Here is a 115,343-nt window from a genome sequence, read left to right on the forward strand (position 1 = left end):
TGCAAAACCCTTAAACAATTTGAGCAAGTCATTTTACATTCGCTAAGAAAAAAGGCATGATAGAGCATACAGGATGAGTCTAGAGGAAAAGCAGGTGAAAAAATGACAGATAAAAAAGAATTAAAAGAAAAATTGTCGCCGATCGAATATGCGGTGACCCAAGAAAATGCAACCGAACGCCCCTTTACTGGCGAGTATGATGATTTTTATGAAAAAGGGATCTATGTTGATATCGTCAACGGAGAACCATTGTTTGCTTCTACTGATAAATATGACGCAGGTTGTGGCTGGCCGTCCTTTTCGAAACCGATCAGTCGCCAAGATATTCAAGAAAAAGCCGATTTTTCTCACGGCATGCATCGGGTAGAAGTCCGCAGCAAAGAAGCTGACTCTCATTTAGGACATGTTTTTTCAGACGGTCCTCAGGACAAAGGCGGTTTGCGCTATTGTATCAACTCGGCAGCATTGAAGTTCATCCCTTTAGCAGAAATGGATGAAAAAGGCTATGGCGAATTCAAATCACTCGTTGAGTAAGTATTAGGAACTGTGTGCGAAAAAAAGACGCAGCAGCATGTCTCGTTTGAAAAAATGCGACTGAAACAACGGTTTTTCCTCCGTTTGTTTCCTGCTAAGCCTTTTCCTTCGTTCACAGTCCTTTTTTTGCCCTCTCGTCTGTGCTACAATAAAGGGAACATATGTACAGAAAGGAAAGCACATGTACGAATATATCATAGGAAAAGTAACGGATATCTTTCCGGCGTATATCGTCGTTGAGACCCATGGCATCGGCTATCAGATCGCTTTTGGCAATCCGTATTCATTTAGCGGCAAGTTGAACCAAGAAGTAAAAATCTATCTGCACCAAGTGATTCGTGAAGATGCTCATAGTCTCTACGGCTTTGCCACGATCGAAGGCAAGCAGTTGTTTTTAAAATTGATCAGTGTCTCAGGTATTGGACCAAAGAGTGCGTTAGCAATCATGGCCAATGAAGACCATACAGGGTTGATCACGGCAGTCGAAAATGGGGACGTCAACTATTTGACTAAGTTCCCAGGTGTCGGTAAAAAGACGGCGCAGCAAATGATCCTAGACTTGAAAGGCAAAGTGGCTGAACTGGTTGGAGAAGAAGCGATCGTTCCTCTAAGCGTAGCAACGACTGCTTTAGATGAAGCGATGGAAGCCTTGAAAGCATTGGGTTATAGCGAAAAAGAAGTCAAGAAAGCCGAAAAACAATTAGCGGCGAATACCACAAAATCGACGGATGAGTACTTGCGGGAAGCTCTCCGATTGATGATGAAAAAGTAAGGAGCAAGTAGACGATGGATGAACGAATTGTTTCGCCAGAAAGCACTGAACAAGAAGAGATCATCGAAAAATCCTTGCGTCCGCAAACCCTTGCGCAATATATCGGACAAGACAAAGTCAAGCAGGAGCTTTCGATTTATATCCAAGCGGCGAAAAATCGAGAAGAAGCGTTGGATCATGTCCTCTTATATGGTCCGCCAGGCTTAGGGAAAACAACGATGGCAATGGTGATCGCCAACGAGATGCAGGTCCAAATCAAGACGACCAGCGGTCCTGCGATCGAAAAACCAGGGGATTTGATTGCGATCTTGAATGAGCTACAGCCAGGGGATGTTCTGTTTATCGATGAGATCCATCGCTTGCCTCGTGTCGCCGAAGAAATGCTTTATTCGGCAATGGAAGATTTTTATGTAGATATCATGGTGGGGCAAGGGACAACGGCTCACCCAGTTCATTTTCCACTCCCGCCATTTACCTTAGTCGGCGCAACGACGCGGGCGGGGATGCTCTCGGCGCCACTACGGGATCGCTTCGGGATCATTTCTCATATGCAATTTTATGAAGACCATGATTTAAAAGAGATCGTGCAGCGGACTGCGTCGATCTTTGAAACGGATATCGTGGAAGAAGGGGCGATCGAAATCGCCCGCCGGTCCCGAGGCACTCCACGGATTGCCAACCGGTTGCTTAAACGAGTTCGCGATTATGCGCAAGTGCAAGCAGATGGATTGATCGATCGCACCGTTGCTGACCAGGCATTGGCGCTTTTGGCAGTCGATCATGCTGGCTTGGATTATATCGATCAGAAATTGATCCGCACGATGATCGAATTGTATCAAGGCGGCCCGGTGGGATTAAGTACGATCGCTGTCAATATCGGGGAAGAAACCGAAACAGTGGAAGATATGTACGAACCGTTTTTGATCCAAAAAGGATTTTTGAAACGCACCTCGCGTGGGCGGATCGCAACGCCGTTAGCCTATGACCATTTTGGCTATCCCCAAAGAAGTGAATAGAACGAAGCAGCAATCAACGATGGTTGCTGCTTTTTTGTGTTTTTGGTGAAACGTTTCTTTTTATTTTTTAATGATTTCTGAGAATCAATCGATGTTGAAAAAATGCAATATTTGTGAAATTTGATTAAAAGGAAATGTTTGGAAAAAAGATTTCTTTTGAAAAAGCTGATATAAAAGCTTTTGTATTTGTGAGAAACCCAACGAAATTTGTGAAAAAAGAAATGCTGAAAAAAATAATTGGAAAGGCTTGCATTTTCGATTGGCAGCGGATATAATCTTTTTGTAGAAACGTTTCACCAAAATGTGGAGATATACGTAGTGTTGCGAGGATAGAAAGAAGGAGATTTTGTGTATGAGTAAACTGCAAAAGTTTTATAGTCAACGACAGCTTCACTGGATGGTTTTTCCCGGCGTGGCATTTATGATCGTATTTAATTATATTCCGATCTACGGAATTATAATCGCTTTCAAAAACTATACGGTGATTGACACGATTTCATCAGCACCATGGGTCGGGTTAGAGAATTTCCGTATCATTATGAATGACAGTTTTTTCTGGGAAGCGGTTAGAAATACGTTAGCCATCAGCTTATTGAAATTAGGTTTAGGTTTTGCGATCCCGATTGTGTTAGCCATTATGATTTTTGAAATGCAAGATGGCCGCTTGAAGAAATTTATTCAAACGGTTTCATACATTCCCCATTTTTTCTCATGGATCGTGCTAGGTGGGATGATGATTTCTTGGCTGTCAACGAACGGCTTTATCAACCAAGTGCTGATGTCTGTAGGATTGATGGACAAAGGGGTCAATCATCTATTGGATCCAAGCAAATATTGGTGGATCGCGGTCCTTTCTGATCTATGGAAAGAAGTCGGCTGGGGAACGATCCTTTACTTGGCAGGTATGTCGCGGATCGATCCAACGTTTTATGAAGCCGCACGAATCGATGGTGCCAGCAAGCTAAGACAGATTCGTTCAATCACATTGCCATTACTGACACCGATCATCTCCTTAAACTTGATTCTGAATGTGAGCGGTATCTTAGGGTCAAACCTAGATCAAACATTAGTTTTAATGAATTCACAGAACCAAAACCGTTCAGAAGTCATCAACTCCTTCGTTTATAAAATGGGGTTGACGCAAGGTGATTTCTCTTATGCAACTGCTGTCGGCTTGGGGATCGCGGTCATTTCTGTCATCTTATTGGTGATCACGGATCGAGTGACCCGCAAGTTGAACAACGGCAATTCAGTTATCTTATAGGAGGAAAAAACATGATCAAAAGAAAAGCAAAAGAAAACACGTGGTTTTACTTCTTCAATACCGTGATCTTGATTTTATTCTCATTGATGATCATCGTACCGATTTGGAATATCTTGGTTTCCTCCGTGTCTTCTAGTTCTGGATTAGCGGGCAACGGCCTCGTGTTATGGCCCAAAGGCTTTACCTGGGAAAACTATCGGAAAGTTTTTTCTGACGCAAGTATCCCCCGTGCCTTCTTGATCTCAGTGTTAAAAACGGTTCTTGGGGCTGCGACCCATACCTTGTTTTGTGCGATCGTGGCTTACGGATTGAGTAAATCACGCTTGGTCGGCCGCAACATTTATACAACGATGGGGGTCATCACCATGTACTTCAGTGGTGGGATGATTCCAACGTACTTGCTGATTCGCTCGCTAGGATTACTGGATTCTTTCTGGGTCTACATTATTCCAGCTTTGTTCAGCTACTATGATGTCGTGATTTTAATGAACTTTTTCCGTGAGATTCCGCCTTCACTCGAAGAATCGGCGAAGATCGACGGTGCAAGTGAATTCCAAATCTTCTATAAAATCTTCTTACCATTAACGAAACCGGCATTGGCAACCATCATCTTGTTCAACGGGGTTGGCCAATGGAACGATTTTATGACAACAAAACTGTATATCACAAAAGAGTATCTCTATCCGCTGCAAATGAAGATTTATGAAATCATCGTCCAATCCAACTTGAGTACGATGACTGAAAGCGGTAGTACCGACTTTATCGTCCAAGCAACGACCCGTGGGGTTCAGTTGGCTACGATCGTCATCACGACAGTGCCAATTTTAATTATATATCCATTGCTTCAAAAACACTTTATCGGCGGTATGATGGCCGGTGCAGTAAAAGAATAGAAAGAGGGATAGACATGAAAAAAGTAGTAGGCGGTTTATTGGCAGCATCAGCATTACTCAGCTTAGCAGCATGTGGCGGCAGCTCAGACAATGCCAGCAGTTCGGATTTTTCTATCAAAGATCGGTATGAGTTAGATGAAAAGACACCAGCATGGAAACTCGATACCAAAGAAGAACCAACCAAGATCACATGGTACATCAATTCAGACTGGACAGCTTTGCCATTTGGTGAAGATGTGACGACAGCCCAAATCAAAAAAGATTTGAACATTGATATTGAATTTATTTCAGGGGATGATTCGAAATTAAACGCTTTGATTTCAAGTGGTGATATGCCTGATATCGTGACGTTGATGGATAAAACCAGCCAAGCAGCCACAAAAGCTGATAGCTGGGCATACTCATTGAACGATTTAGCGGAACAATACGATCCGTATTTGATGAATGTCGTGACCGAAGATACCTTCAAATGGTTTGCTTTAGATGATGGCAAAACTTATGGCTATCCAAACTATTCCAACACAGCAGCAGACTACGAAAGCGGCAATATTCCCGTCAACGACAACTTTGTGATCCGTGAAGATGTCTATGAAGCATTAGGCAAACCAGATGTTTCGACGCCAGAAAACTATGTGAAAGTCATGAAAGAAATCAGCGAGAAATTCCCTGATTTGACACCAATGGGCTTCACAACGATCGGCGAAACAGCAGGACCATTCTTAGATAAATTGCAAGATTTCTTAGGTGTTCCATTAGAAGATGAAGATGGTGCGTTCTACGACCGTAATTTAGATGAAGAATATATCTCATGGTTGAAAACCTTCAATCAAGTGTATCGTGACGGCAACATCAGTGATGACAGCTTTACCGATGACGGTCCAACCTATGATGAAAAAGTAAAACAAGGGGACTATGCAACGATCTTAGTCGCAGGAACGAGCGGACAAGGTGGGAACTTCACTGAATTCATGAAAAACTCTGACACACGCTACATCGCAATCGATGGCCCTGCCAGCACGTCTGGTCGTGAAGCAACCTTGAACCAAACAGGAATCTCTGGCTGGTTGATCAACTACATCACAAAAGATGCGGCGGATCCAGCAAAAGTAACCCAACTCTTCACGTACTTGATCGATGAACCAGGACAAATTTTGACAAAATTCGGTGTTGAAGGCGTGACGTATGAATACAACGATGAAGGCAAAATCGATTACTTGCCAGAAATCAAAGAAATGGAACAAACCGACAACGAAGGCTACAACAAAAAATATGGTATCAGCCGTTTCAACTACTTTAACAATGACCGTGTCAATGCAATGAAAGTCAAAACCGAAAATGCGTTGACTCAAATGCAAGAGTGGGGCGAAGGCAAATTGTATCCACACTTTGTGATCGAAAATACGGATCCAGATGCTGGAACTGCTGAAGCACGTTCAAACACAGCCATCAAAACCAAAATCAACAGCACGATCATCTCATTGATCCGTTCAAAAGATGAAGGAACATTTGACAGCACACTAACCGACTTTGAAAGCTTCTTAGATTCAAACAACTGGGATGCAATCAAAGACATTAAAACTGAAAAAATGGCCGAAAACCGCGAACGACTAAAATAACCCCCATAGGAGAGGAAAGGAAGCCAAAAAAAAGACCTTTCCTCTCCTTTGCTTTGAAACACAGGTTTTGCGCGCACTTTGCGCAAAATCTGATGTTTCAAAGTACTAGGCGATCGCAGGGAGCGTAGTGACCGTACAAAGAATCACTGCAATTGGCTCACGTAGTGAGACATGCAAGCTGCAACCTACAACCCAGAAAACTGTACGTTGAGAAACGACCCAAATTCACAAGAAGGCAAGAAACAAGTTTACGTAGCACCCGCAGCACAAATCAGCAAGTTTTGATTGGAGGATCATAATGAATCGACTATTTTCTTATGAAGGATGGTACTATCGGGTCTTTGCTTTTTTAGCAGATATGATCATTGTTAGTTTTCTCTTTATGATTCCAGCAATGACGCTGATTCTCGCAGGACCAGCATTGATCGCGCTGTATCAGACGATCGATCAATTGTACAAGGAACGGGATGTCCCGATTTGGCAGCGATACAAGCAAGCATTCTTAAGCAACCTCAAACGTGGGCTCTTCTTAGAAGGTCTTATTATTGCGTATGTCGCTGTCTTTGCTGGGTTGATCTATTCCTTGATGATGATTACACCTTACTTTGGCGTTTTAGCCGTGATCCTCGTCAGCTTGGCTGCGCTGTATCTCGTCGTGTTCGTTCTCTTGTACAGCTTGTTTGCCCAATCATTGCAAGAAACAGCAAAAGAAACGGCCTATGCGGTTCTTAGCAGTACGGCGAATGCGATCATTTTATTGGTGGTCCCCATTCTTGTCTTTGTATTGTGCAGCAAAGTGAACCTATTCTTATTTGTTTGTTTAGGGATCTCAGGCTCAGCCTTTGTCCAAGTGTTGTTTTTCAATAAAGTATTAGCGAAGGGGGAAGAGACAAATGACTGAATCCACAGCGACGGATCGATCCTATTTTTGGGCTTCGGTCCAACAAGAACTTGACACCCTTCCGCTAGCCTTTGAAAGAACCAAACAAGCGCCTTTGCTGAAAGGGATCGATTGTTTTACGATTTCTTTTCAAAGTCTTGGTAATGAAACGATCTATGGGCATCTGCTGCTGCCAGAACAAGCGGCAGATTGTCCAATCGTGATTGATTTTTTAGGCTATATGAATCATGTGCAAGAACCGTTCCAATTTGCTCATTGGTTATTGATCGGCTGCGGCTGTCTTGTCATCGACAATCGCGGGCAAGGGGGACGCACGCAAGATCAGGTTCCCTATGAAACCACGCAGCATGAAGCACCTTTTGGACGCGGCATCTTGAAAAAAGAAGATTTTTATATGAAGCGATTGGTCGCAGATAGTTTGCGCACACTAGAAGTCCTTCAACAGATACCGGAAATCGATCCGCAGCGCATTATTTTAAGAGGCGGCTCACAAGGAGGCGGCATCGCCTTATTGGTCAACGCATTAACGAACGTCCCGATTTTTGCGACGTTTGCCGATGTGCCAAGCCACTCCAATCTTGTCCATCGGATCGAACAAAAAACAGGAAGTTACCAGGTGATTCAAGAGTATATCGAACAATTTCCAGAAACGCGGGAAACGATCTATCAAGTCATGAGTTATTTTGATTTGAAGTATTTTGCTCATCAGATAACTGGTCCTGTTTATACATCGGTCGGCAGTGCTGATCCCATCTGTCCCATGGAAGATTTCTTCGTTTCCTATAAAAAGATTCCTGGACCGAAAGAATTGCGTATTTACTTAAATAAAGGGCATGGCGGCGGCGAAGCGAAACAAATCCGACGTGAGATGCAGCAAATCACAAAATTACTCAAAGGAAATGAATGCAGATGAAAGCAGCAACCTACAATCTACGAGTCGATACCGACTATGACCAAGAATGGCAATGGCACTATCGATCGGAGGCGGTCTGCTCCTTGATCGATTACTACGACTGGGATGTTCTGGTGATCCAAGAAGCTCGTCCCAGCCAATTTGCAGATTTAGCAAAGTTAGCGCAGTATGCTTCCGTCACGGCTGAACGTGACGGTGATGGCTTAGGAGAAGGCATCGGACTGTATTATCAAAAAGAGGCTTTCGAGTTATTAGATTCAGGTTCGTTTTGGTTGTCATTGACACCGACTGAACCAAGTATTCATCCAGAAGCTGCGTATTCACGCTTATGTGTTTGGGCAGTCTTGCAGGAAAAAAAGAATCCGCCGTTTCTTGCTATCACGACTCATTTAGATAATATTTCAGAAATGGCTCGTTTTGAAGGGATGAAAGTGATCCTTGAGCAGCTGGCAGATCAGATCGAACGCTATCCTGTATTGCTGATGGGCGACTTGAATGCGGAGCCAACGGAGCGGGTGCATCGGTACTTAGAGCAGCATTTTCAAAATGCCAAAGAACATGGACAAAAGCCCCATCATGGGCCAAAAGGCTCCTATCAAAACTTTATTTATACGTTACCATGGCAAGAACTAGAAGAAATTGATTATATCTATACGAAAGGCTTCACGGTGGTCAAAACCGCCTGTCTAACGGATTCTTGTGATCGTCGTTTTCCCTCCGATCATTTCCCTTTAGAAGCAGAAGTCCAATTTGAAGAAAGCAAAGGATGAATAAAAATGGAACAGCAGAAATTAACCGAACTACTTTTAGAAATGACCTTAGATGAAAAAATCGATCAGTTGCTGCAACTGGCAGCGGCTTTTTATTCAGATAAAGCAGAAGAGAAAACAGGTCCGATGGGCGACTTAGGACTGACACAAGAAAACATCAACAATGCGGGAACAACGCTAGGTGTTTCTGGTGCAAAAGAAGCGATCCGCGTCCAAAAAGAGTATATCGCCAATAACCGCTTGAATATCCCGACGATATTGATGGCGGACATCATTCACGGCTTTCGGACGATTTTCCCGATTCCATTAGGATTAGGTAGTTCATGGGATTTGGCAGCAGCGGAGAAAATGGCGGAAGTATCTGCCAAAGAAGCAGCTGTTTCTGGCTTGCATGTGACCTTTTCACCGATGGTGGACTTAGTAAGAGACCCACGCTGGGGCCGTGTCATGGAATCGACGGGGGAAGATCCTTACTTGAACAGTCGCTTCGCTGAAGCCTTTGTCAAAGGCTATCAAGGGGATGATCTGCGAACGGATTTCAACCGCGTGGCTGCTTGCGTCAAACATTTTGCGGCTTACGGTGCGGCTATCGGTGGTCGCGATTACAACACGGTCAATATGTCAGAACGCCAACTGCGAGAAAGTTATTTGCCAGGCTATAAAGCAGCCCTTGATGCTGGTGCCAAGCTGGTGATGACCTCCTTTAATACGGTAGACGGCATTCCAGCAACGGCCAATCGCTGGCTTTTCCGCGATGTTTTGCGAGAAGAATTCGGGTTTGAAGGCGTTGTGATCTCTGACTGGGCAGCAATCAAAGAAGTGATCGCTCATGGCGCAGCGGAGGATGAAAAACATGCCGCTGAACTAGCCATCAAAGCTGGGGTCGATATCGAGATGATGACGACTTGCTACACCGATAACTTGAAAGAGTTGATCGCAGAAGGCACCGTTGAGGAAGCCTTAGTCGATGAAGCGGTGCTAAGAATCTTGACTTTAAAAAATGAGCTGGGGCTATTTGAAAATCCATACCGCGGCGCTGATGAAGCCGCTGAAGCAGCCAATGTTTTGTCTCAAGAACACCGAGAGATCGCCAGCGATATCGCAAAGAAATCAATGGTGTTGTTGAAAAATGAAGGTGTCCTGCCGTTGCAGAAAACCGAAAAAGTCGCGATCGTGGGCCCAGGTGCTCACTCCCGTGATCTATTAGGTGCTTGGTCTTGGCAAGGGAAACAAGAAGAAGTAGTGACTTTAGTGGAGGGTGCCCAAGCCTTGGGTGCGGATCTTTTGATCGGTCAAGAGCCCTTTGATTATTTTGCACCGTCTGAAGCGGCGATCCAAGAAGCGATCGAATTAGTGAAGGCAGCGGATAAAGTGGTCCTAGCGCTAGGAGAGCAGGAATGGATGAGCGGCGAAGCTGCCAGCCGCAGCGACATTCGTTTGCCGCAAGCCCAATTGTCCTTGGTTGAAACCTTGAAAGAATACAACGAGCAATTGATCGTAACTCTTTATAACGGTCGTCCTCTTGATTTGCAAGGTGTGGATGCAGCCAAAGCGATCGTCGAGGCTTGGTTTCCTGGAACCGAAGGCGGAAACGCACTTGCTCAGATCCTGTGGGGAGAATACAATCCAAGCGGTCGCTTGAGCATGTCATTCCCAGAAACCGTTGGACAAGTTCCTGTGTATTACAACGTTGACAATACCGGTCGTCCTTATGAAAGTGCACCGGATGAAAAATATGTCTCGAAATATTTGGATGTCTCCAATTATGCCAAATATCCATTTGGGTTTGGCTTGAGTTATAGCCCAGTTGCGTATTCTGCGGTGACGTTGGATCAGCCGACTATGACCAAAGATCAAACGGTCACGGCTTCCATCACTGTTACGAACCAAGGAACAGCAGCGGTCTGGGAAACGGTCCAATGCTACATTCGCGATTTAGTCGGTGAAGTGGTTCGCCCAGTGAAAGAACTGAAAGGCTTTAAGAAAATTTGGCTAGAGGTTGGCGAATCAGCAACCGTTCAATTTGAGATCACGGAAGAACTGCTGCGCTATGTCCACAGCAACCAACAATTAAGCAGTGATCCAGGGAAATTCCACATCATGATTGGTGGGAACAGCCGAGACACCCAACAAACAACCCTGCAATTAGTTAGGTAAGATAGGAAGGTTTCTATGACGAAAAAAATAGTGATGAATAACGCAAATACGACCGTGACGTTTTTACCAAACGGTGATTTATATGAGATCCAAAGTCACGGTGTGATGATCAATCAGTTGAACGGAAATGCGCTAGATGGTAGTTTGAATCAAATCTATCTACGTCTGCGTGAGGCGGGGGAGTTGTCCTTTATTCCCTTGATCGGTTCAAATGCTAACAGTGCCTTTGACTACTCAGACAAACAGCTGACTTGGACTGGGACGTACCAGTCCATCGATTACCAAGTTGATTTTCAATTGGCACAAGATTGCTGGTTCTGGCGGGTTCAATTGAGTGGTTCTGGGGAAGCGGAACTAGTTTACGGACAAGATCTTGGTAATGCCGCCAAAGGTGCTGTTCAATCCAATGAAGCCTATGTTTCGCAATATATCGACCATCATGTTAGCCATGATAAGGGGCGCATCGTGCTTTCTTCGCGCCAAAATCAACCACAAAATGGTCAATTTCCATTGGTGGAACAGGGCAGCTTCCAAGCCTTAAAAGGCTTCTCGACGGATGGCTATCAATTTTTCGGTCGCAGCTACAAAGAAACGAATCAACCAGCTGCACTTAGCCAAGAAACGTTAGCTAATGAAGTGTATCAATACGAATTTGCCTATACGGCACTGCAAACGCAATGGTTGGCGGTAAGTGAGACGCCTACGGAAATCGTTTTTTACGCAGCGGTCAAAGCCAATCAAGCGACGGCAGTCAATGAACCGCAGTTTGCACTTGAAACGCTGAAAGAAATGTATCAAGCCTTGTCCTTTGACTCGTTGCAAGCAACGGCGCAGCCACGAAAAAACTTCGGTCGACCGCTCACAGGGCTGACATTTTCCACAGAAGAAATCAACGAGCGGTTCCCGCAGCAAGAAGCAGTGGAAATCGTTGACGAACAGCTTTATTCCTTTTTTACCCCTGACTATCACCATGTCGTGTTGAAGGAAAAAGAAGCACAGATGGAACGCTCCCATGGGCATATTTTGATGAGCGGACAAGAGTTGATCGTCGATCACCCCATTTTGAGCACGACTGTTTACATGACGGGGATGTTTAACTCCCAAATCGTATTAGGCAATACGAACATGAATAAATTGTTGAGTAATAGCCGCAACTCATTGAATCTGTTCAAACGTTCTGGTCAGCGGATCTATCTAAAAGACGGCGATCAATGGCGGATTTTAACGATGCCATCTGCTTTTGAAATGGGCTTGAATTCGGCGACGTGGTACTACAAAACAGCGGATGATGTCATTCAAGTAACGACCTTCACGAAAGCAAACGGACGCACGATCGCAACCACCATCACCAGTGAAGCAGGACGTGCCTACACCTGGGCCATCACTAATCAATTTGTGATGGGGATCGATGAAGCCACACCAACTGCTACTGTTACGAAAGACCAGCAATTGCTCACCATCAAAGGAACAGCGGATTCACCGATTGCGGAAACTTATCCAGAATTGACGTATTATCTCCATGCAGCTCAACCTTTTGAACTGACCGATGAAGCAATCTTCAATGTGGCCGCTGCTGATAGCACGACCGTATTGACCTTTGCAGAACAGCCGACGGTTTCCTTCGTGATCCAAGGCACACTGACTGGTGAACCCTTTGTTTCCGAAACGTTAGATCGCCAGCAAGAAGACACTGCCTATACGGCCTTTGTCGATGATTTGTTGAATCAGTTTGAATTGAAACATTCGCAGGCGGACGTTACATCCTTCAATCACTTGGCACGTTGGTACACCCACAATATGCTTGTTCATTACTTGTCTCCTCATGGTCTTGAACAGTACGGTGGTGCTGCTTGGGGGACTCGAGACGTTTCCCAAGGACCGACTGAGTATTTCTTAGCACTTAATCGTCCTGAAATGGTGGCGTCCATCATCGAGCATTTGTTTGAAAATCAATTTGCAGATGACGGCAACTGGCCACAATGGTTTATGTTTGATCGCTATGAGAAACAAAAAGCCGATGAGAGCCACGGAGATGTGATCGTCTGGCCAATGAAAGTCGTTAGTGACTATCTCGAAAAAACCAAAGATTTCGCGATTTTGGAAAAAGAACTGCCTTATACGGATCGCGCAACCTTCCTGAAAACCAAGACCAAAGCTTCGTTGTTTGATCATTTGAAAAAAGAAGTGGCGTATATCGAAGCGAACTTCTTGGAAGGAACGTACCTGTCTTGTTATGGCGATGGCGATTGGGATGACACCTTGCAGCCAAATAACAGTAAGTTGAAGAAACAAATGGCCAGCAGCTGGACCGTTGCCTTGACCTATGAAGTATTGAAAAAATTAGCCAGCCAGTTGCAGTCATTTGACCCAGAGTATGCCAAACATTTAACAGAACTGTCTAAGGGCATCAAACACGACTTTGAAAAATACATGTTAGCTGATGGCACGTTGCCAGGATTTGTCTATATGGAAGATAGCGAGCACGTGGAACTGATGGTCCATCCGACTGACAAGAAAACTGGTATCCAATACCGCTTGCTGCCGATGCAACAAAGCATGATCGGTGAGCTGTTATCTCCCGAACAAGCCGATCATCATGTGGCGATCATCAAGGAGCATTTGCAATTTCCAGATGGGGTGCGCTTGATGAATCGTCCAGCGACTTATGTGGGTGGTGTCAGCACCAATTTCAAGCGAGCAGAACAAGCAGCCAACTTTGGACGAGAAATCGGTTTGCAGTACGTTCACGCCCACATCCGCTTTACCGAAGCGATGGCGAAATTAGGTCGAGAAGAAGAGACTTGGCAAGCGCTAGGGGTCATCAATCCGATCCAGATCGCTCAACGGGTCGAAAACGCGGAGATCCGTCAAGCAAATGCGTATTTCAGCAGTTCTGATGGCGATTTCAAAACAAGGGTTGAAGCCCAAGAAAATTTTGGTAAACTTAAGGAGGCAGCAGTCGGCGTCAAAGGCGGCTGGCGCATCTATTCTAGTGGACCGGGGATCTATATGAATCAGTTGATCAGCAATGTGTTAGGCATTCGTACCTTTGTTGATCACGTTGAACTTGATCCTGTCTTGCCAGCGGAGCTAGCAGGGTTGACACTGACGTATCGACTCTTTGATCGGCCGGTCGAAATCGTCTATCATTCGGCAAGTACGCCGAAAGTATTAATCAACGGCGAAGAAATGTCCACTGAGTTTGCGGAAAATCGCTACCGTCAAGGTGCGCTTGTCCTGAAGAAAGCAGTACTTTGCGCCAAATTAAACGAAAACCAAACCAATACGATCGATATTTATCGTTAAGAAAGGAGAAGCCATGGTAGGAATCAAAGATATTGCCCAAAAAGCGGGTGTCTCCATATCCACCGTTTCGTATGCATTGAATGGCAGTCCAAAAGTGACCGAGGAAACCCGCGCGCGGATTCAAGCGATCGCAAACGAATTGAACTATGTTCCGAACATGGCTGCTCGCACACTGAAACGCAGACAAACCAACATCATCGGTGTTTATCTCGCCGATTATGCGGGAAGTTTTTATGGGGAATTGCTAGATGGCATCAAGAAAGGGCTGGAACTTTTCGGCTATGAAATGATCGTCTGCAGCGGCAAGAAATCACACTTGTTTATTCCTGAGCGGATGGTGGACGGTGCCATCATTTTGGATTGGACGTTTCCAGCAAAGGAAATCGAGCAATACGCCCAACGAGGGCATCAAATCGTCGTGTTAGACCGCGTCTTGTCTCATGAAAACATCCATCAAGTCTTGTTAGACAATAAAGGAGGGGCTGCGCTGGCGATCGATCGCTTGATCGCTGGACAAAGCCAAAAAGTCTTCCTCTTAGCAGGGCCAGAAAAAGGCTACGACAGTCGGGAGCGCTTGGAAGCCAGCACGAAAGAATTGACGCGCTTTGGTATTCCTTATGAAGTCATTCCTGGTGACTTCACGGAACCTTCTGGTTATCGAGCGGCAAAACAGCTCTTAGCAAATGATCCCCAGTTTCCCATTGATATCTTTGCCTTCAATGATGAAATGGCGATCGGTGTCTACAAATATGTCCGCGAGACCGACTATCGCATCGGAAAAGAGATCCGCATCATCGGGTTTGATAACACGGAATTAGGCGCTTTTGTGCAGCCGCGCTTAGCGACGATCTCCTATTCGAAACATCGATGGGGCATGGTGGCAGCTGAGAAAATCGTACAATCGATCCAAGGGGATCCAGTGGCGGACGAGCATATTTATACCACTTTTGTGGATGGCGGATCATTTATTTAATTGATCCATTAAAGAAAAAAGAGTTGAAAAAGGAATGGTGAAATGGGAAGGATTTTATCTTACAGAACATACCAAAGCAATTGATGGAGAAAGAACTATTGAAAGAAGTAAACCAATTCAAAAGTTCCAGATGGATGTTAATGAGATCGCCGAAACTTTAAATCAGGCAACACTCAAGAACAAATCAGTAGCTATCTAAATTGAAGCGCATGATCGAGATGGGAATTACTTTCCTGATATAGTTGGCCATATTTAGGGGGCATGATGAACTAGAAATATATGTTGGTGGTAATAAGGTTGGCTATGATAAAATTAGGAATATTAAAATAGCCAACATAACCAAGTGGTCGGACAAAAGTAACCTCTTATAAAAAGTACTCACAAATTATTAAATTATATTAGCGATAATTATTTAAAGCTAGCTTTCTGATATAATAGTTTGTAAAGGAGTGCTAAGATGATTAACTTTTTAAAAGGTTTAAAAATAAGAATCCTATATATATATTCAATGATTTCGCTACTTATAGGTGTCTATTTAAGTGTAAATTGGATTCCTGTAAGCGTTGAAGGACTAAGCAAATCCCAAAAACAGGAGCTTTTAAGAGAAGGATCAATCAACTGGGAACTTGGTGTAGTTTTTAAGGTATTAGCCCTGATACTTTTCTTGGGTGCACTAGTAAAATCCATTATATATATCTTAAACAAAAAGAGATAAGCGTAAAGCTCATCTCTTTTTATACTATCTAGAAACTTCGTGGATCACTTCGATTTTATAAGGAATGATAAAGCCTGCTCTTTGCATTGCATAACAATAATTGTTTCCGAATCCCACCTCGAAGTTGCCATCATAACCATTTAGCTCCCATTTGAAATCAAATATATCCGTAACCTTTACTTGAGTCCAATAATTTCCATTGGCTTGTTTCTTATAAGTTACTGTGTAACTAACTCCACGTAACGCTGTGTGAAGTTGGCCGCTTAGAAATGTATAACTTCCTGAGAAAGAACCAGATTTTTTACCTGTAGAAAATGCTTCTTTTTTAAGTCTAGAATAATAAGCGGTCATTAACTCCTCGCCGTCTACAGTCTTTGCCCAGCTATCGTTTTTATTAACATATGTCGAAGGTTTCCATGTTGGATTCCAATAGTAATTCTCAGCAGAAATAATGGCGTGCTTCATATAAGCAGCAGTCTGATTGTGACCTTTTTTCTTAACCATTGATATACCTTTATTGTATGCAGCAATTGCAGCCGCATAAACTGGATTTGCAGGAGTTACCGATGATCTAGCACCTATCTTAGACTTTGGTTCAACATAAAAAGGATCAACTGATTCGGCAACGTCCGCTTTATACTCTTCCAACAATGCATCTTGTTCGGCATCATAGGAATTTAAAACTGTTAAACTCTCATTTAAAGATGCGTTGAACTCTTCAGCACTATCAGAATCTTCAAACATTCTAATTACACCATCAATATACTCTCTATTGGACTCTTCATTGGATATTGCCTCATTAATTAATGATTGATTAGTTTCATCTATCTCAAAACCATTCTCATCTGCATAACCATTTATTTGACCAAAACTTAAAACTGATATACCAAACACTACACTAATTAAAAACTTCTTCATTGTTTTAATCTCCTTTTTCATTATTATTTTACTAACAAAATTAATATAACATACTATAATATATAAAAAGTGTTTTAAGTTATATTTATATCCTAACAATTTTGTAATATGTAGGAAAGGATGTAAAATTGAACAAAGTTGAATACAATAATATGCAAGTAAACCTTCGTTCTTTGCGGCACAAACTTGATTTTCAATGTATAATATTCGTTATACTGTATTATTAAAAAACGAACATAATAGGGTATTTATGAAAAAAGTATAAAAATATTAGGGTTTACTTGTTGGTTATAATTGGATTTGTAGGAGGCTATTTTCTATCTGTAGATCCAGCTAAAGACTTCTATGGTGATTGGTATGGTGTTGCTAACGAGGGGAAGGAGAGTTTTCTTTTAGAATAGATAAAGAAAAAAATAATCGATTATGGAAATGATGATTATAATTCACCTGGTTTTCCTTACACAGTGAAAAAGTCTGGAAATGGATTTTATATTGAAGTGTCTGATGATGAGCTAAAAAATATTTTTCCCGAATTAATAAACTTTAAGTATAAAAACAATATGACATTTTTACTGAATGATGATGAAGAATCAATTGAGTACTTTGTGGCTATAGATGGTTTTTTGAATAATGTAAAACTACATAAAACATCCTTTGAAGATTCGTATAACAAAACCGAAGAGTCAACATCACAAAGTCTAATAGCAAGTGAAACAGAAACTTCTTACAGTTCTTTGCTTAATGAAACTCATTCATCAGAAACGACATCATCAATTGATTCTCCAAAAGTATCAGATCTAAGTGAAAAAATTGATTCATTTATTGCGAATTATACGTCAATTCCACCAGATTAGATTATGGAAAAGGAACTTGATGGAATTACAATAAGAGCAACAAACTTTACTGCAACAAATGAAGCCGAGGCATCATCTATTCAGTATCATTTGCTAATGGAGAGGCAACATCTTGCAACGATGTATACGCACAAGTCATTGGAGAATAATAGCTATTTTCAATAGAGGCTAATATGCAAAAAGATAAATCTGAGCAGGATGAAACTCATTCTAGCTCAGATTTTTTTGAATATTATTTTCCTTGTTTTGTATTCATATTTGTAGAATCATTCATACCACTTATCGTCCTCTTAGTTTGTTTATTTTGTCGTGATTTAATCATATTAGAGAACGATATTTTTTTTTAATACCGAAAATGAAAATGAGGCTGAAGAATCAATTTTGACTCATCAGTCCCATAAATTATAGAGCCTTTCTTGCGGCTTTCTTTTATGGGCTTTTGTCACAGTCTCTTTTTTGCGTTATTTCAAAAATAACTTTACTTATTTTATCAAAATCAGTGATTTATAAAAAAAATAATAATTTTTATTTTGTTATTTTATATGCAATGGAATTTTTAAATAACGTTTTTTATTCATTTTTGATTATAACATTATCATTATCTACAGTCAGAAGATAGGAAGCGTTCTTTTAACTTATTATTTTAGGTCGTTAGAAAAGAGTTTTGTGCCGCTGAATTTTGTCAAATATTCTAACTTTTTATTTATTTTTCTCATCTTAATTTAATTATGAGTGTTGATTTATCCCTCGTTTTTTGTATGATTTATGAAAGAGAAAAGCAGTTTTTTGAAAAGAATCGATGATTCATCCTGATAATTTGCGCTTTTTTTCAATCGATGAGTCACAGATAGCTCTAAGATGTGGAAGTTACAAAAATCAGAATTATGAAAAATCAATTATAATCATAATTTTGAATGGAAGAAAAAAAGAATTATAATTCTCTTTCGCCAACTCGCTAAACTAAGAGTTGTAACACAGGGCGTGCACTGCGCGATACGTTTATTTTTTTAAGATAGGAGGGATAAAGTGAAACGGTTTTTAACAACTTTACTTGTTTTTCTACTAACATCAGGTCCGTGTTTTTCATATGCAATGGTAGTGGCACAAGCCGAAAGTGTTACAAAAACAAGTGAAGAACAAAGTATGTCTTCTTCTGACCCTGTCGTTTCATCGATCGACAGTCTGGAAGAGACGAACGAAACTGAAGTGCAAGCATCTAGTGAACCTGCTTCGACAGATTCGTCTACAGGAGCCACTGACACAGCTTCATCTGAAACAGAAGCTTCATCGGAAGCTGCAGAAGAAGTACAGGTGACCTTTCTGACAGACACGGAGCATCTATTTGCTACCGGGGAAACCCGCACTCAGATCAGCAAAAACAAAGGGGAAGCACTAAAAGAAAGTGAGTTGCCAGTTTTTGAAGATGATACTGCTTTTGAAGGCTGGTCGTTAGATGGCACGGTCTATACAAGTCAAGCGTTGACCGAATTGATTCTCACGGAGAACCAAACCTTAACTGCTGTTTTTAAACCGACGGTTAAGGCAAGAGCGGCGGACATCTCGTTGGCAGAGCAATCGATCAAAGAGATCATTGCAGAAGCCGATAAAACGAAAGTGATCGCTGTACCAAGCCCAGCTGGAGATGGATCAGCATATGCGGAATACACCAATAGTGCTGAAGGCATTCGTCAAGCGTTGTTTGATATGTATCAAAACGGCAATGGCCAAGAATTTGCTTTGTATGTTGGCTCGGGTGGATCGCTATCACTGCCAACGAATCTGACTTCAAAGACGATTCCAGCCACAGTCGATAATACCAACATGACTTTTTATGCGCTACAAGGAAAAGTCAGCCGCTTGATCATCACAGGGCATAGTGATGATCCCATCACCGATGCAACAACGTTGACCACTGGGAGTCGCACGGTTGCACTTGGCACGGACATTTACTTCGGTTCTGATGTAGTGATTCGAAACCTCAACTATAGTGGTACGAGGATGTACATGAATGGGTATAGCCTTTCATTGAACGGTGGGTCCACCGGGAACGGTCTTGCGATTTATGGGGGAAGCAACAATGGCGACCTTTCGGGAAACCCAACGATCACATTGAATGCGACAGGTTCAGGAACTTGGAATATTTATGGGGGGAATCAAAACGGTGGTACATTGACCGGGAATACAGCGATTGTCGTAAATAATACAGTAGGTAATATCAGTACGATCGCTGGAGGTGCCAATATCGGTACGATTGATGGGAATACCAGTGTCACGATCAATCGTTTGAATGGGACCTTAAGTAATTATTATGGCGGTGGTTTTGGAACAAATGCTTCCAATACAGCCAATGTGACAGGCAATGTTGAAACGACGATTCAAACCACCAATGCAAGCTTCCGTTTAAGTACTTTTGCTGGTGGCGTTCAATATGGCAACATCAATGGAACGATCCGCAGTACGATCTCGGGTGCAGGCGGTTGGTCAGGGATATCCAATCGGTTTGTAGGCGGTTCATTTTATGGCAACATCGGCTCTGACCGTTCTAAGGATGCCATCGTGACCAACCTTGATGCCAGCAGCTATTCCACTGGACGAAGTGAATTTGAAGGTGGCAATCGGAATACTGGTACCATCACAGGAAACATCGTCAACACCGTGAAAGCGGGACCGAGTGCCAGCGTCGGCGGAATTGGTGATTTTAACGGCGGTGGGGGAAACAACGTTAGTACCTTGACTCAAAGTTCAATGGGGGCTTCGAATACGACGACGTATGACAATTATACTCCTGAGCAACGAGCAGCACTGGCAGAAGCAGCGGCAAGTTTTAAAGTTTATGGCGATATCACTTCTCATCTAGTCAGCGGTTCCTTTTCAAACGGTGCGATTTATTCGACGGCAGCTGGTCGAGGCGGCTATGTTGAGGGAAATACGACGATTGAAGTTGGTACGATCACTTCGGATGGTAGTCCTGGGGGAGATGGGATTGCTTACACAGGAACCAGACCGACAAATCTAGATTACTCAACGAGCAATAAAACGAGAGGCTATTCATCTGGATGGGATATCGTTGGTGGCGGCGGTTATCCAGGAACAGCTTGGGATATCTATATTAAAGGGAATACCAAAACGATCTTGAATAACACGGTTGCTCGCTGGACCTACGGTGGTTCCTTCTCAGGTGTCATTGAGGGAAATTCTTCCAATACTTTGAACTCTGGGATCGTCGATACGCTAGAAGGAACAGGCTATACTGGACGCCGTGTTTACGGAGATGGACGAACGACAGTAAATAATGGGCAAGTAGACTGGTTTTTATCTGGTGGCGGCTGGGATGACTTATTAGTGACCGGCAATGTCGCAGTAACGGTTTATGATGGGGTGATCAATGCCTCACTCGGTGCCTCTTATGGTGTCGCTTCTTCCCACACCATTAACGGAAACTCAGATAATCGAGTGTTTGGCGGAAACTTCTCAGGTACTCCGCGTACAGGGTCTAATGGTTTTTCAGGCGGTGTTACGAACAATGGACGGTTATTAGGAAATGCCAGTTTGACATTGGATTTGAGAAATTACGATGGTGAGTTTGCCCTTCCTTCTGGAACGAACATCTCAGGCGGTAATCCGTTTAACAGTACAAATATCGTTGGGACCGACAGCTCCAATACGATTACATTGAACATTTACACAAAGCCGGGGTCAGATGCGCTGAATGGGGCAACGATCTATGGTGATGGCGGACGGACTGCTAGCAATACGAGAAGCGGCAAAATTTATATGAATATCCAGGCGGAAGGATCAAGTATCGGGAATTTATACACCACGTATTATTCCAATATTTCTTCCAATCAAATTTTAAGAGATGTCGAGATGCGACTTCAAGGAGCCAAAAGTATCAATGGGATCTCAGGCGGAAACGCGTCAGATAACTTTACGAACACGATCGTAGCCAACAGCAGTAATCAAGTGAAGATGAACTTTGGTGAAAATGTCGATGGGACAGCTTCTTATCAAACCGACCCGATCGCTGTGACAGGTCTGGGGATCGTCAACTTTACCGAATTGAATGTGACAAACGGCATCAAGCTGATGGCCAATGGGGGAGACATCAAAAATGGCCGTTCAGCGACTGCTGCCAATCACGCAACGACCTATCATCAGTTCGGTGACATCCATCTTTCCAAGGATGCTGGTATCGGGATTTCTTCCGCAACGAATTTGATTTCAGGAGCGAAGTTAACGGTAGAAGACAAAGGGACGATCGAGTCGCCGCCGGGAACGGGGCGAATCAATCTTTCAGATTTCGCTACACCAGATACGGACAAAGATCACTTAACGTGGCTGAAAACGACGACCAATGATGCAGGTTCTCGAGTCAACAGTCAAGGAACGTGGTTTGGTGCGGTTAGTGCCTATCAAGTACTGACCATAAATCCAACTGCTGCTAATGCTGCAGCAATCACGCCAATCAATTTCAGCGGGATCGAAAAAGCGACTGGGAAAACCTTCATCGGGGATAACGATGTGACCAATGCAGCCAACGGGTACGGTATTGCAATACCAGGTTCGATCATTGACTACGAAGTCGAAACACCCGGAGTCGCGAATGGGATCGGTGCCATTAGTCACAATGTAACGGCAGTCAAAGAGAACAATACGCCGTTGACTTTGCAAGCATGGGGAACTGAGCAGGCGGGGACACAGGTGCAAAAAGGGCGATTATTGATTCCCTACACGGTAACGGAATTGCCAACATTGACGTTCACACCAGAAACCCAAACGTCCGGTTCATGGGTCTATGCGGGTCAAATCAAATCCAGCAAGCTGGATAGCACGGAGCAGCAGTTGACGGAACAACCAGATTCAGAGCCAGTTGATTGGACGAGTCCTGATGGGGAGTATAGTTACGATATCAGTGTCCGCTACTCAAATAAGGCGGAAGTCCAAGCCCGCAATGTGATCCTTACAGAGCAAGAGGCACAATCGCTGACAAAAGAACAAGCCGTGACTTATCTCGAAGCCAGCGGGCGTCCTTTCTTTAAGGATACGCTGACAGATGAGGTCTTAGCTGCGATTCAAGAACCGTTAGAAACAGCGGTCTACCGCAAACAAGCGGTCACTTTTTCTGTAGGGGAAAACGATCAGAATCAGGCAGAAACTACCGTGAATCTGGTGGTGGTCAAAAATGAAAGTGTCATTTCTGCTGATCGGCAATTTGCCGTCTATGCAAAAGATGTCCGTTTGACCTTACCAGAAGCAACGGCGCTGACAGATGAAGCCGCTTTGGCAGACTATACCCAAGCAACCACGATTTTTGCAGATAATCGGGCAAATGTACCACCGACTGTCGATCCGCAAGCTTTTGCCGCGATCCAGCAAGCAACGGAAGCTGAGCTGTTGAAAAATGTGTCAACGGCTTACCATTATGAAGCAGGCAGTCAACGGGCAGAAAAAGTCGTCAATGTCGCAGTTGCCGGCGAGCTTATTTTAAGCAGTGTGCCAACAGACTTTGATTTTGGGCAGCAGAAAGTTGCTACAGAAACACAAGATTATTGGCCAACGATCACAGGCGAGCTAGCGGTGAAAGATACGAGAGGATCCGAACGAAGTCCATGGCGCTTGACGGTCAAAGAGCAACAGCCATTAACGGATGGAACAGATCAATTAACCGATGTCTTCCGCTTTGTGACAAACGGTCAAGAACAGATGATAACTAGTGGGGAAATGATCATCGAGGAAACGGAATTGACAGAAAATGGCACCTACGTCGTGAATCAGCACTGGGGCGAAAGTCAGAATGAAGGAATCAAGCTTACCGTTCCAGTCGAACAGCAAAAAGTCGGGGACTATCAAGGAACCTTGAGCTGGCAGCTAGTTTCGGCACCTGGCAACCCATAAAGGCAGGAAAATAAATGAAAAAAATCATGATCGGTATTATTGCTGGCTGTCTATTAATGTTTCCTCAGCTCGTTTCAGCAGCCGAAGCAGGTGCCTATGACAGCAATGGCATTACTTCCTTTTTCGGTGTCTATGAAGAACCAGTTGAGGAGCCAGAAGAGCCCGTAAAAGAACAGCCAGGGAATAAACAAGTAAATCAAAAAGGCAACAACATTCTGCCGGCAACAGGGTCGGATCACTTTAATAGCTATCAAAGCAGTGGTCTTGTCGTTTTGTTGGCAGCAGGAATCATTTTAATCAAAAGGAGAACAAAAAATGAAAAAACTTTTCTTGACGGCAGGCATTCTATTGATGAGCACTGCTCTGTTACCAACAACCGTTGATGCCGCTGAATACACCTCAAATGGAGCAATCACTTTTGAAGCGGACCCGAATCCAACCAATCCAGTTGATCCGACCGATCCAGAAAAACCAGTGGATCCCGTCGATCCAACCGATCCAGATGGACCAAACCCTGGAACGCCTGGACCATTATCGATCGATTTTGCTTCAAGCTTTCAATTTGGCAACCAATTGATCACTTCCGAAACAAAAGATTATTACGCACAGCTGCAAGAGTTCACAGCTGGCGCTGCTGGACCAAACTATGTGCAAGTAACAGATAAACGAGGAACGCAAGAAGGCTGGTCATTGAGTGTTGTGCAAAACGGACAATTCAAAACGGCTGATGACGAAGAGCTAGTCGGCGCTTCATTATCGATCGCCTCAGGTGCAGCAACTTCAGTCACCGATATGCAGTATGCACCAACGGTTACGGCAAGTCATACCTTTGTACCCGATAGTGAAATCACATTGGTCAACGCACCTGTCGGAAAAGGAATGGGGACTTGGATCTACAAGTTTGGGAACGATGCAACGGAAGGGTCAACGGCAGTAAAATTAAATGTACCAGGCAGTTCCGTAAAATTAGCCAAAGAGTATCGGACGACATTGACTTGGAATTTAAAGAATGTCCCTGAAAGCAATTAAAATCACTGATTTTCAGTAAAACAGATAAAGGAGTGTCAAATAGAAATGAAAAAAACAGCATGGGTCTTTTTAAGTCTTGCCGTATTGGCAGCAGCGAGTGCAGCAACTGAGGTTTCAGCAGCTGAAGCGGCTTCTTACACCTCAAATGGGGCGGTTGATTTTATTCCAAATACCGATCCGACGAACCCAGTCAATCCAGAAAATCCAGATCCAGAAAACCCAGTCAATCCTGTGGATCCAACCGATCCAGATGGACCAAACCCAGGAACAAATGGACCATTATCGATCGATTATGCCTCTAGCTTAGATTTTGGTGTCAATAAAATCTCCAATAAAAATGAAGTCTATTATGCACGAGCACAAGGGTATTTGAATGACGATGACACAGCTTCTACATTAAAAACTGCCAATTATGTTCAAGTAACGGATAATCGCGGTAGTAATGCTGGTTGGCGGTTGTCTGTGAAGCAAAATGGGCAATTCAAAAACGAATCGACGTTGAATCAAGAATTGACTGGTTCTGTCATTACCCTAACAAGTCCTGCTGTTAAATCAAATGCGATCGGCGTTACTGCTCCAGTGGCAGAAGCGACGATCACATTGGATGCAGCAGGTGCTGAATCAGTGGTGATGACCGCAGCAAATCAAACGGGGGCTGGAACATGGGTCAACGCTTGGGGAAGCGTTGAGACGGTCACTGAAATAGATAAGGATGGCCAAGAAGTACAAGCAGATGTTACCAAAGCAGTCGCACTTTCTGTACCCGGCAGCACACCAAAAGATGCCGTTAGCTACGCGACTACACTAACTTGGGTATTATCAGATACACCAGGAACGGAAGGATAAGGAGTATAGACATGAAAAAAACACTAGCATTTCTCTCAGTATTAGGGCTAAGCTTCGCTGCTCCTGTGCTGGCACAAGCAGCGGACAGCGCAGAATACAATTCAAACGGACAGATCACTTTTGAACCAAATACAGACCCAACCAATCCAATCAGTCCAACAGACCCAGATCCAGAAAATCCGATCAAACCAGTTGACCCAACGGACCCAGATGGACCAAATCCAGGAACCAACGGACCGTTATCGATTGATTTTGCTTCAAGCCTTTACTTTGGCACGCAAAAAATCACCTCAAAAACAGAGATCTACCATGCGGAAACCCAAAAATACGTAGATTCAGCAAATGTGAATCAAGAAGGACCAAATTTTGTCCAAGTGACAGACAATCGGGGAACAGAGAGCGGTTGGACATTGAATGTTCGCCAAAATGGTCAGTTCAAAACAGCAGAAGATCAAGAATTGACCGCCGCGCAAATTCGTTTGACGAAGGGAACTGTAGTAACACCTTCCTTGTCACCAAAACCATCAAATGTGAGTTCAACGATCACATTGAATCCAAATGGTGCCCAATCCTTAGTGATGAGTGCCCAAGATGGCGAAGGGGCAGGGACCTATCTAATGAGCTGGGGCGATAGTTTAGCTGCAGCTATGGATAGCATTGAGTTGGAAGTTCCAGGCTCAACGACAAAATATGCCAGCCAATACAACACCACGTTTACTTGGTTACTGACAGACACACCAACAAACCCATAAGTACCAGCTTTCTCCTTGAACCCTTTCGTGGTTTAAGGAGAATACATAGAAAGAAGGGACATCCATCATGAAAAAAATCAACCAGCTTTTGGCGCTCCTATTCGCAAGTATTTTCTTTTTTGTACCAACGATAGGAACCGCTTCTGAATTTAACTTTGCCGTCAATCCCGTAATTCCAGAAAATCAAATCGATAAAGAAAAAACTTATTTTGACTTGAAAATGGCGCCGGGTGCGGTACAAACCGTTGAAGTCCAATTGCGTAATGACACCGATCAAGAGGTCGTCATCGCACCAGTGATCGCTTCAGCTACCACAAACTTAAACGGAGTCGTGGAATATGGCGAAAACGACATCGAAGCGGACGAAACCTTGCCTTATGATATGGCTGATTTGATTGAAGTGGATGAAGAGATCACGATCCCCAAACAATCCCAAATCACCTTACCCTTAAAGATCACCATGCCTTCAGAATCCTTTGAAGGGGTCATCGCAGGCGGATTGACCTTAAAAGAGACGACAGAGGAAAACGATACTGCTGACAGTGAAGAAGAGCAAGGGTTAGCTATCAAGAATGAGTATGCCTATGTCGTTGCGATTTTACTGCGACAAAACACAACAGAAGTTTCACCGGATCTAAAACTGCTGGATGTTGGACCAGGTCAAGTCAACGCCCGAAATACTATCAATGTCACCCTTCAAAATCCTGAAGCAGCTTACTTGAATTCATTACGCCTGATCAATGAAGTGAAGAAAAAAGGTGATAGCGACGTCTTGTATTCTTCGGATACCTCACGAATGCAAATGGCACCTAATTCCAACTTCTCGTACCCAATCTCTTTAGAAGGACAACGTTTAGAAGCAGGGACCTACGTGTTGACTTCCGTTGCCTATGGTGGAAAAAGCGATGAAGGGCAATACAAAATTGAAAATGAAGAAGGCGAAGAAGAAAGCTATCTCTATAAATGGACCTTTGAAAAAGAATTTACAGTGACGGGAGAGGTCGCACGTGATCTTAATAAGAAAGATGTGACGATCGAAACAGATTACACATGGCTTTATTTCTTGATCGGCGGACTGTTGCTACTACTCGCCTTGCTGCTGCTTTTATGGTACCGACGAAAGAAAAAAAATGAAACGGATGAAGCGTGAGCACCTTGAGAAATACTTGATCGATGGGTTGATCATCGTAGGTATTCTTTTGCTGGCACTGCCTTTTCTCAAAGAAAGCATCGTCAGTTGGCAATTACGCACCACGCAATTGACGATAGCCACGCAGCTGCCGGCAACGATCCCAGAAGAAGAAACGATCCAAATGCCAGCTCTGTCAGATGTATTGGCGCCTCAGCCGACAACGATCACTGGGTACGGCTTTGTCGCAATCGAGGCGATCGATTTCCAGCAGCCGCTGTTGGTGGGACTAACGAATCAACAGCTGCTGAGAGGCGGCGTCGTGATGTTTCCCGAACGTTCGTTGAAAAATAGCAATTTTGTCGTTTTAGGGCATCATCTTGGCAGACAAAGTTTGTTATTTGGTCAGTTGCTAGAAGCACAGGTGGGGATGGAAGTATCAGTGACCTATCTCGAGGAGAGCCAACAGTATATCATCACGGATAAAAAAATCGTAGACGAGTCGGACTTGTCGGTGCTAGAGGAAGAACAGACACCAAAATTGACCTTGATCACTTGCCCTACGCCTACTCGAACAGAAGAACGGTACGTGCTGACAGCAATTCCTGTTGAGCAGGCAACTGCCGATCACCCACAAAAACCAGCGGCGACAATCAGCACGCCGAAAGCAGAAAAAGTGATGGTTGAAAAACAAGAAACGGTATGGAAACAACAATCAATGAAAAATTGGTTTCTTTTATTTGTTATTTTATTTATAATTAGTGGATGTCTGCTGGGCGCCCATAAGTTGTTGGACCGTTCAGCGTCGTAGAAACATCATCAGAAGATGCGCTGATGATAAGGAGGGTGAATAAAATGAAACGCAGATTTGGCTTTGTCATTGGTGCGTGCATGATTATCGGAATGATCGATCTTGTTACAGAACAAGTCGTTTTTGCGACCATTTATAATCCGCTGGACCCCTCAGAAGAAATCGTCCCCACGGACCCACCAGAAGAAATACCAGAAAAAGTGGAGGAACCGCCAACTGAAATGGAAGAATCCAAAGAACAACCCGCGCCTGAACCAGAAACCGTTCCGAAAAAAGAGCCGGAGCGATCCTCACTGTCAGAAAGCAGTTTTTTGGAAAAGCAAAAACATTTTGCCCAACGAGTCATGCTGGAGGATGTCTTTGCGCCGGATCGTTTGAACGTCGATCTAGCACTGCCAGGAAATAATACAGATGGTGATGGCGATGATAAGCCTTCTTATCTTGCCAGCTTGTGCTACTTATTTTCAGGAAACGTCCTTTATGGCCAAAAAAACAATGGAGGCTTGAAAACGCATGTTTGTGACATTTTTGAATAAGGCGGACAAACGAAAACTGGTGATGCTGCAATATTTGGAAAACGCAGTCGCTCTTTCGGAAACGAAGGAAACATTGATGGATCAATTGACCATGTCGGAATTTTTGATCAACAAAACCGTTCAAGAATTGAATCTTGATTTTTATGAACTCGGATTGAACGAGGAATTTGAGATCGTGACCGATGGGACGGTCATTAAACTGAATGCCTCGGGTCTGGCAACTTCCGATACACTGCTGACCTATTATTTGGATCAAGCGTTGAAATTTTCCATGTTGAAAGAATGTTTTTTTGAGCAATTGTCTTCTTTATACGAATTTGCCACCAATCACTATTTAAGCCATAATCCCGTCTATAAAGAATTTAAACAGTTCAAACTGATCTTGAAAGAATATGATATTGAAGTGACGAAAGAATTTCAGCTGGTTGGGGAGGAAAGTGAGATCAGGGAATTTATTTTCCTCTTTTTTATGAAGGAATACTATCTGAATCATTCCCCTTTTCCAAAAGAAATCTTGGAGAAAGAAAAGACCTTTGATCGTTTTAATGAAAGCACCTGGCTTAAACCAGAACAGTCTGCTCGCATGCGGATTCGCAAGAAACATTATCTAGGAATCGTTTTGGCACGGATGACGAATGGTCATTACCTGCAAAACAGCGTGGAAAATGATTTAGTCTTGCCCAAACATCTCGTGATCATTGAGGAATTGAAACGCTGGCTGCAGGAGATTTTGACGATCACCGATCAAGAAGTGCTAGAGCGTGAAGCTCGAGATATTTTGCGCTTTTTGATCGTTGAGGGCTGGCTGATCGACAACAATAGCTACATCGATCAAGAACAAACCTATATCCAACAATTAAACGAGCATTTTATTCAAGCCGTCCAACAGCAGTTTTCCTTAACCGCAGATACGTTGGCACTTCTTCATGCTGAAACGACAACGATCCATTATCAGCTTTTGTCGTTTTCCTTTAGTTCTCGCTATGAATACCAATATATGGATGTGACGTATTTTCTTGAAACCTATCCAGAATATGCTGCCTTTTGCCGTAACTATCTGGAAGAAAGCCGCAACCGGCCGATCTTATGGAACAATAAAGAGTTTTTGTTTTTCAGGTATCTGATTCTGTTGATTTCCACGATTCCGCTAAAAGAGATTTTGGTTCCCTTGTATGTCTGCGTGGACTTTTCATTTGGCGATTCCTACAATCAGATGATCCAAAAGAATATCGAAAAAATCCTCGATTTGAATGTCCAATTCCAAAGTTACCCAGATGATCATACGCATCTGATTCTTTCAAACTTACCCTTTTATGGTGCATTGGGGATCGACCATATCTTATGGCTGGCACCACCTAGACCCATCGACTGGGCCAATTTCACTGAAAAAGTCAGTGTGATTCGAAGAGAACAGTTTCAAACCAAAATGGCACAATGAGCAACCTGCCGTTTAACTATCGAAAGCAACGTCTGCCTCAAATGGAGGCAGGCGTTTTTTGTAGAAACCTGTCCTATTTAAAAAGCGCCCAGGAATCTATTGCTCTGATGAAGGTTTCGGGGAAGGTCTGTGAAAAAGGACCATTTGATAGGATTTTTTTTTGCAGGAAAATTTGGTATGATAGAAAGAGAAGAAAAAGAGGTGCCCTATGATGGATGGGAAACAAACGAAGGCTGTGATTGGCCAGACATTGATTACCCTTTGTGAGACCAAAGAAGTGAATAAAATCAGCGTACAGGAGATCGCCGAAAAGGCGCAAGTCAATCGGCAGACGTTTTACTACCATTTTCCTGATAAAAAAGCTTTGATCCAATGGATCTATCGGCAAGATGCCCTGATTTTTTTGACGACAGAAGATGTCTCCCTTGATAACTGGGAAGAAGCCGCCTTGCGCATGCTGAAAGCAATGAAACAAGCGCCGGCCTTTTACCGAAAATCACTGGCTTATGACCGCGAAATCTTAATGAACGGATTTCTACAGATCACAGAACCGCTTTTTCAGCGCTTGTTCTTGGAGGTCGATCAAGAGCAGCAATTGACGAAACAAGACATTCTATTTTATAGCCGGTTCTTTTCCTACGGCTGCGGAGGCATTTTGGAAAATTGGATTCACAACGACTTTCCAGAGACCCCTTTAGAGATTGCAACGCAATTGTTTCGTTTGGCGAAGGATGTGGAATTTTTTGGCCACCAAATCTATGAAAAAGAGGAGCAGTGAGCGATGACGAAAGTTTTATTTGTTTGTTTAGGTAATATTTGCCGTTCCCCCATGGCAGAAGCTATTTATAAAGCAGAAATAGCAAAACGCAATTTGGATTGGCAGATCGATTCGGCAGCGACCAGCTCATGGGAAGTCGGACATTCTGCTCATCCCGGAACCAAAAAAAGATTGCGTCAAGCAGACTTATCGAGCGAGGGACTCATTTCACGGCAGATCACGGAAGCAGACTTTGCCAAATTTGACTGGATCATCGGTATGGATCAAAGCAATGTTGAAACACTTCAAGCGCTGGCACCTGCCGATACCAACGCAAAGATTCGTTCGTATTTGAGTGTTGTTCCTGGTAAAGAAAACGCGGAAGTACCAGATCCTTATTATACAGGAGATTTCGAAGAGACCTATCAACTGCTGCAAGAAGGAATTCCTTTTTGGCTAGAGGTTATTTCTTCTGAAAAATAAGGCGTGTTCGCTTGTATTTTACCAAAAATTTGCTAAAATAGAACCATGGAAATGCGAACGTATGTGTGGTTTTTATAAACTGCTGCAACGCGCAGAAAGGAATGTCCAATGGAAAAGAAACCATCGCCCATCAAACAATTGGGCAAACTCATTGTGATGACATCCACAACGTTGCTGGATACCTTTTTCAGTGATGATGCTGACAAGAAGAATCAGTCTGAAAAAGTCAAAGAAATCCAGCGAACGCTGCAAGAGGCAGCCGCTGCCAAGCACCTGGTCGTGCTGCAAGTAAAAACAGAGAAATTGGGTGGTTTTGAAACCGTTACCGGCTGGATCGTCGGCAAAACGGTAGCAAAAGAACAAGTTGTCTTGAAATTACAAAGCGACCGCCAGCAGCTGCGGATTATTCCCCTGCATCATGTGCTAAAAGTTAGCACCTTGAATACAAAACCTGGCTTGTAGACAAGCCTGTGCATAGCAAAAAAACCGCTGCGTCATTAGACACAGCGGTTTTTTTATTGCTGGTTAAGCGTGCTTGTTTTTGACTTCTGCGAGTCGCCAAGCGGTCATCACAGCGATCAGTTCGTAAGGGATCGGCTGTGCAAAAGGAAACTGAACCGCCCCTTTACTGGTTTTGTAGGGTTGTAGGTCTTCTTGGAAGGCCGTGATCGCAGAAGGCGTGGGATAAAAGCCAAGATGCTGTTTGGCGCAGGCAAAATGCACGATAGTTTCTCCCTGATGATAGGTAGGCATTTGATAACTGATTTTTTCAAACGCTTCAGGTAAAACGGCTTTGATGGTTTGACGGACCTTTTTTAAAGTCGCTTGTCGTTCTGCTGGAGCTGCTGCAATGTATTGGTCAACTGTCGTAATGGCTTTTGTCATAGGACACCTCCTGGCTTTAGTATACGGCAAACCCCGTAAGAAAAAAAGGAGCCTGTCAGTGGTTAGCTGACAGGCAAGGAGTAAAAATGAAAAGTGTTAGTTAGGGTTGTTTGTTGGGTTATGTATACTATACTGTTCAAATATGAATTTTTTGTGGAGAAAAGATTGGAAAGTGTTTAAGTTTGCTGGCTGCGAAAAGAAGCAAAAAAAGACCCGTCGGTGGGTGGCCGACGGGAAGGAGTTAAAAATGAAAAAGTGTTAGTTAGGGTTGTTTGTTGGTATACATAGAGTATACGAGATAAATATGAATATTTTGTGACAAATCTTTTCGGAAGTTCTTAAGAAACCGTAACGGTTTGATTACAGAGAAAGGTTCTTTTCATCAAAACGGTTTTTCAAGGTACGATACAAATCAATGTATTGCCGATCATCTGCCGCATAATCCCAAATATAACTCATTTTTTCTGGTTTGAGTTTTTTCATCAACTGATTGGAACTAACGATGACATCATAGTTTTCTTGCTGGTTTAGATCATAAGGTTCTGCTGCTACGAAGGTCAAGTCATGTAAGAATTGATTCAATCCTTGAACGACTAAGAAATTGTCTTCTAACGCAACCCCTACCCGTAAACGATTCGAATAACGGATTTGATCATAAAACGGCAGCAGGGCGTGGGTATACATCGTTGCCATCTGCTCTTGGTTTTCATCGTTGATATAGTCCACCGCGGATTCTTCGCGATAACTCGTTAAGAATTCATCGATTTTTTGCTGCAGCTGCTCTTCAGCAGACCCGCGATTGATCGATGGCGTCAGCAAGCGATAGATATTTGGAAACGGCTGACGGAAAACGTAGTTGCCGAAAGTCACATTGATTAAATTGCCCACGACCAATGGCTCATCTAACAGGCCAGGTTGTGAAGCAAAGAAGGTTGCTTTCATCTCTGCTAACAAGTCTGCGACTAATGGATAAACTGGGTTTTGTTTGCTTGAAAAGAATTGCAAGGTTTGTTGCAACGCTTCTTCTTCAGGACTCAAATAGAATGGGAAGATTTGCGCCATCAAGTAAATAAACCCTGATTCGCCTTTTAATTGTTTGTCTGTCATTGAAACTTCAGGATCAACGACTTGTGTCAAACGCTCAAAATCGAAATATGGATTATTTTTCATTAGGAAATTGTACCGCTTGTCGTATTTGGCAAAATTTCCTTTTTTGATTCGTAAAAGAATCAAGGCGGCGAAATACTTCAACTCTAATCGGCCAAGATAAGAATGAGTCATTGGGAAGTACTCCGTGAATCGATCCACCATTTTTTCTGTCTCACTCTCAGCGATCGCAAATGGCCATTCTATTCCACGAGTACCTAACCAAATGATATTGAATAGGGAGAGCCGCACAAGACGCTCATCGCCCACCAAGTTTGATTCAGTGTACGTAAAGCGAAGCTGAAATTGCTTCAAATGTTTTTTTAGATGTTCAAATTTGCGAGACACCGTTGAACGACTGACATCGTATTTTGCACAAAAATCCGTGATCGTAGGATGGTCTTCATTCAGCATGTAAAGAACATATAAGAACGGAACGCTTTTATTCAATAAATAGAAGCGGTATTCATCGATCGTTACCGCGATATTCTGAGGCTGTAATTTACCGCCACGACCGAGTATCGACATATGATCCGGAGTTAACTCAGTTAGATCTTGGTCGATCTCAGTCAACTCTATAAAAGCTTGTTGGTAGCTTAACTCCATTTCCTTTGCCAATTGTGCGATTGGGTGGCTAGGGTTTTGCAGAGTCAGCATACGCCGGAATATTTTAAATTTAATTAATGTTTGCGGGTCCATCATAAGTTCTTCATAAAACATAGGTATCCTCCTTTGTGGCTCTATTGTATCTTTTTTTTACGAAACTGTCAGTCTTTTTAATCAAAAAAATAGCCTACCCTTTAAAAAAAGGTAGGTTATTTTCATCTTTTTAACTAATTTAGGCTGAAACAGGGTCTTTTTTGAACCACGACCATAGCAAACCGATCAAAAATCCGATCGCAGCCGGTACGACCCACCCCATCCCGATTTGGAAGAAGGGCAGATATTCTGACGCAAAAGACAAGATTCCTTGCACGAAAGCGTTGTTGGTAATCAGTGCAGGACTTGCATTTAAACCGTCGATGATTGCAGCGATCAATGTGAAGTATGTCGTCATTCGATAGACACTGGCACGATGATGAAACAAGGGACTGATAATCGCCAACAAAATCAACGTGATCGCCAGTGGATAGATAAACATCAAGACTGGAATAGAAAACTCGATGATATTGGTCAAGCCGACATTGGCGAAGATCGCTGGCAAGATACTTGTCAAAGCGATAAAGAACCCGTAGCTTTGCTTGGGAAACAATCCAGCAAAGGTTTCGGAAAAAGCCGTGATCAAACCAATGGCAGTTTTTAAACAAGCGGAGATAACGATCAAAGCTAACAGCAGACTGCCGACAGTGCCAAGGTAATGGTTGGCGATTTGTGCTAAAGCGATCCCCCCGTTTTCGCTGATAGGAAATTGCCCTAGACTTTTGGTTCCCATATAAGAAAGTAAGGTATAGATGATCCCCATCAACACGATGCTGACAGAACCAGAAAGGATCGTATCTTTTGCGACCGTCGTAGGTTTTTCAACCCCCATATTGCGAATCGTCGAGACGATGATGATCCCGAAGGCTAAAGATGCCAGCGCATCAAGGGTATTGTAACCGTTGGTGAAACCAGTAAAGAAAGCATCGCTTTGATAGCTAGGATAGATCGGCGCATCGCTGATGGTTCCTAGAGGTTGCCAAAAAGCAAAAAACAGCAAAACGCCTAGTAAGACCAGAAATAATGGATTCAAAAATTTCCCTACATAATCTAAGATTTTGCTTGGTTTACGAGAAAACCACCAGGCAGCGCCAAAGAAGAGGGCAGAAAACAACGCCAATAACCAAGTTTGCATGTCAGATGAAACATGGGGAGCGATCCCGATCTCATAAGAAGTGGTAGCCAAACGGGGCAAAGCAAAGAACGGCCCGATCACTAAATAAAGCAAAATCGTAAAAATAAGTGCGTAGCGTCGATTGATTCGAGAAGCTAATTCAAAAACACCGCTGCTTTGGGAAACGCCAATAGCAATGACCCCTAAAAACGGCAAGCCGATTCCCGTTACTAAAAAGCCAAGGTTGGCTAAACCGACATTCGCACCAGCTTCTTGTCCCATGTGAACTGGGAAGATTAGATTTCCGGCACCAAAGAAAAGACCGAAAAGCATTGATCCAACATACATATAATCCTTAAACTGTAACTTTTTTTCCATAAATGAAAGCTCCTATAATTCCTTAGTTTTAAAAAAAATAACAAAGTTTCTAACAAATAGCAATGGTTTTTTGTGATTTTTTGATAAATTCTGACAATTGTCGTTTAGAGAATAAAAAAACACTTAGCATTGAATTCTTCCAAGCGTACTTAAAAAGGACGAAAAAGCTCGGAAGAAGACCGCTAAGTGTTTCAAGACAGAAAATTAATTCAACACACGGGAAAGGAATTCTTTGGTGCGCTGTTCTTTTGGATGAATAAAGATATCTTCAGGAGTCCCTTGTTCGGCAATGACACCTTGATCCATAAAGATGACCCGATCAGACACTTCTTTGGCAAAGCCCATTTCGTGGGTAACGATCACCATCGTCAAGCCAGTATGAGCTAACGTATTCATGGTCTTCAACACTTCACCGACCATTTCTGGATCCAGTGCAGAAGTCGGCTCATCAAACAACATGACATCTGGATTCATCGATAAGGCACGGGCAATGGCTACCCGTTGTTTTTGTCCGCCTGAAAGCTGGGAAGGCTTGGCGTTGGCATATTGAGCCATACCGACTTGCTCTAGATTTTCTTTGGCAGTCACTTCTGCTTCTTTGCGATCACGTTTCAAAACAGTGACTTGTCCCGTCACGCAGTTTTCTAATACATTCATATTGTTGAATAGGTTAAAGGATTGGAAAACCATTCCTAGATGCGTACGGTATTTCGGCAAGTCGTAGCCTTTTTCCAGCACATTTTCACCTAAGTAGATGATTTGCCCACTGGTTGGTTTTTCTAACAAGTTGATGCAGCGAAGAAGTGTGGATTTTCCTGAACCAGAAGAACCGATGATCGTGACAACTTCTCCTTTATTAACAGACAAACTGATGTCTTTTAAGACTTCGTTGTCGCCAAAACTCTTTTTTAAATGGTCAATTTCAATGATTGCTGACATGTTCTTCCTCCTTATTCGTTCGGGTTGATGTCTTCTAATTTGACATACGCACTGGGACCGTCCATTTTGCGTTCAACAAAGCGCAAGATCTGGGTGGCACTGATGGTCAAGACTAAGTAGATCACACCGATGATCGCAAATGTTTGGAAGTATTGGAAGTTCGTTCCAGCAGCTGATGTACCTTGGAAGAAGAGGTCCGCAACACTGATGACACTTAAGACGGCAGTATCTTTGATATTGATAATGATCTCATTTCCGGTAGCCGGTAAAATATTGCGCATTACTTGCGGCAACACGACTTTGATCATGGTTTGCCAATGGGTCATTCCGATGGCTTGAGCTGCTTCAAATTGACCGTCATCTACAGCAAAAATCCCTCCACGAACGATTTCAGACATGTAGGCACCCGTATTGATAGAAACGATCAGCACGGCTGCCAGCGTGCGATTCATGGAGACACCAAAGGCTAGAGCCGTTCCGTAGAAAATAACCATTGCCTGAACCATCATTGGGGTACCGCGGAAAACTTCGATATAGATGGTCAGCAGGCCGTTGACGATTCGTTGGAAGAAACGTCCTACTGGATTTTCTGAAAGCGGCAATGTCCGAAAGATACCGACTAAAAGACCGATGATCAATCCGATGATCGTTGAAAGGATCGCGATGAATAAGGTCAAGCCAGCGCCTCGTAAAAAGAGCATGCCGTAATCATCAATGATTTTTTTGAAATCAGCGATCAGGCCTTGATCCGCCGTTTCTCCGCTGGCATCTGCAGGCTGATCTAAGACTGCTTGATCCATCAGGGAAACCCGTTCTTCTTCAGAGATTCCTGCAAGGATCTCATTGACTTTTTCAACATCGGGATCGCCTTTGCGCATCCCGACTGCTACTTGGACGTCTTCTGGATTGGTTTCAAAACCAGCCCCTTCATCGAACTCGACCATCTTCAGATCAGGATTTGCCCCGACGGCAGTGACGCCTTCTGGTCGTTCGCTGACGTAGCCGTCAATGATGCCCGAAGCTAAAGCAACGCGCATGGAGGAGAAGTCCCGCATGGCTTGTTCTTTTTGGACCTCAGGGATTTGATCAATGACCGTATAATGGAAGGTATTCAGCTGAGCAGTGATTTTTGCCCCCGAAAGATCGGCGAGGCTTTTGGCATCGGCGAATGCCCCATCTTTACGTACTACGACCACCAAGTCGGATTCATAGTAAGGATCGGTAAAATCAATTTGCTCGCGGCGTTCGGCCGTTGGTGACATACCAGCGATGACGGCATCGATAGTCCCCGCCTGTAAAGCTGGCGGCAGACCGTCCCATTGGGTTTTAACGATCACTAATTCCTTGCCTAAACCTTCAGCGATTCGTTTGGCGATCTGGACATCGTAACCGCCGGCAAACGCAGAGCCTTCTTCCCCAGAAATCGGCACGGCACCATTGGTGTCCGTCGTTTGCGTCCAGTTGAAGGGGGCATAGCCTGCCTCCATACCGACACGGAATTGTTCCGCAGGCGTTTGGTCATCCGCTTGCACGGTTAGGGGCAGCTGAATGAGGGTTAGACAGAGGGCGAAGACCGCCCAGATCCAATTATTTTTTTTCATTTTATCTCTTTCCTTTCACGAGTTGGACAAGCAGGTAAGGATGAAAAAGCAAAAAAACAGCCGTACTCCATGATTGGAAAACGGCTGTTGACAGGTCATCGTCGACAAACCTTTCACAAAACATAGCGCAACTTAGACAAGCTAAGACAGTCCGCAAATTGTTCATTTGCGGCCCAACAAAATCGATGCAAGCAAAACCGATCTTGTTTCGGCGATGTTCCCTAGCTCTGCTGTAAACGTGTTGCTTCACTCAGCAGGATTAATGAACCTCGCGACCTCTACCTAAATGTTAAAGGGTACTCGTATTTAATTTGATTCTTCTCAGAGTTTAGAAGAAAAGCACCCAAATGTCAATTCTTTTTAACAAAAAAACGACCATTTCCCTATTTTTATCAAAGAGAAAGCGGATCGTTTTTACGAGTGTCTATTGGAACCCTTAAGCGACTTTCGCTTTTGGTTCACGGCCTAAAACAGCTTGGATGACTGTCAAGCCAAGCAATAAGCCAAGTGCTAGATAGATGAGGCTTGAGTATTGTGTAACGCCCCAATCTTGTCCTAAGGTACGGTAAACCACAAGGACGATGGCTTGAATGATTGCAGTGATGACATTTAAAAAGCCGAATGCCCATAAATTGCCATTTTCTTTACGTGCTAAATAGAAGATAGAGAAATATAAGCTGACTGCCAACCAACCGAAACTGATAATGATCATTGCCCAATAAATAATAGCTGCTACCAATGTATTTCACCTCACTTTGATTCGTGACTAGTTTACCACGTTTTTTGTTCCTTGTCATGAAGGAATCTCTTTCTTTGTGAGGCAAAAAACAAAGCGCAAAAGCAGTAATGAAAAGATCGTCTGCTACATTTGCTATTGGTGGGTTTGCTGAAAAAGGGATGATTTTTCTCACTAGGGCTATTTTCAGCTGTGTATAATAGAAATAAGTTGTTTTTTTGCAAAAAACTACGAGTTAAGAATCAATTAATAATTAGTTAATAGCTGATTTAGATCTGCTTGCTAGAATGATCACAGAAGCAAGCAAGGAGGAAGTAGAAATGGAAAATGTTCTTAAAATCAAAGGATTAAACAAGCGTTACGGCAAACAGCTGGCGCTGCATGATGTCGATCTAACGATCACCAAAGGAGATATTTATGGATTGGTAGGGAGAAATGGTGCTGGGAAGACGACCTTACTAAAAGCGATCGTGCAGTTGATCCAACCCACCAGTGGCAGTCTGCAATTGTTTGGTGTTGAAGGCGGCAAAGCATACATCCAGATGCTGAGACGGGTCGGTAATGTGATTGAGACTCCAGTCGCTTACGACCAATTGACGGCTGAACAAAATTTGAGCTATTATTGCAAAATCAGCGGGGTGGTGGAACCTGATGCCGTTAGTAAAGCACTGGCGTTTGTTGGTTTGACCAATGTCGGCAACAAGAAATACCGTGATTTTTCTTTAGGGATGAAACAAAAACTGGGCTTAGCGATTGCTTTGTTGAATCAGCCAGATTTTCTAATTTTAGATGAACCGATCAATGGCTTGGATCCTGTCGCGATCGTTGAATTTCGAGAGCTGCTTTTACGATTGAATCAAGAACGCGGCATGACGATTTTGATCTCCAGCCATATTTTAGAAGAGCTGTACTTAGTGGCTACACGCTTTGGGGTCATTAGTGAGGGGCGTCTGATCAAAGAGATGACCAAACACGAATTCGATCTGATGGCGAAACGGTTTATTCAATTAGAAGTCGATGATGTAGCCACAGCTAGCCGCTTACTGGACAGTCAACTGATTTCTGAATATAAAGTTGTCAGTGACCACAAGATCCACATCTACCAAGAAAATGTATTGATTCGTGATCTAATCCGTCAATTGGTTTATGAAGGGATCGCTATCGACCAGATTTCTTTTGAAGGGGAAAACCTAGAGTCGTATTTCAAAGAGTTAGTGACAAGTGAAGGGGGAAATTAAGATGTTGAATTTTATTCGGGCAGATTTGTATCGTTTATCTAAAAGTAAAAGTTTTTGGATCACAGAAGGAATTATTTTATTGTTGGTGATTTTAGCGGTTGTTTCAAATGGTGACGTGGGAGTCACCCTGGGAGATAGTACGCAAACCACAGGCAGCCTTGCCGAAATGACGGGCTTTCTTGCGATCCAGACCAGCCTGTCTTCCATGTTATTGTATTATTCACTGCCGTTAGTGATGCAAGTTTTAGGGAGTGAGTACACGAAAGGGACGATGAAGAATATCATTACCGTCGGTGTTTCTAAACCCGCCTATCTCTTTGGAAAATTCTTGGTGTATGCGTTGGTACTTGTCTTGCAAATTTTGGCTATTTGCTTAGTGAGCTTTGTTGCGGGAACGATCATTGGCGGTACCGGCTTTGAAGACATCTCTCAGCTAGAAAACTTAGTGTATTATTTCGCTGGCTTTGTATTGATCTTACTGGCTACCTCATCTTTTGCCTTGTTGGTGTTGTATTTGACCAAAAATACAGCAGTCAGCGTGTTGGCGACGATCTTTATTCCGATGGGCTTTGCGATTGCACGTTTTTCTTTGCCAACCTGGAAATTCTTAGAATACTTGGATTTCCAAGGCGGATTAGAGATGATGACTATGACCACTTTCAAAACGTGGGAAATGGTTCAACCAATTTTTGTTGGGAGTCTGATTAGTTTGTTGCTTTGTCTTTTGGCTGCACATCTGGTGTTTAAGAGACAAGAATTATAAAGAAAAGAAAAACGTCCAACAGGACCGACCGCAAAAGGTCAGACTGTTGGGCGTTTTTGTCCGTGTAGCCAGTGTTTAATGGGACTTAGCAGACTGCTGCCAAGCCAAAGTCAAACGAAACGTCTCTTCGGTTGTATCCAGTTGAATCTCGCCAGCTAATGCATGAGTCAATGCCGCGATGATATACAGACCAAGTCCAGCTTGCTGTTTGTGCCGTGAAAGGTCTTCCGTATAAAAGCGGTGAGTCAATTTTTCTGGATGCTGGATCGGTGTCCTCAGCTGATTTTCCTGTTGGAAAACGATGCGATCTCCTTGTTGTTTCAAGCGGATCGTTCCCGTTTCATTGCCATGTTCCAGCAGATTACCAAGGACATTTTGAAAAATACGCTGCCAACTTTTTTTATCTGAAATGATCATGATATTGGGTTGGATCGCCACCGTCAGTGATAAATGGTTTTCCTCAAAAGAAGGATAGAGCTGGAGCAGTTCCTCCTCCAGCAAACGAGAAAGATCGAATTCTTCTAAGGTCAAAGCCAGTTGATTGTCTTTGAGGCGCTGATAGGTCAATAACTGTTCCAGATGATTTTCGACTTTTTCTAGGTTACTGCTGACTTTTTCCAACAGCTGCAGCTGTTGGTTGTTGAGGGTCGTATCGGCTTGCAGCAGTTGTGTGTAGCCGCTGGCGACCGTTAAAGGTGTGCGCAAGTCGTGAGAGATATTTTGAATGGCTTGTTCCAATTGCTGGTTTTCTTGCAGCATTTGATAGTGTTGCTGCTTATTTTTTCTAAGTATCTGATTGTTTAACAAGGCGATCGCTTTTAAAACGGGCACTCGGGTCTGCAAATGGATCTCTTGATTTGTTTCGATTTCGCTGATTCTTGCTAATTGTTGGTGGTACTTTTTCAGATCATACAGTAAAAATAGCCAGTAACCGATCAATAAAGCAACGATCAAGGCAGCGAAAAACTGAAGTATATGCATGGGGTTCCTCCTTTTTAAGCTAGCTTGATGCCGATGCCCCAGACAGTATCGATATACGCTTCCTCTGGATCGAGTGTTTTGATTTTGCTGCGTAAATGGCTGATATGGACATTGATCGTGTTTTCTTCACCGTAATAGGGTTCTTGCCAAACAGCTTCATAGAGCATTTCTTTCGTATAAACTTTTTTGGGGTTGGCTAAGAGCAGGGAAAAAATCTCAAACTCCTTTTTCTTCAACTGAACCGTTGCTTCTCCTCGTTGCAGCTGAAACGAGTCAGGCAACAGTTGAATGTTTTTATACGAGAGGCTGCTGGCAACAGGAGGGGCTTGTTTATTTGTGCGTAACTGAACAATGATACGGGCTTTTAATTCTTCGACATTGAAGGGTTTGGTCAAGTAATCATTGGCACCCGCCAGCAAAAGGGTGGAAACATCGGCTGGTTCATCTAAGGCAGTCAAGATAATGACGGGGACCCTGGAGGTTTGGCGAATCTCTTGCAAGACTTGTGTCCCATCTTTACCAGGGAGCATTCGATCTAGCAAAATCAAGTCGAAAGCATCTTGCTGAAAAAGTAGCAGACCTTCCGTGCCTGAATAGGCTTGCTGGACAGTATAGTCAGCTGCTAAAATAGTAGCCAACATTTCGCTGATCTCATTGTTGTCTTCGATAATCAAAATTTTCATTTGGTTTTCCCATTCTCCTTGCATTTATTTCATCTATTATAAGCAATTCCGCACGAAAAAGCATTAGTTGCTTTTAAAAAAGAAAATAGCTGATTTTTCGCAAAAACGGTTCTTTTTCGGTTAGAATAAGAGAAAAGCCATAAAGGAAGTTAGAACGATGAAGGTATCTATTGAGCAAGCAATCGCAGCGGTCACCGCCGCATCATCCGTGACCTTTTTGACGGGGGCTGGTGTTTCGACCCCATCTGGCATTCCTGATTACCGTTCCTTAAAAGGGGTCTATCAAGGAGTGGCACAGCCAGAGTATTTGTTAAGTCATGACTGTTTAGAAAACGAACCGGAAACATTTTATCAGTTCGTCAAGCACCTCTACCATCCTCAAGCACAGCCTAATATCATTCATCAAAAAATGGCTGAGCTGCAAGCGAAGAAAACCGTCTGGGTCGTTTCGCAAAACATCGATGGCTTGCATGAAAAAGCAGGCAGTCACCAAAGAATCGATTTTCACGGCTCTTTGTACAACTGTTATTGCCGAAAATGCGGCAATCAGGTACCTTGGCAAGCGTATTTGCAAGATTGGCACCATGCAGGGTGCGGTGGTCAGATTCGGCCAGCGATCGTGCTTTACGGGGAAGGATTTACGGATGAAACCATTGAAGGAGCCATTCAAGCCGTTGCTCAAGCCGACCTGACGGTGGTCGTGGGGACTTCGCTGCAAGTCTATCCTTTTGCAGGGCTAGTCGATTACAGCCAGCAGGTGTTGGTCATCAATAAGGAACCATTGGCGATCCCGAATGAATATGGCATGTTGACCGCAGCAGCCGAAACGTTTTTCCAGAAAATTGAATGAAGGAGTTTATGATATGACACAACGTACCGAAAAAGAGAAAATGATTGCTGGCGAATTGTACTTTTCCCCAGATCCAGAATTGGTGGCAGATCGAAAATATGCCCGTGAACAAATGAACCTGATCAACCAAGAAACTGATACAAAAATCAAAGAGCAGTTACTAAAAGAAACTTTCGGCTCTGTGACTGGTCGAATCTATATCGAACCGAATGTCCGTTTTGATTATGGCTACAATATTTCTGTCGGCAAAAACTTCTATGCTAACTATGATTGTGTGCTATTAGATGTTTGTCCAATTACCTTTGGCGACAACTGTATGCTGGCACCCAATGTTCGGTTGTTTACGGCGACTCATCCATTACATCCGGTCAAACGAAACAGCGGCTTAGAATTAGGGGCACCGATCGTGATTGGCGACAACGCATGGATCGGTGGTGCGGCCACGATTTTGCCAGGGGTCCGCTTAGGCAACAATGTCGTGGTAGGCGCTGGCAGTGTCGTTACCAAATCATTCCCAGACAATGTTGTGCTGGCGGGAAATCCAGCACGGGTCATCAAGACGATCGATTTAGAAGAAGAAAACAACCAGCAAAATCCCTTGGCTGTTCAGCGGGCAGCGATCGATGACATTGATTGGCAACTCACGCATCTTTTGGAAAAACGTATGAGCACGGTCAACGAAATCGTACAATTGAAGAAAAGCAGTCAATTGCCAGTATTAGATGAAAATCGTGAAGAGAAAGTGCTGGAAAACATTCTGCAGGCGATTTCTAATCAAGCCTATGAAGAAACGATTTTGGCTATGTTTAAATCAATTATGAACCACTCAAAAACCTATCAAGAGAATCAATTGGAGGAATGAGTATGGATGGAGGAACACGTCGAGAAAACATTTTAGCGGCATTGAAGCAAGCGGACAAAGCGATCAGTGCCAGCAAACTGGCAGAATCCCTCGGAGTCAGCCGTCAAATCATCGTTGGGGACATTGCCTTATTGCGAGCAGCTGGTGAAGCGATTGTGGCTACGGCTCGCGGTTATCGTCTGCAAGCGCTGTTGGATGAGGCAGGACATGTAAGTAAGCTAGCAGTGCAGCATCGACCTGAACAAACGGAAGAAGAATTGCGCATCTTTGTCGCTTGTGGTGTGGAAGTGGTCGATGTCATCGTTGAGCATGAGATCTATGGAGAGATCACTGGCAATTTGCAGATTCAAACAGACCAAGACGTGACTGATTTCATCAACAAAACCAAACATGCAGAAGCCCGCTTGCTCTCAGATTTAACCAATGGGGTACACTTGCATACGTTGCGCTACACCGATCCTGCGGCTCTGGAAAAAGCCAAACAACAGTTAGCAGAAAAAGGCATGCTCTATCAAAATTGAGGCGTAAACCATTCTGGCAAGGACGCTTTGCGGAAGTCTTGGCAAATCCTCAGATGAAAAAATTGTGATTTTTTGTTGACAAGGCGTTCATTTTCCAGTAAAGTACTCTTCAACAAGAATAATGAATCTGTTGAGAAGGAAAGTAACCGCGGATACTTCAAAGAGAGACTCTGGTTGGTGGAAAGAGTCAAGTCAGAAGCGATGAAAAATGGCCTTGGAGGATTGATTGTCGATAAGTAGGCAATCACGGATGCGCACTACCGTTACAAAGTGCACCAATCTCTAGCACGACTAGACGTTGGGTTGAGGGAAGGGAAACCTTCTAAACAAAAGGTGGTAACACGAGTATTCGTCCTTTTATTAGCAAACGCTGGTAAAAGGACTTTTTTTATACCCAAAATCAAATAGCACCACACACGAAGAATTGGTAAGTACAAAAGCACGTTTTTTCAACAGAGAGCTTCGGTAGCTGAAAAGAAGCATCAAACGACTTTTAGAAAATGGCCAAGGAGTGATTCGTTCCGAGCAGTAGTTTGCAAGGCGACGACGGTAGCGACCGTTATCTGGCTAGAGTATGATCGTACTCGAAAAGGAGCTGTATGCGAGTGCAGCTTAAACTGAGGTGGTAACACGCAAAAAGGCGTCCTCAAACAAGTCACAGGTGACTTGTTTGAGGACGCCTTTTTTTATTGAAAAAGACAAGAACTAGGGGGAAGACGATGATTTCATTAAAAGACATATCAGTAACATTCAATCAACCAAAGAAACCCGCGATCCAAGCGGTCAAAAACGTATCGATCGAGATCGACAAAGGGGACGTTTACGGCATCGTGGGCTACTCAGGCGCCGGGAAAAGTACACTCGTCCGTGTGATCAACTTATTGCAGCGCCCAAGTAGCGGCAGCGTCGTCGTCAATGGTACCGAGCTGACCACGCTTTCTGCGAAAGCCCTGCGAGAAAAACGGAAAACGATCGGAATGATCTTTCAGCACTTCAACTTGATGGACAGCCGCAATGTTTTTGATAACGTGGATTTCTCCTTAAAATATGGGGGACGGTCCAAACAGGAACGTCATCAGAAAGTAACCGAGCTGTTAGCATTGGTGGGATTGGAAGAAAAAGCCCAAGCGTTTCCTAGCCAACTATCTGGAGGACAAAAACAGCGGGTCGCGATTGCCAGAGCGTTAGCGAATGATCCAGAGATCTTGCTTTGTGATGAAGCAACCAGCGCCCTTGATCCGAAAACGACCTTACAGATATTGGCTTTGTTGAAAAAATTAAATCGAACCCTCGGCTTGACTATCGTGATCATTACTCATGAGATGCAAGTCGTCAAAGAAATCTGCAACAAAGTGGCAGTGATGGAAGACGGCGAAGTCATCGAGCAAGGTTCAAGCGTTCAGATTTTCAGTCAACCAGAAAAACCATTGACCAAAGATTTCATCCGAACGGCGACGCACATCGACCAAGCCTTAGAAACGATCCTTGGCAGTTCGAAGTTTTCTTCCTTGGCACCAAATGAATGGCTGGTGGAGCTGTCCTACGTTGGCGATCAAACCAATGAACCACTGATCGCCCAATTGTACAGCCGCTACAAAGTGACCACCAATATTCTTTACGGCAACGTGGAGATCTTGCAAGAAGTGCCGATCGGCAGCTTAGTCGTTAGCTTATCTGGCGAATATCATCAGCGTAAACATGCCTTAGAATACTTGAAGGCTCAAGGAGTTTACACCAATATTTTAAAAGAAAATCATGCAGAACCATTAAACAATGTGATTAAAGGAGGATTTTAGATGGCTGCCTTATTAGAAAGATATTTTCCCAATGTTGTTGCGATCCAAGATGAATTTGTGACAGCAACGATCCAAACCTTGTATATGGTTTTTTGGACCTCTTTGATTGCGGGCATCTTAGGTATCTTGTTAGGGATCGTCTTGGTAGTAACTCGACCGAATGGGATTTTAGAAAATCGACCGCTCTTTGAATTTCTCGATAAAGTCATCAATGTGGTCCGCTCGATCCCCTTTATTATCTTATTGACGTTATTAGGAACCTTTACCCGATTCCTTGTTGGAACGACCATCGGCGAAACAGCAGCATTGGTTCCTCTGATTGCTGGGATCATTCCTTTCTTTGCTCGGCAGATCGAGATCGCCTTGCTAGAAGTTGACCCTGGTGTCGTAGAAGCAGCTGAAGCGATGGGCACCAGTCCTTTCGGTATCATTTTTCGGGTCTATTTACCAGAAGGCGTGGCGGGAATCATTCGGGTCTCTGCGTTGACCGTGATCAATGTGATCGGATTGACCGCTATGGCAGGAGCAGTTGGCGCTGGCGGTTTAGGCAACTTAGCCATCACCCGCGGGTACAACCGATTCCAGACCGACGTCACGATCATGGCGACCTTGATCATCTTAGTATTCGTTTTTATCAGTCAATTTGTCAGCAACCTACTCATTAAACGAGTATCACACTGACCACTACTTACGTACAAATAAAAAAACAAGCAAGTCTATGGAGGAAACAAAAATGAAAAAAATCGTACAATCAATCGTCTTAGGGGCAGCATTATTATTTATTACAGGATGCGGAAACAATGGCAGTGCCGCAGCCAATGACCAAGAAGAAGTGACGGTGAAATTAGGGGTGATCGGGGCGGACACCGACGTTTGGGATGATGTCAAGGATCGTTTGAAAGACGAAGGCATCAATTTAGAATATGTCCAATTCTCTGATTACAATCAACCCAATGCAGCTTTAGCTGATGGTTCCATCGACCTTAATTCATTCCAACACCAATTTTTCTTGGACAACTATAATGAAGAATTTGGTACTGATCTCGTATCGATCGGCAATACAGTCAATGCGCCATTAGGCATTTATTCCGACAAAGTGACGGATGTCAACGACTTGGCTGAAGGAGCTAAAGTTGCGATCCCTAATGATGTGACCAATGGTGGTCGGGCATTGCTTTTGTTACAATCAGCTGGATTGATCAAAGTGGATGAAGCAGCCGGCCAAACACCAACGGTCGCGGATATTACAGAAAACCGTTTGAACTTAGAAATTTCAGAACTGGATGCAGCGCAAACCGCCCGGGCACTTTCGGATGTCGATGTTTCGGTCATCAATAGCGGCATGGCGGTGGATGCAGGATTTGTGCCAACCGAAGATGCGATCTTTTTAGAGCCTGTTGATGAAACGGCCCGTCCTTACGTCAACATCATTGCCGCCCGTAAAGAAGAGGAAGACAATGAAGTTTACCAAAAAGTGGTCGCGGCTTACCAAACAGAGGATACGAAAAAAGTCATCGAGGAAACGTCAAAAGGATCAAGCGTTCCTGCTTGGGAAACCTTTGGAGCAAAATAAGCACCATGTAATTTGATAAAAAAACTGAAAAAGCATGTATAAAAAGGAGAGATTTGATTATGACAACAGCAACTATTACGAAAGCAGCCATCAAACCATTTATCCAAGAGCGTTTAGCCGCTTATCAAGCCTTGGCATTAGATATCCACAATCACCCAGAAGTCAGCAACTATGAGTTTTATTCAGCCGATGCCCTGATCGCCCAATTAGAAAAAGAAGGCTTTGCTGTTAAAAAGGATGTGGCAGGCCATCGCACCGGCTTTGATGCCCGCTATGTCAGTGGGAAACCGGGTCCGACGATTGCCTTTTTAGCCGAGTATGATGCGTTACCTGGCATCGGTCATGCCTGCGGACACAATCTCTTCGGGACTTATTCCGTCTTAGCTGCCAGTGCTCTGCAACCTTTCATCGATGAGCTAGGCGGGGAGATTCGAGTCTATGGGACGCCAGGAGAAGAAGGTGGAGAAAATGGTTCCGCTAAAGGCAGTTTTGTCCGTGAAGGGTTCTTCGATGATGTCGATGCCGCTCTTTGTGTCCATCCAGCCCATCGCTATGGCAAAACGACGGCTTCATTAGCCAATGATCCAGTGGATATCAAGTTCTATGGTCGGGCTTCCCATGCGGCAGCTGCACCAGAAAAAGGCATCAACGCGTTAGAAGCATTGCTGCAAGTCTTTAACGGGATCAATGGGTTGCGCCTGCATTTACCAAAAGATGTCAATATTCATGGTGTGATCACCGATGGCGGCGTGGCAGCCAATGTCGTGCCAGAATATGCAGCCGGTCGTTTTTATTTACGAGCTGCCAATCGAGCAACCTTGAATGATGTCTACGAGAAAGTCAAAAACATCGTAAAAGGAGCCGCTTTAGCTACGGGAGCGACCTATGAATTTGGTTTGTTCCAAAACTCCGTCGACGATGTGATTGTGACACCAAGTTTTGATGAGATCTTCTTCGCCCATGCCCAAGAAGCGGGCGTACCTGCCGATGAGATCGATACGGAAGCCAAAACAAGCCTTGGTTCGTCTGATGTCGGCAATGTCAGTCAAGTGATCCCGACGATCCAACCCACCGTTTCGATTTCAGATGACTACATTGCGGGTCATTCGGAAGAATTCAAAGCCGCTGCCAAGAGTGAAAAAGGCTTGCAATCGATCGCCATCGCGGCGGAACTTTTAGCGCTGACGGCATTAGACCTTTTTGAGCAGCCAGCGTTATTAGAAAAAATCAAAGCCGATCATCAAGAAAGCCTAGCGAAAGGCAATTAATGCCAAAACCGTGAAGGAAGATAGTCAATAGTATAGAAAAAAAGTCTCTGCCGCAAAATGTCGGTAGAGACTTTTTAGTTAGTCGATGACTAAAATGCCTTCTTTCAATGAAAAAGGATTTTGTTGATTGATATGATCGTAGAACATGACCCCGTTCAAATGATCGATCTCATGCTGAACGACGATCGCAGGATAGTTCTTCAAACGAACTTTTTTCTTTTTGCCGTTGATGTCGTAATAGCTGATCGTGATCCGGGCATGGCGTACCACGTAGCCAGGGACTTCACGGTCCACGGACAGACAGCCTTCGCCTTCACCCAAACAAGCTTCTTGCACGGAATGACTTAAAATTTTGGGATTGTATAGAACATCTTTAAAATCAGGTTCTGTTTTTTCTGGGTCGCTACTAGGGACGAGGACCGCTGTGATTCGTTTTGAAATATCTAATTGAGGAGCTGCTAGACCAACGCCGCCTCTTAATTCAAGTTCTTCTGCCTTGACTGGGTCTTGGCTATTTTCTAAAAAGGTCATCATTTCTTTTCCTAGTGCGATATCTTCTTCGCTCAAAGGAAAAGGTACTTCTTTTGCTACTTCACGCAAGGTTGGATTGCCTTCGCGAATAATATCATCCATTGTAATCATTGATGATGTGATTCCTCCTACTATGTAAAAATGACGAAAGCAAGTTTCGTTCCTAATAAAGTGTACCATAAGTGTAGAAAGAAGGGCATAAGAAAGTTTAAACGGTAAAGCTTTCTTATTAAATGAAACGATATTTCTATATTAATGATTTAATTATGAAATATAGTTGCGAATGGGAAAAGAATCAGTTATAATGCTTTTATAGAAAACGGTATCAAGAAAGTGACCCATCAAGGAGGCAAAGAGATGTTCGGCTTTTCTGTATTTATGAACGAAGACTTGACGGCAGCAGAACTTGAGCAGATGACTGCGATGGCATCAGGCTTTAAAGGGATTTTCACCTCCATGCACATACCAGAAGATGATCGCAGTACTTATCGGCAGCGTTTGACGGACTTGGGAGGTTTCGCAAAAGACCATCAGCTGTCTTTAATGGTAGATATTTCTGGAAACGCATTAGCAGAAGCGGGCTTTTCCATCGACAATCTGGCGGAACTAAGGGAGATCGGTGTCACTGGTTTACGAATGGATTATGCGATCGACAATCAGCAAATCGCAGCTTTTTCAAAAGAAATGACCATCAGTTTGAATGCCAGTACATTGACGGAAAAAGACATTCGAGAGCTGCAGGCGTATGGAGCCGATTTTACTCGTTTGGAAGCTTGGCACAATTATTACCCCCGACCAGAAACGGGACTGGATGTTGGCTGGTTTCAGGAGAAGAACCGCTGGTTGAAAGCACAAGGCTTTTTCGTCCAAGCCTTTGTTCCAGGGGATGCCAAGAAACGCGGACCGTTATTTCAAGGATTACCCACACTGGAAAGACACCGCAACTGGTCGCCTTTTGCCGCAGCGATCGACTTATTGGCAACTGGCTCAGTCGATGCTGTTTACATTGGCGATGGCATGGTTTCTGAAAAAAGTGCCCAGCAGTTTGCGACGTATCTGGAAGAAGCGCGGATCGTTTTGCGGGTCAAAGATCTTGGTTCCACTTACTTTGAACACGTCTTAGGGAATCACCAAAATCGTTACGATGAAGCTCGAGATGTCTTGCGCAGCGCCGATGCCCGTTTCAATGCGATTCCAGAAGTCAAACCTGAACTTAGTCAAGAGCGGCCAGTGGGGGCTGTGACGATCGATAACCAAGAGTACTTGCGCTATATGGGAGAGATCCAGGTGTGCAAACGACCTTTGCCGGCAGACCCAAAAGTCAACCTCGCCGCTCAGGTGATACCAGCCGATCTGCCGTTGATCCAACAAATCAAAGCAGGGATGCGATTTAAATTAGAAAGAGATGATTCCGATGAATAAAATCAATTTAGACAAATTAACGACCGAACGACGCAATAGTGAAACGAGCAATTTAGATGAAATGACGATTTTAGAAGCGTGTCAAAAAATGAACCAAGAAGATCAAAAAGTTGCCTATGCGGTGGAAAAAGAAATTCCTAGTATTGAAAAAGTGATTGAACAAACCATCGTCGCTTTTAAAAAGGGCGGACGCTTGATTTATCTTGGCGCTGGGACGAGTGGTCGATTAGGCGTCTTGGATGCGGCCGAATGTGTCCCAACCTTTGGGGTATCACCTGAGATGGTGGTCGGTCTGATCGCCGGTGGCGAAGAAGCGATGACGGTCGCTGTCGAAGGAGCAGAAGACTCCTTAACGCTAGGCAAACAAGACCTTGTCGATTTGAAGTTGAACCCAAATGACATGGTGATCGGGATCGCTGCCAGTGGCAGAACCCCTTACGTGATCGGGGCGCTTGACTATGCCAATGAGCTCGGTGCCACAACGGCTACGATCGCTTGTAATAAAGACGCGGAGATCTCTCAGCATGCCAGCTTTCCAATCGAGGTCGATTGTGGACCAGAATTTCTGACAGGTTCGACTCGTTTGAAATCTGGGACTGCCCAAAAACTGATTTTGAATATGATCTCGACGTTATCGATGGTAGGGATCGGCAAAGTCTACAATAATTTGATGGTCGACGTGAAAGCGACCAACGAAAAATTGGTGGAACGCTCAAAACGGATCATCATGCAGGCAACTGAAGCTGATTATGAAACAGCCGCCGCGGCATTTGAAGAAGCAGATCAGAATGTCAAATTGGCGATCGTGATGCTGTTGACTGATAGTACGAAAGACGAAGCACAAGCAAAACTTGCCACGGCACAAGGGTTTGTCAAAACGGCGTTAGGAGGAGAAAAGTAATGGCAAAAGAAACACTGACGGTAGAAGAGTTAGCGGAGAAGATTTTTCAAGAAGCCGGCGGAATGGACAACGTAGAAACAGTCAATCACTGTATGACTCGCGTACGAATGACCGTCCGCGACCACGATAAGGTCGATCAACAAGGGTTAAAAGAGATTCCCGGTGTGATGGGTGTGGTCAATGATGAGCAGCTGCAAGTCATTATCGGACCAGGGAAAGTCAACAAAGTAGCCAATGCAATGGTGGCAAAAGCTGGTGTTGATTTAGGGCAAGAGATCCCACCGCAAAAATCAGGCAAAGAGGCGTTATCAGAAAAAACGGCAGAGATGAAAGCAGCCCAAAAAGCCAAACAAAAATCATCGCCATTAAAGTCGCTGCTGAAAGATATTTCTAATATCTTTGTTCCAATGATTCCAGCCTTCGTTGGTGCAGGACTCGTCGCAGGGATCGCTTCTGTCCTGACCAATATGATCACGGCTGGCCGATTAGATGGAGATACTTGGAATTATTATGTCATGATTTTAAACGTCCTCAGAAATGGGATGTTCACCTATTTAGCGATCTTTACTGGGGTCAATGCAGCGCAGGTCTTTAAAGCCAATCCAACCCTTGGTGGCGTGATCGGTTCGATCATCTTGCTGACAGGTATGAACCCAGAAGCCCCGATCCAAAACTTATTCACTGGCGAAGCTTTAGCTGCCAACCAAGGAGGGATCATCGGTGTGATCTTCGCTGTATGGCTTTTGGCGAAATTAGAGGCAGTGCTGCATCGAGTGATTCCTGAAGCGATCGATATTATCGTGACCCCGACGTTGTGTTTGCTGATCATCGGTTTGACGGAGATTTTCTTGATCATGCCATTGGCAGGTCTGATCTCTGACAGCTTAGTCGGTTCGATCACTTGGGTCTTGAACGTGGGCGGTGCTTTCTCTGGGTTTGTCTTAGGGGCGGCCTTCCTACCAATGGTCATGTTTGGTTTGCATCAAATTTTGACCCCGATCCACATTCAAATGATCGAAGCAACAGGCAGCACGCAATTATTACCGATCTTAGCCATGGCTGGTGCTGGTCAAGTCGGTGCAGCTTTAGCCTTATGGGTACGACTACGTAAAGACAAAGAGCTTTCTGAAATGATCAAAGGCGCATTGCCAGTTGGGATCTTAGGCATCGGCGAACCATTGATCTACGGAGTGACGTTGCCATTAGGTCGACCATTTATCACTGCTTGTATTGGTGGTGGGATCGGTGGTGCGGTCATTGGCGCTTTGACAAATATCGGCGCAACGGCGATTGGACCATCAGGACTAGCTTTGATCCCCTTGATTGCCAACGGCCGTTGGATGGGCTATATTTTCGGCTTGTTAGCAGGCTATGCTGGCGGCTTCGTTGCCACCTACTTCTTTGGGATTCCGAAGGATCGCTTAGAAGCAGTCAAAGAAAGCGAGGCAGAAGAAGCAAAACCAGCTGCAACCGTTACTGTGCAACCGCAACCAAAAGAAACGAGTGAAACGGCTGCAAAGGAAACGACAGCAAATCCATCAAAAGAAACGATCGATACCCCTTTATACGCAGTAGCCACAGGCACGACAAAAGCGATCAGTGCATCAAGTGATCCGGTATTTTCGCAAAAAATGATGGGCGACGGGTATTTCGTCTTGCCAGACAATGGTGCGATCTATGCACCAGCAGCAGGAACCGTCACGACGATTTTTCCCACGAAACATGCATTGGGGATCAAGACTGCCAGCGGGCTAGAGATTCTGCTGCACATGGGTGTTGACACCGTCGAATTGCAAGGAGCACCTTTTGAGATCCTGGTGGAGGAAGGCCAAGCCGTGACACCAGCTACCCAAGTTGCCCAAGTCGATTTGGCACAGTTGACGGCTAAAGGCAAAGCTTCTGAGATGCTCGTGATCATCACCAATATGGAGCAAGTAGCCAATATCGAAGGGTTACCAGGAACAGAAACAAAAGCGGGTCAAGCCGTCATGCATGTGGCAACGATAAAATAATGTTAAAACCTCTATCGGATAAAGATAGAGGTTTTTTTTAAGAAGTTACTAAATAGATTGCGAAAAATTTTCCTTTATGTTACAGTTTCGTTACAAAGGGAGTGATCCCATTCGAGGAGGCAATGAGGATGAAAAAAATAATTTGGTTCGGACTAATGACGCTGGCTTTTTCACCACTGATGGTTCATGCAGATGAAACAGCTACGAGTGAAAATGGCAATCAGGCTACCGTTAGCGAGACGCTTTCATCAGAGGAGCAATCAGGAACGGATCAGACACAAGCTGCTGTCCAAGAAAGTACAGTAGAAAATCAAGAGACGGATCAATCCGCTGCTTCAGAAACTACGACTACCGAGAATCAAGAACCAGTCGATTCCGAAGCTGTTATTGCCTCGATCCAAGCAGAGACGGGGACGCAAGATGTCAGTGAGATCAACACGTTAGCCGATGAACCTAGTTCGCTGCGTAGCGCCTTAACCCAAGGGATCACTGAAGGAAGTGTGACCGCATTTACCCAAGAACAGTTGGACCAGTTGACAGATGAAGAATTGACCAATGGCAATCGTCTGGCGCTACGTTATTCCAGTGATGCGATGGGCTTTGATATTGCTTACTTAGCAAAAATCATCGGTGCCTTGTTTGTCGATCAGACGTTATCCTGGGAAGCCATTGAGCCGCAACTGGCTTTTGATGCGAATAGCTACGCCAGTTTTGCTGACTTGATTCCTGTCGTGGATCAGCTGCAGGAATATTTACGGGTCGTCTATCCAGCAGACGGAGTCTTTTTACATTTGAATCAAGCCGTTTCCAACGAATGGATGATCTCAATTTTGACCAATTTAAATCAGATGGAACAAGAGATGCAAGTCGATCCAGGTGCCTTTGTCCCAGGACGGATCTCGTATATCATTCAAGCGGCAAATGATTCCATGTATCTGCCTACAGGCACGCAAACGAGTACGACTGAAGAAGCGACCGCAACATCGACGAGTGCTCAAGAAACAGCGACAACGACTTCTTCGAAAGAGGCCAACGCTACTGCCGATGGTGAAAAAACATTACCTAAAACCAATGAAGCGCCAAGCTATACCTTACTGATCGCAGGTGTTATCCTGCTGCTGATCGTTTTCTTGATTCTATGGCGCCGCAATAAAAAATGATTGTTATTTATAATCGTCAGAATGAAAAAATAGCAACCTTCGTTTTCCATCAGGGAAACGAAGGTTTTTTGTTTTCAGAAATTTCATTGGTTATTTCTTTTCAAATAACGCCCTTTATAAAAAGACCAGAATCGATTCCTTCATAAAAAAGTCAAATTTAAATTCTTGCATTCTCTGGTGAGGGGTGTATAATGACACAGTGTCATATGACAACGTGTCATATCGAGAGCTGTGATTTATTTTAAATTAGAAAGGAGTTGCTTGTGATGCCGACCGATACATTTTTTCACTTGCCGCCAGAAAAACAAAAGCGCATCTTAAATGCGGCGAAAAAAGAATTCTCAAGACTGCCGCTGAAAGACGCCTCGATCGCCAACATCATCAAAGATGCCGAGATTCCTCGCGGGAGTTTTTACCAATACTTCGAAAACAAAGAAGATCTTTATTACTATTATTTCCATACGTTGAAAAAAAATAGTCAGCGAGATCTGCTGAAATCGATCCAACATGAAAACGGGGATCTGTTTGCGGGGTTCGAATGGTACTTTTCACGGATGATCGCCGAGGTTTTCAAAGGCAAAAACGCAAACTTTTACCGCAATTTATTTATGAGTATGGATTATCGTTCCTTCCATAAAGTCGTGCCAGAGATGCAGCACAAGATGCATCAAGAAAACAAAGCCGATCGGCAGAAGCAGCAAGCCATCTTTTTGTCAGAGGTCGACAAAGATTTATTGAAAGTCAAAGACGACCATGAGTTGAAAATGCTGATCCAGCTGCTGATGCATACCGTCTTTTCGACGATTGCCGAAGCCTATCGCCAATCAGCGTTTGATCCAGACTATGATCCTGCCGAAGCGATCGCTGATTTCAACAGTAAAGTCCGCTGGTTAAGAGAGGGCGCAAAAAAAGAAAGAGGGGAAACCTATGATTAAGCTGATAAAACGCGTATCCGTCATTTCCATAATCATGGCAGTGGTGTTTATGGTGATCCAAGTCGTTTCTGATTTGTATCTACCGACATTGACTTCCAATATTATCAACAATGGGGTGGCGACAGGCGACATTGATTACATTTGGAAAACCGGCTTTTACATGATCGGCTTTTCATTGATCAGTATCATCGCCGCTTTAGGAAATACGTATTTCGCAACAAGAGAATCACAAAAATTAGGACAAAAACTACGTTCGGACATTTACCAAAAAGTTGAGAATTTTTCTTCTCGATCTTTTGATAAATTTGGGACCGCATCATTGATTACAAGAACCACCAACGACGTCAACCAAATTCAAATGGTGACGCAAATGTTTTTACGTATGATGATCAATGCACCGATCACACTGATTGGGGCGAGTTTCTTGGCCTATCAAAAAGATGCCCAATTAACACGAATCTTTTTAGTCGTTATTCCTATCATGCTGGTATTGGTCGGCGGTATTATGTATTTTGCCGTTCCTTTATTCAAAAGTATGCAAAAGAAAACCGACCGTTTGAACTTAGTCTTTCGTGAAGGCTTGACGGGGGTCCGCGTTATTCGGGCATTTGACAAGACGGATTATGAAGCGAATCGCTTTGATGAAGCCAACAAAGATTACACCCACACCGCGATTAAAGTAAACACCATCGTGGCATTGATGATGCCATTGATGACGTTGATCATGAGTGGGACGAACATTGCCATCACATGGTTTGGGGGTCATTATATTGCCGAAATGACCTTAGAAGTCGGAAACTTGATTGCGTTTATGACCTATGCAATGCAAATTTTGATCAGCTTTATGATGCTGTCCATGATCTTCGTGATGGTGCCAAGAGCCCAAGCATCAGCTGATCGGATCAACGAAGTCTTAAATGAAGAAGATGAAATTCTCGATCCAAAAACACCAGCGACATTGAGCTTACAAGGGGACCAAGCAACCTTGGCCTTTGACCATGTCGCGTATCGCTACCAAGGCGCTGAGAAATTGGCGTTGGAAGATATCGATTTTCAAGCAAAATCTGGTGATTTTGTTGCCATCATCGGTGGGACGGGCTCAGGGAAAACGACCTTAGTCAATCTCTTGCCTCGTTTGTACGATGTGGAGTCTGGTGCAATCAAAATCAATGGGGTCAATATTGCAGAAGTCACCCAGCACAATCTAAGAGAAGTCGTGGGCTTTGTTCCGCAAAAAGCGGTACTGTTTTCTGGTACCATTCGTGAAAATATGAAATACGGAAAACCCGATGCATCAGATGAAGAAATCTGGCAAGCCTTAGAGATCGCCCAAGCCAAAGATTTTGTCTCCGAACTGGCAGATGGCTTAGATAGCCGTGTAGAACAAGGCGGCGGCAACTTCTCTGGTGGACAACGTCAACGTTTAGCGATCGCTCGTGCGTTAGTGAAACAAGCAGATGTCTATGTCTTTGATGATTCCTTCTCCGCACTGGACTTCAAAACCGATGCCAACTTACGAGCAGCGCTGAAACGCGACATGCAAGACAGCATTATGGTCGTGGTTGCCCAACGGGTCAGCACCGTCATGGATGCCGATACGATCTTAGTATTGGATGAAGGAAAACTCGTAGGAAAAGGAACCCATGAATCATTAATGGCAGACAATGAAACCTACCAAGAAATCGTTTCTTCACAATTGAGAGAGGAGGATCTTGCATGAGTGAAAAGAAAACAACAACACAACACCGTGGTGGACCAATGGGCGGTGGTCCAGGCCGTAACATCGGTGCCAAAGGACCAAAACCAAAAAACTTTTGGGGGACGGTCAAACGGCTTTTCGGGTACATGTCGAAACGCTCCATCGCTATCATCGCCGTCTTCGTTTTAGCGATCGCAGCCGTGATCTTCCAAATCCAAACACCGAAAATTTTAGGGGAAGCGACCACTGAAATTTTTAAAGGTGTCATGATCGGTGCGCAGCAGATGCAAGCCGGCCAACAGGTAACAGAATTTCCTATCGATTTTGAGAAAGTTGGTCAAATCATTTTGATCGCGATCGGCATGTATGTGATTTCAGCCGTCTTCAACTTTCTACAACAATTTATTATGACCCGTGTCTCGCAACGGACGGTTTATGAGCTGCGTCGTGACTTAGATGAAAAAATGAACCGCTTGCCGATCTCTTACTATGATACTCACTCAAATGGGGATATCATGTCACGGGCGATCAATGATATGGATAATATCGCAAGTACCCTGCAACAAAACTTGACCCAATTTATTACGAGTGTCGTGACCTTTATCGGGGTTTTGTGGATGATGCTGACGATCAGTTGGCAACTGACTTTGGTTGCTTTAGCAACGGTTCCTTTAAGCTTGATCGTCGTGATGATCGTCGCACCAAAATCGCAAAAATTCTTTGCGGCACAACAAAAAAGTTTAGGATTGCTCAATGACCAAGTCGAAGAAACTTACGGCGGTCATACCGTTGTCAAAACCTTCAACCATGAAGCCGCCGATCAAGTCGTTTTTGAAGAAGAAAATGACCGTCTGTATTCCGCTGGTTGGAAAGCCCAATTTATTTCAGCGATCATTATGCCCTTGATGAACTTCATTAAAAACTTAGGCTATGTCTTCGTGGCTGTCCTTGGTGGGATCAAAGTGGCGAATGGGAACATGACGTTAGGGGATGTGCAAGCATTCTTGCAATACACCAATCAATTCTCTCAACCAATCACTCAAATCGCTAGCTTACTAAACACCATCCAATCAACCGTTGCATCTACCGAACGGGTCTTTGAAGTCTTGGATGAAGAAGAAATGACTGATGAGCCTTCTGGATTGCCAGTGGAAGACAGTGAATACAAAGTTCGTTTCGATCATGTTCAATTTGGTTATGCGCCAGACAAATTATTGATGACCGATTTTAATCTGGATGTCAAAGCTGGTGAGATGGTGGCTATCGTAGGACCTACCGGCGCTGGGAAAACCACGCTGATCAATCTCTTGGAACGTTTTTATGATGTTTCTGGCGGTAGCATTCGTTACGATGGCAAAGATACCCGAGACTTGACTCGTGATGAGTTGCGTAGTAATATCTCGATGGTGCTGCAAGATACGTGGTTGTTTACTGGTTCCATCTATGACAACATTCATTATGGAAATGAAAAAGCGACCAAAGAGCAAGTGATCGCTGCGGCGAAAGCTGCCCATGTGGATGATTTTGTTCGCAAATTGCCAGAAGGCTATGATACGGTCTTGAATGAAGAAGCCAGCAACATCTCCCAAGGTCAACGTCAGCTGATCACGATCGCCCGCGCCTTCTTAGCGGATCCCGACGTTTTGATTTTGGATGAAGCAACTTCTAGTGTCGATACGCGGACGGAAATCTTGATCCAAAAAGCAATGGGTCGTTTGTTAGAAAATCGGACCAGCTTTGTGGTTGCTCACCGTCTCTCTACGATTCGTGATGCTGACAATATTATCGTGATGAATCACGGGTCCATTGTTGAGACTGGAAATCATGAGGAATTGATGGCACAAAACGGTTTCTATGCAGACCTGTATAACAGTCAATTTTCAGAAGAAGTGGCGTGATCCACTGTTTGTAATGAAAGAAATTCTTCCCCAAATGATGATAAACAGACCGCCAAAGGTTGACTGAAAGAAAGCAGTGATTGTCACTGCTTTCTTTTTTTTATGAATTTTTATCGCTTTATTTTAAATATTTATTGCAATTAGCTGGATAAAAATGTATATTAATACATAATTTCGGATAATCCAAGACAAGGAGTGAACCCAATGAGTCATCTTTTTCCTAATTACAGCCGTTTACCCATCGATATCCAGCAAGGCAACGGCAGCTATGTGGTAGATTCGCAAGGCAACCAATATTTAGATTTAACAAGCGGCATCGGGGTCGTTAATCTCGGTTATGGGCATCCCAAAGTGCAAGCCGCGTTGATGACACAAGCAGAGCAGATTTGGCATGTGCCGAATTTGTATGACAGCCAGTTGCAAGAAGAAGTTGCCCAAAAGCTGACCCAAAATCAAAAGAGCGCCTCAGACGAGCCGTATCTGGCTTATTTTTGCAACAGTGGCGCTGAGGCGAACGAAGCTGCTTTAAAGCTGGCTCGCAAAGCGACTGGCCGCAGCAAAGTCATCAGTTTTGAACAATCTTTTCATGGTCGGACCTTTGGGGCGATGTCTTTGACTGGGCAAAGTAGTATCCATGATGGGTTTGGACCGTTAGTACCAGAGATGGTGTATGTACCCTTTAATGACCTTGAGGCATTGCAAGCCGTTTTAGATGAGCAGACAGCAGCCGTGTTTTTAGAATTGATCCAAGGCGAAGGCGGTGTGATCCCTGCTGAGGTGGCGTGGGTCCAAGCGGTGACAGCCCTTTGTCAGGAGTTGGGGGTATTACTGGTGGTGGATGAGATCCAAACGGGGATGGGGCGGACAGGAACACTGTTTGCTTTTGAAGGATATGGCATTGAACCTGATCTTTTTACCGTAGCAAAAGGGCTTGGTAACGGGATCCCTGTCGGAGCGATGCTAGGCAAAAGCCATTTGCAAACGGCTTTTGGACCCGGTAGTCACGGTTCGACCTTTGGTGGCAATAAATTAGCGATGGCCGCTGCTAGTGCCGTTTGCAGTGTGTTGCAAGAAGGGGACATTCAAGTCAATGTTCACTTGCGCCAGCAGCAGTTTCTCGACGGATTGCAAGGACTATCTAAGGTGCAGGCGATTCGTGGGAAAGGATTGATGATCGGTATCGAATTAGCCGATTCGGAAAGCTTGCAATCCGTGTTGACCCAACTGCGGAACCAAGGCCTCCTCGCATTAAAAGCGGGAACCAAGGTTTTGCGCTTGCTGCCGCCTTTAACGATCTCGCAAGAGGAAACGACAGCAGCCTTGGCGATTTTGCAAGCTGTCTTAGCATAATTGCATAAAAATAGATTTTTCGGGCTTTTTTTCTTATAAAAACCGAATAATAGCGAATTTATTTTGAATAGTTTTATAAATAATCATTGACAGAGCGATGGGAGTTTCTTATAATCTTAAGTAAATTCTTTTGAGGAGTGACGTGTTTGAAGGCAGCAATCGTTGGTGTAACAGGGTATACCGGAATTGAATTGATTCGTTTGATCCAGCAACATCCCCAATTGGAGGTGGGCACCTTGCATAGTCATTCTATGCATGAAAATTCATCTGTTTTGTATCCTCATTTAATTGGACTGACAGAGCGGCTGATCGAACCTTTTGATGCAGAAAAAATCCAAAAGGAAAATCAACTCGTGTTTTTTGCGACTCCTGCTGGAATCAGCAAAGAACTTGCAGCGACTTTTGTCGCAAATGACTTTCCAGTGATTGACCTTTCTGGTGATCTGCGATTGAAGGATCGGGATAGCTATCAAAAATGGTATCACCAAGAAGCTGCACCTGCCGAGTTGTTGGCACAAGCGACCTATTCGCTGCCTGAGTTTGCAACGACTCCTGGCAATTTGATCGCCAATCCAGGCTGTTATGCGACTGCTGCCATTTTAGCTGCTGCGCCGTTGGTTCAGCAAAAACTATTCAGCGGTACGTTGATTTTTGATGGCAAGTCGGGTTTGTCGGGTGCTGGTAAGAAATTGACGGACAGCAGTCACTTTGCAACCGCTGCGGATAACATGACGATGTATAAGCCAAATCAGCATCAGCATATTCCTGAGATCATGCAGCAGTTTCAGCAATGGGATCAGGCAATGCCGCCGATCCAATTTTCTACCAGCTTACTGCCTGTCAAAAGAGGGATCTTTATGACGCTTTATGCGCCTATCAAAGACGCGATTTCGCAAGAGGACATCTATGAGCAGTACGTAAAAACGTATCAAGACCATCCGTTTGTCCGAGTGCAACCGTTAGGAAAGCTGCCCGAGCTGCGGCAAGTGACGGGAACGAATTTTTGTGACATTGGCATATGTTTCAATCCGCTGACCCAAGTGTTGACCGTTGTCGCAGTGATCGATAATTTGGGCAAAGGGGCTGCTGGCCAAGCGATCCAAAACTTCAATCGATGGGCAAAGATATCAGAAACGACTGGTCTTATGCAAGCACCGTTATATCCATAAAATAGCCAACAGACGCGTGAGGATACTCGTGTCAGCCAGTGGACAATCCGCAAAAAGGTGGCAGTAGGAGGAAAGAAAATGAAAGAAATCGAAGGAACGATCGCAACCCCCAAAGGTTTTTTTGCCGACGGTCTGCATTGCGGTCTGAAGAAAGAGAAAGTCGATCTTGGTTGGATCGTCTCTGAAGTGCCAGCCAGTGCTGCGGCAGTCTTTACCACCAATCAAGTACAAGCGGCACCCATTCTCGTTACAAAGAAAAAAATGCAAGCAGGCACCTTGCAAGGCGTGATCGTCAATGCGGGCAATGCCAATGCTTGTACCGGGGAGCAAGGTCTAAAAGATGCACAAGAGATGGCAGAATTGGCAGCAGCCCAGCTGCATACGAGTCCCGAAGCCTTTGCGGTAGCCTCCACCGGGATCATTGGTAAGAGCTTACCGATGGAAAAAATCACTGCAGGGATTCAGCAACTAAACAGGCAAGGGGATGCCCACCGATTTCAAAGAGCGATTTTGACGACGGATCTGACTGAAAAAAGCAGTGTCATCCAATCAACGATCGCTGACAAAACGGTGACTGTTGCGGGCTGTGCCAAAGGGTCTGGTATGATCCATCCCAATATGGCTACGATGCTGGCCTTTGTTACGACGGATGCGGCGATCGCTCCAGCACTCTTGCAAGCACTGCTGAAAGAATTAACCGACGTTACCTTCAATCAAATCACGGTCGATGGCGATACATCCACCAATGATATGGTGTTAGTTTTAGCCAACGGGTTAGCCAAAAATCCAACGATTGAAGCTGACACGCCAGCTTATCATGAGTTTAAAGGGATGCTCAAAGCAGTTCTGACCGCACTAGCCAAAGCAGTTGCAAAGGACGGAGAAGGCGCCAGCAAATTGATCGAAGCTCACACGAGTGGAGCTGTGACCGATGAAGCAGCCCGAATGATCAGCAAAACCATCGTTGGTTCGCCACTGGTCAAAACAGCCCTCTTTGGCAAAGACCCGAACTGGGGGCGTATCTTATGTGCAGTGGGCTATAGTGGGCAGCCGATCGATCCAGCAACGGTATCGATTGCATTAGCCGACATTCCCGTCTTTGTCCAAGGGACACCGGTAGCTTTTGACGAAACCATCATGCAAGAACAATTGGCGGAAAATGAAGTCAAAGTCGTTGTCGAGCTGAAAGAAGGGGCAGGTGTTGGCACCGCTTGGGGCTGTGATCTGACGTATGACTATGTGAAAATCAACGCACTATATCATACCTGAAAGAAATCAGGTACTAGACAAAAAGGAGCGAGTAGATGGAAACGATCGTAGTAAAAATCGGCGGTGTCGCCTCAGACAATTTAACCCCGTCATTCTTTGAGACGATAGCAGACTGGCAAGCTGCGGGCAAAAAAGTAGTCATCGTCCATGGCGGCGGTCACTACATCTCAGAAATGATGGAGAAAATGGCGTTGACAGTCACGATCAAAGACGGCCTGCGGGTGACCGACCCCCAGACGCTTGAAGTAACTAGAATGGTCCTTTTGGGACAAGTTCAACCGCTGATCACGACCGCTTTCCAGCAAGCTGGGTTCCACGCCGTAGGACTGAATGCTGGCTGTGATCAACTGATTCAAGGAGAAGTCATTGATGAAGAAAAATTAGGACAGGTGGGGAAGGTTCAACAAATCAACGCTGCTTTCCTGAAGCTCTTGACAGAGAAAAAACATGTCCCGATCCTGGCACCGCTAGGAATTACCCCAGAGGGGCAATGGCTGAACATCAATGCCGATGAAGTAGCGTGTCAGGTTGCTGCTAGTTTACAAGCCGAAAAACTATATTTGTTGACGGATGTCCCTGGGATCAAGCAAGAAAGCCAGTGGTTATCAGCTGTTTCTTTTGAAGAGATCCCCCGTTTGATCACCGAAGAAGTAGTCACAGGCGGCATGCTGCCAAAACTAAAAAGTGCGCAGAAAGCCTTGAAAGCAGGGGTAGCTGCCGTTTGTATCACCGATCGAATCGATCGTTTAGGAACCCAGATCCTCGCGGCAAGTCCAGCCGCAGCTGTCTGTAGCTGAAGCCATTAGCAACACCCAAATGCCTCTTCTCTACTCATAAAAATGCAAAATTCTGACTTTTCTGTGCTTTTCTTCTTATTTTCTCTAAAAAAAGAATAAAATAGGTAGGGATTTCATTTGCTAGAATTTCGTTTTATCAGTACAATGAGTACATATGTAAGTAGGGGGAGAAACAATGACAGATTTCTTATTGGGGAGCAGTACGAAGTTGCTGACTGTTGCAATCCGGGTAAAAGACCGCGATCAAGCGATTGCCTTTTATCGGGATGTACTTGGTTTTGAGTTGAAAAGAGAAGAAAATGAATTGGCCATCTTTGGTCTAAAAGGATTAGATAGAGAAGTTTTATGGTTGGAAGAAAGCCCGCGTGCCAACGATCACTTCGGCGAGATCAAAAAAATGCAGCGCATCGTCTTAGCCGTATCCTCATTAGAAGAAGCGGCAACTATCGCGAGCAATGCCCAACAAAAAGCGATTGCTTTCGAAGAAGCTCGTTATGAAGCGAATCAATTAGGCTTTATTATAGCTGATCCAGAAGGGAACAAAATTGAAGTCTTATTTACAGCACCCGCAGGAACTGCGGTACCAAAAGACGAAGCAGAATTGATCAAAGCGGCACCTGCAAAAGCGGCTGGCTTATCAAAAGAAGCTCATTTTGGCAAGCTGTATTTAAACGTCAGTGATCTAGCCAAAGAGCAGCTTTTCTTAGAAGAAAGCTTAGGCTTGAAAACAAAAGAAGCCGAAACGAAGGAATTTATCCTCAATGATGGTGACTTCCAAGTCGGCTTGACTGAAGCACAAGGTGGTACGATCGATTTGCCGACCCATGAGGTGCTTGGCTTAGACTTCTTGAAAATCTCCATCAGTCAAGAAGATATCGATACATTGGAAAAGCACTTGTCTGAGAAGAACCAAGAGTTCTTCATCGACAAAAAACGGAAGTTGTTGACGACCTACGATGCGATCGGTATCGAATGGTGGTTTATCGTTAAAAAATAATAGGTTATGAAAGAAAAAGCAGAGAGGGCGATTCTCTGCTTTTTCTTTTTTTTGTCAAAAAAAGAAACTTTTGTTTTTATTTCGCACGAAAGAGTGCAAAAACCTGTTACATCGATTTGAAGACCAATCATTGAAAAAACGGTAGTTTATCTGTATTAGCAGAGCAGGTCCAATCTATTTGACTTTTCTTGTTTTGTTATTTAATAGTTTGGGTGCTTGTTTTAAAACTTAATATAATAGCCATTATGATTCAAAAAACCTAAACATTATATTGAATTGTGGTTATTCTTAATTTATAATAAAAAAGAATCGAGATTCGATGGCTCTGGACGCAGAGATTGTTCGTTGTTTATTTTGTATGCGGTTTCTATTGTGGGTGCGACAAGGTGGAATTGGGAAGACAAGGAGTAGATGTGATGGAAAAAAAGTGGATACAGCGATATTTTGCTCAGTGGGATCTGCAGATGATGGTACTGCCTGCGATCTTACTGGTAGGCATTTTTAGTTATATCCCAATGTACGGGATTTTGATGGCGTTTCAACAGTACAATATTTTTGAAGGTATGACAGGCAGTCCATGGATCGGCTTTGATAATTTTCGGCGCTTTTTTAGTGAACCACGTTTTTGGGAAATTTTACGGAATACCATTATGATCAGTGTGCTAAAGATTGCTATTTGTTTTCCAGCACCGATTTTGTTGGCATTGATGCTTAACGAGGTCAAGAACGTTGCCTTCAAGCGTGTGGTGCAGACGATTACTTATCTCCCACACTTCTTATCATGGGTGATCGTGGCGGGGTTTACGATGTCGATTTTATCGATGGATAACGGTAGCTTAAATATTGCTTTGGAGAGTTTAAACCTGATCGATGAACCAATCAACTTTTTATCGATCCCTCGCTATTTCTGGACGATCATCGTTACGACAAATCTTTGGAAATCGATTGGCTTTGGCTCGATCGTCTATATGGCAGCCATTGCTGGGATCGATCCGCAACTGTACGAAGCAGCATCACTAGATGGCGCAACGAAATTTCAGCAAGTCTTTTTGATCACTCTGCCTTCGATCGTTCCAATCATTACGATTTTTCTCATTTTGGAGATCGGCAACTTATTGAATGCGGGCTTTGAAGATTTGCTTTTACTGGGGAGCAATCCAGCTCTTAGAAATGTGGCGGATGTCATTGATACCTATGTGTATCGGGTAGGGATCAGCAACTCTCAATATTCATACGCAACAGCTGTTGGTTTGTTCAAAGCAGTCATTAGTGTCACTCTTTTGAGCGGAGCAAACTTTTTCGCACGCAAAGTGGGTCACAGCTTATGGTAATCAGCAGAGGAGGAAATGAACAATGAAGAAAAATTGGGGCGACCAAGCGATGATGATTTTTATTTACCTCTTCTTGATAACGCTTGCATTCTTGACGTTTTATCCCTTCTGGAATTCGCTGGTGATTTCCTTTAATTCTGGACGTGACACGGTGACTGGTGGGATCACGTTTTGGCCAAGAGAATTCACGTTGGAAAACTATCAGATCGTCTTTCAAGATCAGCGCTTGATGAATGCCTTTTTCATCAGTGTCTTACGGACAGTGATCGGGACGTTTTCATCGATCATGCTGACAGCGATGGCAGCATATGGAATGTCAAAAAGAGAACTGATGGGGCGAAAATTTATTACGATTTTTTTCATCCTCACGATGTTCTTCAGCGGCGGCTTGATTCCAACCTTTTTAGTGGTACGTTCACTTGGACTGATGGATTCTTTTTGGGTAATGATCATTCCTGGTCTGATCAGTGTTTGGAATATGATCATCTTCCGTACGTTCTTTCAGCAACTGCCGAAAGGATTGGAGGATTCAGCGAAAATTGATGGGTGTGGGTATTGGGGCACGTTTTTCCGAATCATTTTGCCGTTATCAGGTCCAGTCATTGCCACTTTGTCGCTATTTACCGCCGTTGGGCATTGGAATGATTGGTTTATGCCAAGCATCTACATTACTTCAGATCATCTCATTCCCTTGCAGACCTTTTTGCAACGAGTCTTGAATTCGAATACGGTGAGTTCGCAAATGAGTCAAATCGATTCTGGCTCAGCAGCACGTTTGGCGGAAATGACTGGTGTCACTGGCAAGTCCTTATCAATGGCAATTATGATGGTGGCGACTTTGCCGATCGTAATGGTTTATCCGTTTGTCCAAAAGTATTTTGTAAAAGGTGTATTGATTGGTTCGTTGAAAGATTAGCAGAGCAGGAGGAACTCTCTTGATTAGAGGGGAGAAGGAACGAAACGTTGAAAGGGGATAAAAGAATGAAAGCAAAGGTATTAAAAAGCGTGCTGTCAGTGACTGCGATGAGTCTCTTACTGGCTGCTTGCGGCAGTGAGTCAGGGACAAAAGAAAGTGATGGGGCGGCAGCGAATGACCGTGACAGTTCGGAGGTCTTTGAATTAGGTAGTGAACCGTTGGAGATCACGATGTTTGGTAATTATGATTGGTACACGATGGATCGTTGGGGAGATGATCCAGCAACTGCTGCTATCAAAGAACTGACCAAGGTAGATATTCGTGCAATCGATGGTGGCGGGAATGCAGCACAGCGGCTAAGCACAATGATCGCTGGCGATGATCTACCTGATTTTATTTGGCTTGATCGAGGGTCGGATGTGGAACGGCTGCGAGAAGCGGGTGCCTTAGTGCCATTTGATGATTACTTGGATAAGTATCCAAACTTGAAAGAATGGGCGGGAGAAGACATCCTGAACATGCTTCGTTCAGAAGACGGCAAACTTTATCAGTTTCCCAACTGGTATAGCTCGGAGCCTTTCGGGAATGCCGGTTATGTCGTCAATAAAGAGATCCATGATGCTTTAGGTGCGCCAGAATTGAAAACAACAGAGGATCTTTATGAGTATTTGAAAGAAGTTCAAACAGAGTTTCCTGATGTCATTTCATTTGAAACAGATGTCAGTGGACAAGGGATCAATGTCTTGTACTCCGCATTTGCAGAAGGGCGTTCACCAGCAGATATCCGCATTCGCGCTGTTCCTGAAGGCGACGTATTGACCTCGATCTTTGCCAATGAAAACTACGTAGAATCGATTGAATATGCGTCAAGACTGTACCGTGAGCGCTTGATGACCCAAGATACCTTGACCCAAGATGCAGATATGGTGGCAGAAAAAGTAACCAGTGGTCGTGTAGCTGTCTATGCGGCTGCCAGCCCGTCCAACTATGCTCGCGATGCCCATTACATCTTGCAAGAACAAAATCCAGATGCGGGGTATTTCTATATCGAGCCGATTGCAAAACCAGGACTAGATCCTGACAATATTTTCCCAGGTTCCTATGAAATGCTAGGGTGGAATGTCAGTGTCATTACTAGAAATGCAGAAGACCCAGAAAAAGTCTTTGCCTTCTTAGACTGGTTGACAGGACCGTTGGGCCAATCGATCTTGATGTTTGGTCCAGAAGGCCAGTATTGGGATGGCTTTGACGAAGAAGGCTATACGCAATTTACGGATGCCTATGCAGAAGACAGTGCAGGCGTTTCAGAGATTGAGCAAGCAACATCAAGTTTCCAATGGAACGGCAACTCCGCCTTTTTAGACAATACCAAAACAAAATTTGAGTTAAATCTTCCAGAAGATCAAATGAACTGGGCAACGAAATGGCAGCATGCCATCACTTGGGACACGCAAAAAGACGACACGGAATTTGCGGCGATCAACCCGATGCCAGACTCACCAGAAGGAATTATTCAGCAACGGATCAACGATATTTTTGAAGAAGCCAATGCTTCAGCGATCTTTGCTGACAGCGATGAAGAAGTGCGTGCCATCTTTGCTGAGGCGGAAGCCCAAGCACAAGCAGCTGGCTATCAAGAGTTGCTGGATTATCAAACAGAGAAATGGCAGCAAAATCTACAAAACTTAGCCCGCTAGAGGGTAAATCAGTTGATTAGAGGAAGGAGACGGACTAATGGGAAATGAACGATGGTATCGTTGGTATGGTGCCAGTCAAGCGATAGCTAGTATGTTGCTTTTGAATGGCTACTGGTTACTGTTCAATCTGCCTGTTCTATTGCTAGCTTTGGGGCTGATTTTCCCCAGCTCTCCTCGTCAGTTTCTTTTCTCTTTGGTTGGTTTGATCATTAGTTTTCCTAGCATTCTTTTGCCAGCGACCTTTGCTTTATTTGGGGTCATGCGGCGCTGGTTGTACTATCAAGAACCACGACAGGCCATCGGAGGGACCTTTTGGCGGCTCTATCGGGAAAATTATCGGCGCAGTTTTGCCGCAGGCCTCTTTTTCGGTAGTCTCGCTTTGCTGCTGTTAGGCTCTTATCGCCAAATCGATTCCTTTCAGTTGCCCTTATTGGCTGTCGGCTATTTGTTTTTAAGTATCATTTTACTCGTGTGGTTGCTGTATTTTATCTGCGACAGTGTGTATTTGGCGGCACCCATGCGGCTCGCCTTGATCAAAAGCTTTTTCATCATCTTTTGGGCACCGTTGCAGACACTGATGTTGCTAGGGCTGTTGAGTGGCCTCGCTTTACTGCTCGTCTTGATCCATCCCTTACTCGCGGGATTGATCGTAGGGGGACTAGGTAGCCAATGTGCCTGTTACAGTTATTTGAGAATCATCCAAAAGGCGCAAGCAAAAGCTGCACCAGCTGACGAGTAATCTATGTAACACTGATTAGAAAAAAATCTGAAAACTATCCTTAATGGGTAGTTTTTTTCATTGGCGAAAAGTGCTAAAGTTAGAAGCAAGACAAGCCTGAAAGGAGCGAGTATGGAACGATGACAATGTACCCAAAAACAGTACAGCTCATTCAAGAAAAAATGCCGACCGTTTTCCCAGGAGCGGTGCTGCGTTTTATCGCTGGTGAAACCCAAGAGACCCATGTATTCGGACAGGCAGCGCTTCTTCCGAAAACCGAACCTATGACGAAAGATCATTTGTTTGATTTAGCCTCATTGACGAAAGTCGTTTGTACAACGAGTGTTCTGTTAAAATTGTGGGATCAAGGAAAAATCGAGATGGAGGCGCCGCTTACTCGTTGGCTGCCAGCGTTTAAAGACGATCGGGTAACGATCAAGCACTTGCTGACGCATACGGCAGCCATCAACACGTGGATTCCTCATCGAGACCAGTTGGATGCTGCTGCCTTGCGCAAGGCGTATTTGCAGCTTGAAAGCAGTGATACGATCGGTCAAACGGTCAACTATACGGATACTGGGACGATTTTGCTGGGCTTTTTATTGGAGGAGCTGTATCAAAAACCAGTGACCGAGATTTTTCAAGAAGAAGTCTTGACGCCTTTAGGCATGAAGAACAGCGGCTTTCCGCCTTTTCCTCCCTCACAGCTGCCAATGATCGTTCCTACCCAGCAGCAGCCAGACGGCAGCATCCTTAGAGGAATCACCCACGATCCTAAGGCACGGGTGTTGGGAAACCATGCCGGCAACGCAGGGTTGTTTTCTACCGTGGATGACTTGACGCTTTTCGTTCAACTGTTACTGGCAAATGGTCAGCAGCAAGGAGCGCCGTTTTTCTCAGAAAAAGTCATGCAGGCGCTGGCTCAGAGGCAGACGCCTGAAAGCACAAAGCCTCGCACCTATGGTTGGGACTTGTTAGGTGCACCGTATCAATTATTTCATACAGGCTATACAGGCACGTTTCTCGCAGTAGATATCCCTAACAAAAAAGCGTTTATTTTCTTATCGAATCGGGTCCATCCAGTGGATCATCGAGAAAGCTATTTGGGTCATCGTGACGAAATCCTGCAATGTTACTTAAAAGAATCTGCCGAATAAGCGGATTCATGCTATAATATGCACGAACAACTAGAGAGGGGAACAATTATGGAACCATTGTTTATGAAACCTGTTTTTCAAGAAAAAATTTGGGGCGGCAGTCGCCTGCATTCTGTTTTTGGTTTTGATTTACCGAGCGACAAGATCGGTGAAGATTGGGCGATCAGTGCGCATCCTCATGGGGTGAGCGTCATTGAAAATGGTCCGTTTAAAGGCAAAACATTGGCGGATCTTTGGCAAGACCATCAAGAACTATTTGGTCATTCAGACGAACCAGTCTTTCCATTATTAATTAAAATTTTAGACGCGGAAGATGATCTATCCGTTCAAGTCCATCCTGATGACACGTATGGATTAGCCCATGAAGGGGAATTAGGGAAAACGGAATGCTGGTACATCATTGATGCCGAACCAGGTGCGGAAATCATTTATGGCCACCATGCACAAACCAAAGAAGAACTTGCGGAAATGATCGAAGCGGGTCGTTGGGATGATTTGTTAACAAAAGTCCCTGTGAAAAAAGGCGATTTCTTCTATGTGCCAAGTGGAACGATCCATGCCATTGGAAAAGGGATCATGATCTTGGAAACCCAGCAGAGCTCGGATACGACTTATCGGGTGTACGACTATGATCGTACCGATGATCAAGGACAAACTCGGGAGCTGCATATCCAACAATCTATCGATGTGACGACGATTCCTGCACGGACGCCAGAATTATCGATCCGTGAGGTTAAACAAGGACAATCAGCAGTTGTTACCTATCTTGAAACGCCATTTTTCAATGTGTATGAGTGGGAAGTACGTGGAAAATTATCGTTGGCACAAAAGGCCGATTATACCTTGCTGACCGTGATCGATGGGTATGGGCATTTGATGATCGACGGTCATTCCTATGAACTAAAAATGGGCACGAGTTGCATTTTGCCAAACCCGATCAAGAAATGGGAATTGGTTGGTGAATTGACTGTCATTGCCTCTGAACCTGGAAAAAAATAAAACGATCAGTAAGTGACGTGAGCCGCACAAGCAAAACAGCACACGTTCCTGATTTTTCGTAAGGCTGAACTCGTTCAGCTGCCTGTCATCATTGGCGATTTTTCCGCTTTTGACTGACAGGTTTTTTCGTATGGACACTCACGATAGACGTCTGAGGAAGATTTGTTATAATGGCAGTAATGAAGGATAGGTGAAAAGAATGGTTTACTTAGATCATGCAGCAACGACACCGCTGCATCCAGAAGTGATCAAAGTGATGAGTGAAACGATGCAGACATTTTTTGGCAATCCATCAAGCATTCATCATTATGGTCGAGACGCCCACACCCAATTAGAATTGGCTCGTCAAGCGATCGCTCAGCAGCTAGGAGTCAAAGAACATGAGATCATTTTTAATAGTGGTGGTACCGAAAGTGATAATACAGCAATCATCGGTACAGCCCTTAGCAAACAAGCACAAGGCAAACATATCATTACGACCCAGATCGAACATCCGGCGGTCATTGAGAGTATGCGCTATTTAGAAGGCTTAGGCTTTGAGGTGACCTATTTGCCCGTAGATCAAAAGGGGCAGTTGGCCGTCAGTGAAGTTGAGGCTGCCTTACGTCCCGATACGATTTTAGTATCCATAATGACGGCAAACAATGAAACGGGCAATTTGCTGCCGATTGCAGAAATTGGGGCCCTTTTACGGGAGCATCCCGCCGTGTTTCATACCGATGCCGTGCAAGCTTATGGCAAGATCCCGCTTGAAATCAATGAAAACAGTATTGATCTTCTAAGCATTTCTGCTCACAAAATCAACGGACCAAAAGGGATCGGCTTTTTGTATAAACGAGATGGCTTGACGCTGCCTGCGCTACTCCATGGCGGCGAGCAAGAAGAAAAACGGCGAGCAGGGACGGAAAACTTAGCAGCCATCATGGGAATGGCCAAAGCAGCTTCTTTGCATACCCCCGAAGCGCAGCAAGCAGCGGCGGAACAATATCAAACGTTTGCCGATGTACTGATGGAGACCTTAGCAGCACAAGGCGTCGATGTTCAGTTGAATGGTGATCCAGCACACAAATTGCCGCATATTTTGAATCTGCGTTTCCCAGGTGTCAGCAGTGACTTGCTGCTGATGAAATTGGACTTAAAAGGGGCTGCGATCTCGACAGGCAGCGCTTGTACGGCGGGCAATGTGGAGCCCTCCCATGTGCTAGAAGCGATGGTGGGCAAAGAGCATCCAGCTATTCGGGAATCGGTCAGAGTCAGCTTTGGCTATGGTAACACATTGGCGGAAATCGAAGCATTTGCTCAGCTATTAGCAGAAACTGTCTTAGCCACGAAAAAGTAGGAGAACAGCTAGCAATCTCGCTGAAAACTATTTATAATGAAAGAAATGATGTTAAAGAGGTGAAGAACATGGCATTTGAAACAACAGCAACCGTTTTAGGCGCAGCAACCCAATACCGCATTGCTCCTGAAGCAAAAAAATATACGTTGCGGGACAATGGCTTTACAGAAACGAACGGCGGCAACTTCCAATTGATTCGCGGCCTTGAAGCAACACCCCAAAGCAAAGAAGGCTTTAAATTAAAAATCACTGTTGCAAAAGATCTGCAAACCTTCAAGATGTCCATCACGACAGCCAATGGGTTAAAAGCAGTCAACATTTTCAAAGATGAACAGCACAAAATGCTGCAAGAAAAATTTTACTTTTTAATGGATGGTTTTATCAGCCGCGGGTTGTTTGTCAAAGCGTAAGCTTTTGTCAAAAGCAGCTATATCGTTCAAAGGGCAAGAAGTGTGTCACTCCGCCAAGCAGGCATGGGATTGATACACTTCTTTTGTATCTTTGGCGGTTTCTTTTTATACTATAGAAAACAAACCCAAGGTGTTCGCAGGAACAGGATGAGTTAAGACGAGAAAGAGGGAATCAAGATGAAACGAACCTTAAACAAGCAATCAGTGCTAGCCGTCGGCATGGGGACTTGGCATATGGGGGATGACCCAGCTAAGGAAAAAGCCGAGATCGATGCGTTGCAAGCGGGCATCAAAGCTGGAGCGGCTGTCATCGATACCGCAGAAATGTACGGCGAGGGAAACGCAGAAACGCTAGTTGGCAAGGCGATCCAGCCCTTTACACGAGGGGATCTTTATTTGATTTCAAAAGTCTATCCCTGGAATGCCTCCGCAGATGAATTGCCGAAAGCTTTAGACCGCAGCTTAACGCGTTTAGGCACCGACTATCTTGATCTGTATCTGCTCCACTGGCGAGGAGATGTGCCGTTAGCAGAAACAGTTGACGCACTAGAAGCTGCCAAAGCCTCTGGAAAGATTCGTGCATGGGGTGTCTCTAATTTTGACGTGGCAGATATGGAGGAGCTGTTGCGGTTAGAAAACGGCGATCAATGTGCCGCCAACCAAGTACTCTATAATTTAGGTGCCCGGGGGATCGAATACGATCTTTTGCCTTGGCAGGCAGAGGCTGAGATTCCTGTGATTGCCTACTCACCCATTGCTCAAGGCGATCGGCTAGGGCACCACTTCAAAAATGATGAAGTGTTGAAAGAGCTGGCAGAATCCAAAGGCTGCACGATCTTTCAGCTGCTTTTGGCATGGACCCTTCGACAACCCCACGTCTTAGCGATCCCCCAAACCAGTGACTCGCTGCATATGCTGCAGAACATTGAAGCTTGCAAAATCGTTTTTTCCCAAAGCGAATTGGCAGCAATCGATGCGCGGTTTCCTGCACCGACGAAAAAGCAGCCGCTAGCGATGATTTAAAGACGCTGATCACAGAAAAAGCACCAAGGTAAGGAGCGACTATGAAATTTTTTACGTCTGATACCCACTATTTTCATGCAGCCTTGCTCGGGGACAATGACTTTGCCCCACGCCCCTTTGAGACAGTGACGCAAATGCATGAAACGATGATCGCCAGCTGGAATGAGGTCGTTGCGGATAAAGATGTCGTCTATCATTTAGGGGATGTCGCGATGCACCCTGATTACGAAGCGGGCTTTCCAGAAATTGCTGCGCTGTTAGCACAGCTGCAGGGAAAAATCGTTTTTATCAAAGGCAATCATGATACCCGAGCTTTCTTTGCGTACTTGCGCAAGCATGATCCTGGTTGTTTGGGAGCCGAAAAGTATGCGTTTGAAGATGTCGGTGTCTTGCTGAAGTTTGCTCATCAGCAATTTATACTGACCCATTATCCTATGCTGCTGGGGATCACCAAAAACAGCCGTAATCTGCATGGGCATATTCATCATCACAGTGTACCGATCGCTGAGAATCTCAACGTAGGAGTCGATGCACCAGAATTGGCGTTTCTGCCACAGCCGCGTCCTTTTGGTCGGCCAGTTTCCGAAAATGAACTGGCGGTGTTGTATCATGCAAAACAACAAGAACTTACTAAGCTGGCTCGTTAACAGATAACAAAAAAAGCAAGCGTCCAAACAGATTTGGGCGGCTTGCTTTTTTTGTGATGACTTTGACAGCAAGCTTTGATTAAGGAAATTTTTTTGATAAAAATAAACTTTATATGTAAAAAATAATCGATTCCAAGAGTTATTATTTGATGGATATTTAAGAAATGTGTATGCTTTAAGTAGAAAGCAGTAAAGGAGGTTGCCAATGCGTAAGATTTCTAAAGTGATTTTTATCATCGGATTGCTTTTACTCTTACTTGTCTTTTATTTTGGGATCATCGCCAATCAGCAAGCGGCTTCATTGCCTGTTTACTTGATTCCTTTGGATGAATATCCTTGGGTCGGATCTTCCATGAGTATGCTGCTCTTTTGGTTATCTGTTGGCTTTGCCATTTTTACCGTGATCGCGCTCTTTGTCGTTTTGTTTTATCCAAAACGTTCGGACCGCTTGATCATTTCCCACAAGACAGGCGATTTAGTGATTCAGAAGAAGGCGTTAGAGCATTTTGTGCTTGAACGGGTGAAACAAGCAGATTTCATCCATCAGCCGTCCGTAAAAATCAAAATCGTCAAGAATAAAGTATCCGTAAAAATCGATGGAGAAATGAAACAAACAGCAGCCATCCCGCAAAAACAAGAAGCATTGGTTGGTGAGATCAGCAGCAGTCTGCAGCAGCTTTTCGGTATCGAAAGCAATATCCAAACGGAAGTTGTCTTAAAAGATACGCAAGAAACGCCAGCAGCCCATAACCAGCCGCGTGTAGTTTAGGAGGAACAGGTATGAGTGAATGGTTCTACCACTATAAGATCCCGCTTATCTTTGCAGGTTTCGGTTTGATCCTAGCGATCCTGTTTCTAACGATCGGCTTTTTGAAAACCATACTGCTGGTGCTGTTTACGGCACTAGGTATGTATCTGGGATTTTATCTCAAAGAAGTCGGATTCTTTGAACAATTTCAAAGACCGCGCCGTTAACTTTGGTAACATTATTAGTTTAATTTATATCAAGATTATAGTAGGAGGAATGTACGATGGAAAACCAAACAAAACCAACAACAGGTGTTAAAGGAGAATTAACTTACGAAGATAAAGTGATTCAAAAAATCGTAGGCATTGCATTAGAATCTGTAGACGGACTCTTAACAGTCGATGGCGGTTTCTTCTCAAATATTGCAGGTAAATTAGTCAACACCGATGATGTGACTTCAGGGATCAACGTTGAAGTTGGGAAAAAACAAGTGGCAGTCGATCTTGATATCGTTGCAGAATACGGCAGCGACATGACCACGATCTACGACCAAATCAAAGAGGTTGTTTCAACACAAGTCAACAAAATGACGAATTTAGACGTCATCGAAGTAAACGTGAACGTAGCAGATGTCAAAACACGTGAACAATTCGAAAAAGACTCTGAAACAGTTCAAGACAAAGTAAGCAGTGCGGCAGAAACAACTGGCGACTTTGCGTCAAAACAAACACGTAAAGCCAAAGGTGCCTTCAACCGAACAACGACGCGTATTCAAGAAAACAACGAACCACGCGTTCAATAATAGTAAGATAAGCAAAAGGGACTGTGACATAAGTCCATAGAAGAAAACCGCAAGAAATGACGAGAAATCGTTCATTTCTTGCGGTTTTTTGGGTAAAATAAAAAGGAGCACCGGTTGCCGCCAATGCCCCATCATTTAATCCTGAAAGGACTAAACAAAATGTATACTAATTATAACATGAATCAACTCACTTTGGATCTATCTACTTCATTTTCTCCAAAAGAAAATCATGTCGCCGTTTTTATCCATGAACTGGTCGAAGCGCTTCAGATTAATGACCCCTATCTTTTTGGTCGACCAAGAGAATATGATTTAGGTGCCATGATGAAGTTGGTTCTTTTTGCGTATACGCGAGAAACCTTTACAAGTCGCAAGATTGAACGCTTAGCTGAAGAAAACCTATATGCTCGCTGGTTGACGCAAGAACGGGTTCCAACTTATCGAACGATCGCCCGTTTTTGTGTATCTAACGATGTGCAGGAGTTGACCAATAAAGGCTTAGATCAGTTGACAGAGTATCTGCGTGCACGGAATCTGATTGATGATGCGTTGTTTATTGACGGTACAAAAATCTTGGCAGATGCGAATAAGTACAGCTTTGTCTGGAAGAAAAACACGATCCGATTCGATCAAATGAATCGCGAAAAACTGCTTACTATGATGACGGAACTAAGAGAAGCGTATGCCCTGAAACAGATTCCCGAAGGGACGACCTTGACAGTAGACATGATAGATGAACTGTTAACACGGATGGAACTACGTCTGGAAGAACTAGAAAAAGAAGTTGAGGCAACGAAACGTCTTTCGCCAAATCCAGCGAAACAACAACGGCGAACGTTGAAAAGCCAAGTACGCAAATTAAATACAAAACGAGAAAAAGTTCTGGAACATCAAACGCAGTTTTCTACTTATGGGACAAGAAACAGTTATTCAAAAACTGATCATGATGCGACATTCATGCGCGTAAAAGAAGACCCTATGAAAAATGGCCAACTTAAGCCTGCGTATAACCTGCAGATCGCTACTTGTAATCAATTTGTACTCGGCTACGATGTCTTTCAAAACCCAACAGACACTAAGACACTGAAACCATTACTGGAAAAGATGAAGATTGCACAAAAGTCCCCTCATTATTTGGTCGCCGATGCAGGCTATGGTTCAGAAAGCAATTACCGCTATATAGAAGATGAACTTCCCCAGCATACTGCACTGATTCCTTATGGAACGATGTTTAAAGAACAAAGCAAGAAATGGCAGACAGATGATCGGAAAGTAATGAATTGGAATTATGAGCCTAAGGAGGACTTTTACATCGACCCCAAAGGGGTACGATTCAATTTTCATGCTTACCGTCAACGAACAGATGCGGATGGCTTTGTCCGAGATTTTAAAGAATACCAAGCAGAAAAAACGGATGCGAACCAAGCGCTCATTCCTGAAACCTTAACCCCAAAGGGGAATCGCAGAAAGATCACTGTAAATCCGTCTTGGGAATACCATAAAGAAAAACAAAAAGAGCGCTTATCAACGCCTGAAATTCAAAAAATATATGGTCGGAGAAAGATCGACGTGGAAACAGTCTTCGGATTTATGAAGGCTTGTTTGGGTTTCACTCGATACACGGTTCGGGGCTTAGAAAAAGTCAGAAAACAGACGGGTTTACTCATTACGGCAATCAATATGATGAAATTGACAAAAATAGATACTTGAACTACCCAAAATGAATAAAAAAAACAAGGAGCACTCGAAAAATCACATGATTTTCGAGTGCTCCTTATATTTTGGAGAGCGTAACTAGTTAACTTATGTCACGCCCCCTTTTTTTGTCCCACAAAAGGCGTATTTTTGCAGCTTCAGCCGATCAGAACGTCAAAGCCAAAAGCTCCAATAATGGATTCCTTCTGCTTGAAAGACATCGTTAGGATAGCTTTTCTCATAATGGGCTTTTTCGGGGGAATCATTAGGATCGAATACTTGAATCGCTCCTTCTTTGTTCAAAGCCAATACCATGATATGTCCTGAGGTCGTAAAGGTTCCTGCTTGAACCGAGACCACAACGGGGATGCCTTGTGTCATTTTCTCATAGGCAGCCGCAAAGGAACTTCCTAAATCGGCAAATTGGTAACCAAAAGCTTCGGCAAACTGAGGAAAGATTTGCCAACTCGTTCCTTGTTTGGGAAGATAAAATTGATCGCCAGCCCACTTTAATAGTTTGTCAGGATTCGACGGATGATCCGTCCAAAAAGAATCGATCATCGCTAAAGAAGCAATAGCGCACCCGTTTGCTGCAAACGTATTTTGCGTTTCTCCATATCCATATGTGTCATTGCCCCAGCGTTGATCGGTTTGTACAATCAACGGCACTTGCTGCGTGTCTGCCATCGCTTGTTGAATCGCTTGATTGGCTTGGTGAGTGAACTCTTTTGAGACAAGCGCTGTCTGATCAAATTCAGCATCCCTGGCCTGATCCATCACGTAATGAATGACAAAAATACCACCGATGAGAAAAAGTAGTAGCGCCAGGCTCTTTCTTTTCTTTCCGTCGTTTCTCCTAGTTTTCGATATCCCTGTGTGTGATCTCATGAAATGTCCCTCCTCGTAAAGTAGTATCTAAAAGAAGTATAGTCTTTTTCTGATAGCGGCATTTCTGCATTTCCTGAAGAATTCCATACGATTTTATGACAAACGACCGTTTAAAAGGTGAAATGCGGCTTCTTAGCATTCGCTTATCTAGTGGTCTTTGAACAATGGGAGTCGTTTGGACGGCTGTCGATAAGATACACAAAAAGCAGCGCTTCTTCTATTGGGCTGAATGGGGGAAGAACGAACAGCGGGTTTCCTCCAGATGACTTTTCTAAAAATGATTTTGCCCCTAGTGATTTATTACGCCAAGAACAGCAGTAATAAAAGGACGGCTGTGGATCGAATGAAAGAAGAACTTATCTAGTAACAAGGAATTTATAAGAAAAGACAGCAAACAGTGAACTTTTTTGTGTTTTGTTGTATAATGCAAATTACTGAAAAGTTGCGACCTTCAAATCGTAGATGATTTCAGAATCTATAATTGAAATGATGGTGAAACGATCATGTCTAACGAAAACACCCGTGTGGTGGTTGGAATGAGTGGCGGGGTAGACTCGTCAGTAACAGCACTTTTGCTGAAAGAACAAGGGTATGATGTTGTCGGGATCTTTATGAAAAATTGGGATGATACCGATGAAAACGGTGTTTGTACCGCAACAGAAGACTACAAAGACGTAGCCAAAGTGGCTGCGCAAATCGGGATTCCTTATTATTCAGTGAATTTCGAAAAAGAATATTGGGACCGTGTATTTGAATATTTCCTTGCAGAATACCGTGCCGGACGGACACCTAATCCAGATGTCATGTGTAACAAGGAAATCAAGTTCAAAGCCTTTTTGGATTATGCGATGGATCTTGGTGCCGATTATGTAGCAACTGGCCATTATGCGCAAGTGACCGTTGATGAAAACGGCGTGACTCATATGTTGCGAGGCGTGGATAACAACAAAGATCAAACGTATTTCTTAAGCCAATTGTCACAAGAACAATTGAGCAAAACCATGTTCCCACTAGGCGGCATGGAAAAATCAGAAGTACGAGCGATCGCTGAACGGGCAGGTCTAGCAACAGCCAAGAAAAAAGATTCCACGGGTGTCTGCTTTATCGGAGAAAAGAATTTCAAACAATTTTTGAGTAATTACTTGCCAGCGAAAAAAGGCAATATGGTTACATTAGATGGCGAAGTCAAAGGACAACACGATGGTTTGATGTACTACACCATCGGACAACGTCAAGGCTTAGGCATTGGCGGCGGCGGTGCCACTCAAGAACCATGGTTTGTCGTAGGAAAAGACTTGGCGACCAACACTTTGTATGTGGGGCAAGGATTCCATCACCCCGCATTGTATGCAGATCGCTTGGAAGCAAGCCAAATCCACTTTACTACAGAACAAGACCGCGGCACGGAATTTTCATGCACAGCAAAATTCCGCTACCGTCAACAAGATGTACCAGTAACGGTGCGTCTATTAGATGGAGATCGAGCAGAAGTGATTTTTGACGAACCAGTCCGCGCCATCACTCCTGGACAAGCAGTCGTTTTTTATGACGGGATGGAATGCTTGGGCGGCGGTTTGATCGATGCAGCCTACAAAGAAGCCAAAGAATTACAATATGTTTAACCACTAACACAATCAGTCCTAGCTAAGAACACTGAACCAATCAGTTGCACTTAGCTAGGGCTTTTTATCAATCAATTCGAAAATCCGAATAGAGCGAGCGCTTTCTATTTTAAAAAAATAGTCAAATTATGCTATAATTTAGATAGAAAATGAATGTTTTTGATGCATTGGCATTTTTAAAAGAAAGGAGGAGGAGCATGAATCGTACAAAAGCCAATCTCATGAAATCGGGGTTTGTCGTTAGTGTCGTAGGGGTGGTGATGCTTCATCAGACTCAGGTCGTTTCAAGTCAAATCAACCATCTTGCCTTAGCCGTACTATTGGGTTTAGCCGGGTATTTGCTTGTTTTTAAAAAGTTCTACTTTTTGTCCTCTCAAATTGCGGGGCATTCCGATCAGTATAATCAAGCAGAAGTCAAGTGGGGCAAAATTGCGGGAGTTGTCGCCTTCTTTATTGCTCTGATCAATTTGATTTTGGTCATTGTGTGAGTGTGGCGGAAAAAAAGCCGCCAAAAGAAATCTTTGACGGAAACTGGGTTGCTTTGCTCATGATCGATCATCAAATTCGGCTTGGTGTGCTTGAAAAAAGCGGTAATACTGCTGGACACTGGCTAACTGGGTCCACTTCCGAACATCGACGGGCGTTTGATCCAAATCATAGATTTTGGCTTCCTTTAAAGATAAAACGAAAGGACTATGGGTAGCAATAATGAATTGACACTGTTCATAGCGGACAAAATCTTCCAGTAACTGCACCAGTTCCAGCTGACGCTCAGCAGAAAGAGAATTTTCTGGTTCATCTAATAAGTAAAGGCTGTTGGGACGAATCTTTTCTTGAAAGAAGCGAAAGGCACTTTCACCATTGGAATATTCTCGGACATTGTCGATCAAGTGCTTGCGGGTGAATTTGGACTGTGTGTTGGATCGTGCAAGATTGATTTTCTTCAATTCATGGTAATCGTCAAAACCCGTGAAACGAAAGTCTGCATACTTTGCTTGGTAGTATTCTTGGAATACTTCTTCTCGGCGATGATCGATCCCTTGATTCAAATTTCGAATAGCCAGCATGTAATCAAAGACATCATCGCTGGTCAAAAGTACTTTTTCTTGCGGTTCGTCGATGCTGCCAGTAGTACAGTAGGCTAAGTAGTCCTCGGAAAAATTCGAGCGATTATACGCAGCAAAGCGCTGCGCGTGGATCTTTTCGGCAATCACGTTCAATGCGGTGGTTTTGCCAGAACCATTGCCGCCATATAAGATCGTGACCGGTTCAAAATCGATCTGCTGAAAAAGGCGGGCACTGAGAATCTGAAAAGGGTAGTAAGAATCATAAACGGTTCGTTTGATGGAAAGGAAAAAATCAAACTCGGTCTCTTGATCGGGAAAAGTGATTTGTTCGAGATACATGGGGCACCTCCTGGCAATTTCGTGATTGTCATTATTGTAGCATATCCATCGCAGACAAATTTTTTTTACGAGGTTAAAATAAATCTTGTTTGATATTTTTTTAATCTTTTGATGTTATATTCACAACAGGAAACATCTGTGCTAGACTATAGGGGCATAGAAATGATGTAATCTTAAACAACCGATAAATCGTACAAAAAAACGAGGGTTTAATGAATTTTTAAAGCAATGTTTAAATGCTGAAACTTATTCCTTGCAAGTTTAAGTAAAAGTGACTAATATGAGGAAGGAATCGTGAAAGGAGCAATGGAATGTATCAAGTAGTAGTCATGTATGGGGACAATGAACCGTGGTGGTTTTTTGAGGGATGGCAGTCAGATATTCAAGAGGCGTTCACATTTGCAACTTTCAGCGAGGCGCAGTCATTTTATGAACAAAAATGGCAAGAAATCAGAGAAGAGTATTCGTACATAAATGCAAAATCAAACTTTATGACGGCTTTTTGGAATGAAGAAGACGAACGCTGGTGCGAAGAATGCGACGATTACCTCCAACAATATATTGGACTGGCATTGCTTAAAGAATATCAGCAAGTCGTCGATGAAAGCAGGAAAGATTTTTATGAAACAACTAATTCTAGCGGAAAAGCCAAGCGTTGCCAAAGACCTCAGCAAAGTTTTGGGCTGTGAGCAAAAACATAAAAATTATTACGAAGGACCCAAGGCGATCGTTACTTGGGCCCTTGGTCATTTATTGGGCTTGAAAATGCCTGAAGATTTAAACAAAGACTGGGCATCATGGCAGATGGAAACGTTACCGATGATCCCTAAGTCCATCGGGATCAAGCCGTTGCCAAAAACCGGTCATCAACTAAAAGCCATCAAACAATTGGCTCAAAGAAAAGATGTCGGGGAAGTCGTGATCGCTACCGATGCGGGAAGAGAAGGGGAGCTAGTCGCTCGCTGGATTTTGGAGTGGGTTCGTTTTGACAAACCAGTCAAACGTTTGTGGATTTCTTCGCAAACCCCTAAAGCCATCAAAGAAGGCTTTGCAAAATTGCAGTCAGCCAAGCACTACGACAATCTTTACTACTCCGCCCTTGCGCGGGCAAAAGCCGACTGGCTGGTAGGGTTGAATGTCACCCGGGCATTGACGGTCAAATATCAAGACAATCTTAGTGCGGGTCGGGTCCAAACCCCTACCTTAGCTTTGGTGCGCAGTCAGGAAATGCAGATCGAGAGTTTCCGTCCGCAAACCTATCATGTGATTACCCTAAACGTAGGCGATGCCAAGGCCCGCCTGCAGCAAAAAAATCCCTATCAACTAAAAGAACGCAGCGACGCCGAAGCATTGGTCAAGCAAATGAGTCAACAAAATGGTCGCGTGACAGCGATCGAAGAAAAGGTCAAAACAGAAAGTGCACCATTGCCTTATGATTTGACCGAGATCCAACGAGAAGCCAATCAGCGTTATGGATTTTCAGCCAAGAAGACCTTGTCGCTTGTTCAAAGCTTGTATGAAACCCATAAAATCGTCACTTACCCAAGGACGGATTCCAAGTATTTGACCAATGATATGAAGGCAACCATGAAGGAACGCCTGCAGGCAGTTGCGGATTTTGCCCCAGAAGTCAAAGGATACTTGAAAAATGGCGGACAAGTGGTGCAGCAAGCTGTCTTCAATGATAAAAAAGTTACCGATCACCATGCCCTATTGCCAACGGAACAGCGGGCACGTTATGAAAAATTAACTACCGATGAACAACGGATCTATCAAATGATCGTTAGTCGTTTCTTAATGCTCTTTGCGAAACCCCATAAAAAGCAGCAGCAGAAAGTGACCGTGACCTTTGGTTCAGAAACCTTTGTATTCAACCGCAATACCGTGTTAGAAGCGGGATGGAAAACGACTTCTGAAGAAGAAACCAGTGATGTGGCTTGGCAAAAAGGCAGTACCGTCAAGCCTGAGTTTACCATCCAGAAAGAGTTGACTACACCACCGAAACCGTTGAATGAAGGAACTCTTTTAGGCAAAATGGAAAAACACAGTCTTGGTACGCCGGCAACCCGTGCGGAGATCATTGAAAAGCTGATCAAATCTGAGCTGATGGAGCGGACCCCAAGCGGCTTGCAAGTATCGCCAAAAGGCAAGCAGCTGTTAGTCTTAGTCAATCCATCCTTGGTGACACCAGAATTGACGGAAAAATGGGAGAAGGAACTGGAAGCCATTGCGAAAGGCACCTATTCTGCCCAAACCTTCCTCGCACAAATCGAAGCAGACACAAAACAATTGGTTAAAGAAATCAAGCAAAGTGAGAGCAAGTACCAAGATTTCTCATTGACCCAAAAACGGTGTCCAGAATGCGGCGAACCATTGCGGGAGAAAAATACCCGTGATGGCAAGATCTATGTTTGTTCCAGTGGCACCTGCAAGTACCGTCGTCGGAAAGACCCGAAAGTTTCAAACCGACGCTGCCCGCAATGCCACCGAAAGATGGAGATCATTGAAGGCAAAAACGGCGCCTATTTCCGCTGTAAATTCGATGGGACCACCGAAAAAATGGCGGATAAAAAGGAACGCAGCAAAAAGCTGTCGAAACACGAAGAACGCCGCTTGATGAACAAAATCAATCAAGAAGAACCGCAAGAAAGCCCATTAGCAGCTGCTTTAAAAGCTGCGATGGAGAAGAAATAACTGCATGAGGTAGAAAATGAAAAAGAGTGAGGACGATTTTGCTGTCCCTCACTCTTTTTTTGCATCCCTTCACTCATCTAGGCATTTTTTTGACGGTATTCTTTCGGTGAGATTTTTTCTTTCTTCTTGAACAAAAAGGAAAAATAATTTGGGTCATTGTAGCCAACATCAAAGGCGATCTCAGATAGCCGTAGATTGGTCGTTAACAGCAGTTCCTTAGCTAAGGTCAACCGTTGCTCGGTCAAGTATTCGATAAACGTAGAATCAGTGGCTTGCGAGAAGATGGTGCTGAAATGTGCTGGACTCAAATGAACTTTTTCAGCAACTACATTTAAGGAAATATTGGGATCAGAAAAGTGCTCACTAATAAAGGCTTTGGCTTGATTGATGACGCTTTGATATTTCGCCATTGCAGGATTGATGGGTTGTTTGGTTAATAATGGCAACAGTTCTGCCAGAGTCGTTTGATAGTTCTCTGGCTCATGGGTCAATGCCGCTAGATAGTCTAAGTCATGGGCGTGCTGAACGATCTGGGGCAGCGAATGACTGTCTTTTTTCTTCAACAATGCCAGCAGTTCGACTAAGACGAACAAACGGTACATTTGCGTTCGCTCAACGGTTCCTTGAGGCGCCATCAATTCAGCGATCAGCTCAGGGATCGTCTGTTTCCCAGCATTTGCCAGCCGTGAAGCAAGGTCGGTTTTGAAAGGATTGGTGGGGGACAGTTCCCCTTCGCGAATGTCGTCTTCATAGCTGATGATTTTTTCCTTGCGGATGCTGCCATAGGTTTTTAGCATGTCACGAGCTTTCTGATAAGAAAGAGAGATGCCCGAGAAGCGATCTGCTACCGGTCCGATCGCCACTGCTACTTCTTCCCCAGAACCATGAACGAGGCTTTGAGCGATCTGATAGGCTTTTTCTAAAACTTGTTCTCGGTCATGGTCAAAAAGCAAAAACTTGATGAAGCGGCTAGAAACACTGGAGAACAAGACGGCATCGTCTTGTTCATAGGCTTTGGTCAGCTGCTGGCTAAAGCGAGTGTAGTCAGAAAAGCTTTGATTGAAGGGGGTTTTTGCTAAGAGTACACAAAACTGTTTGCCTGAAAAGCGCCGGCCCAGTTCTTCTGCTTGCAAAAAGGCTTCTGAGATCGTGATCTTTTGTTTAAAGAGGTGATTCAGAAAGTGATTCTTTTTGATTTCCATTTCGAATAAATCGTCTTCTTTGGATAATTGTTGATGAGTGGCTTGTTGTTCATCTAAATGTTGAACGACGGTTTTGATGGCTTGTTCTAATTCTTCGTTTTTGATGGGCTTGAGCAAGTAATCGTCTGCTTGCAGCTGCAGTGCCGTTTTTGCATAGTCAAAATCATCAAAGCCGCTAACGAAAATAATGCGAACTTGCGGCAATAATTTCTTGGCTTCTTTCGCAAAGACCAAGCCGTCCATAAACGGCATTTTGATATCACTGATAATAATATCAGGACGCAGATCAAGGATCGAAGCCAGCGCCAATTCGCCATCTGCGGCTTCATCGCTATAAACGATCGGGTATTGTTTGGCGAGAGTCATGATTTGGTGGCGCAAACTATCGCGAATCAGATGTTCATCTTCAACTATGAACACTTTGTACATGGTTGGGTTCCTCCCTTTTTGGTACTGTGACGTTAATCGTGGTGCCTTCTTGGTATTGACTGTGGATCGTCAGTTGCGCTTCGCTGCCGTAGTTCAGCTGGAGACGGCGATAGACGTTATATAGGCCATAGCCGCTCTCAGAGGCGGGATCAGTGGTTTCTTTAAGGTTACGACGAATCTCCTCCAAACGCTCAGGGTCGATTCCAACGCCGTTGTCACTGATGGTCATTTGAATCTGGTGAGGCAATTCTGACACTGTGATTCGAATCATGCCGACACGACGGACAAATTTGGTGCCATGATAAACGGCGTTTTCAACAAGGGGCTGCAGGACCATTTTCAAAACCTGTAGTTCTGGACTGACAGTTTGATCTTCAAGGGTGTAAGACAGCATCCTGCCATAGCGGATCTGCAAAATCTTCAAGTAATCGTCCACATGCCGCAATTCTTTTTCCAGCGGAATCCAGTCTTGCCCTTTGCTTAAGGAGATGCGGAAAAAATCTGACAGCGCATAAGTCATTTCGGTTGCTTGCTCGTAACGGGCAGCTTCGATCAAAGAAACGATCGCATCTAAACTATTATAGATGAAATGTGGAGTGATCTGGGCTTGTAAGACCCGCACCTCACTTTGGGCTAAGTGATACTGCTTCAAGGCATTTTCTTCCAAGAGCCGAGTCAAGTCATCTGCCATTCGATTCAAGCTACTCGTCAGAGTCCGCAGCTCTGGGGTTTCGGGCAGTTCTGCTCGGTAGCTCAAATGTCCTTGGGATAGTTCATTGGAAAGGTCTAACAACTGATCCAGCGGGTATTGCAGATTGTCACGAACAAAGCGGCGGTTTTTATTGATAATCGCAAAGATGATCAAAAGCAACACGACCTGAAAAAGGATCAGCAGCAACACGGATTGGACTAGTTCGTGATTGGTTTGGCTGGCTAAGCTGATCTCTACCCCGACAAACTGCTGCAAAATATCGGATAGCAAATCGATCACCGAATCCACTTGGATCATGACGTATTGGTTTTGTTCCACCGGTTCATCGTTGAGAATATTATCGATCAACTGTTGCTGATAGGTTTCTAAAGAATCGAGCGTCCGAAAGGCGACTGCTAAAATATTGAGCTCTTTGGCAGTGCTGGTATTTTCTTGAATGTGCTGCAGATCGCTCCTTAGTTCATCGATCACATTGGTTTCTTGGACTTGTGCGACGGTTTTTTGACCAAAGACTAAATCCCACATTTCTTCCAAGACAATGGCATCGACTTTTTCCGATAATTGATTGGCTTCTTCAATATTGTTGATGGTGTTTTGGTAAATAAAAATCTGCCGCGAGTAAAAGACACTGCTTACTACGAGGGGGATAAAGGCGACCAGGATCATCAGTTTGTTGGTCTGCTGGAAGATGCCCTTGATACTTTTTGTTTTCATCTTCATCTCCTCAATAATTTCTCGGTGGAATCTGATCAAAGTCCATATCACTGGAAAAAACTGTTTCATGGACATAGATTTCACGAGGAATGGCATCGGCGCCGCGAGCCAAGTAGCGCGAGATGGCATTTTTGACGAACACACCAGCGTCTGGGTTGCATTCAACGACACAATTGACGATCCCTTGCTTCAATTTGTCGATCATTTCTTTTTGGGCATCGATCGATACGATCACCAAATCCTTCCCTGGCTCAATATCGGTTTTTTCGAGGGCTTCAAGAGCGCCAAGAGTCATCTCGTCATTGTGACTGAACAAGACATCGATCTGCTCCATTTTGCCTTCTGCGATGTATTGTTCAATGACTTCTTTGCCTTTGCGGCGAATGAAGTCACCATTTAGCTCATCTTTGACTTGGATCGTTACATTGTTGTGGGCATAATCACGCTTGATGGTTTCTCGGAACCCTTCTGAGCGCAAATACGTCGGAGAAGTAGCATCCAGTCCCGTCAATTCTAAAACATTGATCGTTTCATTTTGATGTTCTTTATAATAATTGCTGACGTAGAGACCTGCACGATTGCCCTCGGCTTTGAAGCTTGGCCCGATATGAGTCAGAAACAAGGAGGGATCGCTGACGTTGACATGACGGTCCACCACGAAAACGGGAATCCCCGCTTGCGCAGCTTCTTCCAAAATCGGTTCCCAATTGTTTTCCTGAATCGGGGTAAAGACGATGGCATCGACTTGATACACGATAAAACTGCGGATATCTTGAATCTGACGTTCTTGATTCATATAGCCGTTACGATAGAGCACTTCATAGCCTTCCTTCTCTAATTCAGTGCGAATCGATTCGGTGTGGCGTTTACGCCAGCTGCTTTCTGTTCCCGATTGAGAAAAACCGATCACGATACTTTCTTCCGATGTTTCAGCGGTCGTTTCTTTGACTGCTTGGCAACCAGCCAAGAAAGACAAACACAAACAAAGGAGTAACCCAATTTTTATATTCCTCATTTTTTTCACCTCTATGGTCTATTCTACTAAAAAATACGGAAGCGCTTTACACAAAATATCAAATCAAATAAAAACCAAGGGAATCTTAAAAAATCCAAGATTACGAAAAGAAATGGGGGCAACTGAGTCGTTTTTTCTCAAGAAATCCAAGAAACCTCGAAAAAATCTAAATGTAAGCGATTCCTTAACTGGCTATACTGAGAATGTAAGAAAAAGACATGGAGGGATCACAATGAAAGGTACTTTTGGTAAATTGGTCGTCCTAGCATCCACCTTATTGGTTGGCGGATTGTTAGCAGCTTGTGGGAATGGATCAGACAGCGGGGCAAACGGTGACGGAGACAAAGGATTTGTTGGGATCGCGATGCCGACCAAATCGGCAGAACGGTGGATCGCAGATGGCGACAACATGGTAGAAGAATTAGAGAAGCTCGGCTATAAAACTGACCTGCAATATGGAGAAGACAAAGTAGAAAACCAAGTGGCACAAATTGAGAATATGATCACCAAAGGCGTTGATACTTTAGTGATCGCCTCGATCGATGGTTCGGCACTGACAGACGTGTTGGAAAAAGCCCATAACGAAGACATCACAGTCATCGCCTATGACCGTTTACTGATGAACTCGGAATACGTCGATTATTATGCCACCTTTGATAATTTTGGAGTCGGCGTGCTGCAAGCGTCTTATATTGAAGACAAATTGGGTCTCAAAGACGGTGAAGGACCATTTAACATTGAATTATTCGGCGGCTCTCCAGATGATAACAATGCACTGATCAATTATAATGGGGTCCTTTCGGTCTTCCAACAATACTTTGACAGCGGACAGCTAGTCGTTCCTTCTGGTCAAACCAACTTCAACCAAATCGCTACTTTGCGTTGGGATGGTTCAACTGCGCAAGCTCGGATGGATAACTTGTTGAGTGCCAACTATACGGATCAAACATTGGATGCCGTTCTTTCACCTTATGATCCAATCAGCCTAGGAATCATTTCATCGCTTAAAGGCGTTGGCTATGGTTCTTCCGATAAACCACTACCTGTGATTACCGGTCAAGATGCGACGGTGGCAGGGGTGAAATCGATCATCGCGGGCGAACAGACCCAAACGATTTTCAAAGATACACGGGTGTTGGCGAAAAACACGATCGAAATGATCGAAGCCATCACCAATGGCGAGGAAGTGCCAGTCAACGATACGGAAACCTATGACAATGGCGTCAAAGTCGTACCAACCTACTTGTCAAATCCCGTTTCTGTGGATAGCGACAACTATAAAGAAGAACTGATCGATACCGATTACTATACAGAAGAAGAGCTAGGCATTTAAGCAAGAAGCGCTGATCCAGCGAGAAAAGATACATGGTTTCCCCGAAAGCAGTAGGGAAGAACGAATCATCCCCACTATTCGTTCTTTCCGCTTTTCTTACAAAGGCAGCGCACCACTTTTACATAAAAAGGAAAAGGGTGAAAGAACATGGCAGATAATATTTTGATGATGAAAGGCATCGTCAAAGAGTTTTCAGGGGTTCGCGCCCTTGATAACGTCAACCTCTCGATCGAGCGAGGAGAGATCCACGCACTGTGTGGAGAAAATGGCGCTGGCAAGTCCACGCTGATGAATGTCTTAAGCGGACTCTATCCTTACGGCAGCTATGACGGAGAGATCTATTATGAAGGGGAGTTATGCAAGTTCAAAGATTTGCGGGACAGTGAGGACAAAGGAATCGTTATTATTCATCAAGAGTTAGCATTAAGTCCTTACCTGTCGATCAAAGAAAATATCTTTCTAGGAAACGAACAAGCCAAACACGGCATCATTGATTGGGATCTGACCGAAAAGAAAACAGACAACCTCTTAAAGATCGTTGGCTTGAAATTAGACCCGAATACGCTGGTTTCACAAATCGGTGTCGGGCATCAACAGCTGGTGGAAATTGCCAAAGCATTTTCAAAATCCGTCCGATTGTTGATTTTAGATGAGCCAACCGCGGCGTTGAATGAAGAAGAAAGCGCCAATCTGTTAGAGCTGATCAAAGAGTTTCGCAACCAAGGGATTACCTCGATCATCATCTCTCACAAGTTGAATGAAATCGTCAATGTGGCGGATCGCATCACGATTTTACGTGACGGGCAAACGATCGAGACGCTGAGTGGTGCCGAAATCTCTGAAGAGCGCATCATTCGCGGCATGGTTGGGCGAGATTTGACCAATCGCTACCCCGAGCGGAACCCCACTATTGGTGAACCGTTTTTTGAAGTCAAAAATTGGACGGTCCATCATCCAATCGACCATACCCGTGTGGTGAATGAGAATTTGAACTTGATGATCCGCAAAGGAGAGATCATCGGCATCGCTGGTTTGATGGGTGCGGGACGGACTGAGTTTGCCATGAGTGTCTTCGGTCATTCCTACGGCAGTTCGATTTCGGGGGAAGTCTATAAAGACGGCCAACCGATTTCTGTCAAAGACGTGCCAACCGCCATCAAAAATGGGTTAGCCTATGTGTCGGAAGATCGAAAAGCGCTGGGCTTGAATCTGCTGATGGATATTCGCGAGAATACCACCATTGCTAGTCTTGCCAAAATCAGCCGCCAAGGGGTCATCGATAAAGAAAAAGAAGTCACGATGGCTGAAGAATTCCGCAAAAAAATGCGGACGAAAACCAATTCGATCTATCAAAACGTCGGCAGCTTGAGCGGCGGGAATCAGCAAAAAGTCGTTTTGGCAAAATGGCTGATGACCACACCAGACATCTTATTTTTAGATGAACCGACCCGTGGGATCGATGTCGGGGCGAAATACGAAATCTATACGATCATCGAAGAGATGGCAGCAGCTGGCAAAGCCATTTGCATCATCTCCTCGGAGCTGCCAGAACTATTAGGCATGTGTGATCGAATCTATACGATGAATGAAGGCCGCTTCACTGGCGAGGTCCTGCGGGAAGAGGCGGATCAAGAACGATTGATGAATCTAATGACATTAGAAGAGAGTGGGGTTTGAGATGGAAACAACCAATAAATTAAAAAAAGAACGCAGCCATTCGCTGAAAGAAAAGGCACTGGAAATCTTTAGCAAATACAGTATGATCATTATCTTAGCAGTGCTGCTGGTGGCCTTTCAGCTCATGACCGACGGGATTTTCTGGCGGCCGCTGAATATCACCAACCTCGTGTTACAAAACAGTCATATTCTCGTTTTGGCAGCTGGTATGCTCTTGGTCGTCTTGTTAGGACACGTTGATTTATCCGTAGGGTCCGTGATGGCGTTTGTCGGTGCGATTGCAGGCGTCTTAATGGTCAATAACGGCATCAGTCCTTGGCTGGCAGTGCCTCTTTGCTTACTGATGGGCGCAGTGATCGGTGCCTGGCAAGGGTTCTGGGTCGCGTATGTCGGTATCCCAGCATTTATCGTGACCTTGTCTGGTTTACTGATGTTTCGAGGACTGACCCAAGTCGTCTTAGGGGGTCAATCATTGGCGCCGTTTCCCAAGGCATTCCAACAAATTTCTACTGGGTATTTGCCAGATATTGCAGGCGGTCAGATCCATTTACTTTCCATGATTTTAGGTGTAGTGATCACGGGCATCCTGATTTTAGGCCAATGGCGGACCCGTGAGCGTCGCAAAAAAAATCTTTTTGAAGTGGAATCAATGGCAGCCTTTGCCTTTAAAGCCGTCTTTACTGCGGTCGTATTTCTCGGCGCTACCTATATCTTTGCCTCTTATCAAGGGTATCCGATCATTTTGATCGTCTTAGGGGTGATCGTGGCTGCTTATGGCTTTTTGACTAACAAAACCGTTGCTGGTCGTCAAATCTATGCAACCGGCGGCAACAAAAAAGCAGCCGAACTTTCTGGGATCAAGACGAAGAAAATCACCTTCTGGGTCTTCGTGAACATGGGGATGATGGCAGCTTTGGCGGGCTTGGTTTTAGCCGCTCGGTTGAACGCAGCCACCCCGCAAGCAGGAACGTCAATGGAATTAGATGCAATGGCCGCAGTGTATTTCGGCGGTGCTTCCACCTCAGGCGGTATTGGTACTGTGATGGGTGCGATCGTTGGTGGGCTCGTGATGGGTGTCTTAAACAATGGGATGTCGATCTTAGGAGTCGGTGTCGATTGGCAGCAAGCCATCAAAGGGTTGATTTTGCTGCTGGCCGTCGTGTTGGATATCTACAATAAGAAAAAGAAAATATCGTAGGAGGGCCTGTTTATGGAGGAACAAGCACAAAAGACGATTTTATTGATTTGTACCGCAGGTATCACTACGGGTCTCTTAGTGAAAAACATGCAGCGGGCTGCAGATGAAAAAGGATTAGCCGTGCATATCTATTCGGCACCAGCCATCATTGCTGAACAGATCCTGCAGCAGCAGACTGTCGATGCCTTGCTGATCGGTCCGCAGTCGAAGTACGAAGTCAATCGATTGAAAGACTTTCTCATGGTCAAAGCGGTGCCTTATAAATTGATCAAAGAAACAGATTACGAGTTGTTAGATGGCGAAGCTGTCCTTGCAGACAGCCTGACCCTCTTGCAAAACGATCGCTAACCAGCAGCTTGGCAAAAAGCTAGGTGGTCAGCAGTTGAATAGGCTCCCCAGAGTAGTGCTTGTCATCCCCCACAAGCACTACTCTTTTTGTGGTGCTTTTCTGCCTACACTAGCCAAGAAAGCCCCTCTTAAGCAGCAATGCGTGGCAAGCCCGTTGGTTCGTTTTCTCGTGTTTAGGACATCGCATCATAGACAAACAAAAGAGAAGTTGAGGGGGAAGAGGACGAAGCTGACACCACGCGTATGCTGTCTAAAGGCAAGTGATGGGCGAGTGTTTCACGTACTTAAAGCATCGTGGCTGTGGGCGGTAGGAGGGGGGAAATGAGCTGATTACACCGCTTCTGGTTTCTCGTTCGTAACTAAGCGTTTCGTAGGAAACACAACGAAACCCAAAAACAGACAGTCTGCTGACTGTCTGTTTTTAGGGGATACAAATAAGGAATAAAAGTGGATATTAGTTAAATGCGACTGCCTAGGGGGCAAATCCGAGAACAGTGCATGGTAACTACAAATTAAGGAAGTGTGATGACATTTTCTGAATCTTTGTCGAAGAAGTGTGCTTTGTTGATGTTGAAAGCCAAATCAACCGTTTCACCTGGACGGTGGAAGTCACGAGCATCAACTTTCGAGATAAATTCAGTCGCACCTACGCGTGTATAAAGCATCGTTTCTGCACCTAATAATTCAGATACGACTACTTCGGCACGTACAGTTGCTTCAGGAGAAGCTTCCAATGCGATTTGTTCACTGTGAATATCTTCTGGACGAATACCAAAGACTAATTGTTTGCCTTCGTACCCTTTTTCCACAAGAATCTTGTTCTTGCCTTCAGGAATACGTAAGTTCAAGCTTTGTCCATCAGAGATCATACCGTTTTTCAACGTAACATTGAAGAAGTTCATTGCTGGTGAACCGATAAAGCCGGCAACGAAAATGTTTTTCGGTGTGTTGTAGACTTCTTTTGGTGAACCGATTTGTTGAATGAAGCCATCTTTCATGATAACGATCCGGTCAGCCATGGTCATCGCTTCTGTTTGGTCATGGGTTACATAGATCGTCGTTGTTTCTAAACGTTGGTGTAATTTTGCGATTTCCGCACGCATGGCAACCCGCAATTTCGCATCTAAGTTTGACAACGGCTCATCCATCAAGAAGACTTTGGCATCACGGACGATGGCACGGCCTAGGGCAACCCGTTGACGCTGACCACCTGAAAGGGCAGCTGGTTTACGATCTAAGTATTCTGTCAATCCTAAGATCTCAGCGGCATTTTCTACCCGTTTTTTAATTTCTTCTTTGTCGTATTTACGCAATTTCAAACCAAATGCCATGTTGTTGAAAACAGTCATATGGGGATACAATGCGTAGTTCTGGAAAACCATCGCGATGTCGCGGTCTTTTGGTGCCACATCGTTCATTACTTTTCCACCGATGCTCAATTCGCCTTCAGAAATATCTTCTAAACCAGCGATCATTCGAAGCGTTGTTGATTTTCCGCAACCAGAAGGTCCAACGAAAACGATGAATTCGCGATCTGCGATATCTAAATTAAAATCAGTTACCGAATACGCATCATTATTATCATATTTTTTGTGGATATTTTTTAAGGCCATTTCTACCATTGGGATTACCTCTTTCCATTTAGTTTACATGAACATCATAAATGAAAACGCTTCGAAGGTGCAACGGAAACATGCACAAGAAAAAAACGTTTTCTTGTGCATGTTGTTTAATTGCTCTGATGGGTGAACTGATCGATCAATAAATAGCAAAGCAGCAGATCATCCATATTTTTTAAATTTAAGCGCGTCAGTGTTTGAAACTTATCGATCTTATATAGGAGAGAATTCCGATGCATAAACAGTTCTTTGGCTGTGGAGCTTGCATTGCCTTGATTGCGCCACAGGGATTGAATGATCGTTTCGGTCTCTTCTTCAAACCAATCTAGATACAAGGTACGAAACAAGGAAATATACTCGGAAAAGCCGTTGCGAAAAAGAGAGAAGACCACTTTGGGCAGATCCATACTTTTACTGGTAGTTTTCGTTTTTAACTCATTTTTGAACAGGGTAGATTCACTCGTCCATAAGGTAGTGAAGTCGTGGCGTGGGTGATGGAAGGGACCGACGAATAGCTGAGAATAGCAGTCGAAATCCATATCCAAAGCCACGAATAAGCCGTCAAGATCTTCGATGGGCAAATTGGCACCATCTTGTTTTTCTACGATCACCGCATGGTTTTCGGTGAGGAAAAAAAGATCCACTACGCTAGGGAGCATTTGCTGGATCTCTGTGATCCATTCGGATTGTAAGGAGTCGATGGTTCGGGTGAAATGAACTTGCAGCAGGCGAATCCACTCTGGCTCTTGAACGGGCTGATGTTCAAATAAAATCGGATACCATGGATGGTTTCGGTTATCGATTTCTGGTTGCAAAGAGCCGTTTCCCAGTTGGATCAGCAGTTTTTCACTGTCACTTAATTGGTCAGTTGGCAGCCAAATATATTTTTTGCCGAAAGCGATGGATTCGATGTCCTTCGTTGTGGATACTTTGTCATGCAGCGTTGCCTGGGGGAAACGCGCTTTGATGTCATTAAAAGAAAAAATGAGAAAGACCTCCTTTGAGATGCTCTACGTATTCTTCATTTAGTATAGCATGTTCTAAAAAAACCGTTCAAAATTTTCTCAGGAAAAAAACACAGCCCTTCACCGAAATCTCTGCCTTCGCATGGCAGGAGGGCGGCTTTTTTCTCCGAAGTGATTGCTTCTATAATCCTAACAGTTGTTTTTTCTTGAATGCAAATTCTTCTTCAGTCAAAATTCCTTCGTCGACCAGCACTTTTAGTTCGCGTAGTTCAGCAATGAGCGCTTCCGTCGGCTTCGCAGCTGGTGGTGTCGATGGGTTCGTTAACGGGACCGACCGCTCCCGAGGGAAGTTGGTGAGGTAGCGCTGTATGATCCGAGCAATCACCAGGTCTTTTTCGGCAAAGCAAAGGGAGTGATTCGGTTCCATTCGTCTGAAGGAATGGGTTTCTCTGATCGCTCCGCCGCCAATATACAATTCTAAAAAGCCATTGCCTTTCCAAAGTCCTGATTCAGCAACTTCTTTCAGATTGACACTGGTGATTTGGGGAATCTGCAGAACCTGTTTCGCTTTCTTCTTGTAATCGATGATCGTGAGGGTATCTTCTGAAATGACCCAAGCATCACGATAATGATAGGAAAGTAATTTGATTTTTCCAGCCTCTTCATCCACGTAACTTTTGGCTGATTGCCCACCAAGTGCTGCCAAATGATCCGTTAAAAATTCATAGGCTTTTTGGGCATCGATTCGATTGGTGAAATAGAGCAATTGAGAATTACCTGGTACCTGCAGTCGGAGGTAGTCCACTAAGAGACCTTTGCCTATATGTAATTCCACATCGGCAATTTTTGCCATGGGGATCTTTTCATCTGGGATTTTTGGATGGGTGTTGTTTATCCAGACGCCTTTTTTCGTAATGAGCCAACGACAGCTGGCATCATGTCTGCGATTTTCTCGATATTTTTTTGAATACAAAATAATGGGTTCCTCGTAGGTTTCATTAGGTGTTCTCGTCAAAATACTTACCTCCTTAAACGTAATAAGCAACATTTTATTCAATTATACAACAAATAGTGTTTTGATTCGTTTTATTCTGATTAAAATAAAGGGTATTTATCATTTATCTTCTTTTCGTTAGGTTTTTTTAGAAAAAAAGCCATAGCAGCAATTGACACGGAAGCGGTTTCTTGGTATCTTAGATGTACGGACAACTTTTGAAAGATGGGATTAAAATGGCGAATAAGTACGAACAACTTGCGGATATCTTAAGAGAGAAGATCCGCTTAGGCACCTATCAAGAAGGCGATGCGATCCCTTCAGAAGCAACCTTACAGGAAGAATTTCATTATAGCCGTCACACGGTACGCCAAGCGATCGCTGTTTTGGTCAATGAAGGCTATTTAAGAAAAGAACGGGGCTCAGGTACCTACGTTTCAAAACCTGAGACTGTCAATCATAAAAACCGCAAAACGATCGGGATCATCATGACCTATTTGTCTGATTATATTTTCCCTTCGATCATGCGCGGCGTGGAACAGACATTGCGGGAGCAAGGCTATTCACTGCTTCTAGGATCAACCAACAATGACCATGAGCAAGAAAGAGCGTGCTTGCAGCAAATGATGGATCAAGGGGTAGACGGGTTGATCGTTGAGCCAACGAAGAGCAGCCAGTACAACCCAAATCTTGCTTATTATGTCGCCCTCCAAGAAGCCGGGATTCCTCTCGTCATGATCAATGCCTATTATGAAGAACTAGACTTGCCGCATATTTGTGTCAACGATACACGTTCTGGTTTTTTAGCAACCAATTATTTATTAGAACAACAGCATCAGCAGTTGATGATGATCACGAAAATCGATGACTTACAAGGGAAATATCGGATGAAAGGGTTTGTCAAAGCATTGACCCAAGCCAAGCGGACGTTTGCAGCAGAAGACGTCTTGACGTATACGACCGAGACGAAAGAAGCCGTTATTGAACAAGCGATCCAGCGCTTGACGGCTGCCGATAATCAAGTCACAGGCATCGTTTGTTACAACGATGAGATCGCGCATCGCTTGATTCAAGCATTGACGGCTGCTGGGAAGAACGTTCCTACTGATTTTTCGATCGTGGGTAACGATGACTCGCCTCTTAGCACCTTGTCCACACCGACGATCACCACACTGACTCACCCGAAAGAAGCGATGGGGGAATTGGCGGCACAATGGATCACTACAGGTAAGGCAACAGAAGCGCAACGCTTTTATTTTGAACCGGAGCTGATCGTTCGCGGTTCAGTCAATAACCAAAAAGGAGAATAAGAAGATGACGCAACAAGTAAGGCAAGCAATTATTGACGGGCGCACGTCTCTTGGGATCGAGCTAGGCTCGACACGGATCAAAGCTGTCTTGATCGATGAGCAGTTTCAGACGATCGCTTCAGGTAGCTTTGAATGGGAAAATCAATTGGAGCAAGGGATTTGGACCTACTCACTAGAGGCGATTTGGCAAGGACTGCAAGCCAGCTACCAAGAGTTGGCGCACAACATCCAACAGCAATTTGAGGTACCTTTGACGACGATCGGCAGTATCGGTTTTTCTGCAATGATGCACGGCTATATGGCTTTTGATCAGCAAGGCACGCTGTTGGTACCTTTTCGGACATGGCGCAATGCGATCACGGAAGAAGCAGAAAAAGCCTTGACGGCATTGTTCCAATACAACATCCCGCAGCGTTGGAGTATCGCGCATTTGTATCAAGCGATTTTGAATCAAGAAGCCCACGTCCCAGAGGTTGCTTTTTTCACTACCTTAGCCGGCTATGTCCATTGGCAGCTGACAGGGGAAAAAGTTATCGGAATCGGCGATGCATCAGGGATGTTCCCAATCGACAGTACGACAAAAGACTATGATGCGAATATGCTGCAGCAATTTGATGCACAAATCAGCAGTCTAGGGTATCCTTGGCAGATCAAAGACCTTTTGCCGCAAGTGTTGACAGCAGGCGAACCAGCCGGCACATTGACGGCAGAAGGGGCAAAAAAACTCGACCCAACTGGTACTTTGCAAGCTGGCATCCCGTTATGTCCGCCAGAAGGCGATGCGGGCACTGGCATGGTTGCCACGAATAGTGTGGCACAGCGAAGCGGGAATGTTTCAGCCGGGACGTCTGCTTTTGCCATGATCGTCTTAGAAGAACCCTTAACTAAAGTGTATCCAGAGATCGATTTGGTCACGACGCCTTCTGGTGATTTGGTGGGGATGGTCCATACGAATAACTGTACCTCGGAGATCAATGCCTGGGTCAAACTTTTCCGCGAATTTGCCGACGCAGCTGGAATGAAACTCTCCACGGAAGAATTGTTTACGACCTTATTCAACGAAGCATTGAAAGGGGATTCAGACTGTGGCGGGATGCTTTCTTATGGCTATTATTCTGGTGAAAATATCACTAAGATCCCTGAAGGACGGCCGCTTTTCGTCCGATCGCCAGAGAGTTCTTTTACTTTAGCAAATTTCATGCGCTTACATCTGTTTAGTGCCTTTGGTGCGATGAAGATCGGGATGAAGATTCTGGAAGCCGAAGACGTCGCTATTGATCGAATCGTTGGTCACGGTGGGATCTTCAAAACGCCAGAAGTTGCCCAACGTGTCTTGGCAGCTGTCATGGAAGCCCCAGTCACGGTCATGGAAACGGCTGGTGAAGGCGGCGCCTGGGGGATCGCCCTTTTAGCAGCGTACCTTCGCCGTCATACGCCAGAACAATCCTTGGCAGCATTCTTAGCAGATCAAGTGTTTAAAAATGACCACGGCGTGACCTTAGCCCCGACAGAAGCCGACATTCAGGGGTTCACCGTCTTTACCCAACGTTACCAAGCAGGGTTGCCGATCGAGCAAGCGGCAATCGATGCGTTGATTTAAAAAGAAAGAAGGGAATTTTGTGTTAGAAGGATTAAAAGAAGAAGTCTTTCAGGCCAATTTGGCATTGCCTAAGCAAGGATTGATCAAATACACCTGGGGCAATGTGTCAGCAGTGGATCGCCAACAGCAATTGTTTGTCATCAAACCTAGCGGTGTTGACTATGAAACCATGCAAGCCAGTGATATGGTGGTTTGTGATTTTGAGGGCAACGTAGTGGAAGGAGCGAAAAATCCTTCCTCCGATACGCCAACGCATGCCGTTTTATACAAAGCATTTCCAGAAATTGGTGGAATCGTCCATACCCATTCTACTTGGGCGACGAGCTGGGCTCAGGCAGGACTCGATCTGCCAGCGATGGGCACGACCCATGCCGATACGTTTTATGGAGCAGTCCCATGTGCGCGCTTTTTGACGCAAGCCGAGATCGATGAAGGCTATGAAGCACAAACAGGACAGGTGATCGTCGAAACCTTTAAGGAACGCGGCATCACGCCAGAAGAAATTCCTGGTGTCTTGCTTCACGGTCATGGACCGTTTACCTGGGGCAAAACGGCGGATGCGGCGGTGATGAACGCAGTGGTCTTAGAAGAAGTTGCTAAGATGAATTTTATCACGCGTCAGCTGAACAGTTACGCACCCGAATTGCCGCAGCGGGTCTTAGACAAACATTATTTACGCAAACATGGAGAAAATGCCTATTACGGGCAAAAATAACGAAAAAGGAGCAAGTAGAATGTTAGAAATCGGGAAAAAAGAATTTTGGTTCGTCGTAGGATCACAGCACTTATACGGAGAAGAAGCATTACAAGAAGTACGGGACCACGCAGAAGAAATGGTCAAAAGCTTAAATGACAGCTCAAAGCTGCCTTATCCAGTCGTTTTACAAGAACTCGCTGTTACTGCCGATACGATTACGAAAATCATGAAAGAAGTCAACTATCGGGATGAAGTCGCTGGGGTGATCACCTGGATGCATACCTTCTCACCAGCAAAAATGTGGATTCGCGGCACGAAATTATTACAAAAACCATTGCTGCACCTTGCCACTCAATACAATGAACAAATTCCATGGGAAACCATCGATATGGACTTCATGAACTTGAACCAAGCAGCTCATGGTGACCGAGAATATGGATTTATCAATGCCCGTTTGAAAAAGCAAAACAAAATCGTTGTCGGCTATTGGAAAAATGAAGCCATCCAAAAAGAAATCGCTGCTTGGATGGACGTGGCAGTCGGCTACAATGAAAGCTTCCAAATCAAAGTCGCTCGTTTTGGCGACAACATGCGTAACGTTGGGGTGACCGAAGGCGATAAAGTCGAAGCACAGATCCAATTTGGCTGGACCGTTGATTATTTTGGGATCGGCGATTTGGTTCAAGTCGTCGATGCGGTGACTGACGAAGAAGTCGATGCACTCTTTGAAGAATACAGCCAGCTGTATGATTTCGATTATGGCGATTACGACAAAGAAGAATGGGCACGTCATGTCAAAGCCCAAGCCAAACAAGAAATCGGTCTGCGCCGCTTCCTTGAAGCAGGCGGCTATACGGCATTTACCACGAACTTTGAAGACCTATATGGTATGCAGCAGTTGCCTGGTTTAGCTGTACAACGTTTGATGGCAGAAGGCTATGGGTTTGCTGGTGAAGGGGACTGGAAAACCGCCGCTATTGACCGCTTGATGAAAATCATGGCCCACAATAAAGCGACTGGCTTTATGGAAGACTATACCTATGAGCTGACACCAGGAAAAGAAGCCATCTTGCAATCCCACATGATGGAAGTCGATCCAGTATTAGCAGCCAACAAACCAAAAATCGTGGTTTCGCCATTGTCGATGGGGGATCGTGAAGACCCAGCCCGACTCGTCTTTGACGGCCAAGGCGGCGAAGGTGTCGTGGTTTCGATGGCCGACTTTGGCACCCACTACAAATTATTGATCAATGAAGTCGATGCCTTTGAGCCAACTGAAGAAGCACCAAAACTACCGGTTGCACGAGTAATGTGGACACCAAAACCAAACTTCCACGATGGCGTCAAACAGTGGATCGAAACAGGCGGTGGCCATCACACCGTTGTCTCACTCGTCCTAAATTCTGATCAGATCGAAACATGGGCGAAGCTTGTGGGATTAGAATACGTAACGATCAAATAAGTACCCAATCACAAAAGAAACCGTTGGCGATGGTCGGCGGTTTCTTTGCGTTTTTCTTAAGCTTTCTTGCCTTCTATCTGCAAAGTGCGGATAAGCAGACCCCTGAAATCACCAGCAATCAGCAAAATTGACTTTTAAATATAGGGGGCATAGACTTTTATGTAAGAGTGGAACAATGGACTAAAAGGAGGAGCACAATGAAGACAACCTACGATACACCAGAGTATTATCAGAAAATGAACGCTTGGTGGCGAGCAGCCAACTACCTTTCCGTTGGTCAGATTTATTTGAAAGACAATCCCTTATTGCGCCGCCCCATCGAAGAAAAAGATTTGAAAGTGAATCCGATTGGTCACTGGGGAACGATCGCAGGGCAAAATTTTATTTACACCCATCTCAATCGCGTCATCAATAAGTACGACTTAAACATGTTTTATATCGAAGGACCAGGCCATGGCGGACAAGTCATGGTTGCGAATGCTTATTTAGACGGCAGCTACAGCGAGATCTATCCAAAAGCCACCCAAGACGAAGCAGGGATGAAACATCTATTCAAAACCTTCTCTTTCCCAGGTGGGATTGCTTCTCATGCGGCACCTGAAACGCCAGGTTCGATCCATGAAGGCGGCGAGCTAGGCTATTCCATCGCCCACGCTACTGGAGCTATTTTAGACAATCCCGATGTCATTGCAGCAGTAGTGGTCGGTGATGGCGAAGCCGAAACTGGACCATTAGCGGGCAGCTGGTTTTCAAATACCTTTATTAATCCAGTCAATGATGGCGCAATTTTGCCTATCTTGCATTTGAATGGCGCCAAGATTGCCAATCCAACGATTTTGGCTCGTAAAAGTGACCAAGATCTCACGAAATATTTTGAAGGTATGGGTTGGACCCCTTATTTCGTAGAAGGGGACGATCCAGAAGCCGTTCATCCGCAATTGGCACAGAAAATGGATCAAGCCATCGAACAGATCCACGCGATCCAAGCAGAAGCCCGCAAAGGTTCTGCGGAAGAAGCCGCTATGCCTCATTGGCCTGTTTTGATCGTTCGCACACCGAAAGGCTGGACTGGACCGAAAGTCTGGGATGGCGAGCCGATTGAAGGGGGCTTCCGTGCCCACCAAGTGCCGATCCCTGTCAATGCGAAACATATGGAACACGTGGATGCTTTGACGGATTGGCTGCAGTCTTATCGTCCAGAAGAGCTTTTTGACGAAAACGGCCGCATCAAAGCTGAGATTCAAGAATTGGCACCAAAAGGAGAGCAGCGGATGGCGGTCAACCCAATCACCAATGGGGGGATCGATCCGCAACCGCTACGCTTGCCAGATTGGCAAGCACATGCCATTGCGATCGAGACACCAGGGGAAACGACTGCCCAAGACATGATGGTCTTTGGGAAATTTGCTCGTGACATCATCAAAGAAAATCTTGACAACTTCCGCATTTTTGGCCCAGATGAAGCCAAATCCAATCGGTTGAACCATGTGTTTGAAGTCACGGACCGCCAATGGTTGGAGCCAAAACATCCTGATTATGATGAATGGCTGTCTTCAGTGGGCCGTGTGATTGATTCACAATTATCAGAACATCAAGCAGAAGGCTTCTTGGAAGGCTATGTGCTGACGGGTCGTCATGGCTTCTTTGCCAGCTACGAGTCATTCTTAAGAGTCGTTGATTCTATGATCACGCAACACTTCAAATGGTTACGAAAAGCCCATGATCTTGACTGGCGCAACCCGTACCCCTCATTGAATTTGATCGCTTCATCAACGGTCTTCCAACAAGACCATAATGGGTACACCCACCAAGATCCAGGGATCATGACCCATATTGCAGAGAAAAAAGCCGACTTTGTGCGGGTCTACTTACCAGCCGATGCCAATAGCTTGATGGCTGTCATGGCAGAAACGCTCGCTTCTGAAGAAAAGATCAATCTAGTGGTCTCTTCAAAACACCCACGTCCGCAGTTTTATTCGGCGGATGAAGCGAAAGTGCTTGTCAAAGATGGCTTGAAAGTCATCGACTGGGCATCGACAGATGAAGGACAAGAACCCGATATTGTGATCGCAGCTGCTGGGACGGAACCGAATTTGGAAGCTTTAGCTGCTGTTTCGTTGCTGATTGAAGCCTTCCCAGAGTTGAAAGTCCGCTTCATCAATGTGGTCGATCTATTGAAATTGCGTCGTCCAGAAGTCGATCCTCGTGGGTTGAGCGATGAAGCATTCGAAGCCTACTTTACGAAAGACAAACCGATCGTGTTTGCTTTCCACGGGTATGAAGGACTGATTCGCGATATCTTCTTTGGCCGTCGCAACCAACAGCTTCATATTCATGGGTACCGAGAAAATGGCGACATCACGACACCGTTTGATATGCGGATCCTTTCTGAATTGGATCGCTTCCACTTAGCCAAAGACGCCGCCGAATGGGTCTATGGAGAAAAAGCAACGGACTTTGCCCAAAAAATGGCAGACACCGTTGCGTATCACCATGACTTTATTCGAGAAAACGGCTATGATATCGCCGAAGTCGAAGAGTGGGAATGGAAACCATTGCGTTGATTTATTCTCCACAACGCCAACGTAAGACAGTTTAAGAGCAAAAAAGCACAAAAGAAACAAAACGATCCGCAACAGCGTCGGGACACCTTACGAAGGTAGCCCGACCGACTGTCTGCGGATCGTTTTTTTAAAAGACGTCGAAACCGTAATTTTTGATATGCTGCTTCAACAAGGCGAGATAGTCCAAGGCCATCTCGCTCAGTTCCATTTTCTTGTGTTTGAGGTAACCTAGGATCATCGCATCATCGACTTCCAAAGGGATCGCAACGATTTTTTCATCATTCAGCTCACTGCTGATGATCCCAGAGCTGATGGTATAGCCGTTGAGACCCACCATCAAATTGAAGATCGTGGCACGATCGCTGATGCGGATGTGTTTTTTGCGCTGTAAAGTGCTTAAGATCTCTTCAGAAAAGTAGAAGGAATTGGTTTCCCCTTGTTCGTACGACAGATAGGTATATGGTTCCAAATCAGCTAATGTGATGCTTTTTTTCTGAGTCAGGGGATTTTCTCGGCCGATGAAGACGTGGGGTTTGGCTTCAAATAAAGGAATGAATTGCAGGTCTTTTTCGTGGATCAAACGGGTCAAGACCGTCGTGTTGAAATCATTCAGATAAATGACCCCCAATTCGCTCTTAAACGTCTGGATATCATCCAGTACATTTTGTGTCTGGGTCTCCCGCAAGGTGAATTGAAATTCATCTTCCCCTAACTGTTTGACCAGCTCCACGAAGGCGTGGACGACGAAGGCATAGTGTTGTGCGGAAACACTGAAAACATGCTTGCGATGGCTGTCTTTGCGAAAGCGTTCGTCCAAGAGATTGACTTGGTCTAAAACATTTCGAGCATAGTTGAGAAAGGAACGGCCATCATCGGTCAAGGTCACCCCTAATTTACTGCGGTAAAACAGCTGCAGATCATACTCTTTTTCCAACTCTTTCATGGCTTGAGAGAGGGAGGGCTGACTGATGAAAAGCTGTTTAGCGGCTTCATTGAAAGAGCCAGTTTCTACGATTTTTTCCAAATATTCAAGCTGCTGGATACGCATGGGATACAACCACCTTTTTATGTTATAGGTATTGCCTATGGAATATATAAGTTTATAAGTATTATCTATAGTATAAGATGTTTGCTAGAATAAATCTAACAATTTTGAAAACTTTGTATAGGAGGAATGGATATGGCAACAGACAAATTTCAGCTTGTGGGGTCATTGTTACGACCACAAGATTTATTGGACTACAAAAATCAAATCGAGCATCGGGAGGATATCCGCTACCCGTTTTATGATGCGTTTCCTGGCTACCAAGAAACGGAAGCAAAAGCGATCGCTGACATCATTGCAGCGCAAAAAGAACACGGCATTACAGTCATCACAGACGGCGAACACGGCCGCTCGATGTGGCACCTGGATTTTCTCTGGGGATTAAAAGGCGTTGAGCGCTATATCTCCGATCATGGGTATGCCTTTGAAGATTTGGACGGTGGACATTTTGAGACACGTAAAGACATCGGCATCCGAATCACAGAACCATTATCTGGCAAAAACCATCATTACTTGACGTTATTTAAAGAAACCAAACGCCAAGCTGGCGACCTGCCAGTCAAAATCACCGTCTGGGGGGCTGCCCACGCCTTTACCGAGCTGACTGTCTTTAACGACCTCGTTGGTGAAGGTCAGGTGTATCCAACGAAAGAAGCCTTGCGGGAAGGGCTGCTTAACGCCTACAAGGAATTCTTGCAGGAATACCGAGAAGCCGGTGGTGAGATCGTTCAGTTCGATGATTGTTTATGGGAATTATTCGCCGAAGACAATGACAAGAGCTTCTTCACCCAAGGCAATGACGGCTTAGAAGCGTTAGCCGATGAATTCGTGGCGATCAACAACGAAGTCGCTGACTACGCCCACGAATTAGGATTAAAAGTCTGGACCCACAATTGTCGCGGCAATTACCAAAGCCGCGCGGCAGCCAGCGGTACTTACAAAGCGATCGCCGAAAAATTCTTGCGTGATCAGCATTATGACCGCTTTTTCCTAGAGTGGGACGATGACCGTGCCGGTGATATCTCGGCTTTAGAAGCGCTGAAAGATCGTCCAGAAGTGGAAGTTGTCTTAGGCTTATTATCCAGCAAAACCGCCACATTAGACGATGAAGAGCGAGTGATCGCTTTATTAGATAAAGCTAGTCAAATCATTCCTAAGGAGCGGCTTTATCTTTCTCATCAATGCGGCTTTGCCTCTTGTGACTGCGGCAATGAGCTTTCGACTGAGCAGCAATGGGCAAAAATCAAGCAAGGGCAAGCCTTAGCTGAAGCATACTTCGGTTAAGCAGTTGCGTCTTCTTTTCCCTGAATCTTCCCCTCGAAACCGGTACATTTGACAAAGTTTCGAAAATTTCAGAAAAAATGTTTGACATTTTCTTTAAGAGCGAGTAAAGTAAGACACAACTTAATGAAACAGACATCGAAAAGAAGAGTAGCAAGGCTTGCTGTTTGAAGAGAGTCTCTGGTTGGTGCAAAGAGATAACGCATGGTTGTGAAACACATCTTGGAGTCGTTTTTCCGAAAGAAAAGTAGGAGAGACCGGGTTTGCCCGTTACAGCAGCAGTCATTGATTGATGACTTTCTGAGTTCAGTTGCTGTGAAGCACTGATAAACAAAGGTGGAACCGCGTTGATAACGTCCTTTAGCTGTAATGGCTAGGGGACGTTTTTTTTCTCTTTTTTTGCATCTCACCGAAAACCGAAAGTGGAAGGATCACAAGGACTGCACGAGGCCTTTTCCTGTGAAGGAAAGGCAAATTGAGGTGGAACCACGTATCAAGCGTCCTCTGGCAAATGCCAGTGTGCGCTTTTTTTGTTTTTCTTTTTTAGAAAAATGAAACTTGCCAGTTGCCCCTCACCAGCCAACGCCCAGCGTCACATAAGCGTCGGAGCAAACCGTCGCGAAGCTGTATCGCTGCCAATCGAAATTGAAACCTATCAAGGAGGAAGTCACCATGTTTGAGTATTTAGTCAATGTTATGCCCCAACTAATTTCAGGAACTGGAATCACCGTTAAATTGTTCGCACTGACCTTAATCGGGTCCATTCCCTTAGGCATCTTGTTGGCCTTTGTTTTAGCCAGTCGCCTGCGTATTTTGAAATTGATCGTGCAAGTCTACGTTTGGTTGATGCGAGGAACGCCTTTATTGCTACAGCTGATCTTCGTATTCTACGGTCTGCCGATCTTAGGGATCGTCTTTGACCGCTTTGAAGCAGCCTTGATCGCCTTTATTATCAATTACGCTGCTTATTTTGCCGAGATTTTCCGTGGAGGGATCCAATCGATTCCAGCCGGACAATACGAAGCCGCGAAAGTCTTGCGTTTGTCCCCGATCCAAACGATCCAAAAAATTATCATCCCACAAGTCGTCAAGATCACCCTGCCATCTGTCGGCAATGAAGTCATCAATCTTGTCAAAGACACATCCCTCGTTTACATCTTAGGATTGTCAGACGTGATGCGAATCGGGAAAATCGCCATGGAGCGAGACAGTACCTTGCTTCCGTTAGTTGGGGTCGGCTTGATTTACTTGGTGATGACAGGCGTCTTTACGTTATTGTTAAAACAAATCGAGACCAAACTGGACTATTACCGTTAGGAGGAACCACATATGTTAGAACTAAAACAAGTATCAAAGTCATTTGGCGCTAAAAAAGTCATCGATCAGCTAGACTTGACGATCGAAGACGGCAGTATCTTAGCGGTGGTCGGTCCTTCCGGTGGCGGGAAAACCACCTTGCTTCGGACACTGGCTGGTTTAGAAACGATCGATTCTGGAAGCTTTTTGCTGGATGGCAAAGCCTTTGATCCCACCGACACAAAAGAACAAGAACAAGTCGTCGGTGTCGTCTTCCAAGACTTCCAATTGTTTCCGCACTTGTCAGTTTTTGAAAACATCACTTTGGCGCCAAAAATGGTGCTAAAACAAGACAAGGCCGCGTATACAGCAAAAGCCGAACAGTTGGCAGAAAAACTAGGATTAAGTGACCTACTAGCCCAATATCCCTTCCAATTGTCCGGGGGGCAGCGGCAACGGGTGGCTATCGCACGAGCGATGGCGATGAATCCCAAAGTGTTGGCCTATGACGAGCCTACCAGCGCCTTAGATCCAGGCTTGAGACAGCAAGTCGAACAGCTGATCTTGGATCTGAAAAAAGAAGGAGTGACCCAGATCGTGGTGACCCATGATTTGGTTTTTGCCGAAAATATCGGTGATCAATTATTAAAAGTAGCAGGAGAATAAGGGGGAGAATAAAATGAAAAAATTACTATTGATGGGAATCGCAGCAGCAAGTGTATTTTTATTAGGGGCGTGTGGCAGCAGCAATGACACCACAACCAGTGCCGCTGACAAAGAAGAAGTGATCGTCGGCCTAGACGATACCTTCGTACCGATGGGCTTTAAAGACGACCAAGGCAACATCGTTGGGTTTGATGTGGATTTAGCCACAGCGATTTTGGATCTAACAGGAACCAAAGTCAAATTTCAACCAATCGATTGGTCCATGAAAGAAACCGAACTAAGCAATGGCACCATCGATATGATCTGGAACGGGTATACCAAAACCGCAGCTCGTGAAGAAAAAGTATTGTTTACAGATACTTATATGGAAAACAAACAAGTCTTAGTCACAGCGAAAGCCAGCGGCATTACTAGCTTTGATGATATGGAGGGCAAAGTCTTAGGTGCCCAAGAAGGTTCTTCTGGTTATGAGACCTTCAACAACCAACCGGAAGTTTTGAAGGATCTCGTAGACGGCAATGACGCAACCTTGTATGCCAGCTTTAATGAAGCCTTTATCGATCTAGAAAACGGTCGGATCGACGGTCTTTTGATCGACCGCGTCTACGCAGAATATTATTTGACTCAAACAGGCAAAACCGATGACTTCAACGAAATCGAAAGCCCCTTTGAAGCAGAAGATTTTGCTGTAGGTGTGCGTAAAGACGATCAAGCCATGGCAGATAAAATCAATGATGGCTTGAAAGAATTGCAAGACAATGGCACCTTTGCTGAAATCTCTGAAAAGTGGTTTGGCGAAGACGTCACACCAAACTAAAACAAGTCAACAAGAGGCACTGGCTGCTTAGCAGTTGGTGTTTTTTTTATACATTCATTTCTTTTGCGTATTTAAGGAAAGAAGGAACGATTGAAGTATATACTTGTGTATACATAGGCGTGCTCATGTTATAATGATAGGTAGTAAGGAAAATCCGATAAAGAGGGGGGAGCCGAGTGGAACATTATAAAGAGACCGCTCATTTGATTAAGTGGGGCAACGGACAGGGGGTTCGCTTGTCTAAGAAAATGATTCGGAAATTGGATCTCCAGGTAGGTTCTGAACTAGAAATGGAACTGGCAGAAGAAGTCAATGGCAAAAAACAGTTAGTTATTACAGAAAAGCAGTCAGTAGGAGAGTTGTCCCCAGAGGAGAAACTTCGTTTAGTCGATTCATTGCAAGGCATTTTAGCAGATTCATTTGAAACACCTGACGTTGTGGACATCAAAAAAGTAAGAAACGAACGGCGTAGGAAAAAATATCTGGGAGAATAAAATAAGCATGACCAAATACAAAGCCAAACGAGTCGTGATTGACACCAATGTGATCCTTGACTATTTATTAGGAAGAGGGTCTAAAAGCCATCAAGAAGCCATCAAACAGATATACAACAGTTCCATTTATGGACTTTGCGAGGGCGTGATTACGGCAAGTACCTTAACGGATCTTTTCTATATTCTCGATGGAGCAGCAGGAGTCGATGCTCGGAGGGAAGTCAAAAAACTGATCCAAGTGCATACCGTCTTAACCGTTACGGAAGCAGATTGCCTTCAGGCGCTTGATTCAACAATGATAGATTTTGAGGATGCTGTTTTAGCAGCTTGTGCGAAGCGAAATCAAATCGACAGTCTAGTAACGACCAATACAGCTGATTTTGAATCATCGGGACTGATTGTCTATACAGTCGCTGAATTTGTGCAGCAGCTAAAAAGAGGATGATCACTGCTATATCTGGCAGACATCCTCTTTTTTCCTTAAATTCCAACAGCTAACCAAAATTTCTCACAGGAAAACTTTTGTTCGCCTTCTTTTTTCGTTATAATAGGGAAAGATGAAAAGAGGGATAGAAATGGCGCAAAAAAAACGCGCAAAGAAACGCAAAACAAAAAAACAACAAAAACAGCAAGAGAAATTAATGCTGGTCGGCGTCGGCCTGCTCTTTGTCTTGTTTTCGATATTTGGCTTTTTCCATTTAGGTTTTTTAGGAACCTTGATTGCCAACGGGTTTCGGATCGTTGGCGGAAACACGTACCAATTTTTGAGTGTTGCCCTAGCCGCTTATGGTGTCTGGTTAGCGATCAAAACGACCGATGCTCGATTTAAGAGTATTCGGCGAGTGATCGGCTGTGTATTGGTGTATTTTGGTTTACTGATCATCCTCCATGCGCAAATCTTTAGTAATGTGGTGGGAGAACAAGCCAATATCTTCCAAACGACATGGATGACGCTGTTAGGCGATATCCGGCGCAGCCAAGTGACCCAAAATGTCGGGGGCGGAATGATTGGCGCCATGCTCTATGGGGCGACCTATTTTCTTGTTTCCCAGATCGGCAGCTACATCATCGCTGTTTTACTCATGCTGATCGGTGCGTTCTTGTTCAGCCAAATGAGCAGCCACGAGTTAGTCGAGCACCTGCAAGCAGCTGGTGACAAGCTGCAGCGGTTGTTAGAAGGCTCTCCAGAAAAGCAAGCCGAACGAGAAGCCCGCAAAGCGGAACGAGCAGCAGAGAAACAAGCTGCGAAAGAAGCCAAAAAAGAAGCCGAGCGAGCAGCAGTCATGGCGGAGATCAAAGAAAAGAATCAAGTCCGACCAATGACAGAAGACGAAAAATCAGCAAAAGAACAACAGATGCAAGCGCCAGCTGATTTTGAACCAGAGCAGCTGAGCTTTGTACCCATCGACCACTTCCAGGAATTGCCGCAAGCGGCGGGACCAGAGGCCGCTCAAGCACCACATCCAGCAGGAAACAAACCGGGACCAAGCAAAAAGGTCAATGAAGACGGAGAGATCCTTGATGATGATGGTGAAGTGTTGGAATTTGAGATTTCCGAAGAAGCTGAAAATCGTGATTATGAATTGCCTTCAGCGCAATTACTCGATTCGATCCCTTCAACGGATCAAAGCAGCGAGTACAAAAAGATCGAACAAAATATCGGTGTGTTAGAAACCACCTTCCAAAGCTTCGGTGTTGACGCAAAAGTCGTCAAAGCCAGCTTAGGACCAGCAGTAACCAAATTCGAAGTTCAACCAGCAGTAGGGGTCAAAGTCAGCAAAATCGTCGGGTTGACCGACGATATCGCCTTGGCCTTAGCTGCCAAAGATGTGCGGATGGAAGCGCCGATCCCAGGGAAATCATTGATTGGGATCGAAGTTCCAAACAGTGCAGTCAGCATGGTTTCATTCCGAGAAGTGATCGAAGCCCAACCGGATCATCCAGATAAACTACTAGAAGTACCTTTAGGACGCGATATTTCTGGCCGTGTCCAAACGGCAGACTTAACGAAAATGCCCCATCTCTTGATTGCCGGATCGACCGGGAGCGGGAAGTCCGTAGCCATCAACGGCATCATCACCAGTATTTTGATGCGGGCAAAACCCCATGAAGTCAAACTGATGATGATCGACCCGAAAATGGTTGAATTAAATGTTTATAATGGGATTCCCCATCTCTTGACACCTGTCGTGACAAATCCCCGCAAAGCGGCGCAAGCGTTGCAAAAAGTGGTCAAGGAAATGGAAGAGCGCTACGAAAAATTTGCGGCAACTGGGGTCCGAAACATTACTGGCTACAACGATTTAGTGATCAATAAGAATTTAGAAGACGGCGAAAATCGTCCGATCTTGCCATTCATTGTAGTGATCGTCGATGAGTTAGCCGACTTGATGATGGTTGCTAGCAACGAAGTCGAAGATGCCATCATTCGTTTGGCGCAAATGGCACGGGCAGCAGGTATCCATATGATCCTAGCAACGCAACGACCAAGTGTGGATGTCATTACAGGGATCATCAAAGCCAATGTTCCATCACGGATGGCCTTTGCGGTTTCCAGCGGTGTCGATTCGCGGACCATCATTGATGGGAACGGAGCCGAAAAACTGCTGGGACGCGGCGATATGCTGTATCTGCCGATGGGTGAGAACAAACCGATTCGGGTCCAAGGGGCCTTTATCTCCGACCAAGAAGTCGAACGAGTGGTTGAATTCGTGACCGATCAGCAAGAAGCCAATTATGAAGAAAAAATGATGGTCACTGAGGAAGAAACGAGTACCGGCAGCAGCGGACAACCGCAAGATGAGCTATTCGAAGATGCCAAAGCCCTTGTGGTGGAAATGCAGACCGCCAGCGTTTCTCTCTTGCAGCGACGTTTTCGCATCGGCTATAACCGAGCGGCTCGGTTAGTGGATGAATTAGAAGATCAAGGCGTCGTTGGCCCTTCTGAAGGCAGCAAGCCGCGGAAAGTCTTGATCGAGCCGCAACCAGAAGACATTCCTACCTTTGATGAATAAGGAGAACAAGACCAATCCAATGAGAGAAAGGCGAGATAGCAATGAAACGCAAACACATTCTTTACCGTGATGTTGCCGATAAGCTCAAAGAAGACATCATGTCGGGTCGCTACCCGATTGGTTCATTTTTACCGACGGAAACAGAATTGGAAGCCACCTTCAATGTCAGCAAGATCACTGTCCGCAAAGCCATCGAATTGTTAGCGGCAGATGAGTATGTGGAAAAACGCAGCGGACGTGGGACGACGGTTTTAAGCAATCGCCCTTATAACAAGCTGTCAAAAGGCACGACGTTTAGCCAATTGCTTGAAAAGACTGGCAAGGAATACACGAAGAAAAACCTCAGCTATGAATTAGTCGAACTTGCGCCTGAGCACCCCGCGTATTCTTTGATGGGCAAAGAAGTCATGCGTTTACGTCGCATGTATTATTTTGACCACCAACCCTTTATTTACTATGAGTACCATTTGCCAAAGCAGCTAAAGGGTACCTCCATCGAGGTCTTTGAAGAAAAATCATTGTATCGCCTATTGGATGAACATCGAATGATCATCGATCGCTTTCAAGATGCGTTCGTGGCAACGACCTTGACCGAAGAGCAACAGAAGTTTATGATCACGCCAGAGGTCGCTGCCTTGAAACGAACCCGTTATTCGTATGATCTACAAGGAGAAGTGGTAGAATATACAGAAGGGATCTATAACACCGCCTTGCATCCGTATATGATCGAGTTTGAAGCCTAGTCATTGATTAGGCTTTTTTAGCAAAAAGTGGTACCAAAATCAGAAGTGGAGCGTGAAAACTATGAGAAAAATCGCCTTTTTAGGAGCCGGTAACATGGCAAAAGCTATCATCAACGGCTTGATTGCAGCAAACCTGTATGAACCAGCAGAGATATTGGTTTATAACCATCGCTACGAGCCGACTTTGGCACAATTAGAAAAAGAAACCGGGATCACTGGGACAACTAAGCTAGCAGATGTCACCGGAAAAGCAGAGATCTTCGTCTTAGCAGTTAAACCTTTTGTCTTTCCCCGCTTGCTTGCTGATTTAAAAGACGGCTTGACCAAGGAGCATTTGCTAGTATCTATTGCCGCGGGTGTGACGATCGCGCAAATGGAAGAAATCATCGGTGCGCACAAAATCGTGCGGGTCATGCCAAATACCCCTGCACTGGTGGGGGAAGGGATGTCTTCTATCAGTCCCAACGGTCAAGTGACGGAAGCCGAAGCCAACGAAGTCAAACAGCTTTTTGAAAGCCTGGGCAAAGCCGAGCAAGTACCAGAAAGCATGATCGATGCAGTCATTGGTGTCAGCGGTTCTTCACCAGCCTACACGTATTTGTTCA

Annotated in this window: 104 protein-coding genes, 1 riboswitch and 3 other annotated features (2 of these 108 only partly in view); of the genes, 85 read left to right on the plus strand and 19 right to left on the minus strand. The window is 44.5% G+C overall.

What is annotated here, in order from left to right; translation table 11 throughout:
- The 15 genes from A5867_RS02600 to A5867_RS02665 all read left to right on the plus strand — a co-directional run.
- On the plus strand, positions 1-14 hold the 3' portion of the coding sequence (locus A5867_RS02600; protein WP_087626802.1) for a GFA family protein. The gene continues 385 nt to the left of window position 1, outside the view; 14 of the gene's 399 nt are visible here — the last part of the coding sequence; its start codon lies off the left edge, out of view; it ends in the stop codon at positions 12-14.
- A gap of 88 nt (positions 15-102) precedes the next feature.
- Entirely contained in the window at positions 103-534 is a 432-nt protein-coding gene (gene msrB / locus A5867_RS02605; RefSeq protein WP_008376288.1) for a peptide-methionine (R)-S-oxide reductase MsrB, read from the plus strand.
- A gap of 181 nt (positions 535-715) precedes the next feature.
- Positions 716-1,306, plus strand: a complete 591-nt coding sequence (ruvA, locus tag A5867_RS02610; protein ID WP_005232405.1) for a Holliday junction branch migration protein RuvA — start codon at positions 716-718, stop codon at positions 1,304-1,306.
- 14 nt (positions 1,307-1,320) lie between these two features.
- Entirely contained in the window at positions 1,321-2,322 is a 1,002-nt protein-coding gene (gene ruvB / locus A5867_RS02615; protein ID WP_060792407.1) for a Holliday junction branch migration DNA helicase RuvB, read from the plus strand.
- A gap of 352 nt (positions 2,323-2,674) precedes the next feature.
- Positions 2,675-3,586: an ABC transporter permease subunit gene (locus A5867_RS02620; RefSeq protein WP_005232388.1), complete on the plus strand. Its 912-nt coding sequence runs from the start codon at positions 2,675-2,677 to the stop codon at positions 3,584-3,586.
- 11 nt (positions 3,587-3,597) lie between these two features.
- Positions 3,598-4,479, plus strand: coding sequence for an ABC transporter permease subunit (locus tag A5867_RS02625; RefSeq protein ID WP_005227173.1), 882 nt, complete (start codon positions 3,598-3,600; stop codon positions 4,477-4,479).
- A 14-nt stretch (positions 4,480-4,493) separates the two neighbouring features.
- Positions 4,494-6,095 carry a sugar ABC transporter substrate-binding protein gene (locus A5867_RS02630; RefSeq protein WP_010748650.1) on the plus strand — a complete coding sequence of 534 codons (1,602 nt, stop codon included), beginning with the start codon at positions 4,494-4,496 and terminating at the stop codon, positions 6,093-6,095.
- A 298-nt stretch (positions 6,096-6,393) separates the two neighbouring features.
- Positions 6,394-6,996, plus strand: a complete 603-nt coding sequence (locus tag A5867_RS02635; RefSeq protein WP_016609537.1) for a DUF624 domain-containing protein — start codon at positions 6,394-6,396, stop codon at positions 6,994-6,996.
- Positions 6,989-7,909, plus strand: coding sequence for an acetylxylan esterase (locus A5867_RS02640; protein WP_016609538.1), 921 nt, complete (start codon positions 6,989-6,991; stop codon positions 7,907-7,909). Before A5867_RS02635 ends, A5867_RS02640 begins: the two co-directional genes overlap by 8 nt.
- Positions 7,900-8,679, plus strand: a complete 780-nt coding sequence (locus tag A5867_RS02645; protein WP_087626803.1) for an endonuclease/exonuclease/phosphatase family protein — start codon at positions 7,900-7,902, stop codon at positions 8,677-8,679. The genes A5867_RS02640 and A5867_RS02645 overlap by 10 nt, the downstream gene beginning before the upstream one ends.
- A gap of 6 nt (positions 8,680-8,685) precedes the next feature.
- Positions 8,686-10,836, plus strand: a complete 2,151-nt coding sequence (locus A5867_RS02650; protein ID WP_087626804.1) for a glycoside hydrolase family 3 N-terminal domain-containing protein — start codon at positions 8,686-8,688, stop codon at positions 10,834-10,836.
- Positions 10,837-10,851: 15 nt separating this feature from the next.
- On the plus strand, positions 10,852-14,142 hold the full coding sequence (locus A5867_RS02655) for an amylo-alpha-1,6-glucosidase (RefSeq protein WP_087626805.1): 3,291 nt from the start codon (positions 10,852-10,854) through the stop codon (positions 14,140-14,142).
- A gap of 13 nt (positions 14,143-14,155) precedes the next feature.
- Positions 14,156-15,115, plus strand: coding sequence for a LacI family DNA-binding transcriptional regulator (locus A5867_RS02660; RefSeq protein WP_015508838.1), 960 nt, complete (start codon positions 14,156-14,158; stop codon positions 15,113-15,115).
- Between the two features lie 34 nt (positions 15,116-15,149).
- The gene (locus tag A5867_RS17880) at positions 15,150-15,314 is read left to right on the plus strand and encodes a hypothetical protein (RefSeq protein WP_164890381.1); all 165 of its coding nucleotides are present in this window, start codon (positions 15,150-15,152) and stop codon (positions 15,312-15,314) included.
- A 258-nt stretch (positions 15,315-15,572) separates the two neighbouring features.
- Positions 15,573-15,830 (plus strand): hypothetical protein, encoded by a 258-nt coding sequence (locus A5867_RS02665; protein WP_008376271.1) that lies wholly within the window; start codon positions 15,573-15,575, stop codon positions 15,828-15,830.
- A 24-nt stretch (positions 15,831-15,854) separates the two neighbouring features.
- Here A5867_RS02665 and A5867_RS02670 read toward each other — a convergent pair whose 3' ends face one another.
- Positions 15,855-16,748 (minus strand): hypothetical protein, encoded by an 894-nt coding sequence (locus tag A5867_RS02670; protein ID WP_086338980.1) that lies wholly within the window; start codon positions 16,746-16,748, stop codon positions 15,855-15,857.
- Positions 16,749-17,245: 497 nt separating this feature from the next.
- Between A5867_RS02670 and A5867_RS02675 the strand changes: the two genes are divergently transcribed.
- The 13 genes from A5867_RS02675 to A5867_RS02740 all read left to right on the plus strand — a co-directional run bounded on the left by A5867_RS02675 (position 17,246) and on the right by A5867_RS02740 (position 31,740).
- Positions 17,246-17,602, plus strand: coding sequence for a hypothetical protein (locus A5867_RS02675; protein ID WP_140397098.1), 357 nt, complete (start codon positions 17,246-17,248; stop codon positions 17,600-17,602).
- A 1,026-nt stretch (positions 17,603-18,628) separates the two neighbouring features.
- Positions 18,629-23,497, plus strand: a complete 4,869-nt coding sequence (locus A5867_RS02680; RefSeq protein ID WP_249270006.1) for a hypothetical protein — start codon at positions 18,629-18,631, stop codon at positions 23,495-23,497.
- A 14-nt stretch (positions 23,498-23,511) separates the two neighbouring features.
- Entirely contained in the window at positions 23,512-23,880 is a 369-nt protein-coding gene (locus A5867_RS02685) for an LPXTG cell wall anchor domain-containing protein (protein ID WP_010748658.1), read from the plus strand.
- Positions 23,849-24,526 carry a WxL domain-containing protein gene (locus A5867_RS02690; RefSeq protein WP_087628151.1) on the plus strand — a complete coding sequence of 226 codons (678 nt, stop codon included), beginning with the start codon at positions 23,849-23,851 and terminating at the stop codon, positions 24,524-24,526. Before A5867_RS02685 ends, A5867_RS02690 begins: the two co-directional genes overlap by 32 nt.
- 45 nt (positions 24,527-24,571) lie before the next feature.
- Positions 24,572-25,372: a WxL domain-containing protein gene (locus A5867_RS02695; RefSeq protein WP_087626806.1), complete on the plus strand. Its 801-nt coding sequence runs from the start codon at positions 24,572-24,574 to the stop codon at positions 25,370-25,372.
- 11 nt (positions 25,373-25,383) lie between these two features.
- Positions 25,384-26,124 carry a WxL domain-containing protein gene (locus tag A5867_RS02700; RefSeq protein WP_060792398.1) on the plus strand — a complete coding sequence of 247 codons (741 nt, stop codon included), beginning with the start codon at positions 25,384-25,386 and terminating at the stop codon, positions 26,122-26,124.
- Between the two features lie 67 nt (positions 26,125-26,191).
- On the plus strand, positions 26,192-27,274 hold the full coding sequence (locus A5867_RS02705) for a DUF916 and DUF3324 domain-containing protein (RefSeq protein ID WP_087626807.1): 1,083 nt from the start codon (positions 26,192-26,194) through the stop codon (positions 27,272-27,274).
- Positions 27,264-28,064, plus strand: coding sequence for a class A sortase (locus A5867_RS02710; RefSeq protein ID WP_087628152.1), 801 nt, complete (start codon positions 27,264-27,266; stop codon positions 28,062-28,064). The genes A5867_RS02705 and A5867_RS02710 overlap by 11 nt, the downstream gene beginning before the upstream one ends.
- Before the next feature lie 44 nt (positions 28,065-28,108).
- Positions 28,109-28,600: a hypothetical protein gene (locus tag A5867_RS02715; RefSeq protein ID WP_015508844.1), complete on the plus strand. Its 492-nt coding sequence runs from the start codon at positions 28,109-28,111 to the stop codon at positions 28,598-28,600.
- Entirely contained in the window at positions 28,578-30,038 is a 1,461-nt protein-coding gene (locus A5867_RS02720; protein ID WP_010748665.1) for a helix-turn-helix domain-containing protein, read from the plus strand. Before A5867_RS02715 ends, A5867_RS02720 begins: the two co-directional genes overlap by 23 nt.
- A gap of 208 nt (positions 30,039-30,246) precedes the next feature.
- Entirely contained in the window at positions 30,247-30,816 is a 570-nt protein-coding gene (locus tag A5867_RS02730) for a TetR/AcrR family transcriptional regulator (RefSeq protein ID WP_005227190.1), read from the plus strand.
- A 3-nt stretch (positions 30,817-30,819) separates the two neighbouring features.
- Positions 30,820-31,278, plus strand: a complete 459-nt coding sequence (locus tag A5867_RS02735; protein WP_005227191.1) for a low molecular weight protein-tyrosine-phosphatase — start codon at positions 30,820-30,822, stop codon at positions 31,276-31,278.
- A 108-nt stretch (positions 31,279-31,386) separates the two neighbouring features.
- Positions 31,387-31,740: a hypothetical protein gene (locus A5867_RS02740; RefSeq protein WP_005227192.1), complete on the plus strand. Its 354-nt coding sequence runs from the start codon at positions 31,387-31,389 to the stop codon at positions 31,738-31,740.
- Positions 31,741-31,803: 63 nt separating this feature from the next.
- On the opposite strand, the gene A5867_RS02745 is transcribed toward A5867_RS02740, so the two are convergent.
- The 6 genes from A5867_RS02745 to A5867_RS02775 all read right to left on the minus strand — a co-directional run bounded on the left by A5867_RS02745 (position 31,804) and on the right by A5867_RS02775 (position 38,779).
- Positions 31,804-32,163 carry a DUF1801 domain-containing protein gene (locus tag A5867_RS02745; protein WP_087626808.1) on the minus strand — a complete coding sequence of 120 codons (360 nt, stop codon included), beginning with the start codon at positions 32,161-32,163 and terminating at the stop codon, positions 31,804-31,806.
- Between the two features lie 360 nt (positions 32,164-32,523).
- On the minus strand, positions 32,524-34,029 hold the full coding sequence (locus A5867_RS02750; RefSeq protein WP_005227194.1) for a helix-turn-helix domain-containing protein: 1,506 nt from the start codon (positions 34,027-34,029) through the stop codon (positions 32,524-32,526).
- Between the two features lie 118 nt (positions 34,030-34,147).
- Positions 34,148-35,500 carry a branched-chain amino acid transport system II carrier protein gene (brnQ, locus tag A5867_RS02755; protein ID WP_086338985.1) on the minus strand — a complete coding sequence of 451 codons (1,353 nt, stop codon included), beginning with the start codon at positions 35,498-35,500 and terminating at the stop codon, positions 34,148-34,150.
- A 204-nt stretch (positions 35,501-35,704) separates the two neighbouring features.
- Positions 35,705-36,439: an amino acid ABC transporter ATP-binding protein gene (locus A5867_RS02760; RefSeq protein WP_087626809.1), complete on the minus strand. Its 735-nt coding sequence runs from the start codon at positions 36,437-36,439 to the stop codon at positions 35,705-35,707.
- 11 nt (positions 36,440-36,450) lie between these two features.
- The gene (locus A5867_RS02765; protein ID WP_087626810.1) at positions 36,451-38,040 is read right to left on the minus strand and encodes an ABC transporter permease subunit; all 1,590 of its coding nucleotides are present in this window, start codon (positions 38,038-38,040) and stop codon (positions 36,451-36,453) included.
- Between the two features lie 115 nt (positions 38,041-38,155).
- Positions 38,156-38,329: riboswitch (Lysine riboswitch) on the minus strand.
- Between the two features lie 147 nt (positions 38,330-38,476).
- Positions 38,477-38,779, minus strand: coding sequence for a hypothetical protein (locus A5867_RS02775; protein ID WP_005227198.1), 303 nt, complete (start codon positions 38,777-38,779; stop codon positions 38,477-38,479).
- Positions 38,780-39,096: 317 nt separating this feature from the next.
- Here A5867_RS02775 and A5867_RS02780 point away from each other — a divergent pair, with 317 nt between their 5' ends.
- On the plus strand, positions 39,097-40,014 hold the full coding sequence (locus tag A5867_RS02780; RefSeq protein WP_087626811.1) for an ABC transporter ATP-binding protein: 918 nt from the start codon (positions 39,097-39,099) through the stop codon (positions 40,012-40,014).
- A gap of 1 nt (position 40,015) precedes the next feature.
- A complete protein-coding gene (locus A5867_RS02785) occupies positions 40,016-40,777 on the plus strand; it encodes an ABC transporter permease (protein WP_170927487.1) in 762 nt (253 codons plus the stop codon).
- Between the two features lie 75 nt (positions 40,778-40,852).
- On the opposite strand, the gene A5867_RS02790 is transcribed toward A5867_RS02785, so the two are convergent.
- Both A5867_RS02790 and A5867_RS02795 read right to left on the minus strand, forming a co-directional pair.
- Positions 40,853-41,758, minus strand: a complete 906-nt coding sequence (locus A5867_RS02790; protein WP_087626813.1) for a HAMP domain-containing sensor histidine kinase — start codon at positions 41,756-41,758, stop codon at positions 40,853-40,855.
- Between the two features lie 14 nt (positions 41,759-41,772).
- Positions 41,773-42,441 (minus strand): response regulator transcription factor, encoded by a 669-nt coding sequence (locus tag A5867_RS02795; protein WP_087628153.1) that lies wholly within the window; start codon positions 42,439-42,441, stop codon positions 41,773-41,775.
- Between the two features lie 157 nt (positions 42,442-42,598).
- On the opposite strand from A5867_RS02795, the gene A5867_RS02800 reads away from it, so the two are divergent.
- From A5867_RS02800 to A5867_RS02830, 7 genes are all read left to right on the plus strand, one after another.
- A complete protein-coding gene (locus tag A5867_RS02800) occupies positions 42,599-43,291 on the plus strand; it encodes an NAD-dependent protein deacylase (protein ID WP_015508851.1) in 693 nt (230 codons plus the stop codon).
- A 13-nt stretch (positions 43,292-43,304) separates the two neighbouring features.
- Positions 43,305-44,153, plus strand: coding sequence for a chorismate mutase (locus A5867_RS02805; protein ID WP_087626814.1), 849 nt, complete (start codon positions 43,305-43,307; stop codon positions 44,151-44,153).
- Complete coding sequence (locus A5867_RS02810) at positions 44,150-44,674, plus strand: transcription repressor NadR (RefSeq protein WP_005227206.1); 525 nt, start codon at positions 44,150-44,152, stop codon at positions 44,672-44,674. Before A5867_RS02805 ends, A5867_RS02810 begins: the two co-directional genes overlap by 4 nt.
- 121 nt (positions 44,675-44,795) lie before the next feature.
- Positions 44,796-45,034, plus strand: a binding site (T-box leader).
- A 50-nt stretch (positions 45,035-45,084) separates the two neighbouring features.
- Positions 45,085-45,325 (plus strand) — a binding site (T-box leader).
- 68 nt (positions 45,326-45,393) lie between these two features.
- Positions 45,394-46,470 (plus strand): methionine ABC transporter ATP-binding protein, encoded by a 1,077-nt coding sequence (locus tag A5867_RS02815; RefSeq protein WP_010748679.1) that lies wholly within the window; start codon positions 45,394-45,396, stop codon positions 46,468-46,470.
- Complete coding sequence (locus A5867_RS02820) at positions 46,471-47,151, plus strand: methionine ABC transporter permease (protein ID WP_010748680.1); 681 nt, start codon at positions 46,471-46,473, stop codon at positions 47,149-47,151.
- 52 nt (positions 47,152-47,203) lie between these two features.
- Entirely contained in the window at positions 47,204-48,043 is an 840-nt protein-coding gene (locus tag A5867_RS02825) for a MetQ/NlpA family ABC transporter substrate-binding protein (protein WP_005227209.1), read from the plus strand.
- Between the two features lie 59 nt (positions 48,044-48,102).
- Positions 48,103-49,311: a M20 family metallopeptidase gene (locus A5867_RS02830; RefSeq protein WP_087626815.1), complete on the plus strand. Its 1,209-nt coding sequence runs from the start codon at positions 48,103-48,105 to the stop codon at positions 49,309-49,311.
- A gap of 78 nt (positions 49,312-49,389) precedes the next feature.
- On the opposite strand, the gene def is transcribed toward A5867_RS02830, so the two are convergent.
- Positions 49,390-49,953: a peptide deformylase gene (def, locus tag A5867_RS02835; RefSeq protein ID WP_005227211.1), complete on the minus strand. Its 564-nt coding sequence runs from the start codon at positions 49,951-49,953 to the stop codon at positions 49,390-49,392.
- Positions 49,954-50,199: 246 nt separating this feature from the next.
- Here def and A5867_RS02840 point away from each other — a divergent pair, with 246 nt between their 5' ends.
- The 26 genes from A5867_RS02840 (at position 50,200) to A5867_RS02970 (ending at position 78,948) form a co-directional block, all read left to right on the plus strand.
- A complete protein-coding gene (locus A5867_RS02840; RefSeq protein ID WP_170927488.1) occupies positions 50,200-51,264 on the plus strand; it encodes a MupG family TIM beta-alpha barrel fold protein in 1,065 nt (354 codons plus the stop codon).
- Complete coding sequence (murQ, locus tag A5867_RS02845; protein WP_086294462.1) at positions 51,257-52,165, plus strand: N-acetylmuramic acid 6-phosphate etherase; 909 nt, start codon at positions 51,257-51,259, stop codon at positions 52,163-52,165. The genes A5867_RS02840 and murQ overlap by 8 nt, the downstream gene beginning before the upstream one ends.
- Positions 52,165-54,177: a glucose PTS transporter subunit IIA gene (locus tag A5867_RS02850; RefSeq protein ID WP_087626817.1), complete on the plus strand. Its 2,013-nt coding sequence runs from the start codon at positions 52,165-52,167 to the stop codon at positions 54,175-54,177. Before murQ ends, A5867_RS02850 begins: the two co-directional genes overlap by 1 nt.
- A gap of 128 nt (positions 54,178-54,305) precedes the next feature.
- Entirely contained in the window at positions 54,306-55,337 is a 1,032-nt protein-coding gene (locus tag A5867_RS02855) for an LPXTG cell wall anchor domain-containing protein (protein WP_087626818.1), read from the plus strand.
- Positions 55,338-55,603: 266 nt separating this feature from the next.
- Positions 55,604-56,272, plus strand: coding sequence for a TetR family transcriptional regulator (locus A5867_RS02860; protein WP_005227217.1), 669 nt, complete (start codon positions 55,604-55,606; stop codon positions 56,270-56,272).
- Positions 56,265-57,992, plus strand: a complete 1,728-nt coding sequence (locus A5867_RS02865; RefSeq protein ID WP_005227218.1) for an ABC transporter ATP-binding protein — start codon at positions 56,265-56,267, stop codon at positions 57,990-57,992. Before A5867_RS02860 ends, A5867_RS02865 begins: the two co-directional genes overlap by 8 nt.
- Positions 57,989-59,869 (plus strand): ABC transporter ATP-binding protein, encoded by a 1,881-nt coding sequence (locus A5867_RS02870; RefSeq protein WP_087626819.1) that lies wholly within the window; start codon positions 57,989-57,991, stop codon positions 59,867-59,869. The genes A5867_RS02865 and A5867_RS02870 overlap by 4 nt, the downstream gene beginning before the upstream one ends.
- Before the next feature lie 204 nt (positions 59,870-60,073).
- On the plus strand, positions 60,074-61,219 hold the full coding sequence (locus A5867_RS02875; protein WP_087626820.1) for an acetylornithine transaminase: 1,146 nt from the start codon (positions 60,074-60,076) through the stop codon (positions 61,217-61,219).
- Between the two features lie 146 nt (positions 61,220-61,365).
- Positions 61,366-62,388 carry an N-acetyl-gamma-glutamyl-phosphate reductase gene (gene argC, locus A5867_RS02880; protein WP_087626821.1) on the plus strand — a complete coding sequence of 341 codons (1,023 nt, stop codon included), beginning with the start codon at positions 61,366-61,368 and terminating at the stop codon, positions 62,386-62,388.
- Between the two features lie 78 nt (positions 62,389-62,466).
- The gene (gene argJ / locus A5867_RS02885) at positions 62,467-63,657 is read left to right on the plus strand and encodes a bifunctional glutamate N-acetyltransferase/amino-acid acetyltransferase ArgJ (protein ID WP_074934411.1); all 1,191 of its coding nucleotides are present in this window, start codon (positions 62,467-62,469) and stop codon (positions 63,655-63,657) included.
- A 35-nt stretch (positions 63,658-63,692) separates the two neighbouring features.
- Entirely contained in the window at positions 63,693-64,454 is a 762-nt protein-coding gene (argB, locus tag A5867_RS02890; RefSeq protein ID WP_015508861.1) for an acetylglutamate kinase, read from the plus strand.
- Between the two features lie 175 nt (positions 64,455-64,629).
- Positions 64,630-65,451 carry a VOC family protein gene (locus tag A5867_RS02895; protein ID WP_015508862.1) on the plus strand — a complete coding sequence of 274 codons (822 nt, stop codon included), beginning with the start codon at positions 64,630-64,632 and terminating at the stop codon, positions 65,449-65,451.
- A 416-nt stretch (positions 65,452-65,867) separates the two neighbouring features.
- Complete coding sequence (locus A5867_RS02900; RefSeq protein WP_050759610.1) at positions 65,868-66,782, plus strand: ABC transporter permease subunit; 915 nt, start codon at positions 65,868-65,870, stop codon at positions 66,780-66,782.
- A 22-nt stretch (positions 66,783-66,804) separates the two neighbouring features.
- On the plus strand, positions 66,805-67,698 hold the full coding sequence (locus tag A5867_RS02905; protein WP_005227226.1) for a carbohydrate ABC transporter permease: 894 nt from the start codon (positions 66,805-66,807) through the stop codon (positions 67,696-67,698).
- Between the two features lie 65 nt (positions 67,699-67,763).
- Positions 67,764-69,395 (plus strand): extracellular solute-binding protein, encoded by a 1,632-nt coding sequence (locus A5867_RS02910; protein WP_087626822.1) that lies wholly within the window; start codon positions 67,764-67,766, stop codon positions 69,393-69,395.
- A 37-nt stretch (positions 69,396-69,432) separates the two neighbouring features.
- Entirely contained in the window at positions 69,433-70,134 is a 702-nt protein-coding gene (locus A5867_RS02915; protein ID WP_087626823.1) for a YesL family protein, read from the plus strand.
- 119 nt (positions 70,135-70,253) lie between these two features.
- Complete coding sequence (locus A5867_RS02920) at positions 70,254-71,270, plus strand: serine hydrolase domain-containing protein (protein ID WP_087626824.1); 1,017 nt, start codon at positions 70,254-70,256, stop codon at positions 71,268-71,270.
- Positions 71,271-71,315: 45 nt separating this feature from the next.
- Positions 71,316-72,269, plus strand: coding sequence for a mannose-6-phosphate isomerase, class I (gene manA, locus A5867_RS02925; protein WP_170927559.1), 954 nt, complete (start codon positions 71,316-71,318; stop codon positions 72,267-72,269).
- 199 nt (positions 72,270-72,468) lie between these two features.
- Positions 72,469-73,608 (plus strand): cysteine desulfurase family protein, encoded by a 1,140-nt coding sequence (locus A5867_RS02930; protein ID WP_087626826.1) that lies wholly within the window; start codon positions 72,469-72,471, stop codon positions 73,606-73,608.
- A 68-nt stretch (positions 73,609-73,676) separates the two neighbouring features.
- Positions 73,677-74,018, plus strand: a complete 342-nt coding sequence (locus A5867_RS02935) for a DUF1831 domain-containing protein (RefSeq protein ID WP_005232263.1) — start codon at positions 73,677-73,679, stop codon at positions 74,016-74,018.
- Positions 74,019-74,195: 177 nt separating this feature from the next.
- Positions 74,196-75,041: an aldo/keto reductase gene (locus tag A5867_RS02940; RefSeq protein ID WP_087626827.1), complete on the plus strand. Its 846-nt coding sequence runs from the start codon at positions 74,196-74,198 to the stop codon at positions 75,039-75,041.
- Between the two features lie 41 nt (positions 75,042-75,082).
- Positions 75,083-75,688: a metallophosphoesterase gene (locus A5867_RS02945; RefSeq protein ID WP_005227234.1), complete on the plus strand. Its 606-nt coding sequence runs from the start codon at positions 75,083-75,085 to the stop codon at positions 75,686-75,688.
- Between the two features lie 205 nt (positions 75,689-75,893).
- Positions 75,894-76,457, plus strand: a complete 564-nt coding sequence (gene amaP / locus A5867_RS02955) for an alkaline shock response membrane anchor protein AmaP (RefSeq protein WP_005227235.1) — start codon at positions 75,894-75,896, stop codon at positions 76,455-76,457.
- Positions 76,458-76,468: 11 nt separating this feature from the next.
- Positions 76,469-76,663 carry a DUF2273 domain-containing protein gene (locus A5867_RS02960; protein ID WP_005227236.1) on the plus strand — a complete coding sequence of 65 codons (195 nt, stop codon included), beginning with the start codon at positions 76,469-76,471 and terminating at the stop codon, positions 76,661-76,663.
- Positions 76,664-76,719: 56 nt separating this feature from the next.
- Positions 76,720-77,238 carry an Asp23/Gls24 family envelope stress response protein gene (locus A5867_RS02965; protein ID WP_005227237.1) on the plus strand — a complete coding sequence of 173 codons (519 nt, stop codon included), beginning with the start codon at positions 76,720-76,722 and terminating at the stop codon, positions 77,236-77,238.
- A 159-nt stretch (positions 77,239-77,397) separates the two neighbouring features.
- Complete coding sequence (locus A5867_RS02970) at positions 77,398-78,948, plus strand: IS1182 family transposase (RefSeq protein ID WP_087628154.1); 1,551 nt, start codon at positions 77,398-77,400, stop codon at positions 78,946-78,948.
- Between the two features lie 159 nt (positions 78,949-79,107).
- Here A5867_RS02970 and A5867_RS02975 read toward each other — a convergent pair whose 3' ends face one another.
- The gene (locus A5867_RS02975; RefSeq protein ID WP_087626828.1) at positions 79,108-79,821 is read right to left on the minus strand and encodes a C39 family peptidase; all 714 of its coding nucleotides are present in this window, start codon (positions 79,819-79,821) and stop codon (positions 79,108-79,110) included.
- A gap of 503 nt (positions 79,822-80,324) precedes the next feature.
- On the opposite strand from A5867_RS02975, the gene mnmA reads away from it, so the two are divergent.
- Positions 80,325-81,443 carry a tRNA 2-thiouridine(34) synthase MnmA gene (mnmA, locus tag A5867_RS02985; RefSeq protein ID WP_026008140.1) on the plus strand — a complete coding sequence of 373 codons (1,119 nt, stop codon included), beginning with the start codon at positions 80,325-80,327 and terminating at the stop codon, positions 81,441-81,443.
- A gap of 197 nt (positions 81,444-81,640) precedes the next feature.
- Complete coding sequence (locus A5867_RS02990; RefSeq protein WP_249270007.1) at positions 81,641-81,931, plus strand: hypothetical protein; 291 nt, start codon at positions 81,641-81,643, stop codon at positions 81,929-81,931.
- Positions 81,932-81,988: 57 nt separating this feature from the next.
- Here the strand turns inward: A5867_RS02990 and A5867_RS02995 are convergent, their stop codons facing one another.
- Positions 81,989-82,849 carry an AAA family ATPase gene (locus tag A5867_RS02995; protein ID WP_087626830.1) on the minus strand — a complete coding sequence of 287 codons (861 nt, stop codon included), beginning with the start codon at positions 82,847-82,849 and terminating at the stop codon, positions 81,989-81,991.
- Positions 82,850-83,160: 311 nt separating this feature from the next.
- Between A5867_RS02995 and A5867_RS03000 the strand changes: the two genes are divergently transcribed.
- A complete protein-coding gene (locus A5867_RS03000; protein WP_005227251.1) occupies positions 83,161-83,538 on the plus strand; it encodes a DUF1033 family protein in 378 nt (125 codons plus the stop codon).
- Positions 83,471-85,543 (plus strand): DNA topoisomerase III, encoded by a 2,073-nt coding sequence (locus A5867_RS03005; protein WP_005227252.1) that lies wholly within the window; start codon positions 83,471-83,473, stop codon positions 85,541-85,543. Before A5867_RS03000 ends, A5867_RS03005 begins: the two co-directional genes overlap by 68 nt.
- Before the next feature lie 77 nt (positions 85,544-85,620).
- Here the strand turns inward: A5867_RS03005 and A5867_RS03010 are convergent, their stop codons facing one another.
- From A5867_RS03010 to A5867_RS03020, 3 genes are read right to left on the minus strand one after another with little or no spacing between them, the layout of a single operon-like run.
- Complete coding sequence (locus tag A5867_RS03010) at positions 85,621-87,174, minus strand: response regulator (protein ID WP_015508871.1); 1,554 nt, start codon at positions 87,172-87,174, stop codon at positions 85,621-85,623.
- Complete coding sequence (locus tag A5867_RS03015) at positions 87,152-88,600, minus strand: histidine kinase (protein WP_087626831.1); 1,449 nt, start codon at positions 88,598-88,600, stop codon at positions 87,152-87,154. Before A5867_RS03015 ends, A5867_RS03010 begins: the two co-directional genes overlap by 23 nt.
- A gap of 10 nt (positions 88,601-88,610) precedes the next feature.
- On the minus strand, positions 88,611-89,615 hold the full coding sequence (locus A5867_RS03020; protein ID WP_016609598.1) for an ABC transporter substrate-binding protein: 1,005 nt from the start codon (positions 89,613-89,615) through the stop codon (positions 88,611-88,613).
- 232 nt (positions 89,616-89,847) lie between these two features.
- Here A5867_RS03020 and chvE point away from each other — a divergent pair, with 232 nt between their 5' ends.
- From chvE to A5867_RS03040, 4 genes are all read left to right on the plus strand, one after another.
- Positions 89,848-90,948 carry a multiple monosaccharide ABC transporter substrate-binding protein gene (gene chvE, locus A5867_RS03025; RefSeq protein ID WP_005231478.1) on the plus strand — a complete coding sequence of 367 codons (1,101 nt, stop codon included), beginning with the start codon at positions 89,848-89,850 and terminating at the stop codon, positions 90,946-90,948.
- A 147-nt stretch (positions 90,949-91,095) separates the two neighbouring features.
- Entirely contained in the window at positions 91,096-92,625 is a 1,530-nt protein-coding gene (gene mmsA, locus A5867_RS03030) for a multiple monosaccharide ABC transporter ATP-binding protein (protein WP_005231476.1), read from the plus strand.
- Between the two features lies 1 nt (position 92,626).
- The gene (gene mmsB / locus A5867_RS03035) at positions 92,627-93,823 is read left to right on the plus strand and encodes a multiple monosaccharide ABC transporter permease (protein WP_005227258.1); all 1,197 of its coding nucleotides are present in this window, start codon (positions 92,627-92,629) and stop codon (positions 93,821-93,823) included.
- Between the two features lie 12 nt (positions 93,824-93,835).
- Positions 93,836-94,171: a PTS sugar transporter subunit IIB gene (locus A5867_RS03040; protein WP_010748708.1), complete on the plus strand. Its 336-nt coding sequence runs from the start codon at positions 93,836-93,838 to the stop codon at positions 94,169-94,171.
- 512 nt (positions 94,172-94,683) lie between these two features.
- Here the strand turns inward: A5867_RS03040 and ugpC are convergent.
- The 3 genes from ugpC to A5867_RS03060 form a co-directional block, all read right to left on the minus strand.
- A complete protein-coding gene (gene ugpC, locus A5867_RS03050; RefSeq protein WP_005227260.1) occupies positions 94,684-95,793 on the minus strand; it encodes a sn-glycerol-3-phosphate ABC transporter ATP-binding protein UgpC in 1,110 nt (369 codons plus the stop codon).
- Positions 95,794-95,900: 107 nt separating this feature from the next.
- A complete protein-coding gene (locus A5867_RS03055) occupies positions 95,901-96,605 on the minus strand; it encodes a helix-turn-helix domain-containing protein (protein ID WP_249270008.1) in 705 nt (234 codons plus the stop codon).
- Between the two features lie 331 nt (positions 96,606-96,936).
- A complete protein-coding gene (locus A5867_RS03060; protein WP_087626833.1) occupies positions 96,937-97,803 on the minus strand; it encodes an SHOCT domain-containing protein in 867 nt (288 codons plus the stop codon).
- Between the two features lie 182 nt (positions 97,804-97,985).
- Between A5867_RS03060 and A5867_RS03065 the strand changes: the two genes are divergently transcribed.
- From A5867_RS03065 to A5867_RS03085, 5 genes are all read left to right on the plus strand, one after another.
- Positions 97,986-99,059, plus strand: coding sequence for a GntR family transcriptional regulator (locus A5867_RS03065; RefSeq protein WP_015508875.1), 1,074 nt, complete (start codon positions 97,986-97,988; stop codon positions 99,057-99,059).
- A gap of 4 nt (positions 99,060-99,063) precedes the next feature.
- Positions 99,064-100,659 carry an FGGY-family carbohydrate kinase gene (locus A5867_RS03070; protein ID WP_087626834.1) on the plus strand — a complete coding sequence of 532 codons (1,596 nt, stop codon included), beginning with the start codon at positions 99,064-99,066 and terminating at the stop codon, positions 100,657-100,659.
- 19 nt (positions 100,660-100,678) lie between these two features.
- Positions 100,679-101,374: an L-ribulose-5-phosphate 4-epimerase gene (locus A5867_RS03075; protein ID WP_008376133.1), complete on the plus strand. Its 696-nt coding sequence runs from the start codon at positions 100,679-100,681 to the stop codon at positions 101,372-101,374.
- Positions 101,375-101,393: 19 nt separating this feature from the next.
- Entirely contained in the window at positions 101,394-102,818 is a 1,425-nt protein-coding gene (araA, locus tag A5867_RS03080; protein WP_005227266.1) for an L-arabinose isomerase, read from the plus strand.
- A 197-nt stretch (positions 102,819-103,015) separates the two neighbouring features.
- A complete protein-coding gene (locus tag A5867_RS03085; protein WP_087626835.1) occupies positions 103,016-105,382 on the plus strand; it encodes a phosphoketolase family protein in 2,367 nt (788 codons plus the stop codon).
- 127 nt (positions 105,383-105,509) lie between these two features.
- On the opposite strand, the gene A5867_RS03090 is transcribed toward A5867_RS03085, so the two are convergent.
- Positions 105,510-106,430, minus strand: coding sequence for a LysR family transcriptional regulator (locus A5867_RS03090; protein ID WP_087626836.1), 921 nt, complete (start codon positions 106,428-106,430; stop codon positions 105,510-105,512).
- Positions 106,431-106,556: 126 nt separating this feature from the next.
- On the opposite strand from A5867_RS03090, the gene A5867_RS03095 reads away from it, so the two are divergent.
- From A5867_RS03095 to proC, 9 genes are all read left to right on the plus strand, one after another.
- A complete protein-coding gene (locus A5867_RS03095; RefSeq protein ID WP_005227269.1) occupies positions 106,557-107,711 on the plus strand; it encodes a cobalamin-independent methionine synthase II family protein in 1,155 nt (384 codons plus the stop codon).
- A 126-nt stretch (positions 107,712-107,837) separates the two neighbouring features.
- Positions 107,838-108,072: a binding site (T-box leader), on the plus strand.
- A gap of 308 nt (positions 108,073-108,380) precedes the next feature.
- Positions 108,381-109,025: an amino acid ABC transporter permease gene (locus A5867_RS03105; protein WP_010748717.1), complete on the plus strand. Its 645-nt coding sequence runs from the start codon at positions 108,381-108,383 to the stop codon at positions 109,023-109,025.
- Between the two features lie 12 nt (positions 109,026-109,037).
- Positions 109,038-109,670, plus strand: coding sequence for an amino acid ABC transporter ATP-binding protein (locus A5867_RS03110; RefSeq protein ID WP_005227272.1), 633 nt, complete (start codon positions 109,038-109,040; stop codon positions 109,668-109,670).
- A gap of 13 nt (positions 109,671-109,683) precedes the next feature.
- Positions 109,684-110,487 carry an amino acid ABC transporter substrate-binding protein gene (locus A5867_RS03115; protein ID WP_016609607.1) on the plus strand — a complete coding sequence of 268 codons (804 nt, stop codon included), beginning with the start codon at positions 109,684-109,686 and terminating at the stop codon, positions 110,485-110,487.
- 176 nt (positions 110,488-110,663) lie between these two features.
- Entirely contained in the window at positions 110,664-110,981 is a 318-nt protein-coding gene (locus A5867_RS03120) for a hypothetical protein (RefSeq protein WP_005227274.1), read from the plus strand.
- Between the two features lie 7 nt (positions 110,982-110,988).
- Positions 110,989-111,426 (plus strand): PIN domain-containing protein, encoded by a 438-nt coding sequence (locus A5867_RS03125; RefSeq protein WP_087626837.1) that lies wholly within the window; start codon positions 110,989-110,991, stop codon positions 111,424-111,426.
- A gap of 130 nt (positions 111,427-111,556) precedes the next feature.
- On the plus strand, positions 111,557-113,995 hold the full coding sequence (locus A5867_RS03130) for a DNA translocase FtsK (protein ID WP_010748722.1): 2,439 nt from the start codon (positions 111,557-111,559) through the stop codon (positions 113,993-113,995).
- Positions 113,996-114,036: 41 nt separating this feature from the next.
- Positions 114,037-114,738, plus strand: a complete 702-nt coding sequence (locus A5867_RS03135) for a GntR family transcriptional regulator (RefSeq protein ID WP_005232219.1) — start codon at positions 114,037-114,039, stop codon at positions 114,736-114,738.
- Between the two features lie 61 nt (positions 114,739-114,799).
- Positions 114,800-115,343: the 5' portion of a pyrroline-5-carboxylate reductase gene (proC, locus tag A5867_RS03140; protein ID WP_087626838.1), read on the plus strand. Its footprint extends 257 nt past the window's final position; the window shows 544 of its 801 coding nt (coding positions 1-544); the start codon lies at positions 114,800-114,802; the stop codon falls past the right edge of the window.

Source organism: Enterococcus sp. 6D12_DIV0197, from assembly GCF_002174385.1.
GTDB classification, from domain to species: domain Bacteria; phylum Bacillota; class Bacilli; order Lactobacillales; family Enterococcaceae; genus Enterococcus_D; species Enterococcus_D casseliflavus.

What these genes read in the sequence shown, in the direction of transcription:
- A5867_RS03000 (WP_005227251.1), top strand. Translation starts at nt 83,161, where the DNA reads ATGTATCAAGTAGTAGTCATGTATGGGGACAATGAACCGTGGTGGTTT.
- A5867_RS02655 (WP_087626805.1), top strand. Translation starts at nt 10,852, where the DNA reads ATGACGAAAAAAATAGTGATGAATAACGCAAATACGACCGTGACGTTT.
- A5867_RS02850 (WP_087626817.1), top strand. Translation starts at nt 52,165, where the DNA reads ATGGCAAAAGAAACACTGACGGTAGAAGAGTTAGCGGAGAAGATTTTT.
- A5867_RS02935 (WP_005232263.1), top strand. Translation starts at nt 73,677, where the DNA reads ATGGCATTTGAAACAACAGCAACCGTTTTAGGCGCAGCAACCCAATAC.
- A5867_RS02810 (WP_005227206.1), top strand. Translation starts at nt 44,150, where the DNA reads ATGAGTATGGATGGAGGAACACGTCGAGAAAACATTTTAGCGGCATTG.
- A5867_RS02790 (WP_087626813.1), bottom strand. Translation starts at nt 41,758, where the DNA reads ATGCATATACTTCAGTTTTTCGCTGCCTTGATCGTTGCTTTATTGATC.
- A5867_RS02860 (WP_005227217.1), top strand. Translation starts at nt 55,604, where the DNA reads ATGCCGACCGATACATTTTTTCACTTGCCGCCAGAAAAACAAAAGCGC.
- mnmA (WP_026008140.1), top strand. Translation starts at nt 80,325, where the DNA reads ATGTCTAACGAAAACACCCGTGTGGTGGTTGGAATGAGTGGCGGGGTA.
- A5867_RS02840 (WP_170927488.1), top strand. Translation starts at nt 50,200, where the DNA reads ATGTTCGGCTTTTCTGTATTTATGAACGAAGACTTGACGGCAGCAGAA.
- A5867_RS02900 (WP_050759610.1), top strand. Translation starts at nt 65,868, where the DNA reads ATGGAAAAAAAGTGGATACAGCGATATTTTGCTCAGTGGGATCTGCAG.
- A5867_RS02700 (WP_060792398.1), top strand. Translation starts at nt 25,384, where the DNA reads ATGAAAAAAACACTAGCATTTCTCTCAGTATTAGGGCTAAGCTTCGCT.
- A5867_RS03095 (WP_005227269.1), top strand. Translation starts at nt 106,557, where the DNA reads ATGGATATGGCAACAGACAAATTTCAGCTTGTGGGGTCATTGTTACGA.
- A5867_RS02930 (WP_087626826.1), top strand. Translation starts at nt 72,469, where the DNA reads ATGGTTTACTTAGATCATGCAGCAACGACACCGCTGCATCCAGAAGTG.
- A5867_RS03015 (WP_087626831.1), bottom strand. Translation starts at nt 88,600, where the DNA reads ATGAAAACAAAAAGTATCAAGGGCATCTTCCAGCAGACCAACAAACTG.
- msrB (WP_008376288.1), top strand. Translation starts at nt 103, where the DNA reads ATGACAGATAAAAAAGAATTAAAAGAAAAATTGTCGCCGATCGAATAT.
- A5867_RS03020 (WP_016609598.1), bottom strand. Translation starts at nt 89,615, where the DNA reads ATGAGGAATATAAAAATTGGGTTACTCCTTTGTTTGTGTTTGTCTTTC.
- A5867_RS02965 (WP_005227237.1), top strand. Translation starts at nt 76,720, where the DNA reads ATGGAAAACCAAACAAAACCAACAACAGGTGTTAAAGGAGAATTAACT.
- A5867_RS03070 (WP_087626834.1), top strand. Translation starts at nt 99,064, where the DNA reads ATGACGCAACAAGTAAGGCAAGCAATTATTGACGGGCGCACGTCTCTT.
- A5867_RS03135 (WP_005232219.1), top strand. Translation starts at nt 114,037, where the DNA reads ATGAAACGCAAACACATTCTTTACCGTGATGTTGCCGATAAGCTCAAA.
- A5867_RS02830 (WP_087626815.1), top strand. Translation starts at nt 48,103, where the DNA reads ATGACAACAGCAACTATTACGAAAGCAGCCATCAAACCATTTATCCAA.
- A5867_RS03085 (WP_087626835.1), top strand. Translation starts at nt 103,016, where the DNA reads ATGAAGACAACCTACGATACACCAGAGTATTATCAGAAAATGAACGCT.
- A5867_RS02865 (WP_005227218.1), top strand. Translation starts at nt 56,265, where the DNA reads ATGATTAAGCTGATAAAACGCGTATCCGTCATTTCCATAATCATGGCA.
- A5867_RS02735 (WP_005227191.1), top strand. Translation starts at nt 30,820, where the DNA reads ATGACGAAAGTTTTATTTGTTTGTTTAGGTAATATTTGCCGTTCCCCC.
- A5867_RS02820 (WP_010748680.1), top strand. Translation starts at nt 46,471, where the DNA reads ATGGCTGCCTTATTAGAAAGATATTTTCCCAATGTTGTTGCGATCCAA.
- A5867_RS02640 (WP_016609538.1), top strand. Translation starts at nt 6,989, where the DNA reads ATGACTGAATCCACAGCGACGGATCGATCCTATTTTTGGGCTTCGGTC.
- A5867_RS02990 (WP_249270007.1), top strand. Translation starts at nt 81,641, where the DNA reads ATGAATCGTACAAAAGCCAATCTCATGAAATCGGGGTTTGTCGTTAGT.
- A5867_RS02620 (WP_005232388.1), top strand. Translation starts at nt 2,675, where the DNA reads ATGAGTAAACTGCAAAAGTTTTATAGTCAACGACAGCTTCACTGGATG.
- A5867_RS02795 (WP_087628153.1), bottom strand. Translation starts at nt 42,441, where the DNA reads ATGAAAATTTTGATTATCGAAGACAACAATGAGATCAGCGAAATGTTG.
- A5867_RS17880 (WP_164890381.1), top strand. Translation starts at nt 15,150, where the DNA reads ATGGTGAAATGGGAAGGATTTTATCTTACAGAACATACCAAAGCAATT.
- ruvA (WP_005232405.1), top strand. Translation starts at nt 716, where the DNA reads ATGTACGAATATATCATAGGAAAAGTAACGGATATCTTTCCGGCGTAT.
- A5867_RS02915 (WP_087626823.1), top strand. Translation starts at nt 69,433, where the DNA reads ATGGGAAATGAACGATGGTATCGTTGGTATGGTGCCAGTCAAGCGATA.
- def (WP_005227211.1), bottom strand. Translation starts at nt 49,953, where the DNA reads ATGATTACAATGGATGATATTATTCGCGAAGGCAATCCAACCTTGCGT.
- A5867_RS02650 (WP_087626804.1), top strand. Translation starts at nt 8,686, where the DNA reads ATGGAACAGCAGAAATTAACCGAACTACTTTTAGAAATGACCTTAGAT.
- A5867_RS02785 (WP_170927487.1), top strand. Translation starts at nt 40,016, where the DNA reads ATGTTGAATTTTATTCGGGCAGATTTGTATCGTTTATCTAAAAGTAAA.
- A5867_RS02800 (WP_015508851.1), top strand. Translation starts at nt 42,599, where the DNA reads ATGAAGGTATCTATTGAGCAAGCAATCGCAGCGGTCACCGCCGCATCA.
- A5867_RS02920 (WP_087626824.1), top strand. Translation starts at nt 70,254, where the DNA reads ATGACAATGTACCCAAAAACAGTACAGCTCATTCAAGAAAAAATGCCG.
- araA (WP_005227266.1), top strand. Translation starts at nt 101,394, where the DNA reads ATGTTAGAAATCGGGAAAAAAGAATTTTGGTTCGTCGTAGGATCACAG.
- argB (WP_015508861.1), top strand. Translation starts at nt 63,693, where the DNA reads ATGGAAACGATCGTAGTAAAAATCGGCGGTGTCGCCTCAGACAATTTA.
- A5867_RS02690 (WP_087628151.1), top strand. Translation starts at nt 23,849, where the DNA reads ATGAGCACTGCTCTGTTACCAACAACCGTTGATGCCGCTGAATACACC.
- A5867_RS02685 (WP_010748658.1), top strand. Translation starts at nt 23,512, where the DNA reads ATGAAAAAAATCATGATCGGTATTATTGCTGGCTGTCTATTAATGTTT.
- A5867_RS03065 (WP_015508875.1), top strand. Translation starts at nt 97,986, where the DNA reads ATGGCGAATAAGTACGAACAACTTGCGGATATCTTAAGAGAGAAGATC.
- A5867_RS03005 (WP_005227252.1), top strand. Translation starts at nt 83,471, where the DNA reads ATGAAACAACTAATTCTAGCGGAAAAGCCAAGCGTTGCCAAAGACCTC.
- A5867_RS02665 (WP_008376271.1), top strand. Translation starts at nt 15,573, where the DNA reads ATGATTAACTTTTTAAAAGGTTTAAAAATAAGAATCCTATATATATAT.
- A5867_RS03105 (WP_010748717.1), top strand. Translation starts at nt 108,381, where the DNA reads ATGTTTGAGTATTTAGTCAATGTTATGCCCCAACTAATTTCAGGAACT.
- A5867_RS02635 (WP_016609537.1), top strand. Translation starts at nt 6,394, where the DNA reads ATGAATCGACTATTTTCTTATGAAGGATGGTACTATCGGGTCTTTGCT.
- A5867_RS03130 (WP_010748722.1), top strand. Translation starts at nt 111,557, where the DNA reads ATGGCGCAAAAAAAACGCGCAAAGAAACGCAAAACAAAAAAACAACAA.
- chvE (WP_005231478.1), top strand. Translation starts at nt 89,848, where the DNA reads ATGAAAGGTACTTTTGGTAAATTGGTCGTCCTAGCATCCACCTTATTG.
- A5867_RS02695 (WP_087626806.1), top strand. Translation starts at nt 24,572, where the DNA reads ATGAAAAAAACAGCATGGGTCTTTTTAAGTCTTGCCGTATTGGCAGCA.
- A5867_RS02975 (WP_087626828.1), bottom strand. Translation starts at nt 79,821, where the DNA reads ATGAGATCACACACAGGGATATCGAAAACTAGGAGAAACGACGGAAAG.
- A5867_RS02970 (WP_087628154.1), top strand. Translation starts at nt 77,398, where the DNA reads ATGTATACTAATTATAACATGAATCAACTCACTTTGGATCTATCTACT.
- A5867_RS02630 (WP_010748650.1), top strand. Translation starts at nt 4,494, where the DNA reads ATGAAAAAAGTAGTAGGCGGTTTATTGGCAGCATCAGCATTACTCAGC.
- A5867_RS02945 (WP_005227234.1), top strand. Translation starts at nt 75,083, where the DNA reads ATGAAATTTTTTACGTCTGATACCCACTATTTTCATGCAGCCTTGCTC.
- A5867_RS02710 (WP_087628152.1), top strand. Translation starts at nt 27,264, where the DNA reads ATGAAGCGTGAGCACCTTGAGAAATACTTGATCGATGGGTTGATCATC.
- A5867_RS02870 (WP_087626819.1), top strand. Translation starts at nt 57,989, where the DNA reads ATGAGTGAAAAGAAAACAACAACACAACACCGTGGTGGACCAATGGGC.
- A5867_RS03115 (WP_016609607.1), top strand. Translation starts at nt 109,684, where the DNA reads ATGAAAAAATTACTATTGATGGGAATCGCAGCAGCAAGTGTATTTTTA.
- amaP (WP_005227235.1), top strand. Translation starts at nt 75,894, where the DNA reads ATGCGTAAGATTTCTAAAGTGATTTTTATCATCGGATTGCTTTTACTC.
- A5867_RS02730 (WP_005227190.1), top strand. Translation starts at nt 30,247, where the DNA reads ATGATGGATGGGAAACAAACGAAGGCTGTGATTGGCCAGACATTGATT.
- A5867_RS02910 (WP_087626822.1), top strand. Translation starts at nt 67,764, where the DNA reads ATGAAAGCAAAGGTATTAAAAAGCGTGCTGTCAGTGACTGCGATGAGT.
- A5867_RS02720 (WP_010748665.1), top strand. Translation starts at nt 28,578, where the DNA reads ATGTTTGTGACATTTTTGAATAAGGCGGACAAACGAAAACTGGTGATG.
- A5867_RS02715 (WP_015508844.1), top strand. Translation starts at nt 28,109, where the DNA reads ATGAAACGCAGATTTGGCTTTGTCATTGGTGCGTGCATGATTATCGGA.
- A5867_RS02705 (WP_087626807.1), top strand. Translation starts at nt 26,192, where the DNA reads ATGAAAAAAATCAACCAGCTTTTGGCGCTCCTATTCGCAAGTATTTTC.
- mmsA (WP_005231476.1), top strand. Translation starts at nt 91,096, where the DNA reads ATGGCAGATAATATTTTGATGATGAAAGGCATCGTCAAAGAGTTTTCA.
- A5867_RS02670 (WP_086338980.1), bottom strand. Translation starts at nt 16,748, where the DNA reads ATGAAGAAGTTTTTAATTAGTGTAGTGTTTGGTATATCAGTTTTAAGT.
- A5867_RS02760 (WP_087626809.1), bottom strand. Translation starts at nt 36,439, where the DNA reads ATGTCAGCAATCATTGAAATTGACCATTTAAAAAAGAGTTTTGGCGAC.
- A5867_RS03110 (WP_005227272.1), top strand. Translation starts at nt 109,038, where the DNA reads ATGTTAGAACTAAAACAAGTATCAAAGTCATTTGGCGCTAAAAAAGTC.
- A5867_RS02750 (WP_005227194.1), bottom strand. Translation starts at nt 34,029, where the DNA reads ATGTTTTATGAAGAACTTATGATGGACCCGCAAACATTAATTAAATTT.
- A5867_RS02875 (WP_087626820.1), top strand. Translation starts at nt 60,074, where the DNA reads ATGAGTCATCTTTTTCCTAATTACAGCCGTTTACCCATCGATATCCAG.
- A5867_RS03010 (WP_015508871.1), bottom strand. Translation starts at nt 87,174, where the DNA reads ATGTACAAAGTGTTCATAGTTGAAGATGAACATCTGATTCGCGATAGT.
- A5867_RS02960 (WP_005227236.1), top strand. Translation starts at nt 76,469, where the DNA reads ATGAGTGAATGGTTCTACCACTATAAGATCCCGCTTATCTTTGCAGGT.
- A5867_RS02905 (WP_005227226.1), top strand. Translation starts at nt 66,805, where the DNA reads ATGAAGAAAAATTGGGGCGACCAAGCGATGATGATTTTTATTTACCTC.
- A5867_RS02765 (WP_087626810.1), bottom strand. Translation starts at nt 38,040, where the DNA reads ATGAAAAAAAATAATTGGATCTGGGCGGTCTTCGCCCTCTGTCTAACC.
- A5867_RS03125 (WP_087626837.1), top strand. Translation starts at nt 110,989, where the DNA reads ATGACCAAATACAAAGCCAAACGAGTCGTGATTGACACCAATGTGATC.
- ugpC (WP_005227260.1), bottom strand. Translation starts at nt 95,793, where the DNA reads ATGGTAGAAATGGCCTTAAAAAATATCCACAAAAAATATGATAATAAT.
- A5867_RS02805 (WP_087626814.1), top strand. Translation starts at nt 43,305, where the DNA reads ATGACACAACGTACCGAAAAAGAGAAAATGATTGCTGGCGAATTGTAC.
- ruvB (WP_060792407.1), top strand. Translation starts at nt 1,321, where the DNA reads ATGGATGAACGAATTGTTTCGCCAGAAAGCACTGAACAAGAAGAGATC.
- brnQ (WP_086338985.1), bottom strand. Translation starts at nt 35,500, where the DNA reads ATGGAAAAAAAGTTACAGTTTAAGGATTATATGTATGTTGGATCAATG.
- A5867_RS02745 (WP_087626808.1), bottom strand. Translation starts at nt 32,163, where the DNA reads ATGACAAAAGCCATTACGACAGTTGACCAATACATTGCAGCAGCTCCA.
- A5867_RS02625 (WP_005227173.1), top strand. Translation starts at nt 3,598, where the DNA reads ATGATCAAAAGAAAAGCAAAAGAAAACACGTGGTTTTACTTCTTCAAT.
- A5867_RS02855 (WP_087626818.1), top strand. Translation starts at nt 54,306, where the DNA reads ATGAAAAAAATAATTTGGTTCGGACTAATGACGCTGGCTTTTTCACCA.
- murQ (WP_086294462.1), top strand. Translation starts at nt 51,257, where the DNA reads ATGAATAAAATCAATTTAGACAAATTAACGACCGAACGACGCAATAGT.
- A5867_RS02660 (WP_015508838.1), top strand. Translation starts at nt 14,156, where the DNA reads ATGGTAGGAATCAAAGATATTGCCCAAAAAGCGGGTGTCTCCATATCC.
- A5867_RS02780 (WP_087626811.1), top strand. Translation starts at nt 39,097, where the DNA reads ATGGAAAATGTTCTTAAAATCAAAGGATTAAACAAGCGTTACGGCAAA.
- A5867_RS02645 (WP_087626803.1), top strand. Translation starts at nt 7,900, where the DNA reads ATGCAGATGAAAGCAGCAACCTACAATCTACGAGTCGATACCGACTAT.
- A5867_RS02825 (WP_005227209.1), top strand. Translation starts at nt 47,204, where the DNA reads ATGAAAAAAATCGTACAATCAATCGTCTTAGGGGCAGCATTATTATTT.
- A5867_RS03060 (WP_087626833.1), bottom strand. Translation starts at nt 97,803, where the DNA reads ATGTTGCTTATTACGTTTAAGGAGGTAAGTATTTTGACGAGAACACCT.
- argJ (WP_074934411.1), top strand. Translation starts at nt 62,467, where the DNA reads ATGAAAGAAATCGAAGGAACGATCGCAACCCCCAAAGGTTTTTTTGCC.
- A5867_RS02815 (WP_010748679.1), top strand. Translation starts at nt 45,394, where the DNA reads ATGATTTCATTAAAAGACATATCAGTAACATTCAATCAACCAAAGAAA.
- A5867_RS02940 (WP_087626827.1), top strand. Translation starts at nt 74,196, where the DNA reads ATGAAACGAACCTTAAACAAGCAATCAGTGCTAGCCGTCGGCATGGGG.
- A5867_RS03090 (WP_087626836.1), bottom strand. Translation starts at nt 106,430, where the DNA reads ATGCGTATCCAGCAGCTTGAATATTTGGAAAAAATCGTAGAAACTGGC.
- A5867_RS02740 (WP_005227192.1), top strand. Translation starts at nt 31,387, where the DNA reads ATGGAAAAGAAACCATCGCCCATCAAACAATTGGGCAAACTCATTGTG.
- A5867_RS03040 (WP_010748708.1), top strand. Translation starts at nt 93,836, where the DNA reads ATGGAGGAACAAGCACAAAAGACGATTTTATTGATTTGTACCGCAGGT.
- A5867_RS02895 (WP_015508862.1), top strand. Translation starts at nt 64,630, where the DNA reads ATGACAGATTTCTTATTGGGGAGCAGTACGAAGTTGCTGACTGTTGCA.
- mmsB (WP_005227258.1), top strand. Translation starts at nt 92,627, where the DNA reads ATGGAAACAACCAATAAATTAAAAAAAGAACGCAGCCATTCGCTGAAA.
- A5867_RS02995 (WP_087626830.1), bottom strand. Translation starts at nt 82,849, where the DNA reads ATGTATCTCGAACAAATCACTTTTCCCGATCAAGAGACCGAGTTTGAT.